The sequence below is a fragment of the Streptomyces sp. NPDC043812 genome, assembly GCF_056436245.1.
In genome coordinates, this window is sequence record NZ_JBWKCY010000004.1 from 115,129 (window position 1) to 229,117 (window position 113,989).

Annotated in this window: 99 protein-coding genes, 5 pseudogenes and 2 riboswitches (2 of these 106 running past the window's edge); of the genes and pseudogenes, 65 read left to right on the forward strand and 39 right to left on the reverse strand. The window is 70.2% G+C overall.

The features are described from left to right. The 3 genes in view from AC067Z_RS07785 to AC067Z_RS07795 are tightly spaced (at most 45 nt apart) and all read left to right on the forward strand, a layout consistent with a single transcriptional unit that may run on beyond the window. Positions 1-998, forward strand: the 3' portion of a protein-coding gene (locus AC067Z_RS07785) for a CobW family GTP-binding protein (RefSeq protein ID WP_478788575.1). 76 nt of this gene lie to the left of the window's left edge; 998 of the gene's 1,074 nt are visible here — the last part of the coding sequence; the start codon falls outside the window, past its left edge; its stop codon occupies positions 996-998. Positions 999-1,043: 45 nt separating this feature from the next. Beyond that, a complete protein-coding gene (locus AC067Z_RS07790; protein ID WP_478788576.1) occupies positions 1,044-2,198 on the forward strand; it encodes a DUF1266 domain-containing protein in 1,155 nt (384 codons plus the stop codon). After that, entirely contained in the window at positions 2,189-3,337 is a 1,149-nt protein-coding gene (locus AC067Z_RS07795) for a DUF1266 domain-containing protein (RefSeq protein WP_478788577.1), read from the forward strand. Before AC067Z_RS07790 ends, AC067Z_RS07795 begins: the two co-directional genes overlap by 10 nt. Before the next feature lie 59 nt (positions 3,338-3,396). Here the strand turns inward: AC067Z_RS07795 and AC067Z_RS07800 are convergent, their stop codons facing one another. Beyond that, on the reverse strand, positions 3,397-5,847 hold the full coding sequence (locus tag AC067Z_RS07800; protein ID WP_478788578.1) for a DNA gyrase/topoisomerase IV subunit A: 2,451 nt from the start codon (positions 5,845-5,847) through the stop codon (positions 3,397-3,399). Between the two features lie 182 nt (positions 5,848-6,029). On the opposite strand from AC067Z_RS07800, the gene AC067Z_RS07805 reads away from it, so the two are divergent. The 4 genes from AC067Z_RS07805 to AC067Z_RS07820 all read left to right on the forward strand — a co-directional run bounded on the left by AC067Z_RS07805 (position 6,030) and on the right by AC067Z_RS07820 (position 10,829). Then, on the forward strand, positions 6,030-7,382 hold the full coding sequence (locus AC067Z_RS07805) for a M16 family metallopeptidase (protein WP_478788579.1): 1,353 nt from the start codon (positions 6,030-6,032) through the stop codon (positions 7,380-7,382). 17 nt (positions 7,383-7,399) lie between these two features. Continuing rightward, entirely contained in the window at positions 7,400-8,767 is a 1,368-nt protein-coding gene (locus AC067Z_RS07810; protein WP_478788818.1) for a M16 family metallopeptidase, read from the forward strand. A gap of 231 nt (positions 8,768-8,998) precedes the next feature. Next, positions 8,999-9,161, forward strand: a riboswitch (cyclic di-AMP (ydaO/yuaA leader). Positions 9,162-9,174: 13 nt separating this feature from the next. Further along, positions 9,175-9,957: a M23 family metallopeptidase gene (locus AC067Z_RS07815; RefSeq protein WP_478788580.1), complete on the forward strand. Its 783-nt coding sequence runs from the start codon at positions 9,175-9,177 to the stop codon at positions 9,955-9,957. A gap of 191 nt (positions 9,958-10,148) precedes the next feature. Further along, a complete protein-coding gene (locus AC067Z_RS07820; protein WP_478788581.1) occupies positions 10,149-10,829 on the forward strand; it encodes a GntR family transcriptional regulator in 681 nt (226 codons plus the stop codon). A 188-nt stretch (positions 10,830-11,017) separates the two neighbouring features. On the opposite strand, the gene AC067Z_RS07825 is transcribed toward AC067Z_RS07820, so the two are convergent. Then, complete coding sequence (locus tag AC067Z_RS07825; RefSeq protein ID WP_478788582.1) at positions 11,018-11,299, reverse strand: HPr family phosphocarrier protein; 282 nt, start codon at positions 11,297-11,299, stop codon at positions 11,018-11,020. A gap of 171 nt (positions 11,300-11,470) precedes the next feature. Here AC067Z_RS07825 and AC067Z_RS07830 point away from each other — a divergent pair, with 171 nt between their 5' ends. From AC067Z_RS07830 to AC067Z_RS07845, 4 genes are read left to right on the forward strand one after another with little or no spacing between them, the layout of a single operon-like run. After that, positions 11,471-14,641 (forward strand): bifunctional acetate--CoA ligase family protein/GNAT family N-acetyltransferase, encoded by a 3,171-nt coding sequence (locus tag AC067Z_RS07830; protein ID WP_478788583.1) that lies wholly within the window; start codon positions 11,471-11,473, stop codon positions 14,639-14,641. A gap of 28 nt (positions 14,642-14,669) precedes the next feature. Beyond that, the gene (locus AC067Z_RS07835; RefSeq protein ID WP_478788584.1) at positions 14,670-15,263 is read left to right on the forward strand and encodes a DUF5998 family protein; all 594 of its coding nucleotides are present in this window, start codon (positions 14,670-14,672) and stop codon (positions 15,261-15,263) included. Further along, on the forward strand, positions 15,263-16,465 hold the full coding sequence (locus AC067Z_RS07840) for an alkaline phosphatase family protein (RefSeq protein WP_478788585.1): 1,203 nt from the start codon (positions 15,263-15,265) through the stop codon (positions 16,463-16,465). The genes AC067Z_RS07835 and AC067Z_RS07840 overlap by 1 nt, the downstream gene beginning before the upstream one ends. A 47-nt stretch (positions 16,466-16,512) precedes the next feature. Beyond that, entirely contained in the window at positions 16,513-17,187 is a 675-nt protein-coding gene (locus tag AC067Z_RS07845) for a thymidine kinase (protein ID WP_478788586.1), read from the forward strand. A gap of 12 nt (positions 17,188-17,199) precedes the next feature. On the opposite strand, the gene AC067Z_RS07850 is transcribed toward AC067Z_RS07845, so the two are convergent. After that, positions 17,200-17,970, reverse strand: a complete 771-nt coding sequence (locus AC067Z_RS07850) for a VOC family protein (RefSeq protein ID WP_478788587.1) — start codon at positions 17,968-17,970, stop codon at positions 17,200-17,202. Between the two features lie 231 nt (positions 17,971-18,201). On the opposite strand from AC067Z_RS07850, the gene AC067Z_RS07855 reads away from it, so the two are divergent. Further along, a complete protein-coding gene (locus tag AC067Z_RS07855; protein WP_478788588.1) occupies positions 18,202-19,032 on the forward strand; it encodes a sulfurtransferase in 831 nt (276 codons plus the stop codon). 69 nt (positions 19,033-19,101) lie between these two features. Here AC067Z_RS07855 and sepH read toward each other — a convergent pair whose 3' ends face one another. Beyond that, the gene (gene sepH / locus AC067Z_RS07860) at positions 19,102-20,148 is read right to left on the reverse strand and encodes a septation protein SepH (protein WP_478788589.1); all 1,047 of its coding nucleotides are present in this window, start codon (positions 20,146-20,148) and stop codon (positions 19,102-19,104) included. 463 nt (positions 20,149-20,611) lie between these two features. On the opposite strand from sepH, the gene AC067Z_RS07865 reads away from it, so the two are divergent. Continuing rightward, positions 20,612-21,514, forward strand: coding sequence for a hypothetical protein (locus tag AC067Z_RS07865; protein WP_478788590.1), 903 nt, complete (start codon positions 20,612-20,614; stop codon positions 21,512-21,514). Between the two features lie 12 nt (positions 21,515-21,526). Here AC067Z_RS07865 and AC067Z_RS07870 read toward each other — a convergent pair whose 3' ends face one another. After that, positions 21,527-22,855, reverse strand: a complete 1,329-nt coding sequence (locus AC067Z_RS07870) for a D-arabinono-1,4-lactone oxidase (protein WP_478788591.1) — start codon at positions 22,853-22,855, stop codon at positions 21,527-21,529. Then, positions 22,806-24,056 carry an MFS transporter gene (locus AC067Z_RS07875; protein WP_478788592.1) on the reverse strand — a complete coding sequence of 417 codons (1,251 nt, stop codon included), beginning with the start codon at positions 24,054-24,056 and terminating at the stop codon, positions 22,806-22,808. Before AC067Z_RS07875 ends, AC067Z_RS07870 begins: the two co-directional genes overlap by 50 nt. Before the next feature lie 136 nt (positions 24,057-24,192). On the opposite strand from AC067Z_RS07875, the gene AC067Z_RS07880 reads away from it, so the two are divergent. Further along, positions 24,193-25,320, forward strand: coding sequence for a ferrochelatase (locus AC067Z_RS07880; RefSeq protein WP_478788593.1), 1,128 nt, complete (start codon positions 24,193-24,195; stop codon positions 25,318-25,320). 11 nt (positions 25,321-25,331) lie between these two features. Further along, positions 25,332-26,132: an inositol monophosphatase family protein gene (locus tag AC067Z_RS07885; RefSeq protein WP_478788594.1), complete on the forward strand. Its 801-nt coding sequence runs from the start codon at positions 25,332-25,334 to the stop codon at positions 26,130-26,132. Positions 26,133-26,274: 142 nt separating this feature from the next. Here the strand turns inward: AC067Z_RS07885 and AC067Z_RS07890 are convergent, their stop codons facing one another. Next, entirely contained in the window at positions 26,275-26,442 is a 168-nt protein-coding gene (locus AC067Z_RS07890) for a hypothetical protein (protein ID WP_478788595.1), read from the reverse strand. Positions 26,443-26,763: 321 nt separating this feature from the next. Here AC067Z_RS07890 and AC067Z_RS07895 point away from each other — a divergent pair, with 321 nt between their 5' ends. From AC067Z_RS07895 to AC067Z_RS07910, 4 genes are all read left to right on the forward strand, one after another. After that, positions 26,764-27,417 (forward strand): response regulator transcription factor, encoded by a 654-nt coding sequence (locus AC067Z_RS07895; RefSeq protein WP_005310963.1) that lies wholly within the window; start codon positions 26,764-26,766, stop codon positions 27,415-27,417. A gap of 5 nt (positions 27,418-27,422) precedes the next feature. Then, on the forward strand, positions 27,423-28,661 hold the full coding sequence (locus tag AC067Z_RS07900) for a sensor histidine kinase (protein ID WP_478788596.1): 1,239 nt from the start codon (positions 27,423-27,425) through the stop codon (positions 28,659-28,661). Between the two features lie 381 nt (positions 28,662-29,042). Then, positions 29,043-29,339: a DUF4193 domain-containing protein gene (locus AC067Z_RS07905; protein ID WP_018848140.1), complete on the forward strand. Its 297-nt coding sequence runs from the start codon at positions 29,043-29,045 to the stop codon at positions 29,337-29,339. 12 nt (positions 29,340-29,351) lie between these two features. Then, positions 29,352-30,353, forward strand: a complete 1,002-nt coding sequence (locus AC067Z_RS07910; RefSeq protein WP_478788597.1) for a hypothetical protein — start codon at positions 29,352-29,354, stop codon at positions 30,351-30,353. A gap of 13 nt (positions 30,354-30,366) precedes the next feature. Here the strand turns inward: AC067Z_RS07910 and AC067Z_RS07915 are convergent, their stop codons facing one another. Beyond that, positions 30,367-30,825, reverse strand: a complete 459-nt coding sequence (locus tag AC067Z_RS07915; RefSeq protein ID WP_478788598.1) for a DUF3093 domain-containing protein — start codon at positions 30,823-30,825, stop codon at positions 30,367-30,369. Positions 30,826-30,883: 58 nt separating this feature from the next. Between AC067Z_RS07915 and AC067Z_RS07920 the strand changes: the two genes are divergently transcribed. The 8 genes from AC067Z_RS07920 to AC067Z_RS07955 all read left to right on the forward strand — a co-directional run bounded on the left by AC067Z_RS07920 (position 30,884) and on the right by AC067Z_RS07955 (position 38,486). Further along, on the forward strand, positions 30,884-31,504 hold the full coding sequence (locus AC067Z_RS07920; protein WP_478788599.1) for a PaaI family thioesterase: 621 nt from the start codon (positions 30,884-30,886) through the stop codon (positions 31,502-31,504). After that, a complete protein-coding gene (dut, locus tag AC067Z_RS07925; RefSeq protein ID WP_478788600.1) occupies positions 31,504-32,016 on the forward strand; it encodes a dUTP diphosphatase in 513 nt (170 codons plus the stop codon). The genes AC067Z_RS07920 and dut overlap by 1 nt, the downstream gene beginning before the upstream one ends. A 1-nt stretch (position 32,017) precedes the next feature. Then, entirely contained in the window at positions 32,018-32,797 is a 780-nt protein-coding gene (locus tag AC067Z_RS07930; protein WP_478788601.1) for a DUF3710 domain-containing protein, read from the forward strand. 134 nt (positions 32,798-32,931) lie between these two features. Beyond that, positions 32,932-33,663 (forward strand): ABC transporter ATP-binding protein, encoded by a 732-nt coding sequence (locus tag AC067Z_RS07935; RefSeq protein ID WP_478788602.1) that lies wholly within the window; start codon positions 32,932-32,934, stop codon positions 33,661-33,663. Positions 33,664-33,928: 265 nt separating this feature from the next. Beyond that, positions 33,929-36,475 (forward strand): ATP-binding protein, encoded by a 2,547-nt coding sequence (locus tag AC067Z_RS07940; protein WP_478788603.1) that lies wholly within the window; start codon positions 33,929-33,931, stop codon positions 36,473-36,475. 98 nt (positions 36,476-36,573) lie between these two features. Continuing rightward, positions 36,574-37,260 carry a response regulator gene (locus AC067Z_RS07945; RefSeq protein WP_478788604.1) on the forward strand — a complete coding sequence of 229 codons (687 nt, stop codon included), beginning with the start codon at positions 36,574-36,576 and terminating at the stop codon, positions 37,258-37,260. A 50-nt stretch (positions 37,261-37,310) separates the two neighbouring features. Next, on the forward strand, positions 37,311-37,736 hold the full coding sequence (locus tag AC067Z_RS07950) for an OB-fold nucleic acid binding domain-containing protein (protein ID WP_478788605.1): 426 nt from the start codon (positions 37,311-37,313) through the stop codon (positions 37,734-37,736). Between the two features lie 3 nt (positions 37,737-37,739). After that, complete coding sequence (locus AC067Z_RS07955) at positions 37,740-38,486, forward strand: DUF3159 domain-containing protein (RefSeq protein ID WP_478788606.1); 747 nt, start codon at positions 37,740-37,742, stop codon at positions 38,484-38,486. A 111-nt stretch (positions 38,487-38,597) separates the two neighbouring features. Here the strand turns inward: AC067Z_RS07955 and AC067Z_RS07960 are convergent, their stop codons facing one another. Continuing rightward, a complete protein-coding gene (locus tag AC067Z_RS07960) occupies positions 38,598-39,266 on the reverse strand; it encodes a potassium channel family protein (protein ID WP_478788607.1) in 669 nt (222 codons plus the stop codon). Next, positions 39,266-39,934: a potassium channel family protein gene (locus AC067Z_RS07965; RefSeq protein ID WP_478788608.1), complete on the reverse strand. Its 669-nt coding sequence runs from the start codon at positions 39,932-39,934 to the stop codon at positions 39,266-39,268. The genes AC067Z_RS07960 and AC067Z_RS07965 overlap by 1 nt, the downstream gene beginning before the upstream one ends. A 182-nt stretch (positions 39,935-40,116) precedes the next feature. Between AC067Z_RS07965 and AC067Z_RS07970 the strand changes: the two genes are divergently transcribed. The 3 genes from AC067Z_RS07970 to AC067Z_RS07980 all read left to right on the forward strand — a co-directional run bounded on the left by AC067Z_RS07970 (position 40,117) and on the right by AC067Z_RS07980 (position 44,007). Next, positions 40,117-42,165 (forward strand): APC family permease, encoded by a 2,049-nt coding sequence (locus tag AC067Z_RS07970; protein ID WP_478788609.1) that lies wholly within the window; start codon positions 40,117-40,119, stop codon positions 42,163-42,165. A 75-nt stretch (positions 42,166-42,240) separates the two neighbouring features. Beyond that, positions 42,241-43,569: a class I SAM-dependent RNA methyltransferase gene (locus tag AC067Z_RS07975; protein ID WP_478788610.1), complete on the forward strand. Its 1,329-nt coding sequence runs from the start codon at positions 42,241-42,243 to the stop codon at positions 43,567-43,569. Between the two features lie 288 nt (positions 43,570-43,857). Then, positions 43,858-44,007, forward strand: a complete 150-nt coding sequence (locus AC067Z_RS07980) for a hypothetical protein (protein WP_478788611.1) — start codon at positions 43,858-43,860, stop codon at positions 44,005-44,007. 45 nt (positions 44,008-44,052) lie between these two features. On the opposite strand, the pseudogene AC067Z_RS07985 reads toward AC067Z_RS07980, so the two are convergent. Continuing rightward, positions 44,053-44,888: pseudogene (locus AC067Z_RS07985) on the reverse strand (IS5 family transposase). Between the two features lie 418 nt (positions 44,889-45,306). Between AC067Z_RS07985 and AC067Z_RS07990 the strand changes: the two are divergent. Genes AC067Z_RS07990 through AC067Z_RS08005 form a run of 4 tightly spaced genes read left to right on the forward strand, consistent with a single transcriptional unit; the run spans position 45,307 to position 53,640 of the window. Next, the gene (locus AC067Z_RS07990) at positions 45,307-46,860 is read left to right on the forward strand and encodes a TIGR02677 family protein (RefSeq protein WP_478788612.1); all 1,554 of its coding nucleotides are present in this window, start codon (positions 45,307-45,309) and stop codon (positions 46,858-46,860) included. Further along, the gene (locus tag AC067Z_RS07995) at positions 46,857-48,200 is read left to right on the forward strand and encodes a TIGR02678 family protein (protein WP_478788613.1); all 1,344 of its coding nucleotides are present in this window, start codon (positions 46,857-46,859) and stop codon (positions 48,198-48,200) included. The genes AC067Z_RS07990 and AC067Z_RS07995 overlap by 4 nt, the downstream gene beginning before the upstream one ends. After that, entirely contained in the window at positions 48,197-52,369 is a 4,173-nt protein-coding gene (locus AC067Z_RS08000) for a TIGR02680 family protein (RefSeq protein ID WP_478788614.1), read from the forward strand. The genes AC067Z_RS07995 and AC067Z_RS08000 overlap by 4 nt, the downstream gene beginning before the upstream one ends. Next, complete coding sequence (locus AC067Z_RS08005) at positions 52,366-53,640, forward strand: TIGR02679 family protein (protein ID WP_478788615.1); 1,275 nt, start codon at positions 52,366-52,368, stop codon at positions 53,638-53,640. The genes AC067Z_RS08000 and AC067Z_RS08005 overlap by 4 nt, the downstream gene beginning before the upstream one ends. Positions 53,641-54,162: 522 nt before the next feature. Here the strand turns inward: AC067Z_RS08005 and AC067Z_RS08010 are convergent. The 7 genes from AC067Z_RS08010 to AC067Z_RS08040 all read right to left on the reverse strand — a co-directional run bounded on the left by AC067Z_RS08010 (position 54,163) and on the right by AC067Z_RS08040 (position 62,632). Next, positions 54,163-56,151, reverse strand: a complete 1,989-nt coding sequence (locus AC067Z_RS08010; RefSeq protein ID WP_478788616.1) for an acetoacetate--CoA ligase — start codon at positions 56,149-56,151, stop codon at positions 54,163-54,165. A gap of 40 nt (positions 56,152-56,191) precedes the next feature. Next, positions 56,192-56,770, reverse strand: a complete 579-nt coding sequence (locus AC067Z_RS08015) for an RBBP9/YdeN family alpha/beta hydrolase (RefSeq protein WP_478788617.1) — start codon at positions 56,768-56,770, stop codon at positions 56,192-56,194. Continuing rightward, on the reverse strand, positions 56,767-58,050 hold the full coding sequence (locus AC067Z_RS08020; RefSeq protein ID WP_478788618.1) for an MFS transporter: 1,284 nt from the start codon (positions 58,048-58,050) through the stop codon (positions 56,767-56,769). The genes AC067Z_RS08015 and AC067Z_RS08020 overlap by 4 nt, the downstream gene beginning before the upstream one ends. 104 nt (positions 58,051-58,154) lie before the next feature. Then, a complete protein-coding gene (locus AC067Z_RS08025; protein WP_478788619.1) occupies positions 58,155-59,069 on the reverse strand; it encodes a TauD/TfdA dioxygenase family protein in 915 nt (304 codons plus the stop codon). A 48-nt stretch (positions 59,070-59,117) separates the two neighbouring features. Further along, positions 59,118-60,092, reverse strand: coding sequence for a quinone oxidoreductase family protein (locus tag AC067Z_RS08030; RefSeq protein ID WP_478788620.1), 975 nt, complete (start codon positions 60,090-60,092; stop codon positions 59,118-59,120). Positions 60,093-60,219: 127 nt separating this feature from the next. Continuing rightward, positions 60,220-61,272, reverse strand: coding sequence for a beta-keto acid cleavage family enzyme (locus AC067Z_RS08035; RefSeq protein ID WP_478788621.1), 1,053 nt, complete (start codon positions 61,270-61,272; stop codon positions 60,220-60,222). Positions 61,273-61,609: 337 nt separating this feature from the next. Then, positions 61,610-62,632: an AraC family transcriptional regulator gene (locus AC067Z_RS08040; protein ID WP_189888491.1), complete on the reverse strand. Its 1,023-nt coding sequence runs from the start codon at positions 62,630-62,632 to the stop codon at positions 61,610-61,612. A gap of 168 nt (positions 62,633-62,800) precedes the next feature. Between AC067Z_RS08040 and AC067Z_RS08045 the strand changes: the two genes are divergently transcribed. After that, entirely contained in the window at positions 62,801-63,862 is a 1,062-nt protein-coding gene (locus AC067Z_RS08045) for a TauD/TfdA family dioxygenase (protein ID WP_478788622.1), read from the forward strand. After that, positions 63,859-65,352, forward strand: coding sequence for a long-chain-fatty-acid--CoA ligase (locus AC067Z_RS08050; protein ID WP_478788623.1), 1,494 nt, complete (start codon positions 63,859-63,861; stop codon positions 65,350-65,352). The genes AC067Z_RS08045 and AC067Z_RS08050 overlap by 4 nt, the downstream gene beginning before the upstream one ends. Positions 65,353-65,936: 584 nt before the next feature. Here the strand turns inward: AC067Z_RS08050 and AC067Z_RS08055 are convergent. From AC067Z_RS08055 to AC067Z_RS08070, 4 genes are all read right to left on the reverse strand, one after another. After that, positions 65,937-66,938 (reverse strand): hypothetical protein, encoded by a 1,002-nt coding sequence (locus AC067Z_RS08055; protein ID WP_478788624.1) that lies wholly within the window; start codon positions 66,936-66,938, stop codon positions 65,937-65,939. Positions 66,939-67,607: 669 nt separating this feature from the next. Then, positions 67,608-68,588, reverse strand: a complete 981-nt coding sequence (trxB, locus tag AC067Z_RS08060) for a thioredoxin-disulfide reductase (protein WP_478788819.1) — start codon at positions 68,586-68,588, stop codon at positions 67,608-67,610. A gap of 5 nt (positions 68,589-68,593) precedes the next feature. Continuing rightward, positions 68,594-69,010: an arsenate reductase ArsC gene (locus tag AC067Z_RS08065; RefSeq protein WP_478788625.1), complete on the reverse strand. Its 417-nt coding sequence runs from the start codon at positions 69,008-69,010 to the stop codon at positions 68,594-68,596. A 48-nt stretch (positions 69,011-69,058) separates the two neighbouring features. Next, positions 69,059-69,697 carry an arsenate reductase/protein-tyrosine-phosphatase family protein gene (locus AC067Z_RS08070; RefSeq protein ID WP_478788626.1) on the reverse strand — a complete coding sequence of 213 codons (639 nt, stop codon included), beginning with the start codon at positions 69,695-69,697 and terminating at the stop codon, positions 69,059-69,061. A gap of 74 nt (positions 69,698-69,771) precedes the next feature. On the opposite strand from AC067Z_RS08070, the gene AC067Z_RS08075 reads away from it, so the two are divergent. Genes AC067Z_RS08075 through AC067Z_RS08085 form a run of 3 tightly spaced genes read left to right on the forward strand, consistent with a single transcriptional unit; the run spans position 69,772 to position 71,937 of the window. Further along, a complete protein-coding gene (locus tag AC067Z_RS08075) occupies positions 69,772-70,080 on the forward strand; it encodes an ArsR/SmtB family transcription factor (RefSeq protein ID WP_478788627.1) in 309 nt (102 codons plus the stop codon). Positions 70,081-70,114: 34 nt separating this feature from the next. Continuing rightward, positions 70,115-70,885 (forward strand): aquaporin, encoded by a 771-nt coding sequence (locus AC067Z_RS08080; protein ID WP_478788628.1) that lies wholly within the window; start codon positions 70,115-70,117, stop codon positions 70,883-70,885. After that, on the forward strand, positions 70,882-71,937 hold the full coding sequence (locus tag AC067Z_RS08085; RefSeq protein WP_478788629.1) for an ArsO family NAD(P)H-dependent flavin-containing monooxygenase: 1,056 nt from the start codon (positions 70,882-70,884) through the stop codon (positions 71,935-71,937). Before AC067Z_RS08080 ends, AC067Z_RS08085 begins: the two co-directional genes overlap by 4 nt. A gap of 55 nt (positions 71,938-71,992) precedes the next feature. Here AC067Z_RS08085 and AC067Z_RS08090 read toward each other — a convergent pair whose 3' ends face one another. Then, complete coding sequence (locus tag AC067Z_RS08090; protein ID WP_478788630.1) at positions 71,993-72,805, reverse strand: sulfite exporter TauE/SafE family protein; 813 nt, start codon at positions 72,803-72,805, stop codon at positions 71,993-71,995. 106 nt (positions 72,806-72,911) lie between these two features. Between AC067Z_RS08090 and AC067Z_RS08095 the strand changes: the two are divergent. After that, positions 72,912-73,166, forward strand: a pseudogene (locus AC067Z_RS08095) (arsenic resistance protein); the annotation flags it as partial. On the opposite strand, the gene AC067Z_RS08100 reads toward AC067Z_RS08095, so the two are convergent. Further along, positions 73,153-73,551, reverse strand: a complete 399-nt coding sequence (locus tag AC067Z_RS08100) for a heavy metal-responsive transcriptional regulator (protein ID WP_478788631.1) — start codon at positions 73,549-73,551, stop codon at positions 73,153-73,155. The pseudogene AC067Z_RS08095 and the gene AC067Z_RS08100 sit on opposite strands and share 14 nt — an antisense overlap. Before the next feature lie 85 nt (positions 73,552-73,636). Here AC067Z_RS08100 and merB point away from each other — a divergent pair, with 85 nt between their 5' ends. Further along, positions 73,637-74,617 carry an organomercurial lyase gene (merB, locus tag AC067Z_RS08105; RefSeq protein ID WP_478788632.1) on the forward strand — a complete coding sequence of 327 codons (981 nt, stop codon included), beginning with the start codon at positions 73,637-73,639 and terminating at the stop codon, positions 74,615-74,617. A gap of 75 nt (positions 74,618-74,692) precedes the next feature. Beyond that, entirely contained in the window at positions 74,693-75,241 is a 549-nt protein-coding gene (locus AC067Z_RS08110; protein WP_478788633.1) for a DinB family protein, read from the forward strand. On the opposite strand, the gene AC067Z_RS08115 is transcribed toward AC067Z_RS08110, so the two are convergent. From AC067Z_RS08115 to AC067Z_RS08125, 3 genes are read right to left on the reverse strand one after another with little or no spacing between them, the layout of a single operon-like run. After that, positions 75,234-75,737 carry an N-acetyltransferase family protein gene (locus AC067Z_RS08115; RefSeq protein ID WP_478788634.1) on the reverse strand — a complete coding sequence of 168 codons (504 nt, stop codon included), beginning with the start codon at positions 75,735-75,737 and terminating at the stop codon, positions 75,234-75,236. The two genes, AC067Z_RS08110 and AC067Z_RS08115, sit on opposite strands and share 8 nt — an antisense overlap. After that, positions 75,734-76,096, reverse strand: a complete 363-nt coding sequence (locus AC067Z_RS08120) for an ArsR/SmtB family transcription factor (protein ID WP_478788635.1) — start codon at positions 76,094-76,096, stop codon at positions 75,734-75,736. Before AC067Z_RS08120 ends, AC067Z_RS08115 begins: the two co-directional genes overlap by 4 nt. A gap of 40 nt (positions 76,097-76,136) precedes the next feature. After that, positions 76,137-77,192, reverse strand: a complete 1,056-nt coding sequence (locus AC067Z_RS08125; RefSeq protein ID WP_478788636.1) for a flavin-containing monooxygenase — start codon at positions 77,190-77,192, stop codon at positions 76,137-76,139. A gap of 107 nt (positions 77,193-77,299) precedes the next feature. On the opposite strand from AC067Z_RS08125, the gene AC067Z_RS08130 reads away from it, so the two are divergent. From AC067Z_RS08130 to AC067Z_RS08150, 5 genes and pseudogenes are all read left to right on the forward strand, one after another. After that, entirely contained in the window at positions 77,300-78,673 is a 1,374-nt protein-coding gene (locus tag AC067Z_RS08130; protein ID WP_478788637.1) for an NAD(P)-binding domain-containing protein, read from the forward strand. Positions 78,674-78,707: 34 nt separating this feature from the next. Next, positions 78,708-79,172, forward strand: a complete 465-nt coding sequence (locus AC067Z_RS08135; protein ID WP_478788638.1) for an ArsI/CadI family heavy metal resistance metalloenzyme — start codon at positions 78,708-78,710, stop codon at positions 79,170-79,172. A gap of 6 nt (positions 79,173-79,178) precedes the next feature. Then, entirely contained in the window at positions 79,179-80,411 is a 1,233-nt protein-coding gene (locus tag AC067Z_RS08140) for an MFS transporter (RefSeq protein ID WP_478788639.1), read from the forward strand. 604 nt (positions 80,412-81,015) lie between these two features. Next, positions 81,016-81,489, forward strand: a pseudogene (locus tag AC067Z_RS08145) (PDDEXK family nuclease); the annotation flags it as partial. A 46-nt stretch (positions 81,490-81,535) separates the two neighbouring features. Further along, positions 81,536-82,343: pseudogene (locus tag AC067Z_RS08150) on the forward strand (IS5 family transposase). On the opposite strand, the gene AC067Z_RS08155 reads toward AC067Z_RS08150, so the two are convergent. After that, the gene (locus AC067Z_RS08155) at positions 82,333-82,710 is read right to left on the reverse strand and encodes a helix-turn-helix domain-containing protein (RefSeq protein ID WP_478788640.1); all 378 of its coding nucleotides are present in this window, start codon (positions 82,708-82,710) and stop codon (positions 82,333-82,335) included. The pseudogene AC067Z_RS08150 and the gene AC067Z_RS08155 overlap by 11 nt on opposite strands. Before the next feature lie 801 nt (positions 82,711-83,511). Between AC067Z_RS08155 and AC067Z_RS08160 the strand changes: the two genes are divergently transcribed. The 7 genes from AC067Z_RS08160 to AC067Z_RS08190 all read left to right on the forward strand — a co-directional run bounded on the left by AC067Z_RS08160 (position 83,512) and on the right by AC067Z_RS08190 (position 94,546). Beyond that, complete coding sequence (locus tag AC067Z_RS08160; protein WP_478788641.1) at positions 83,512-83,988, forward strand: hypothetical protein; 477 nt, start codon at positions 83,512-83,514, stop codon at positions 83,986-83,988. Positions 83,989-84,056: 68 nt separating this feature from the next. Continuing rightward, a complete protein-coding gene (locus AC067Z_RS08165; RefSeq protein WP_478788642.1) occupies positions 84,057-85,013 on the forward strand; it encodes a hypothetical protein in 957 nt (318 codons plus the stop codon). Between the two features lie 599 nt (positions 85,014-85,612). Continuing rightward, a complete protein-coding gene (locus AC067Z_RS08170; protein WP_478788643.1) occupies positions 85,613-87,028 on the forward strand; it encodes an efflux RND transporter periplasmic adaptor subunit in 1,416 nt (471 codons plus the stop codon). Beyond that, positions 87,025-87,726, forward strand: coding sequence for an ABC transporter ATP-binding protein (locus AC067Z_RS08175; RefSeq protein WP_478788644.1), 702 nt, complete (start codon positions 87,025-87,027; stop codon positions 87,724-87,726). Before AC067Z_RS08170 ends, AC067Z_RS08175 begins: the two co-directional genes overlap by 4 nt. A 17-nt stretch (positions 87,727-87,743) precedes the next feature. After that, a complete protein-coding gene (locus tag AC067Z_RS08180) occupies positions 87,744-88,991 on the forward strand; it encodes an ABC transporter permease (protein ID WP_478788645.1) in 1,248 nt (415 codons plus the stop codon). A 69-nt stretch (positions 88,992-89,060) separates the two neighbouring features. Then, positions 89,061-90,041, forward strand: coding sequence for a hypothetical protein (locus AC067Z_RS08185; protein WP_478788646.1), 981 nt, complete (start codon positions 89,061-89,063; stop codon positions 90,039-90,041). A 17-nt stretch (positions 90,042-90,058) separates the two neighbouring features. Next, entirely contained in the window at positions 90,059-94,546 is a 4,488-nt protein-coding gene (locus AC067Z_RS08190) for a golvesin C-terminal-like domain-containing protein (protein WP_478788647.1), read from the forward strand. Positions 94,547-94,618: 72 nt separating this feature from the next. Here the strand turns inward: AC067Z_RS08190 and AC067Z_RS08195 are convergent, their stop codons facing one another. The 5 genes from AC067Z_RS08195 to AC067Z_RS08215 all read right to left on the reverse strand — a co-directional run bounded on the left by AC067Z_RS08195 (position 94,619) and on the right by AC067Z_RS08215 (position 98,641). Beyond that, positions 94,619-95,161, reverse strand: a complete 543-nt coding sequence (locus tag AC067Z_RS08195) for an SMI1/KNR4 family protein (RefSeq protein ID WP_478788648.1) — start codon at positions 95,159-95,161, stop codon at positions 94,619-94,621. A 180-nt stretch (positions 95,162-95,341) separates the two neighbouring features. Next, on the reverse strand, positions 95,342-95,740 hold the full coding sequence (locus AC067Z_RS08200) for a hypothetical protein (protein ID WP_478788649.1): 399 nt from the start codon (positions 95,738-95,740) through the stop codon (positions 95,342-95,344). A gap of 65 nt (positions 95,741-95,805) precedes the next feature. Continuing rightward, positions 95,806-95,927, reverse strand: a riboswitch (cobalamin riboswitch). A 263-nt stretch (positions 95,928-96,190) separates the two neighbouring features. After that, positions 96,191-96,589, reverse strand: coding sequence for a PIN domain-containing protein (locus AC067Z_RS08205; protein WP_478788650.1), 399 nt, complete (start codon positions 96,587-96,589; stop codon positions 96,191-96,193). Beyond that, positions 96,586-96,870, reverse strand: a complete 285-nt coding sequence (locus AC067Z_RS08210) for a hypothetical protein (RefSeq protein ID WP_478788651.1) — start codon at positions 96,868-96,870, stop codon at positions 96,586-96,588. Before AC067Z_RS08210 ends, AC067Z_RS08205 begins: the two co-directional genes overlap by 4 nt. A 505-nt stretch (positions 96,871-97,375) precedes the next feature. Continuing rightward, a complete protein-coding gene (locus tag AC067Z_RS08215) occupies positions 97,376-98,641 on the reverse strand; it encodes an MFS transporter (RefSeq protein ID WP_478788652.1) in 1,266 nt (421 codons plus the stop codon). Between the two features lie 154 nt (positions 98,642-98,795). Between AC067Z_RS08215 and AC067Z_RS08220 the strand changes: the two genes are divergently transcribed. The 8 genes from AC067Z_RS08220 to AC067Z_RS08255 all read left to right on the forward strand — a co-directional run bounded on the left by AC067Z_RS08220 (position 98,796) and on the right by AC067Z_RS08255 (position 105,717). After that, positions 98,796-99,812, forward strand: a complete 1,017-nt coding sequence (locus AC067Z_RS08220) for an ABC transporter substrate-binding protein (protein WP_478788653.1) — start codon at positions 98,796-98,798, stop codon at positions 99,810-99,812. Next, complete coding sequence (locus tag AC067Z_RS08225; RefSeq protein ID WP_478788654.1) at positions 99,802-100,962, forward strand: FecCD family ABC transporter permease; 1,161 nt, start codon at positions 99,802-99,804, stop codon at positions 100,960-100,962. Before AC067Z_RS08220 ends, AC067Z_RS08225 begins: the two co-directional genes overlap by 11 nt. Further along, the gene (locus AC067Z_RS08230) at positions 100,959-101,774 is read left to right on the forward strand and encodes an ABC transporter ATP-binding protein (RefSeq protein WP_478788655.1); all 816 of its coding nucleotides are present in this window, start codon (positions 100,959-100,961) and stop codon (positions 101,772-101,774) included. Before AC067Z_RS08225 ends, AC067Z_RS08230 begins: the two co-directional genes overlap by 4 nt. An 11-nt stretch (positions 101,775-101,785) precedes the next feature. Next, entirely contained in the window at positions 101,786-102,649 is an 864-nt protein-coding gene (locus AC067Z_RS08235) for a Rossmann-like domain-containing protein (RefSeq protein ID WP_478788656.1), read from the forward strand. Continuing rightward, positions 102,646-103,689, forward strand: a complete 1,044-nt coding sequence (locus AC067Z_RS08240) for a GHMP family kinase ATP-binding protein (RefSeq protein WP_478788657.1) — start codon at positions 102,646-102,648, stop codon at positions 103,687-103,689. Before AC067Z_RS08235 ends, AC067Z_RS08240 begins: the two co-directional genes overlap by 4 nt. Further along, on the forward strand, positions 103,610-104,635 hold the full coding sequence (locus AC067Z_RS08245) for a pyridoxal-phosphate dependent enzyme (protein WP_478788658.1): 1,026 nt from the start codon (positions 103,610-103,612) through the stop codon (positions 104,633-104,635). The genes AC067Z_RS08240 and AC067Z_RS08245 overlap by 80 nt, the downstream gene beginning before the upstream one ends. 361 nt (positions 104,636-104,996) lie before the next feature. After that, positions 104,997-105,410, forward strand: coding sequence for a hypothetical protein (locus AC067Z_RS08250; protein ID WP_478788659.1), 414 nt, complete (start codon positions 104,997-104,999; stop codon positions 105,408-105,410). Between the two features lie 37 nt (positions 105,411-105,447). Beyond that, the gene (locus AC067Z_RS08255) at positions 105,448-105,717 is read left to right on the forward strand and encodes a transcriptional regulator (protein WP_478788660.1); all 270 of its coding nucleotides are present in this window, start codon (positions 105,448-105,450) and stop codon (positions 105,715-105,717) included. 158 nt (positions 105,718-105,875) lie between these two features. Here the strand turns inward: AC067Z_RS08255 and AC067Z_RS08260 are convergent, their stop codons facing one another. Continuing rightward, positions 105,876-106,223, reverse strand: a complete 348-nt coding sequence (locus AC067Z_RS08260) for a hypothetical protein (protein ID WP_478788661.1) — start codon at positions 106,221-106,223, stop codon at positions 105,876-105,878. Between the two features lie 413 nt (positions 106,224-106,636). Between AC067Z_RS08260 and AC067Z_RS08265 the strand changes: the two genes are divergently transcribed. Further along, positions 106,637-107,116 carry a hypothetical protein gene (locus AC067Z_RS08265; protein ID WP_478788662.1) on the forward strand — a complete coding sequence of 160 codons (480 nt, stop codon included), beginning with the start codon at positions 106,637-106,639 and terminating at the stop codon, positions 107,114-107,116. Between the two features lie 67 nt (positions 107,117-107,183). Here the strand turns inward: AC067Z_RS08265 and AC067Z_RS08270 are convergent, their stop codons facing one another. The 3 genes from AC067Z_RS08270 to AC067Z_RS08280 all read right to left on the reverse strand — a co-directional run bounded on the left by AC067Z_RS08270 (position 107,184) and on the right by AC067Z_RS08280 (position 110,524). Beyond that, entirely contained in the window at positions 107,184-109,124 is a 1,941-nt protein-coding gene (locus AC067Z_RS08270; RefSeq protein WP_478788663.1) for an ABC transporter permease, read from the reverse strand. 101 nt (positions 109,125-109,225) lie between these two features. Beyond that, positions 109,226-110,029: a molybdate ABC transporter substrate-binding protein gene (gene modA, locus AC067Z_RS08275; RefSeq protein ID WP_478788664.1), complete on the reverse strand. Its 804-nt coding sequence runs from the start codon at positions 110,027-110,029 to the stop codon at positions 109,226-109,228. 99 nt (positions 110,030-110,128) lie between these two features. Then, on the reverse strand, positions 110,129-110,524 hold the full coding sequence (locus AC067Z_RS08280) for a TOBE domain-containing protein (protein WP_478788665.1): 396 nt from the start codon (positions 110,522-110,524) through the stop codon (positions 110,129-110,131). 282 nt (positions 110,525-110,806) lie between these two features. On the opposite strand from AC067Z_RS08280, the gene AC067Z_RS08285 reads away from it, so the two are divergent. Beyond that, complete coding sequence (locus AC067Z_RS08285; protein ID WP_478788666.1) at positions 110,807-111,226, forward strand: TOBE domain-containing protein; 420 nt, start codon at positions 110,807-110,809, stop codon at positions 111,224-111,226. Positions 111,227-111,366: 140 nt separating this feature from the next. Here AC067Z_RS08285 and AC067Z_RS08290 read toward each other — a convergent pair. Both AC067Z_RS08290 and AC067Z_RS08295 read right to left on the reverse strand, forming a co-directional pair. Further along, positions 111,367-111,588 (reverse strand): annotated as a pseudogene (locus AC067Z_RS08290) (TOBE domain-containing protein); the annotation flags it as partial. Positions 111,589-111,639: 51 nt separating this feature from the next. Beyond that, a complete protein-coding gene (locus AC067Z_RS08295) occupies positions 111,640-112,347 on the reverse strand; it encodes an HAD family hydrolase (protein WP_478788667.1) in 708 nt (235 codons plus the stop codon). Positions 112,348-112,825: 478 nt separating this feature from the next. Here AC067Z_RS08295 and AC067Z_RS08300 point away from each other — a divergent pair, with 478 nt between their 5' ends. Then, positions 112,826-113,989, forward strand: the 5' portion of a protein-coding gene (locus AC067Z_RS08300; RefSeq protein WP_478788668.1) for a FrbG. It continues 60 nt past the right edge of the window; the window shows 1,164 of its 1,224 coding nt (coding positions 1-1,164); its start codon is at positions 112,826-112,828; its stop codon lies beyond the right edge, outside the window.

Sequence of the window (113,989 nt, forward strand, 5' to 3'; positions counted from 1 at the left end):
TGCTGCGGGCCGGCCGCGGGACCAGGATCGGCGCGATCGTCAATGATTTCGGGGCGATCGAGATCGACGCCATGACGGTGGCGGGCCAGCTGGGCGACTCCACCGTGTCCCTCGGCAACGGCTGCCTGTGCTGCGCCGTCGACGCCAGCGAGCTCGACGTCTTCCTCGACAGGCTCACCCGGCCGGCCGCCGGTCTCGATGTGATCGTCATCGAGGCCAGCGGACTGGCGGAACCGCAGGAGCTCGTGCGGATGCTGCTCGCCAGCGAGAACGAACGGATCGTGTACGGCGGCCTCGTCGAGGTCGTCGACGCCGTGGAGTTCACCCGTACTCGCGAGCAGCATCCCGAGATCGACCGGCACCTGGCCATCGCCGACCTCGTCGTGCTGAACAAGGCGGACCTGATCGCGGACGCGGAGCGTACAGCGCTGCGCGAGCAGATCGCCGGGATCGCCGACGGACCGGCGGTGATCACCGCTGCGTACGGGCGCGTCGATCCGGAGGTCTTCTTCGAGCCCCGCCCGCGGACCGAGCGGGTGGGACAGCTCTCCTTCGAGGACCTCGCCGACGACGGCCACGACGTCGACGGCCGCCACGATCACGACGGCCATCTGCACACCGCTTACGAGACCGTGTCCTTCACCGCCGCCCTGCCCCTGCATCCGCGTCGGCTGCTCGACTTCCTCGACGCCCGGCCGGAGGGGCTCTACCGCATCAAGGGGTTCGTCGACTTCGGTGCGGCCGACGCCCGCAACCGCTATGTCCTGCACTCCGTCGGCCGGTTCCTCCGCTTCTACCCCGAGCCCTGGCCGGCCGGCGAGGCCGCGCGGCGGACACAGCTCGTACTGATCGGAGCAGGCATCGACACCGGCGCCCTGCTGGGCGGACTCGAGGCCGCCCGTGTCGCCGGAGCGCACGAGGTTCCCGAGGACCACACGATGTGGGGGATCCTGCGGCACGTTCCCGGCCGTGAGGAGTGGGACGACGACGTGGAGTGACCACCCATGTCCCGGCGGCAGCACGGCACTTCATAAAATCGGTCCGTGACAACAGGGACCACGGGGTGGGCACCGCCGACCGAGACCGAACAGCAGCTGTACGAGGCCCGGGCGGGGGGCCACCGGGACGCGGAGATCGCCGTGCTCTCCCGCGCTGCGCTCTACCTCCCGGTCCCGCGGCTCCAGGCCGACACCCCCGGTGTCACCGCTTGGCCCAAGCCGGTCAAGGATCCACTGAACGGCAAGTGGAGCATCCCGGCCTACACCGGCGGCATGCTCGCCCCCTGGCACCCGGAGTGGGTGCACCGCTCCACCACACTCGCGGAACTGGCGCAGGAGTGGCCCCACGACCGCTGGCCGCTCGCCGTCAACCCGGGCACGCCGTGCGCCGTCAGCCTTGCGACCAAGTGGGCCGGCCGCCGCACATGGCAGACCGTCACGGCCGAGACCGGCGGGCCGCAGCGCGGACGGCTGGTCACCCACGCGGGCGCCCCTCTCCAGGGAGCGGTGGCCCACGGTCTGGCCTGCGGTGCGCACCTCTCGGTGCACAACAGCGTCCCCTGGAACGAACTCGGCACCACGTACTTCGACTACTTCAGAGACACCGGGACCCTGCGCGGCACCTGGAAGGTGAGCAACCGCGCGGAGTTCCGCAGGTCGCTGGACGCGCTGTTCGGCGCGAAGCTGTGCGGCTGCGAAGAGGCCGTCGTCCTGCGCATCCGTGCGCAACTGGCCGATCGCCGGGGCACGCGGCTCCCGACCGACGAATGGGTGGAGGCCGTCGTCCGGCACCCCGCCGTGCGCGGAGCCGACGACGAGACCATCGCCCTCCACCGTGACACCGCCCGGCGGATCGCCCGCTACGAGGACCGGTTCCGCGGCGACGGGATGCTCGGTCCCGACGAACGTATCGACTCGCTCAGCGCCTTCGACTACGGACGGGTCGTCATCTTCGTCCGCATGGGGCTCGGGGCGCGGCTGATCGATCCGCAGGAGGCGGAACAGGCGGTGCTCACTGCCGGCAGGCTGAGCCGGGAGGCGTACGGCTCGTGGGAGGCGTTCTCGGCGGCGTACGCGATGGCCCGCGTCCTCGCCTTCGACGACGAGGAGTTCGGTGAGACCTATCAGGAGTCGCTGATCCAGCACCGGATCCTCACCCTCGACCCCAACAGCCCCTACCGGAGGCTGCCATGGGCGTGAACTGGACACCGCCGACCGAGGTCGAGCGACTGCTGTACGAGGCGGGCGGGCGCGGCGACGTCGACGCGCAGCTGAAGGTGCTCGCCGCCGAAGGCCTCTACATCGGGCAGAACCGCTACGAGGTCGACGCCGCTCCGGACACCGTCCGCTGGCCCTCGATCACGGACCCGGTGACCGGCAAGCCGTGCAAGCCCCTGGTCACCCGCGGGATGCTGCCGCCCTGGCACCCGGACTGGGTGTTCCACGAGGTGACACTCGACTGGGTGGCGCAGGCGAACTGGCCCGATCCGGCCGCCTGGCTCGTCGTCAACGGCGGCACCCCGGCGGCCGCGCAACTGCCGGCGTCGCCGCAGCACCGGGCGGTCTGGCGCCGCTATGCCGCGCAGAACGAGCAGCGGACGGACGACCGGCTGACCGCCCTGCACACAGGTCCCCTGTTCGGCCCGCTCGCCTTCGGCCTCGCCTGCGGAGCCCATCTCGCGGTGGGCAACGGTGTGCCGTGGAACGAGGTCGGAACGGTCTACGTGGACTACACCGCGCAGCAGAAGATGCTCCGCTCCAGCTGGGCCGTCTCCGACAACGGCAGCTGGCAGAAGCAGATCGCCGCCCTCCTGGACTACTCCAACAGCCCGCCCCAGCCGGAGTTCGCGCTCCGGGTCCGCGAGCAGCTGCGCAGGGGCCTGGGCGAGATGCCGCCCCCCGACCTGTGGCGCGAGACCGCGGCCGGCTCACTGCACGACCGGGGCGCGCCGCCCTCCCTCGTCGAGGAGATGGACGGGCTGGTCCGCCGCATCGTCCGGTACGAGGCACGGTTCCGCGCCGACGGACTGCTGCCGGAGGACGGCCGGGTCGCCACGGTGGCCGCGTACGACTACGGGCGGGCACCGAACCTCGCCCGCTGGGGACTTGCCGCCCGCTACTGCACCCCGCACGAGGCCGAGCAGGCGATCGTGCACGCCGGGGCACTCGGCAAGTCCGCCTACACGTCGTGGGAGGACTTCTCGGCGGGCTACCTGCTGGGCAGGGTGCTGCGCTTCGACAACGAGGAGTACGGCGACTTCTACGACGGCGCGCTGACCGCACACCGCATCCTCGTCGAGAACGAGGGCAGCCCCTGGCGGAACATCCCCTGGCACTGAACGCCCCCGGACGACCGCCCTGTGCCCGCCGCAACCGGCGGGCACAGGGGGCGGGGAGCTTACGAGGCCGCGCCGGCCAGCACCTCCACCGCCGACGTCAGCGGTGTGCCCGAACCGTCACGGCGCGGGTCGAGCTCGGGGAGCTCGGCCGGGGAGCCGTTCTTCTGCGCCGCCCGTGCCGGGGCCGCGCCGGCCCAGGCCAGGACCAGCAGGTCCTCGCCCTTGAGGAACCGCTGGCAGCGCACACCGCCCGTGGCGCGCCCCTTGCGGGGGTACTGGTCGAACGGGGTGAGCTTCGCCGACGTCGGTGCGTCGTCGAGCGTGCCCTGCGAGCCCGCGACCGTGAACACCACAGCGTCCGCAGCCGGGTCGACCGCCGTGAAGGAGATCACCTCGGCGCCCTCCGTGAGCTTGATGCCGGCCATGCCGCCGGCGGCCCGGCCCTGCGGCCGCACCTGAGAGGCCTGGTACCGCAGGAGCTGCGCGTCGGAGGTGATGAAGACCAGGTCCTCCTCGCCGGTGCGCAGCTCGGAGCCGCCCACGATCCGGTCCCCGTCCCTGAGCGAGATGACCTCCAACTCGTCCTTGTTCGACGGGTAGTCGGGGACCACCCGCTTCACGACACCCTGCAGGGTGCCGAGCGCGAGACCGGGGGAGGACTCGTCGAGGGTCGTGAGGCACACGATCGCCTCGTCCTCCTCCAGCGACAGGAACTCGGTGACCGGCGCGCCCCCCGACAGATTGGGGTCCGACGCCGTGTCCGGCAGCTGCGGCAGATCGATCACCGACACGCGCAGCAGCCGCCCCGCCGACGTCACCGCGCCCACCTCGCCGCGCTGCGTGGCCAGCACCGCCGAGACGATCACGTCGTGCTTGGTGCGCCCGGAGCCGTGGTCCACCAGGGGCTCGCCGGTCGCCGTGCGTGCCAGCAGTCCGGTGGAGGACAGCAGCACTCGGCACGGGTCGTCCGCGACCTGCAGCGATGCGGTCGGTGCGGGTGCGCCCGCGGATTCCAGCAGCACCGTGCGGCGCGGGGTGCCGAACTTCTTGGCCACCGCGGCCAGTTCGGAGGAGACCAGCTTGCGCAGCTCGGCGTCCGACTCCAGGATCCCCGTCAGCTCGTCGATCTCGCCGTTGAGCCGGTCGCGCTCGCTCTCCAGCTCGATCCGGTCGAACTTGGTCAGCCGGCGCAGCGGCGTGTCGAGGATGTACTGGGTCTGGATCTCGCTCAGCGAGAAGCGCTCGATCAGCCGCTCCTTGGCCTGGGCCGAATTCTCGCTGGAGCGGATCAGACGGATGACCTCGTCGATGTCGAGAAGGGCTACCAGCAGGCCCTCGACCAGGTGGAGCCGGTTGCGGCGCTTGGTGCGGCGGAACTCGCTGCGCCGGCGCACCACCTCGAACCGGTGGTCCAGATAGACCTCCAGCAGCTCCTTCAGACCGAGCGTGAGCGGCTGCCCGTCCACCAGGGCGACGTTGTTGATACCGAAGGACTCCTCCATCGGCGTCAGCTTGTAGAGCTGCTCCAGGACCGCTTCGGGGATGAATCCGTTCTTGATCTCGATGACCAGCCGCAGGCCGTGCTGGCGGTCGGTGAGGTCCTTGACGTCGGCGATGCCCTGCAGCTTCTTCGCCGAGACCAGGTCCTTGATCTTCGCGATGACCTTCTCCGGGCCGACCGTGAAGGGCAGTTCCGTCACGACCAGGCCCTTGCGGCGGGCCGTGACCGTCTCGACGGACACCGTGGCGCGGATCTTGAACGTGCCACGGCCGGACTCGTACGCGTCCTTGATCCCGGCAAGGCCGACGATGCGGCCGCCCGTCGGCAGATCGGGGCCGGGCACATGCCGCATCAGCGTCTCGAGGTCCGCGGCCGGGTGCCTGATCAGGTGGCGGGCGGCGGCGATGACCTCGCCCAGGTTGTGCGGGGGCATGTTCGTCGCCATACCGACGGCGATGCCCGACGCGCCGTTCACCAGCAGGTTGGGGTAGGCCGCGGGGAGCGCGACCGGCTCCTTCTCCTGACCGTCGTAGTTCGACTGGAAGTCGACCGTGTCCTCGTCGATCGACTCCGTCATCAGACTGGTCGCGTCGGCCATCCGGCACTCGGTGTACCGCATGGCCGCGGGCGGGTCGTCATTGCCCAGCGAGCCGAAGTTCCCGTGGCCGTCGACAAGGGGGAGACGCATCGAGAACGGCTGCGCCATGCGCACCAGCGCGTCGTAGATCGACGCGTCTCCGTGCGGGTGCAGCTTTCCCATGACCTCACCCACGACACGCGCGCACTTCACATAGCCGCGGTCGGGGCGCAGGCCCATCTCGTTCATCTGGTAGACGATGCGGCGGTGCACCGGTTTCATGCCGTCGCGGGCGTCGGGCAGGGCGCGGGAGTAGATCACCGAGTACGCGTACTCGAGGAAGGAGCCCTGCATTTCGTCCACGACGTCGATGTCGAGGATCTTCTCCTCGAACTCCTCCGGCGGTGGGGTCTTCGTGCTGCGGCGGGCCATCGCGGCTGCTGCTCCTTCACGTACCAGTCTGGATCTGACGCGGACCATTGTGGACTGTCCCACTGACAACACCGACCGCGACCCGGAAGAGGGACGTGGTGGGCGGTCGGGAACTTCGCCAGGTGCCAGTGCGCTTGCATAGGGTGGCAGGACCTTTTCACATCGCGATCGAAGGGACGTACATGCCCATGGGTCACACGGCCACAAGCCAGGCCGGCTCCGGCGGCCTGACAGCGACCGAGCACCGTCTGGCCAACGGCCTGCGCGTGGTGCTCTCCGAGGACCACCTGACCCCGGTCGCCGCGGTGTGCCTCTGGTACGACGTCGGCTCCCGCCACGAGGTCAAGGGGCGTACGGGACTTGCCCACCTCTTCGAGCACCTGATGTTCCAGGGCTCCGGCCAGGTGAAGGGGAACGGCCACTTCGAGCTCGTCCAGGGCGCCGGCGGCTCCCTGAACGGCACCACCAGCTTCGAGCGGACGAACTACTTCGAGACCATGCCGACCCACCAGCTGGAGCTGGCGCTCTGGCTCGAGGCCGACCGCATGGGTTCGCTGCTCGCCGCGCTCGACGACGAGTCGATGGAGAACCAGCGCGACGTCGTCAAGAACGAGCGCCGCCAGCGCTACGACAACGTCCCGTACGGCACCGCGTTCGAGAAGCTGACCGCCCTCGCCTATCCCGAGGGCCACCCGTACCACCACACGCCGATCGGCTCGATGGCCGACCTGGACGCCGCGACCCTCGAGGACGCCCGCGCCTTCTTCCGCACCTACTACGCGCCGAACAACGCGGTGCTCTCGGTCGTCGGCGACATCGACCCGGAGCAGACGCTCGCCTGGATCGAGAAGTACTTCGGGTCCATCCCCTCGCACGACGGAAAGCAGCCTCCGCGCGACGGCTCCCTGCCGGAGAACATCGGCGAGCAGCTGCGCGAGGAGATCGTCGAGGAGGTACCGGCCCGCGCCCTGATGGCCGCCTACCGCCTCCCGCACGACGGCACACGCGAGTGCGACGCCGCCGACCTGGCGCTCACCGTCCTCGGCGGCGGCGAGTCCTCCCGGCTGCACAACCGCCTCGTCCGCCGCGACCAGACGGCCGTCGCCGCCGGGTTCGGCCTCCTGCGGCTGGCCGGCGCGCCTTCGCTCGGCTGGCTGGACGTCAAGACCTCCGGCGGGGTCGAGGTTCCGCAGATCGAGGCCGCGGTCGACGAGGAGCTCGCGCGGTTCGCCGCCGAGGGCCCGACGCCCGGGGAGATGGAGCGCGCACAGGCCCAGTTGGAGCGCGAGTGGCTCGACCGGCTCGGCACCGTGGCCGGCCGGGCCGACGAACTGTGCCGCTTCGCGGTCCTGTTCGGCGACCCGCAGCTGGCGCTGACCGCCGTGCAGCGGGTCCTGGACGTCACCGCCGACGAGGTGCAGGCGGTCGCCAAGGCCAGGCTGCACCCGCAGAACCGGGCCGTGCTGGTCTACGAGCCCGTCTCCGCCGACGACGAGACCGCAGAGAACGACGAGCACGAGGGGGCGGACCAGTGAGCGACGCTGCCGTGACCATGGACTTCCACCCGCAGCCCACCGCCGGCACCGCCCGGCCCTGGGCCTTCCCCGCCCCCGAGCGCGGCACGCTGGACAACGGCCTGACGGTCCTGCGCTGCGACCGCCCCGGTCAGCAGGTCGTGGCCGTGGAGATCATCCTCGGCGCGCCGCTGGACGCCGAGCCCGAGGGGCTCGACGGCGTCGCCACGATCATGGCGCGTGCCCTGTCGGAGGGCACCGACAAGCACAGCGCTGAGGAGTTCGCCGCCGAGCTCGAGCGCTGCGGAGCCACTCTCGACGCCATGGCCGACCACCCCGGCGTCCGGGTGTCCCTGGAGGTCCCGGCCTCCCGGCTGACCAAGGCGCTCGGGCTGCTCGCCGAGGCCCTGGTCGCCCCGGCGTTCGCGGACAACGAGGTCGACCGGCTGGTCCGCAACCGCCTCGACGAGATCCCGCACGAGATGGCCAACCCCGCCCGCAGGGCGGCCAAGCAGCTCTCCCAGGAGCTCTTCCCGTCCTCCCTGCGGGTCTCGCGACCGCGGCAGGGCACCGAGGAGACCGTCGCCCGGATCGACTCCGCTGCCGTGCGTGCCTTCTACGAGACGCATGTCCGCCCCGCCACGTCGACCGCCGTGATCGTCGGCGACCTGACCGGCATCGACGTCGACGACGTTCTCGCCGGCACCCTGGGCGCCTGGACGGGTGACAAGGCCGCGCCCCGCCCGGTGCCGCCGGTCACCGCCGACGACACCGGCCGTGTGGTCATCGTCGACCGGCCCGGTGCCGTGCAGACGCAGCTGCTCCTCGGCCGTATCGGCGGCGACCGCCACGACAGCGTCTGGCCGGCTCAGGTTCTCGGTACGTACTGCCTCGGCGGCACGCTGACCTCCCGGCTGGACCGCGTCCTGCGGGAGGAGAAGGGCTACACCTACGGTGTGCGCGCCTTCGGTCAGGTGCTGCTCTCGGCCCCGGACGGTTCGGGCGCCGCGATGCTCGCCATCAGCGGCTCCGTGGACACGCCGAACACCGGTCCGGCGCTCGACGACCTGTGGAAGGTGCTGCGCACCCTGGCGGCGGAGGGCCTCACCGACGCCGAGCGCGATGTGGCCGTCCAGAATCTGGTGGGCGTGGCGCCGCTGAAGTACGAGACGGCGGCCTCCGTAGCCGCGACGCTGGCCGACCAGGTGGAGCAGTCCCTCCCGGACGACTACCAGGCCCACCTCTACGCCCGCCTGGCGCAGACCGGCACGGTGGAGGCGACCGCCGCGGCCGTGAACGCGTTCCCGGTGGACCGGCTGGTCACGGTGCTGGTCGGTGACGCCTCGCAGATCGAGGAGCCGATCAAGGCGCTCGGCATCGGTGAAGTGACCGTCGTCACCGGCTGATTGAAAGCACCCTTCTTCGGCAAACAGCACAAAACGGATGTTGTGCAAGCAAGCGGAACCCTGGCTTCGAGGTATTTGCCGGGGTTCCGCTGTTTGTCCGTTTCCTTGCGGAAGCGACGTGTACGCCCTGTGGCATGCGCTACAAAAGGGGCTGTCCGTTTGGTGATTGACGGATGAGCTGCCTAGCGTCGGTGCGGCTGTCCGCCAAGATCCCGCCGCGCCCGCGGCATCGGACAGCCATCGCCGAGTCCCCGTCAGGCGCGAGCCTGGGGAGCCGGGGACCCACGCAGTCCCTGGGGTGAATCGGACGCCTTCGCCGTGTGCGGAGGAGTCCGTAGGAGACCTTCCTGCTCCGAACCCGTCAGCTAACCCGGTAGGCGAGAAGGAAGGAAAGGACCAGCCACTTCATGGCGTTCACCCGTGCCACCGGGAAGCATCGTGCCCCGAGCCGCCTGACGCGCAGGAGCGCGAAGATCGCGGGCGTCGCGGCCCTTGCCACCACCGGCGTCATCGGAACCCTCGCCTCCCCGGCGCTCGCCGCCGAAGCCGAAGCCCCGTCCGTCGAGGACACCGGGCTGACGCAGATCGTCTCCATGGGATCCATCGCCGACGAGATCGCCGACCAGGCCGCCGCCCAGAAGCAGGAGGCCGCCGAGGCCGCCGCCAAGGCGAAGGCGAAGGCGAAGGCCGAGGCCGAGGCGAAGCGCAAGGCCGAAGCGCGCGCCAAGGAGATTCGCGAGGCCAAGGCGCGCGCCGCCCGTGAGGCCGAGCGCAAGCGCCTGAACTCCTTCCGGCTCCCGATCGCCGGCTCCTTCGTGACCACCGGCTACCAGACCGGCGGCGCCCTGTGGTCCTCCGGCAGCCACTCGGGCGTCGACTTCCGCGCCGCGTCCGGCAGTTCGGTCGTCGCCGTCGGCTCCGGCACCGTGGTCGAGGCCGGCTGGGGCGGCGCGTACGGCAACAACATCGTCATCCGGATGAACGACGGTACCTACACGCAGTACGGCCACCTGTCGTCCATCGGCGTCTCGGTCGGCCAGCAGGTCACCCCCGGCCAGCAGATCGGCCTGTCCGGCTCGACCGGCAACTCGACCGGACCTCACCTGCACTTCGAGGCCCGCACCACCGCGGAGTACGGCTCCGACATCAACCCGGTCGCCTACCTCCGCGCCCGCGGCGTCAGCGTCTGACCCGAGCATCTCCCCGAGGGCCCCCGGCACGAGCCGGGGGCCCTCGGCGTTTGTGTCGCGCCCTGCCATTTCCGGCCAAAGGATATGCATGGATTCCGGTCGGCCATCGGAAAATCCAGCGGACTGGAATAGAGTCACCGGACACGAGTCAATCGGCTGCGTTTCGCGCGGATCAAAGCGGAGGTTCGGTCATGCGCATTCCCGCGCACTCTGTATGCACAGCGATCCGCGACGACATCGTCTCCGGCGTATTCGAACGCGGCAGCCGGCTGACCGAGGAGCACCTCGCACGCCGCTACGGCGTCTCCCGCGTCCCGGTGCGCGAGGCGCTGCGCACCCTGGAGTCGGAGGGGTTCGTCGTCACCCGCCGCCACGCCGGCGCACATGTCGCCGAGCCCACCGAGCAGGAGGCGGCCGACCTGCTGGAGATCCGCATGCTGCTGGAGCCGCTCGGTGCCGCCCGCGCGGCACAGCGGCGCACCGAGGCGCATCTCAAGGTGCTGCGCGGCCTGGTGAGGCTCGGTCAGGAGCGTGCGCGCCGCGGGCAGGGCGAGGACCTGCGTTCCCTCGGCTCCTGGTTCCACGAGACGCTCGCGCAGGCGTGCGGCAGCCCGGGGCTGACGGCCCTGCTGATCCAGCTGCGCCACAAGATCGCGTGGATGTACTCGGTCGAGCAGCCTGCCGCACCCGTCGAGTCCTGGGCGGAGCACGGCGCCATCGTGGACGCCGTGGCGCGGGGCGACGTGGAACGGGCCCGGACGCTCACCGCGCTGCATGCGGAAAGGGCTGCGGGGGAGCACCGTCTGCGACGCCGGGCGGAGCGGGTGAGGACTTCGCAACATCCCGTAAACATCGCGAGCCTCCGCAATTAACAATCGAGCCGTATACAAAGGTGTGGTATTCGGTGGCGGCCATTTTTCGTCACCGGAATTGGGTCGGCGGAATTGAGTGCCCGAATTCGTGCTGCCCGTGAGGGAAAAGCCGGCGGGGGAGCCGGTGGGGGACGACAAAGCCGCGGCGCTCCGGAAGGAACGCCGCGGCTTTGTCGCGATACTGCGGATCAGACGGTCTCGGGGAGCTCGTCCAGACCCTCGGCCACCAGCTTCGCCAGACGGTCCAGCGCGACATCGGCGCCGTCCGCGTCGGAGGCGAGCACGATCTCCTCGCCGCCCTGCGCGCCCAGGCCGAGCACGGCCAGCATGGAGGCGGCGTTGACGGGGTTGCCGTCGGCCTTGGCGATCGTCACCGGGACACCGGAGGCGGTCGCGGCACGGACGAAGATGGACGCGGGGCGGGCGTGAAGGCCCTCGGCCCAGCCGACATTGACGCGACGCTCAGCCATGGTGTTGCCCTTCAGGTCTTGCAGGTCCTAATGGTTGTCTAGACCAGTCTCTCATGCGTTGGCGGGTGCTCCGCCGACGGCCCTGCCTGCGGCCGCACCGCCGAACGGCCCTCCCAGCGTGCCCGTGCGCAACCACCCACGCGACCCGTGCATCCGCCGTACGCTGCTCGCATGCAGACCTCGTCGGAGCACGCCTACCCTGATCACTGGGAAGCAGACGTCGTGCTGCGCGACGGTGGCACCGCACGCATCCGGCCCATCACCACCGAGGACGCGGACCGTCTGGTCAGCTTCTACGAGCAGGTCTCCGACGAGTCGAAGTACTACCGCTTCTTCGCGCCCTATCCCCGGTTGTCCGCCAAGGACGTGCACCGTTTCACCCACCATGACTACGTGGACCGGGTCGGGCTCGCCGTCACCGTCGGCGGGGAGTTCATCGCCACGGTCCGGTACGACCGGATCAACGCCCAGGGCAGGCCGGCGAGCGCTCCGGCCGACGAGGCCGAGGTCGCCTTCCTGGTCCAGGACGCCCACCAGGGGCGCGGAGTCGCCTCCGCACTGCTGGAACACATCGCGGCCGTCGCACGGGAGCGCGGCATCCGGCGGTTCGCGGCGGAGGTGCTGCCCGCCAACAACAAAATGATCAAGGTGTTCCGGGACGCCGGCTACACCCAGAAGCGCAGCTTCGAGGACGGCTCGGTCCATCTGACGCTCGACCTCGAACCGACCGCGGAGTCCCTCGCCGTGCAGCGCGGCCGCGAACAGCGCGCCGAGGCCCGCTCGGTCCAGCGGCTTCTCGCGCCGGGCTCGGTCGCCGTCGTGGGAACCGGCCGGCAGCCCGGCGGCGTCGGCCGCACCGCCCTGCGTAATCTGCTCGGTGCCGGGTTCACCGGCCGGGTGTACGCGGTCAACCGCGCGTTCCCCGAGGGAGCCGGCGAGCTGGACGGCGTGCCGGCCGTCCGCTCTGTCGGCGAGATCGGGGAGCCGGTCGACCTCGCCATCGTCGCCGTGCCCGCGGAGCACGTGCCCGCGGCCGTCGCCGACTGCGGTGAGCACGGCGTCCAGGGGCTGGTCGTGCTGACCGCCGGCTACGCGGAGAGCGGCGCGGGCGGCCGCGAACGCCAGCGCGAACTGGTGCGGCAGGCCCGCTCGTACGGGATGCGGATCATCGGGCCGAACGCCTTCGGGATCATCAACACGGCCGACACCGTCCGGCTCAACGCCTCTCTCGCCCCCGAGTCCCCGGCCGCCGGCCGCATCGGCCTGTTCACCCAGTCCGGCGCGATCGGCATCGCCCTGCTGTCCGGACTGCACCGACGCGGCGCGGGACTCTCGACGTTCATCTCCTCGGGCAACCGAGCGGACGTGTCGGGCAACGACTTCCTCCAGTACTGGTACGAGGACCCCGGCACGGATGTCGTCCTGCTCTACCTGGAGTCCATCGGCAACCCCCGCAAGTTCACCCGGCTCGCCCGGCGCACAGCGGCGGTCAAACCGGTCGTCGTCGTGAAGGGCGCGCGGCACAGCGGCAGCACGCCGCCCGGGCACGCGGTGCCGGTGACCCGTATCCCGGAGGCCACCGTCGGCGCGCTGCTGCGCCAGGCGGGCGTGATCCGCGTCGACACGGTCACCGAACTCGTCGACGCGGGTCTCCTCCTGGCGGGTCAGCCCCTGCCCGCGGGGCCGCGGGTCGCCATCCTCGGCAACTCCGAGTCCCTCGGCCTCCTCACGTACGACGCCTGCCTGGCGGAGGGGCTGCGCCCGCTCCCGCCGCGCGATCTGACGACGGCGGCCGCCCCTGCGGACTTCCGCGCCGCGCTCACCGAGGCACTGGAGGACGACGCGTGCGACGCCGTCGTCGTCACGGCGATCCCGTGGGTCGGCGAGAACGGCGTCACGGAGTCGGGCGACGGCGAGGTCCTGGCCGCGGCGCTGCGCGACGCGTCGGCCACGAGCCCGGCGAAGCCGGTGGCGGTGGTCCACGTGGAGATGGGTGCGCTGGCGGACGCCCTGGCCGCGGCGTCGAGCACGGCCCCGGCACGCGCCGCTGCGTCCCCGGCCGGAGTTTCTGCGGCCTCGACCTCCGCCGACGCGCCCGTCCCGGCCGTCGGCACCGGTGCGGTCGGCGCATCGCCCGGCACCCGGCCCGGCGAGGCGCCGGGCACGGACGGCCCCCCGCATGCCGTGACCGCAACGCCTGCCGGGCCCGTCAGGACCGGCCGGCCCGGCGCCGGGGCACCCGCTGTACCGGCGGCCGACGCATCGGCGGGCACCGGCTCCGCCCCAGGGACAGCCCCTGGCGGAGCAGGCGGCCCGCTCGGCCGTCCGCGCGCCGCGGCCTCCTTCGAGGCGCCGGGCGCAGTCGGCCGCCCGCGCGCCGTGGCCCCGGCAGTGCCCGGGGCGCCCGGCCACGACAGGGGCGTCGGCGCGCCCGGCCCGGAGGGCGGAAGCGGCGCCGCCCCCGCACGCGAAACGCGCATCCCCGCCTATCCCGCCGCCGAGCGGGCCGTGCGGGCCCTTGCCGAGGCCGTCGGGTACGCCCAGTGGCGTCGTCAGGCCGCCGAGCCCGGCAAGGTCCCCCAGTACGACGACATCGACGAGAGCGGCGCCGCCGGGCAGATCGAGCGGCTGCTCGGCAGGGAGACGGACACCCGCGGCTTCACCCTCGGCAACGCCGACGCCCACGAGCTGCTGGGCCGCTACGGGATCCATGTGCGGCCCGCCCTGCCTGCTTCCGACCCCGACTCCGCGGTCCATGCCGCCGCCCGCCTCGGCTACCCCGTCGCCCTCAAGACCACCGCGCCCCACCTCCGCCACCGAGCCGACCTCGGCGGCGTCCGGCTGGATCTGGCGGACGAGACCCAACTGCGCCAGGCCTACCACGAGTTGACCGAGACGCTCGGCAAGTCCGCCGAGCTGCAGCCCGTCGTGCAGACCATGGTGCCGCGCGGCGTGGACACCGTCGTACGCGCCACCATCGACCCCGCCGCGGGCGCCGTCCTCTCCTTCGGGCTGGCCGGTGCGCCCTCCGAGCTGCTCGGCGACACCGCACACCGCCTCGTCCCGGCCACCGACCGTGACGCGGCCGAGCTCATCCGGGGCATCCGCACCGCGCCCCTGCTGTTCGGCTGGCGCGGCTCCGCGCCCGTGGACACCGCCGCTCTCGAGGAGCTGCTGCTGCGCGTGTCACGGCTCGTCGACGACCACCCGGAGGTGGTCTCGGTCGGTCTCGAACCGGTGGTCGTCGCCCAGCACGGCCTCTGTGTGCTCGACGCCTCCGTACGCCTCGCTCCGCCGCCCGCGCGCAGCGACCTGGGACCCCGTCGGCTCCCCAGCTACTGAGCGCTCGGGACCCCCGCGGCCCCGTAGGATGGACCGCATGGCGAAGACCGGTACGACGACTCAGGGGCTGCGCGCGGCGATCGAGCGCAGCGGCTACTACCCGGCTCTCGTGGCCGAGGCGGTGGAGGCCGCTGTCGGTGGCGAGCCGATCTCGTCGTACCTGGTGCACCAGGAGACCACGTTCGACGCGAACGAAGTGCGCCGCCATGTCACGGTGCTGGTCCTGACGGAGAACCGGTTCATCGTCAGCCACACCGACGAGCAGACCGCCGACTCCAGCTCGCCCACGCCGTACGCCACCACGTCCACGGAATCGGTCAAGCTCGGCCGCATCTCGTCCGTGGTCGTCAGCCGCGTCGTCGCCAACCCCGAGTCGTACACCCCCGGCACCCTGCCCCGCGAGATCGTCCTGACCATCGGCTGGGGCGCCGTCTCCCGGCTCGACCTGGAGCCCGCGGCCTGCGGCGACCCGAACTGCGACGCCGACCACGGCTACACCGGGAGCTCCACCGCCGACGACCTCAGCCTGCGGGTCAGCGAGGCGGGGGACGGCCCGGACACGGTCCGCCAGACCCTCACCTTCGCGCAGGCGCTCTCCGAAGCCACGGCAGCCACGCGCTGATGGTCCAGCCTGTGCAGAGCGCTGTCTGGCCGGACGATCCGCAACCGCTCCCTCTCGACACCGCCCCTGTTCCCGAGTACGGCAGCGGCTCGCTCTCGGATCTGCTGCCCACGCTGGCGGCCGGTCAGGGCGTTCCCGGACTCGTGCAGCGCATTCCCGAGCTGACCCCGGCCGACCGGAACTGCGTGTTCCTGATCGACGGCCTCGGCTGGGAGCAGATCATCGCCCACCCGGACGAGGCCCCGTATCTGACCTCGCTGCTCGCCACGTCGCGCGGCGGCACCGGGCGGCCGATCACCGCGGGCTTCCCCGCCACCACCGCCACCTCGCTCGCGTCCGTGGGCACGGGCCTCGCGCCCGGCGCGCACGGACTGCCCGGCTACACGGCGCGCAACCCCGAGACCGGCGAGCTGATGAACCAGCTGCGCTGGAAGCCCTGGACCTCGCCGCGGGTGTGGCAGCCGTACCCCACGATCTTCCAGCTCGCGGACGAGGCGGGGGTGCACACCGCGCAGGTGTCGGCGCCGGCGTTCGCACAGACGCCGCTCACCAAGATCGCGCTGAGCGGCGGGACCTTCCACGGCCGGCTCTCCGGCGAGGAGCGCATGGACCTGGCGGCCGAACAGCTCGCCGGGGGCGACCGCTCGCTGGTCTACACGTACTACAGCGAGGTCGACGGGAAGGGGCACCGCTTCGGCGTGGACTCCGACGCCTGGCGCGGCCAGCTGATGTACGTGGACCGTCTCGTCCAGCGCCTGGCCGAACAGCTGCCGCCCCGCAGCGCCCTCTACGTCACGGCGGACCACGGCATGATCGACATCCCCTTCGACGAGCAGTCCCGGATCGACTTCGACGAGGACTGGGAGCTGCGCGCCGGAGTGGCCCTGCTCGGCGGCGAGGGCAGGGCCCGCCATGTGTACGCGGTGCCGGGCGCGGAGTCCGACGTGCTCGCGGTCTGGCGCGAGGTGCTGGGCGAGCAGTTCTGGGTGGCGGGCCGGGACGAGGCGATCGCCGCGGGCTGGTTCGGCGACCGGGTCGACGAGCGGGTCCACGGGCGGATCGGCGATGTCGTCGCCGCCGCCCACGACGACGTGGTGATCACCGCGTCGGTCAACGAGCCGCACGAGTCGGCGATGGTCGGCATGCACGGCTCCATGACCCCCGTCGAGCAGCTCGTCCCGCTCCTGGAAGTACGCCCGTAGTACTTCCCCGCCCCCCGCACACAGATCCGAAAGGCCCTCAACTTCCCATGCCCGAGCTGGTGTTCTTCTCCGGAACGATGGATTGTGGGAAGTCGACTCTCGCTCTGCAGATCGAGCACAACCGGTCCACCCGCGGCCTTCAGGGCATGATCTTCACCCGTGACGACCGCGCGGGCGAGGGCAAGCTGTCCTCCCGGCTCGGCCTGGTCACGGACGCGGTGGAGGCGGCCGAGGGCTTCGACTTCTACGCGTTTCTCGTCGGCCACCTGTCCAAGGGCGGCCGTTGCGACTACGTGATCGCCGACGAGGCGCAGTTCCTCGCGCCCGAGCAGATCGACCAGCTGGCAAGGGTCGTCGACGACCTGGACCTGGACGTCTTCGCGTTCGGTATCACCACGGACTTCCGGTCCAAACTCTTCCCCGGCTCGCAGCGGCTCGTCGAACTGGCCGACCGCGTCGAGGTGTTGCAGGTCGAGGCCCTGTGCTGGTGCGGAGCGCGCGCCACGCACAACGCCCGCACCGTCGGCGGCGTGATGGTGGTCGAAGGAGCGCAGGTCGTGGTGGGGGACGTCAGCCACTCGGCGGACGAGATCGGCTACGAGGTGCTGTGCCGACGGCACCACCGGCGCAGGATGACGGCCGCGACGGCACGCGCCGCGGCCCTGTCCCCGGACGTCCTGCCGGTGGAGCCGGACGAGGCGGCCGCGGCCGTGCGCCAGTGACCTGCCGCGCCTCTACGCTCCTGACCGGATGATCGTGAACGCCGCCCCTTCCAGGTCCACGACGGTCGCCTCGCGACCGTGAGGCCCCTGGGCGGGCGGCCGGATCACCTGTCCGCCGAGTTCCACGACCTGCTGTGCGGTGGCGTCGGTGTCCTCGACCTCGAAGTACGTCATCCAGTACGCGCCCCGGCCGCGCGGCATCGCCTGGCCGGCGCCGTGCACCGATGCCACGGGGCGCCCGTCCAGGAGGAGCGTCAGATGGTCCTCGTCGGCGGAGACCAGCGTCTGTGTCTCGTAGCCGAAGACCGCCTGGTAGAACTTGGCGACCGACGAGGTCTCGCGGGTGACCAGCTCGTTCCACACCGGAGTGCCGTGCGTGCCGTGGACGGCGGTGCCCGTGTGCGCGGCGGCCTGCCAGCTGCCGAAGACCGCACCTCCGGGGTCCGAGGCGATGACCAGGCGTCCCGCGTCCCCGGCGTCCAGCGGACCCACCCCGACCGTCCCGCCGCAGCTCCTGATCGCCTCTGCGGTGGTGTCCGCGTCATCGGTCGCCAGGTACGGGGTCCAGGCCACCGGCAGATGGCGATCGGCCGGCAGACGCCCGATCCCCGCCACTTCCTTGCCGTCGAGCATCGCGCGGACGTACGGACCCAGCTGATCGGGGCCGGGGGTGAATTCCCACCCGAACAGTGCCGCGTAGAACTCCTGTGTCGTGTCGATGCCGTGCACCATCAAGCTCACCCAGCAGGGTGTGCCGGGGGCGCGCCGAGTTGCCTCGGTCATCGTCTCTCTCCTCGGACCATCGTCGTGGCCGTGCCGGGGGGTGGGGCGGGTGCGTGGCACGCCGTGTGCGGGAAGGCAGCGCGCCGAGCAGATGCTTTCACCCCCTGGCGCCCGACGCGCCCCGGCCGCGCCGGATATGGCGGGTTCCCGCCGGAGGATGCCCGTTTTACGGCTGGTCATCCGCTTCGGAGGCGTTCCGTCGCGGCGGCCGGGTGCGCAAGGATGGCCTGCATGACACCGATCATCTCCGCAGCCGATCTTGCGAGTGAGCTCGCAGGCCCCACCCCACCGGTGCTGCTGGACGTCCGTTACCAGCTCGGCGGACCGCACGGCCGGCCCGCCTACGAGGCCGGGCACATCCCGGGCGCCGTCTTCGTGGACCTCGACGCGGAGCTGGCCGGCCCGCCCGGAGCGGGCGGTCGCCATCCGCTGCCCGCCACCGACGTCCTGGGCGCGGTCATGCGCCGCGCGGGCGTCTCCGCGGGCACGCCCGTCGTGGCGTACGACGGGGACAAGGGCTGGGGCGCGGCGCGCGCCTGGTGGCTGCTGCGCTGGTCGGGACATGCGGACGTACGGGTCCTGGACGGCGGTCTCGCCGCCTGGACGGGGCCGCTGGAGACCAAGGTGCCGGATCCCGTGGAGGGCGACTTCGTGCCCCGGCCGGGCGGCCTGCCGCTGCTGGACGCCGAAGGGGCGGCCCGCTTCGCCCGCGACGGTCTGCTGCTGGACGCCAGGGCGGGGGAGCGGTACCGCGGCGAGGTGGAGCCCATCGACCCGGTCGCCGGTCACATCCCCGGCGCCGTCTCGGCGCCGACCACGGCGAACGTGGACGAGGCGGGCCGGTTCCTGCCGCCCGGGGTGCTGGCCGAGCGGTTCGCCGGCCTCGGTGCCGGCGCCGACGTGACGACGGTCGGTGTGTACTGCGGCTCCGGCGTCTCGGCGGCGCAGCAGGCCGTGGCGCTCGAACTGGCGGGCTTCGTCCCCGCGTTGTACGCGGGCTCGTGGTCCGAGTGGTCGTCGGACCCCACCCGCCCGGTGGCCACGGGGCCCGACCCGTCCTGACTCCCGCGCACGAGGAGAGGGCCGGCGCACCTCGGTGCTCCGGCCCCCTCGTCGGCGTGCTGCTCCGCGCTACTCCTGCTTCTTACGGCGCGTCCCGAAGACGATCTCGTCCCAACTCGGCACGGCGGCACGGCGGCCGGGACGGACGCCGTCCGCCTCCGCCTGGCGGTCGGTCGTGCCTGTCAGACGGTCGCGATGACCTGCCACCGAACGCGGCATCAGCACATCCGCGTACGCCGAGCCCGCGCCGGCCGACGCCGCGGGAGCCACCGGCTCCTCCTCGGTCCCGGGCTCCTGCGCCGGCTCGATCGCCGCCGGTTCGGGCTGGGCCGGGCGCTCGGGCACGACCATGTCGCCACGGAAGCTCGGCACCGCCTCCAGCAGACTGGTGAGCGAGTCCCGCTCCGCGTTCTCCTCGGGGTCGGTCGAGGGGGCGACGGCTGGCCGCTCCATCTGGCGGTCCAGGGCACGGTCCAACGGCCGGTCCCTGGGCAGCCTCGCAATGCGCGGGACGAACGGGAAGCTCGGCTCCTGCGCGATCGTGTCGTCGGTCTCGCCGATGAGCGAGCGCGCCTCGTCGTCGACGGCCTGGACGAGCCGACGCGGCGGGTCGTACGTCCAGCTCGCCGAGTGGGGCTCGCCGGCGACCCGGTAGACCAGCAGGACCTCCCAAGTGCCGTCGTCGCGGCGCCAGGAGTCCCACTGCACGGTGTCCTTCTCGGCGCCGCGCAGCAACAGCCGCTCCTGCACCGCCTCGCCGAGCTGCGGTCCGGTGTTCTCGCCGGGACGGCGCACGGGAGTCTTGCGGGCCCGCTCCGCCATGAACGCGCGCTCCGCGAGCACCGGGCCCTCGAAGCGGCGCACCCGGTCGACGGGGATGCCGGCGAGCTGCGCGACCTCCTCCGCGGAGGCACCGGCACGTATACGCGCCTGGATGTCGCGGGGGCGGAGATGGCTCTCCACCTCGATCTCGATCTGGCCGAGGCGGGCGCGGTCGTTGCGTACGGCGGCACGCAGCCGCTCATCGATCGGAAGCGTGTATTCCGTGCTGTCCGCAGCCTTGAGCACCAGTCGTGTGCCGTCGTTGGAGACGGCCACGACACGCAGTTCGGGCATGGGGACCTCCCGGGTGGTGCCTGCCGACGTCACCTGCGTCGCTGCTTCCGCTAGTCGAGTGTGGCCTGCCCGGGTGCAGCCTGCCACAACCTTGCCGAGTTGCCCGGCGTGTCGGGCACAGGCCCTTGATCGCCGTTATGGCACGGTTATCTATTTGCCACTCAGAGTGATCGATGCTCACTCTGAGCGATAGATTTCCGTGCGGTGCCGCGGCGCCGCCGGATCGAGCGCCGCATTCGGCCCCCTACCTGGGGTCCGATCGCCATGGAGGCGGTCGGGTCCAGGGCTCGCCACAGTACTCCATTCGGGCCATGCGGGTGGACTGCCGCGCCGCCGAACTTCTCGCCGGGGGTGGGAGTTGGCCCCCGGAACCACCGGTGACCAGGTGTTGTGCTTCACAGAAACGGCAGAAGCGGAACTATTCACTTCGCTCATCTGTCCCTATCTGGTGCAGGACGGACAGATGGGCGGACAGAGGCCGGAGATGCAGCAGAAGCCGGACGACGGGATGAACCAGCACGAACAGGCCGACGGGCCGGGGGTGAAGGGAGCGCGGCGTATCGATCTGAGCGTGCCGCAGGTCGCGGGCAGCGCGCTCGCGGCGGTCGCCGCGGCCGTGCTTGCCTCCCGGCTCGGCGTCTACGGCACCATCATCGGCGCCGGAGTCGTCAGCGTCGTGGCCACCTGCGGTGGTCCGCTCTTCCAGCATCTGTTCAGCAGAACAGGCGAGCAGCTGCGCGAGGTCACGGCCCAGCCGAAGCCGAAGCCGAAGCCGGAGCCGAAGCCGAGGTCGAAGTCGAGGTCGCCCCGAGCTCCGCTGCCCGCGAGCGCCCAGGGCCTGCCGGACGCACAACGGCTGGTCACCGCCGGGGAGTTCGGAGCGGCGAGTACCTACAGCACCCGCAGGCGCCGGTGGAAGCGGCCCCTCGTCGCGGCCACCGTCGTCTTCGGTGTCGCCATGGCCGGTGTCACCGGATACGAGCTGGCATCGGGTGAGGAACTGAGCGGAGGGGCGGGCACCACGGTCGGCTCCGCGTTCGGAACGGGCGGCAACGGCCCGCGCGGTGGCGGGAATTCCCCGTCCCCTTCGAGTACGCCGTCCGCGACCCCGGACGCCGACGGGTCCGGTGAACCGGGCCGCGGCCAGGAGCAGAGCAGCCACCCGACCCCCGGCGACGACGAGGCGGCGGACGACTCCGGCGCCCACGGCACCGGAACGGCGACGCCCGCGCCCACCGGAACCGGATCTCCCGCCGAGTCCCCGGCGCCCACCCCGACCGCCACGACCCCGCCACCCACCGGCGCGGGCAGCTCCCCGCCGGTGGGCGACGGGGCACAGGACGCGGGCGGGACCGAGGCGCCGTGAGGCGGCCGGACCTCAGTCGCCCAACACCCGCCGCAGGTACGGGTTCTGGAACAGCCGCCCCGGATCGAGCCGGTCGCGCAGCGCCGTGAACTCGCCGAAGCGCGGATAGACGCCGGCGAAGTACTCCGCGTCGCGGGTGTGGATCTTGCCCCAGTGCGGCCGCCCGCCGTGGGCGGTCATGATCCGCTCGACGGCGGTGAAGTACGAGCGGTACGGCGTGCCGCGGTACATGTGGACCGCCACGTACGCGCTGTCACGGCCCGACGCCGTCGAGAGCGTGATGTCGTCGGCCGGCGCGGTGCGCACCTCCACCGGGAAGCTGATCCGCAGCGGCGACCGTTCCACCATCGCCTTCACCTCACGCAGCACCGACACGACGGACTCACGCGGCAGGGCGTACTCCATCTCCACGAAGCGCACCCGGCGCGGAGATGTGAAGACCTTGTAGGGGATGTCCGTGTACGTACGGGCGGACAGGGCGCGGCTGGAGAAACGGGCGATCGCCGGGATGGCCGCCGGGACCGCGCGGCCGAGTGAACAGGCCACCTGGAACGCCCCGTTGGACAGCAGCTCGTCCTCGATCCAGCCGCTGACCGCACCGGGCGGCGCCGCCGGGCCGGCGCTGCGGTTGTTGCGCTTGGTGTTGCAGTTGCCGGTGTGCGGGAACCAGTAGAACTCGAAGTGCTCGTTCTCCGCGTGCAGCGCGTCGAACTCCGCGAGCACCCGGTCGAAGGGCATCGGTTCCTCACGGGCCGTCAGCAGGAAGATCGGCTCCACGGCGAACGTGATCGCCGAGATGACGCCCAGGGCACCGAGACCGATCCGGGCCGCCGCGAAGACCTCCGGGTTCTCCTTCTCCGAGCAGGTCAGCAGCGAACCGTCCGCCGTCACCAGCTCCAGGCCCTTGATCTGCGCGGCGATCGACGCCGAGTCACGGCCCGTGCCGTGGGTGCCCGTCGAGGTCGCGCCCGCGACGGTCTGCTCCATGATGTCGCCCATGTTGGTGAGCGACAGGCCCTCGCGGGCGAGGGCCGCGTTCAGCCGCTTCAGCGGCGTGCCCGACTCCACGGTCACCGTCATCCCGGAGCGGTCGATCCGCCGGATCCCGGTGAGCAGATCGGGGCGGATCAGCAGCCCGTCGGTCGCTGCGACGGCGGTGAACGAGTGGCCGGAGCCGACGGTCTTGACCCGCAGACCGTCCTCGGCCGCCCGGCGCACCGCGTCGGCCAGTTCGTCGACCGAGGCCGGACGGGCCTCGCGCCGGGGCGTCGAGGTGACCGTGCCCGCCCAGTTACGCCACGTGCTGTTCACGCTCTTCGGACCGTTGAGAGTCCCGCTCACGCTGCCCCTCCCGCGTCGGCACCGGCCTGCGCAGCCGGCGGTACCCCAGGAACGCCACCACGGCCGCGAACACTCCCGCAATGCCGGGCACCGCGTACCCCGCAGCCGCTCCGTGCGCATCGACCACCCACCCGGCGGCCGAGGAACCCAGTGCCACACCGACGGCGAGTCCCGTACCGGTCCAGGACATGCCCTCGGTCAGCTTGCTCCGCGGTACGTGCGCTTCGACGAGGGCCATGGTGGTCACCATCGTCGGTGCGATGGCAAGGCCCGCGACAAAGAGCGCCACGGCCAGGAACGGCAGGCTCCCGGCCAGTTGGAGGGGGATCATACTCACGGCCATCGCGCACACGCCCAGCACCCACCTGCGGGAAGGCTCGCCCTTCAGGTGCAGCAGTCCGAAGACGGCCCCTGCGAGGCACGAGCCCAGTGCGTAGACCGCCAGAACCACGCTCGCCATGGCCTTGTGGCCCGCCTCCTCGGCGAACGCCACCGTCACCACGTCCACCGCGCCGAAGATCGCCCCGGTGGCGAGGAAGGCTGCGACCAGTACCTGGAGGCCGGGGGAGCGGAGCGCCGAGCCGCCGATGTGGTGCTCCGCCGGATGCGGCCGCGGCTCGGTGCCGCGCTGCGCGGTCAGCCACCAGACGCCGACGAGCAGGCACACACCGGCGATCAGCGGTCCCGCCTCGGGGAACCAGACCGTGGACAGCCCGATCGACACGATCGGGCCGACGATGAAGCACACCTCGTCGACGATCGACTCCAGCGAGTACGCGGTGTGCAGTTCCCGGGGTGAGCCGTGGAAGATCTCCGCCCAGCGCGCCCTGGTCATCGCGCCGACGCTGGGCACACAGCCCGCGGCCGCAGCGAAGACGAACAGCGTCCAGTCCGGCAGTCCCTGCTGGGCGCAGACCAGCAGGCCCGCGACGGCAGCGACCGACACCAAGGTCGCCGGGCGCAGCACCCGGCGCTGGCCGTGCCGGTCGACGAGCCGGGAGACCTGCGGGCCGAGCACCGCGGCGGACAGGGCGAGCGTCGCGGTGAGCGCCCCGGCCAGCCCGTAGCGCCCGGTGAGTTGCGAAATCATCGTGACGATGCCGATGCCCAGCATGGACAGCGGCATCCGGCCGAGGAAGCCCGCCGCGGAGAAGCCGAGGGTGCCGGGGGCGGCGAAGATCGCACGGTAAGGACTGGGCAAGGAGTTCTCCGGTAAGGCGTATGGGCAGCCTTCACAGATTACGGCCGAACGGGTGTCCGTGCACGGCCGTTTTCCCCGGGGCCACGGGCAGGGGCCTCCCGGCCACGGGCGGGGCCGGGGTGGCAGGATCGGCATCATGTCCGATCTGCGTGATCCCGCTCCCTACGACGCCCTCCTGCTGCTCTCCTTCGGCGGCCCCGAAGGACCGGACGACGTGGTCCCGTTCCTCGAGAACGTGACCCGCGGCCGGGGCATCCCCAAGGAACGGCTCAAGGAGGTGGGGCAGCACTACTTCCTGTTCGGCGGCGTCAGCCCGATCAACGACCAGAACCGCGCCCTGCTCGACGCCCTGCGCAAGGACTTCGCCGAGCACGGCCTGGACCTGCCGGTGTACTGGGGCAACCGCAACTGGGCGCCGTATCTGACCGACACCCTGCGCGAGATGACGGCCGCCGGACACCGGCGGATCGCCGTCCTCGCGACCAGCGCGTACGCGTCCTACTCGGGCTGCCGGCAGTACCGCGAGAACCTCGCCGACGCGCTCGCCGCGCTGGAGGCGGAGGGGCTCCAGGCGCCGCGTGTGGACAAGCTGCGTCACTACTTCAACCACCCGGGCTTCGTCCGCCCCATGATCGAGAGCGTTCTCGCGTCCCTCGCCGACCTGCCCGACGAGCTCAGGGCCGGCGCGCACCTCGCCTTCACCACCCACTCCATCCCGACCGCCGCGGCCGACGCCTCCGGTCCCGAGAGCGAGCACGGCGAGGGCGGCGCCTACGTACGCCAGCACCTGGACGTGGCCCGTCTGATCGCCGGTGCCGTGCACGACGAGACGGGCATCGAGCACCCCTGGCAGCTCGTCTACCAGTCCCGCAGCGGCGCACCGCACATCCCGTGGCTGGAGCCGGACATCTGCGACCACCTCGGTGAGCTGGACGCCGCCGGGGCGCCCGCGGTGGTCATGGTCCCCATCGGCTTCGTCTCCGACCACATGGAGGTCCTCTACGACCTCGACACGGAGGCCACCGCCAAGGCCGCCGAGCTGGGCCTGCCCGTCCGGCGCTCCGCCACCGTGGGCGCCGACCCGCGGTTCGCCGCCGCTGTACGCGACCTGCTGCTGGAGCGCGCCGCGTCGGAGCGCGGGATCGACGCCGAACGCTGCGCCCTCGGAGCGCTCGGCGCGAGCCACGACCTCTGCCCGGTCGGCTGCTGCCCCGCCCGGGCTCCCAAGCCCGCGGCCGCGGGTGCCGACAGCCCTTACGCGTGAAGGAGACCGCCGTGTCCGAGCCCCTGACGTCCGAACTGCTCACGCTCGCCCTCGAAGCCGCCCACCGGGCGGGCGCACTGCTGCGCGACGGCAGGCCGGACGATCTCGCCGTCGCAAGGACCAAGTCCAGCCCCATCGACGTCGTCACCGAGATGGACATCGCCGCCGAGAAGCTGATCACCGGCTACCTCACGGAGCACCGGCCCGACGACGGCTTCCTGGGCGAGGAAGGCGCTTCCAGCGAGGGCACGAGCGGGGTGCGCTGGGTCATCGACCCGCTCGACGGCACGGTCAACTATCTGTACGGGCTGCCCACCTGGGCGGTCTCCATCGCCGCCGAACTGGAGGGCGAGCCGGTCGTGGGCGTCGTGGCGGTCCCGATGCGGGGGGAGACCTTCCGGGCGGTGCTGGGCTCCGGGGCGTACCTCGGCGACCGCCGGCTGCGCTGCCGCCCGGCCCCGCCGCTGGACCAGGCCCTGGTCTCGACGGGCTTCAACTACGTCCACAACGTCCGCACCCACCAGGCGGACGTGGCGCAACGGCTGATCCCCCAGCTGCGTGACATCCGCCGCAGCGGCTCGGCGGCCGTCGACCTGTGCGATGTCGCCGCGGGCCGCCTCGACGGCTACTACGAGCGCGGCCTGCATCCCTGGGACCTGGCCGCGGGCGACCTGATCGCCCGCGAGGCGGGCGCTGTCACGGGCGGCCGTGCCGGAGAACCCCCGTCGGGCGACCTGACGGTCGCGGCCACGCCCGGTGTCTTCGAGCCGCTGCAGGCGCTGCTGGAGGACATGGGCGCCTGGCACGACTGACACCCGGCGCCCTGAGGGTGCCCTCCGGGGCGCGCGGCCGTCGGTGCACGCCTGCGCGCCGCGGAGGGCAACCCAGCCGCGAAAAAAGAAGAGCCCCGGCGCCGTCCCGCGGCGTCGGGGCTCCTCTCGTGCCCGTGCAGCGCTATGCGGCGCTGACCTGCACACCGTGCTCGGCGGCGAGGCGGTGCAGGTCGTCCAGCTCGGCCTGCTCGACATCCGCGAGGAAGTCGTCGCCCGTCTCGCGGGCCATCGTCAGATCGGTCTCCGCAGCCTTGATGCGCTGCAGAATTCCCGTGGTGAAAGCGTCCATGATGCGCCCCCTCGGCTAGGTCGGTGGCACGGGGGTGTGCCTGGGGTCCCCCTCGCCATGGGCGAGGGGCGGGTGATCAACCCTGGAACAGGTCGTGCTGCGCCACATACAAGGCGTGATCGGGGTGTGCAGTCGTCCTCCCCAAGGGTTCCCTCAGGGAAACCTCAACTGTCCCGGGAATCCGGGCTATTCCCCGGTGCTCTTGCCGCGTGGATCCGCCTTACAGCCGGTTTACGCGCGTAACGGGCAGGATGGGTGCGCACAGTCAGTGCAGAGGTCCGCCCTGTCGTCCCCGACGGGCTTGTAGGAAGGAACAGCGACGTGCGCGTACTCGTCGTCGAGGACGAGCAGCTGCTCGCCGATGCGGTGGCCACCGGACTGCGCCGGGAGGCCATGGCCGTCGACGTCGTGTACGACGGCGCGGCGGCCCTGGAGCGTATCGGAGTCAACGACTACGACGTGGTGGTGCTCGACCGCGACCTTCCGCTCGTGCACGGCGACGACGTGTGCCGCAGGATCGTCGAGCTGGGCATGCCGACACGGGTGCTGATGCTCACCGCGTCGGGCGACGTCAGCGACCGTGTGGAGGGCCTCGAGCTCGGCGCGGACGACTACCTCCCCAAGCCCTTCGCCTTCACCGAGCTCACAGCCCGCGTCCGCGCGCTCGGCCGGCGCACGACCGTGCCGCTGCCGCCCGTTCTGGAGCGTGCCGGTATCAAGCTGGACCCGAACCGCCGCGAGGTGTTCCGCGACGGCAGGGAGATCCAGCTCGCGCCCAAGGAGTTCGCCGTGCTGGAGGTCCTGATGCGCAGCGAGGGCGCGGTGGTCTCCGCCGAGCAGCTGCTGGAGAAGGCGTGGGACGAGAACACCGACCCGTTCACCAACGTCGTGCGCGTGACCGTGATGACCCTGCGGCGCAAGCTCGGCGAGCCGCCGGTGATCGTCACCGTGCCCGGCTCCGGCTACCGGATCTGATCCCCGTGGCCTCCGCGCCGGCGCCCCCCGAGGCGCCTCCGAAGCCGACGTGGGACCCCCGGGACCCCGTCCAGCCCCTGCTGCGACCGACCATCCGGATACGGCTCACGCTGCTGTACGGCGGAATGTTCCTGATCGCGGGCATCCTGCTGCTGTCGATCATCTATCTGTTCACCGCCCAGGCTCTGCACGACGGCAGCGGGCTGCCGTTCAAGCTGCTCCCGGACAGCAAGATCCAGCTGACGGACAACTCCTGCGAGGCGCTGCGGGCGGGCCTGTCGGCCGACGAGGCGAACGCCGCGCTGAAGGAGTGCTTCGCGCACCAGCGCGAGCTGGCCCTCGACGATCTGCTGCGCCGCTCGCTGTTCGCGCTGCTGGGGCTGAGCATCATCGCGTTCGCCTTCGGATACGCGATGGCCGGCCGGGTGCTGTCCCCGCTCGGGCGCATCACCCGTACCGCCCGCCAGGTGGCGGGCTCGGACCTGACCCGGCGGATCGAGCTGGACGGCCCGGACGACGAGCTCAAGGAGCTCGCCGACACCTTCGACGAGATGCTGGACCGCCTGGAACGCGCGTTCACCGCACAGCAGCGGTTCGTCGCGAACGCGTCGCACGAGCTGCGCACACCGCTCGCGATCAACCGCACGCTGCTGGAGGTGCATCTCTCGGACCCCGGAGCGCCGGTGGAGCTCCAGCAGCTCGGCCGGACGCTGCTGGCCACCAACGAGCGCAGCGAGCAGCTCGTGGAGGGCCTGCTGCTGCTCGCGCGCAGTGACAACGAGATCGTCGAGCGCAAGCCCGTCGATCTGGCCGAGGTCGCCTCGCGCGCGCTCGACCAGGTGCGCTCCGAGGCCGAGGCGCTGGGCGTGGAGATCCGCGGGGAGCGGGCGCCCGCCGTCGTGCAGGGCAACGGCGTCCTGCTGGAGCGGATCGCCCTGAACCTCGTGCAGAACGCCGTGCGCTACAACGTGGGCGACGGGGGCTGGGTGGAGGTCTCCACGGACGTCGATGCGGGCCAGGCCGTCCTGGTCGTCTCGAACACAGGGCCAGTGGTTCCCGCGTACGAGATCGACAACCTCTTCGAGCCGTTCAGAAGGCTGCGGCAGGACCGGACGGGCAGCGACAAGGGGGTCGGACTGGGGCTGTCGATCGCCCGATCCGTCGCCCGGGCCCACGGAGGCCGTATCATCGCGGAGCCTCGTGAGGGTGGCGGTCTTGTGATGCGTGTCACCCTTCCGGTCTGAGATGCTGAGCGACGTTCGCTTTAAGCGGAATTTTCGGGACCTGCTCCCGAGGGGTCCCTGTGCGATCGATCACAGGGGCGAATTTCGGGCCATCTACTCTCCGTGATCACAACTCCCGCCGGAACGCAGGGAAAAGTCCGAGTTTCCGGGGGGTGGGATCACGGGAAGTACACGGGGTGGCGCCTGTGAACTGCGCCCGTAGGACCGTGTACGGTCCCCATCGCCGTCCAACCCGATCAGTCTCGAGAGATCCGGTTGGGTGTCGATTGAGTAACAGACCTTGATGTGAGGCAAAATCTCCGCCTCAGGTCGGGCACAAGTCCGGCCTCTCACGCGTTACGAGCGCTGAGACACCGCAGACACCCAGAGGGGGAGAGCGACATGGCAACGGATTACGACACCCCACGCAAGACCGACGACGACGTCGATTCGGACAGCCTTGAGGAACTGAAGGCCCGCCGGAACGACAAGTCCACCTCCACGGTCGACGTCGACGAGTTCGACGCCGCCGAGGGCATGGAGCTCCCCGGAGCCGACCTGTCCAACGAGGAGCTGGCCGTCCGGGTCCTGCCCAAGCAGGCCGATGAGTTCACCTGCATGAGCTGCTTCCTCGTGCACCACCGCAGCCAGCTGGCGCGAGAGAAGAACGGCCAGCCGATCTGCCGCGACTGCGACTGAGGTCGGTCGCCAGTGGCAGGCGGGACACCGCCCGGGAAGCGGCGCTTTCGACGTCAGAAGCCGTCGGAGGCGTACCAGGGCGGTCCGGGCTCGGCACCGGACGCAGAGGCGTCCACCGGGCGCGACGGCGCCCTGATGCCGCAAGGCACAGGTGACGGGGTGGAGAGGGGCCGGCCGGCCCCGCTCGAAGCAGCCGGCCAGGCGGGGTCCCCGACCAGGGCCCGACGCCTGGCCGCCGTGCGCCACGGCATGGCCAAGGGCGGTGCGAGCGCCAGGGCAGGGCTCGCGAAGAGCGGCCGGGGCGCACGGACCACGATCGTGAGGACGACCGAGAACGCCAAGGCGGCACTGGCCCACCTCGCGGACCACCTCATCGAGAACGCACCCCGCGTTCCCGTGCGCGATCTGGCCACCTTGCGCAGGCAGTTTCCCGACCTCGGCCCCGAGCAGCTTGCCGACAAGCTGGTCGCGGGCGCGGCCAACGCCACCTCGACCGTCGGTGCCGGAATCGGCGCCGTCGCGATGATGCCGGTACCGCCGGCGATGCCGACCGAGCTCGCCGCCGAAGTCATCGGTGTCGGCGCCGTCGAGCTGAAGCTCGTCGCGGAACTGCACGAGGTCTACGGGCTGCGGCCGCCCGGCAATCTGAAGGACCGCAGCACCGCCTATCTGAACTCCTGGTCGTCCGAGCGCGGCATCGACCCCACCAAGCCCTCGACGTACAACGCCGCGATGGGCGGCCAGCTCAAGCGTCAGCTGCGACAGTCGATCATGAAACGCATGGTGCGCAATCTGCCGAACCTGATGCCGTTCATGGTCGGGGCCGCCGTCGGCGCCGTGATGAACCGCCGCGACACCAGGAAGCTCGCGGACCGTATCCGCCGCGACCTGCGCAACAGGCAGGTCCCGTGGGACGCGCTGCCGCAGCTCCCGCCCCTGGAACAGCCCAAGAACGCGCTGCCCGGCGACGTGCTGAGCGGCGAGAAGCGGCTCCCGCCCGCGACCGGGCACTGATCCGGGGCATCCCTCAGACCGCCCGGGCAGCCGCCAGCGTCTCGGCGAGCTCCACGGGTCGCCGCGTCGACAGATAGACGTACGGCGTCGGGTCCGCCGGGTCCGTGACCTCGATCCGGACGGCCGTCGGCACATAACTGCGCAGCAGCATGAACGCCCGAGGATCCGCTTTGTGCGAGCGCCACGCGCGCGCCTCCTCCGCGTCCAGCACCTCCGGGGTGCCGAGCGCCGAAACCGGGATCCGGGCGTCCCCCGCCACCAACGAGCCGGCCACCACCCGCACGCGGGCCGACCCGTACGAACTGACCAGAGCGCCCGCCAGCGCCCCCGCCACGACCACACCGCCGAGCATCGGCAGCGCGCCCAGCGGCAGCATCACCAGACCGCCGGAGATCCCGACGAGAGCGGTGATCACCCACCACGAACGGGGGGCGGTGAGGCGTTCGGAGAACTGCGGGGCGGAAGGCTGCATGAATCCAAGCTTGGCACGGCGCGACCGGCGGGTATCCGCGCGGGTAAGGTCTGCGGCTGTGAGTAACGCGAACCCCCGGGGGGCGACCCCCGGACCCCCGGCAGGCTCCACGGCGCTGACCCCGCCCGCGGACGCCACGGCACCGGTCCGGCATCCCGACGCCCCGGCCCCCGGTGAGCTGCTCGGCGCCCACTACGACCACTGCTTCGGCTGCGGAGAGGGACAGTCGCAGGGACTGCATCTGGCGGCGCGGGCCGAGGAGGGCGTACGCGTCACGGCCGAGTTCACCGTCAAGTCCGCGCACCAGGGAGCCCCCGGGCTCGCCCACGGCGGCGTGCTGACCACCGCGCTCGACGAGACGCTCGGCTCGCTGAACTGGCTGCTGCGGGTGATCGCCGTGACCGGGAAGCTCGAGACCGACTTCGTACGCCCCGTGCCGGTCGGCACTGTGCTGCACCTCGACGCCGAGGTCACCGCCGTCGCCGGTCGCAAGATCTACTCGACGGCCACCGGCCGGATCGGCGGCCCCGACGGCCCGGTCGCCGTGCGCGCGGGCGCCCTGTTCATCGAGGTCAAGGTCGACCACTTCATCGACAACGGCCGGCCCGAGGAGATCCGGGCGGCCATGGCCGACCCGGACCAGATCCGGCGCGCCCGCGCCTTCGAGGTGAACCCCTGATGCGTGAACCCGTCGACGTACTGATCCGCCGCGTGGACCCCGAGGTCCCGCTCCCGGCGTACGGGCACCCCGGTGACGCGGGTGCCGATCTCGTGACCTGCGAAGCCGCCGAGCTGGCGCCCGGCGAGCGCGTGGTCCTGCCCACGGGGGTGTCGATCGCGCTCCCCGACGGGTACGCGGCGTTCGTGCACCCGCGCTCGGGTCTCGCTGCCCGTTGCGGAGTGGCCCTCGTGAATGCCCCAGGGACGGTGGATGCCGGGTACCGTGGGGAGATCAAGGTGATCGTGGTCAATCTCGACCCGCGCGAGAGCGTGCGGTTCGAACGGTTCGACCGGATTGCCCAACTGGTCGTCCAGCAGGTCGAGAAGGTGCGCTTCCACGAGGTGGCGGAGCTTCCCGGCTCGGCGCGGGCCGAGGGGGGCTTCGGGTCCACCGGCGGTCATGCCGCCGTGGACGGCTCTACGGGTGGGAATCGATACGCTTCGGTCGTATCCGACCGGGAAGGACAGTGACGTGTTCGGACGTCGCAAGAAGAGTGGTTCCGCCGAGGATGCGGCGGACGCAGCGGGCGAGGCCGAGCGAGTCGCCGACGAGTCTGCCGAGCTCGACACGGATGCCGGGGAGAGCGGAGCCCGCCGGGCGAACCTCCCGCCGGCGCCCCGGCCCGACGGCCCCTGGGACGTCTCCGAGGTATCAAGGCCCGGCGAGGGCCGGGTCGATCTGGGCGGCCTGTTCGTGCCCGGAGTCGAGGGCATGGAACTGCGCGTCGAGGTCGCGGGCGACGCGATCGTCGCCGCGACGGTCGTGCTGCGCGACAGCGCCGTGCAGCTGCAGGCCTTCGCGGCGCCCAAGAAGGAAGGCATCTGGGGCGAGGTCCGCGAGGAGATCGCCTCGGGCATCACCCAGCAGGGCGGCATCATCGACGAGGTCGAGGGTCCGCTGGGCTGGGAGCTGCGGGCCCAGGTGCCGGTGCAGCTGCCCGACGGCACGGGCGGCGTACAGCTGGTCCGCTTCATCGGTGTCGACGGACCGCGCTGGTTCCTGCGCGGTGTGATCTCCGGGCAGGGCGCGGTGCAGCCGCAGGCCGCCGGACTGCTGGAGCAGATCTTCCGGGACACCGTCGTCGTACGCGGCGAGGGACCGATGGCGCCCCGCGACCCGATCGTCCTCAAGCTGCCGGACGACGCGCAGATGGTGCCCGAGGGTGTCCAGCAGGAGGACCAGGAGGGCTCGCGTTTCTCCGGCGGCATGGGCCAGCTCCAGCGCGGACCCGAGATCACCGAGGTCCGCTGACCCCAGCTGACGGTGGGCCGCACTCCTGGTCGGGAGTGCGGCCCACCGGCCTTTGTCCGCACGGCCGTTGCCCCTTTGTCCGGCCCCTGCACATACTGTGCCCGCAACGATCCGATGCGTACGGGGGGCCGAGCATGACCGTGAGCAGCAGTGCGTCCGGGGGAGCAGCAGTAGTCGGCGGACCGGGCGGTGCGCCGATGGTGCGCGTGGAGAACGTGCACCGTTCCTACGGCACCGGTGCCGCGGCCGTGCACGCCCTGCGGGGTGTCTCCTTCGAGGTCCCCCGCGGTGAACTGGTCGCGCTCAAGGGCCGCTCCGGCTCGGGCAAGACCACCCTCCTGAACGTGGTCGGCGGGCTGGACAGCCCTGACGAGGGCCGGGTCACCGTGGACGGCACGGCACTGTCCGGCCTCGGCGAGGACGGCCTGCTCGAACTGCGCCGTGACCGCATCGGTTTCGTTTTCCAGTCCTTCGGTCTCATCCCGATCCTGACCGCAGCGGAGAACGTGGGCGTCCCGCTCCGGCTGCGCAGGGCCCCCGCGCGTGAACGCGACGAACGCGTGGAGCTGCTGCTGGCCCTCGTCGGTCTCGCCGAGCACGCGGCCCAGCGCCCGGGGGAGCTGTCCGGCGGCCAGCAGCAGCGCGTCGCCATCGCCCGCGCACTCGCCAACCGTCCCGCACTGCTCATCGCCGACGAGCCGACGGGCCAGCTGGACGCGGAGACCGGACTGTCGGTGATGGAGCTGCTGCGCGCCGTCGTACGCAGCGAAGGCGTCACGGCGCTGGTCGCCACGCACGACGCCCAGTTGCTGGACCTGGCGGACCGGGTGCTGGAACTGAGCGACGGCGAGATCGTGGAGCACTGACGACGGCGAGATCGTCGAGCGCTGCCGGGACCTGCCACCCGGCCGCTCCATGGCCCCGCCCGGCCCCGCGCACCGGCCGCTCCATGGCGACGCGGATGCGTCGCACCGGCGTCCCGCCCCGGCCCGGCGCATCAGAATCGCGTCAATACGCACCGTGGAGTCCCTCCGCGTCCCTTTCGGCCGCCCTGGTGGACGTAGGGTCGACGCTGCGCGGAGCGGCAGTCGCAGCCGATGCGCGACGCGGCACACAGAAGACAATGAGGCCATGGGACGCGGCAAGCTACGGATCTACCTCGGTGCGGCGCCAGGAGTCGGCAAGACGTACGCCATGCTCTCCGAGGCACACCGGCGCCTGGAGCGCGGCACGGACTGCGTCGTGGCCCATGTCGAGCACCATGACCGGCCGCGCACCGAGGTGCTGCTGCACGGTCTCGAGCAGATCCGGCACCGCGAGCTCACCCACCGCGGCGCGTCGTTCACGGAGATGGACGTCGACGCCGTGCTGGAGCGCCGCCCCGCGGTCGCCCTCGTCGACGAGCTCGCCCACACCAATGTGCCCGGCTCGCGCAACGCCAAGCGGTGGCAGGACATCGAGGAACTGCTCGCCGCGGGCATCGACGTCATATCCACCGTCAACATCCAGCACCTCGAGTCACTCGGGGACGTCGTCGAATCGATCACCGGCGTGCGCCAGCGCGAGACGGTCCCCGACGAAGTCGTGCGCAGGGCCGACCAGATAGAACTCGTCGACATGGCGCCGCAGGCGCTGCGCCGCCGGATGGCGCACGGCAACATCTACACGCCGGACAAGGTGGACGCCGCACTGTCCAACTACTTCCGGCCCGGCAACCTCACCGCCCTGCGCGAACTCGCCCTTCTGTGGCTCGCCGACCGCGTCGACGAGTACCTCCAGCAGTACCGCGGCGAGCACAACATCCGCTCCACCTGGCAGGCCCGCGAGCGCATCGTTGTCGGTCTCACCGGCGGCCCCGAGGGCCGTACGCTCATCCGCCGTGCCGCACGGCTGGCCGAGAAGGGAGCGGGCGGCGAGGTCCTCGCCGTCTACATCGCCCGCAGCGACGGGCTGACCTCGGCCTCGCCCAAGGAGCTCGCCGTACAGCGCACCCTCGTCGAGGATCTCGGCGGCACGTTCCACCACGTCATCGGCGACGACGTGCCCTCCGCCCTGCTGGAGTTCGCGCGCGGCGTCAACGCCAGCCAGGTCGTCCTCGGCTCCAGCCGCCGCACGTCGTGGCAGTACCTCTTCGGTCCCGGCGTCGGCGCCACCGTGGCCCGCGATTCGGGCCCCGACCTCGACGTCCACATCGTCACGCACGACGAGGCGGGCAAGGGCCGCGGGCTGCCCGGCGCCCGCGGAGCCCGGCTCGGCCGGTCCCGCATCATCGCAGGCTGGCTCGTCGGCGTCGTCGCCCCCGTCCTGCTCAGCCTGGTGCTGACCAGCATCGAGAACGGTCCCGGGCTCGCCAACGACGTCCTGCTGTTCCTGTTCCTCACCGTCACCGCGGCGCTCCTCGGCGGGCTGCGGCCCGCACTGGCCTCCGCGGCCGTCGGCTCGCTGCTGCTGAACTACTACTTCACCCCGCCCACCCACACCCTCGACATCGCCGAACCGAAGAACCTCGTCGCCATCGTGATCTTCTTCGCGGTGGCGGCAGCGGTCGCCTCCGTCGTGGACCTGGCGGCCCGCCGCACCCACCAGGCCGCCCGGCTGCGGGCCGAGTCCGAGATCCTCTCCTTCCTCGCGGGCAGTGTGCTCCGCGGGGAGACGGCGCTCGACGCCCTCCTGGAGCGGGTCCGGGAGACCTTCGCGATGGAGTCCGTGGCCCTGCTGGAGCGGGCCGGCGACGTCGAACCGTGGACCTGCACCGCGAGCGTCGGCCCGAGGCCGGCCACACGTCCCGACGACGCGGACGTGGACATGCCGGTCGGCGACCACATGGCGCTCGCGCTCTCCGGGCGCGTCCTGCCCGCCGAGGACCGCCGCGTGCTGGCAGCCTTCGCCACCCAGGCCGCGGTCGTCGTCGACCGCCGTCGGCTGGTGGACGAGGCGGAGGCTGCCCGCGCGCTCGCCGAGGGCAACCGGATACGCACCGCCCTGCTCGCCGCCGTCAGCCACGACCTGCGCACCCCGCTCGCCGGGATCAAGGCCGCCGTCACCTCTCTCCGGTCCGACGACGTCGCCTGGTCGGAGGAGGACGAGGCCGAGCTGCTCGCCGGCATCGAGGAGGGCACCGACCGGCTCTCCCACCTGGTCGGCAATCTGCTCGACATGTCACGGCTGCAGACCGGCACCGTCACCCCGCTCATCCGTGAGACGAGCCTCGACGAGGTGATCCCGCTCGCCCTTGCCGGTGTCCCGCCCGAGAGCGTCGTCCTGGACATCCCCGAGACGCTGCCCCTTGTGGCCGTCGACCGCGGGCTGCTGGAACGCGCGGTCGCCAACATCGTCGAGAACGCGGTGAAGTACAGCCCTGACGGCACGACCGTCACCGTCGCCGCCAGCACGCTCGGCGAACGCCTCGAACTGCGCGTGGTGGATCGCGGGAACGGGGTCCCCGACGAGGCGAAGGACCGCATATTCGAACCGTTCCAGCGCTACGGCGACGCCCCGCGCGGCGCGGGCGTCGGCCTCGGCCTCGCGGTCGCGCGCGGCTTCGTGGAGGCCATGGGCGGCACGCTGAGCGCCGAGGACACCCCCGGAGGCGGCATGACCATGGTCCTCACCCTCGCCGCCGCGCCGGGAGGGGGCGGGACCGGCTCCACCGAGATGCCCGCGCAGGCGACGACATGACGGCGCCCGGCACGTCGCTCGGCAGCGGAGGCCGCCCTGCGCGGCCTCTCCCGCACACACAGCAGTCCCAGCCCACACGGCAGAAAGGCGGACCGGCAATGACCCGGGTGCTCGTGGTCGACGACGAGCCGCAGATCGTACGTGCCCTCGTGATCAACCTGAAGGCGCGGAAGTACGAGGTGGACGCGGCCCACGACGGCGCGTCGGCGCTCGAACTCGCGGCAGCACGTCACCCCGACGTCGTCGTCCTCGACCTCGGGCTGCCCGACATGGACGGCGTCGAGGTGATCAAGGGCCTGCGCGGCTGGACCAGGGTGCCCATCCTCGTGCTCTCCGCCCGGCACTCCTCCGACGAGAAGGTCGAGGCGCTCGATGCCGGGGCCGACGACTACGTCACCAAGCCCTTCGGCATGGACGAACTGCTGGCCCGGCTGCGCGCCGCCGTCCGCAGGGCCGAGCCGGTCGGCGGCGGGGACGGCGATGTCGTCACTGTCGAGACCGAGACCTTCACCGTCGACCTCGCGGCGAAGAAGGTGCACCGCGAGGGACGCGACGTGCGCCTCACGCCCACGGAGTGGCACCTGCTGGAGGTCCTCGTCCGCAACAGCGGCCGTCTCGTCGGTCAGAAGCAGCTGCTGCAGGAGGTGTGGGGCCCGTCGTACGGCACGGAGACCAACTACCTGCGGGTCTACATGGCCCAGCTGCGCCGCAAGCTGGAGGTGGACCCCTCGCACCCCCGGCACTTCGTCACCGAGCCGGGCATGGGATACCGCTTCGAACGTTGATCCGCTTCGAACGTTGATCCGGTCCTGGGGAGGGCCGGTACGCTTTCTGTATGAGTGCTGTACCCCGCTCCGAGAACGCGGCGAAGGAAGACAGGGCGGCCGGACCGGTCGGCCGCTTCCGTCGCATGCTCGACCGGCTCTCCACCTCGCAGCAGCAGCTCGAGTCGGAGGAGCTCCAGGAGGACGCGCAGGCGTCGGGGTGCACCCGCATCTGCGACTGCGGTGACCGCCAGATCGTCCGGGTCACTGGTACCTTGCGCACGGTCACCCTGCGTCCGCGGGCCGGCGTGCCCGCGCTGGAGGCGGAGCTGTTCGACGGCACGGCCCCGCTGGACGTCGTCTGGCTCGGCCGCCGCTCCATCGTGGGTATAGAGCCGGGCCGCAGACTGATCGCGTCGGGCCGGATCTCCATGAACCACGGCCGCCGGGTGCTGTTCAACCCCAAATACGAACTCCGACCGCTCGGACAGGAGTAGCCGGTGACGTCTGTCGACAAGCCGACCCCCACCACGAACGACCCACAGCACGACCCGGCCGAATCCAGGGCAGTCACGGAGGCGGCGCTGTTCGAGGCGTTCGGCGGCGTGCGCGGCATGGTGGAGACGGTCCTGCCGGGCCTTCTCTTCGTCACGATCTACACGGTCAACAAGGATCTGCACATCTCGGCGATCGCGGCTCTCGCCGTCTCGCTGGTGCTGGTCGCCGTGCGCCTGATCCGCAAGGACACCGTCAAGCACGCCTTCAGCGGCGTCTTCGGCGTGGCCTTCGGTGTCGTGTTCGCGATGATGACCGGCAACGCGAAGGACTTCTACCTGCCGGGCATGCTGTACACCCTGGGCCTGGCCATGGCGTACATCATCACCACGCTGGCGGGCGTCCCGCTCATCGGTCTGATCCTCGGCCCGGTCTTCAAGGAGAACCTCTCCTGGCGGACCCGCAACCCCGGCCGCAAGAAGGCGTACGCCAAGGCCAGTTGGGCGTGGGGCCTGATCCTGCTCGCCAAGTGCGCGATCCTCTTCCCGCTCTACTGGTGGGCCGACACGACCCAGCTGGGCTGGGTACTGGTGGCGCTGAAGATCCCGCCGTTCCTGCTGGCCGTCTATCTGACCTGGCTGTTCCTCGCGAAGGCGCCGCCGCCGATCGACGTGTTCGCGGAGATGGAGGCGGAGGAACGCGCGGAGGAGGCCCGCAAGGCCGCGGCACCGCACGGCGGCGGCGAGGCATAGCCCGACGCGTCGCACTCACACATACGCCGAAGGCCCGGAACCGGCACGGTTCCGGGCCTTCGGCGTTTCCCTGCGGGGCGGGGCCCGGAGGGAGAAGGCAGTCGCGCGGTGTCAGGACTCCCGGCGGACCGAGAGCAGGTCCTCCAGCTGTTCCTCACGCGCCTGGGCCGCCACGAACAGCAGCTCGTCGCCCGCCTCCAGGGTCTCCTCCGTGTTTGGGGTCAGGACCCGGGAACCGCGGATGATCGTGACCAGCGAGGTGTCCTCCGGCCATGCCACCTCGCCCACCTGCGTGCCCGCCAACGCCGACTCCGGCGGCAGCGTCAGCTCGACCAGGTTCGCGTCGCCGTGGCTGAAGCGGAGCAGGCGCACCAGGTCGCCGACGCTCACGGCCTCCTCGACCAGCGCCGACATCAGACGCGGGGTGGAGACGGCCACGTCCACGCCCCACGACTCGTTGAAGAGCCACTCGTTCTTGGGGTTGTTGACGCGGGCGACCACCCGCGGCACCCCGTATTCCGTCTTCGCGAGCAGTGAGACGACCAGGTTCACCTTGTCGTCGCCCGTCGCCGCGATCACCACGTTGCAGCGCTGCAGTGCCGCCTCGTCCAGCGACGTGATCTCGCACGCGTCGGCGAGCAGCCACTCGGCCTGCGGCACGCGCTCCACCGAGATGGCGGTCGGGGCCTTGTCGATCAGGAGAACCTCGTGCCCGTTCTCCAGCAGCTCACCGGCGATGGAACGGCCCACCGCGCCGGCGCCCGCAATAGCGACCCGCATCAGTGACCGCCCTCCTCGGGACCCTCGGCGAAGACCGCCTCGACCTTCCCGATCTCGTCCGTACGCATCATCACGTGCACGAGGTCGCCCTCCTGCAGCACGGTCTGCGACGTGGGCAGCACCGCCTCGCCCAGCCGGGTGAGGAAGGCCACGCGTACACCCGTCTCCTCCTGCAGCCTGCTGACCTTGTGGCCGATCCACGCCGACGAGGTGTGCACCTCCGCCAGCTGGACGCCACCGCTGGGATCGCGCCACAGCGGCTCCGCGCCCGACGGCAGCAGCCGGCGCAGCATCTGGTCCGCGGTCCAGCGGACCGTGGCGACCGTAGGGATGCCCAGCCGCTGGTAGACCTCGGCGCGACGGGGGTCGTAGATCCGGGCGGCGACGTTCTCGATGCCGAACATCTCGCGTGCCACCCGTGCCGCGATGATGTTGGAATTGTCACCGCTGCTGACCGCGGCGAACGCGCCGGCGTCCTCGATCCCCGCCTCGCGCAGGGTGTCCTGGTCGAAGCCGACTCCGGTGACGCGGCGGCCGCCGAATCCGGATCCCAGGCGACGGAAGGCCGTGGGGTCCTGGTCGACGACGGCGACCGTGTGCCCCTGATGCTCCAGGGTCTGCGCGAGAGCGGCTCCCACTCGCCCGCACCCCATGATGACGATGTGCACGACCGTCCTTCCGGCTGTCTTTGGTCCTGTATCGCTGTCAAGGCCCTACAGGGTCTCAGACCGCGCGCCTAGCTAAACATGTGCGGTCACCCCTTGGACCCCACCCGTCTCGGAGACAGGATTCCGTTAAGGCCCGGGTGGTGAGTGGGCATGACTCATTTCGAACGCTTACGATCCTCCCCGTGTCCAAACTGACCGACCTGCCCAAACGGATCCTGATCGGCCGGGCGCTGCGCAGCGACAAGCTGGGAGAGACCCTTCTCCCCAAGCGCATTGCACTCCCCGTCTTCGCCTCCGACCCGCTCTCCTCTGTGGCGTACGCCCCGGGCGAAGTTCTGCTGGTCCTGTCCATCGCGGGTCTGTCGGCGTACCACTTCAGCCCATGGATCGCCCTGGCCGTCGTGGTGCTGATGTTCACCGTCGTCGCCTCCTACCGGCAGAACGTGCACGCCTATCCGAGCGGCGGTGGCGACTACGAGGTCGCCAACACCAACCTCGGCCCCAAGGCGGGCCTCACCGTCGCGAGCGCGCTCCTGGTCGACTACGTCCTGACCGTCGCCGTCTCCATCTCCTCCGGTGTGGAGAACCTCGGCTCCGCCATCCCGTTCGTCGTCGAGCACAAGGTGCTCAGCGCCATCGTCATAATCGTGCTCCTCACGCTGATGAACCTGCGCGGCGTGAAGGAGTCGGGCAAGCTCTTCGCGATCCCGACGTATGTCTTCTGCGCCGGTGTGTTCATCATGATCGCGTGGGGTGCCTTCCAGGGGATCGTCCTCGACGAGACCATGCGCGCGCCGACAGCCGACTACGAGATCAAGCCGGAGCACGGCGGCCTCGCCGGCTTCGCGCTCGTCTTCCTGCTGCTGCGCGCCTTCTCCTCCGGCTGTGCGGCGCTCACCGGTGTCGAGGCCATCAGCAACGGCGTCCCCGCGTTCCGCAAGCCCAAGAGCAAGAACGCCGCGACCACGCTGCTGCTGATGGGCGGCCTTGCCGTCACCATGTTCTGCGGCATCATCGGCCTCGCCATGGCCACCGACGTCAAGATGGCGGAGTACCCGGCGAAGGACCTCATCCACAACGGTGTCCCGGTGGGCCCGGACTACGTCCAGAACCCGGTGATCTCCCAGGTCGCCGCCGCCGTCTTCGGTGACGGAACGTTCTTCTTCATCCTGCTCGCCGCGGCCACCGCCCTCGTACTGTTCCTCGCGGCCAACACCGCCTACAACGGATTCCCGCTCCTGGGCTCGATCCTCGCCCAGGACCGGTATCTGCCCCGCCAGCTCCACACCCGCGGCGACCGGCTCACCTTCTCCAACGGCATCGTGCTGCTGGCCGGCGCCGCCATCCTGCTGGTCTGGGTCTACGGAGCCGACTCCACCAAGCTGATCCAGCTCTACATCGTCGGCGTCTTCGTCTCCTTCACACTCAGCCAGACCGGCATGGTCCGGCACTGGAACCGGCACCTGAGGACGGAGAGGAACAAGGCCAAGCGCCGCCACATGATCCGCTCCCGTGCGATCAACACCTTCGGTGCCTTCTTCACCGGTCTGGTGCTCGTGGTCGTCCTCGCCACCAAGTTCACGCACGGCGCCTGGGTCGCGCTGCTCGGCATGGTGATCTTCTACGGCACGATGTCCGCCATCCGCAGGCACTACGACCGGGTCGCCGAGGAGATCGCCGCGTCCGACGAGCCGAGCGACGACAGCGTCCGCCCGTCCCGCGTCCACGCCATCGTGCTCGTCTCCAAGGTCCACAAGCCGACCCTCCGCGCGCTCGCCTACGCCAAGCTGATGCGCGTCGACAAACTCGAAGCGCTCAGCATCGGCGTCGACCCGGGGGAGACCAAGGCGCTGCGGGACGAGTGGGAGCGGCGCGGCATCAATGTGCCGCTGAAGATCCTGGACTCGCCCTACCGCGAGATCACCCGGCCCGTCATCGAGTACGTGAAGAGCCTGCGCAAGGAGAGCCCGCGCGACGTGGTCAGCGTGGTCATCCCCGAGTACGTCGTCGGCCACTGGTACGAGCACCTGCTGCACAACCAGAGCGCGCTGCGGCTCAAGGGCCGGCTGCTGTTCACCCCGGGGGTCATGGTGACCTCGGTGCCCTACCAGCTGGAATCGTCCGAAGTCGCGAAGAAGCGGGCCAGGAAGCGCCAGGAGTGGAGCGCCCCGGGCTCCGTGCGCCGCGGACCCGTGGACCGTCGTCCGAAGGAGCCGAGCGGGAAGGTCTGAGGCGGCCCGCCCCCGACGTAGACTGGTGGGTCGTTGTCCTGCCGCCCCCCTTTGATCCTCTGGAGTCACCCCACCATGCAGAACGCACCTGAGTCTTCGCTGGTCGGGGAGGAGTACGAGGTCGAGATCGGCCCCGTCGCACACGGCGGCCACTGCGTCGCCCGTAACGAGGAGGGGCGGGTGCTGTTCGTACGGCACGCGCTTCCCGGCGAGAAGGCCGTTGTCCGCGTCACCGAAGGCGAGGAGGACTCCCGTTTCCTGCGCGCCGACGCGGTGCGGATCGTCGACGCGTCCAAGGACCGGGTGGAGGCACCCTGCCCGTACGCCGGCCCCGGCAAGTGCGGCGGCTGCGACTGGCAGCACGCCAAGCCGGGCGCGCAGCGCCGCTTCAAGGGCGAGGTGATCGCGGAGCAGCTGCAGCGCCTCGCGGGGCTGACGCCCGAGGAGGCCGGCTGGGACGGCACCGTCATGCCCGCCCCGGGCGACAAGCTCCCCGCGGGTGAGGTCCCGGCGTGGCGCACCCGCGTCCAGTACGCCATCGACGCGGACGGCCGCGCGGGACTGCGCAAGCACCGCTCGCACGACGTCCAGCCGATCGACCACTGCATGATCGCCGCCCCGGGCGTCACCGAACTCGGCATCGAGAAGCAGGACTGGCCGCAGATGGCCACGGTCGAGGCGATCGCGGCGACCGGGTCGAACGACCGCCAGGTCGTCCTGACCCCGCGCCCCGGCGGCCGGCTTCCGCTCGTCGAGCTCGACAAGCCGGTCTCCGTGCTGCGCGTCGAGGAGCGTGACGGGGGAGTGCACCGCGTGCACGGCCGTGCGTTCGTCCGCGAGCGCGCCGACGAACGCACCTACCGCGTCGGCATGGGCGGCTTCTGGCAGGTGCATCCGCAGGCGGCCGACATGCTGGTCAAGGCCGTGATGCAGGGCCTGCTGCCGCGCAAGGGCGACATGGCGCTCGATCTGTACTGCGGCGTGGGCCTCTTCGCCGGTGCGATCGCCGACCGGGTGGGCGACAAGGGCGCGGTGCTGGGCATCGAATCCGGCAAGCGCTCGGTGGAGGACGCCCGGCACAACCTGCAGGACTTCGAACGGGTCCGCATCGAGCAGGGCAAGGTCGACTCGGTCCTGCCGCGCACGGGCATCACGGATGTCGACATCGTCGTCCTCGACCCGCCCCGCGCGGGCGCGGGCAAGCAGACGGTCAAGCACCTCGCCTCGCTGGGCCCGCGCCGCATCGCGTACGTGGCCTGCGACCCGGCGGCGCTGGCACGGGACCTGGCGTACTTCCGCGAGGCCGGCTACAAGCCGCGCACGCTGCGGGCGTTCGACCTGTTCCCGATGACGTCGCATGTGGAGTGTGTGGCGATTCTTGAGCCCTCAGCAAAGAGCGTCTGACCTGCAGTTCTTCTGATTCCCCGGGTTGCGGGCGGGCCGTGCCCACATGTTTCCGTAGGTGCATGACGTGAAGCGCCTCGTATGCTGACGAATACAGTCTGACCTGGCGCTTTAAGGAGCCGTGCTGGGATGGTGGTGCGGTCTTCCCTTCCCTGCGCACGAAGAGAGGTCGACCGCCTCGACGCTCAATTGACGCTCGTTCTGATGGTTCGTCACCGCGCGGGACGCCGATACTGCCGCCCGCTTTGGACGTCGTCGTCGTCCGCTCTCCGGGGAAGGGCCGCATAGGTGTCATGTGCCGCCGGCCGCGCCGGCCGGGAGCGATCAGGCATTCTCCTGTCGAGTGAGCGGATGCGGTCGGAGCGCACGGCATACGGCAACAGCTACCGGCTCAAGAACCGCCTCCAGGCCATCGAGCGGGACACCGACGTGGCCTGAGCAGTGGTGCACATAACTTCGTTCTCGGTGGTGCACTTAGAGGTCCTAACAAAGGCGTTGGACGTGTCGGTGGGTGATGAGGCACGTGGCGAGGCCGAGGAAGGCTTCGTGGATGTCGTCGCGTCGTTCCCAGCGGACGCGTAGGCGGCGGAAGCCGTGGAGCCAAGCGATCGTTCGTTCGACGACCCAGCGGTGGACGCCGAGACCAGAGCCGTGCGGGACACCGCGCCGAGCGATGACCGGTTTGATGCCCTGAGCCCAGACAAGACGGCGGTATTTGTCGTGGTCGTAGCCCCGGTCGCCGAGCAGCATGTCCGGTCGTCTCCTGGGCCGGCCGACCAGGCCGGCGACGGGCGGGATCTTCGCGAGCAGGGGCATCAGCTGGGTGACGTCGTTGCGGTTTCCGCCGGTCAGTGACACGGCGAGCGGGATGCCCTGCCCGTCGACGAGGACGTGGTGCTTGCTGCCCGGACGTGCTCGGTCGACCGGGCTGGGTCCGCTTTGGGGCCGCGTCGGGCGGCCCGGACGTGGCTGGAGTCGATCACCGCCCTTGACCAGTCCAGCTGCTTCGCCGACCGCAGCCTCGCCAGCAGGACGGCATGAAGCCGGTCCCACACACCGGCCTCGTTCCACGCGGCAAGCCGACGCCAGCAGGTCATGCCTGAACCGAAGCCGAGCTCCTGGGGCAGGTACTCCCACTGGATGCCGGTGTGCAGCACGAACAGGATCCCGCACAGAGCCTGCCGGTCGGGAACCCGCGGCCGCCCCGTGACTAGCTTCGGTGCCGGGACCGGCAGCAACGGCTCAATCAGCAGCCACAGTTCATCCGAGACGATCCACGGCCGAGAGTTCCTCTTCGCCACGAACGGACCAACGAGCATCCAAGCCGACAGTCACACCATCAGCAGCTTCTGTTAGGACCTCTAAGACCACTCACCGCAGAAAGAAGCTCTCCGGACGACGCTCCCACGCGGCCACGGAGGAGCAGGAAATCCGGTGCCACGCAGTCGTCCCGCAGAAAGCGACAAGATCCGTAGAGCTCTTGTTGACGGTGACGCGTCTGCCGCATCCAGGGCGGGTGCCCAGCGGTACCGACCGACTCATGGTCTGGTCCCTGCTCCTGCGCGGAGACGAGGAGCGGACCGTGTTCGCCGTCGAATCTGAGCGCACGGGGCCACGAGACCGCCCGATTCTCGCTGGTTGAATCCGCTGTTCCGTGACTCGCCCCTGAATGTCGGTACCGCCCTCTACGGTGGAGATCCGGATGCCGCCGACGCGGTGGGGGAGGAGGCGACAGGCATGCGCAGGGTTCCACCGGAGATGTTCCGGTTCACGACGGCGGAGAGGTCCGATTTGTACGGGGCGGTGCTGGACGCCTTCGGTGTGGCCGGCGAGCACCTGGAGACGGCCCTGGGGCTCGATGCGGTGCGCGAGCAGCTGCGCGGGGTGGGCTGGGCGGCGGCGGTCGAGGATGAGGAACTGCATGAGGCGCTCAGGAAGCTCGTGCAGTGGGAGCTCCTGGACGTGGTGCACAACCACGCGGAGAACTACCGCACGGCCGAGGAATACGAGCGGCGCAACCTGCAGTACTCGCTGACCCGACGGGGTGAGGCCGCTCTCGCCGGAGTTCGGCACGCGCTTGAGGTTCTTGCCTCCACGGGGGCGCTGCAGACGGCCGTGCTGGAGGCGATCGCCGACAGGCTGGACGAGCTGTGCCTGCTGTCCGATGAACCCGCCTCGGCCGACCGCCGGATCTTCAGCACGCTGCGGGAGCTGGAGGGGCATCTGGAGGCCCTGGTGGAGAACACCAAGGCGTTCAACGGCGAACTGCAGCGGCTCCTGCGCGCAGAGGGCGCGGATCTGGATGTTTTCCATGAGGTCAAGGCCGCCACCGTCGCCTATCTACAGGAGTTCTTGGTCAACCTCGACCGGCGTGGGGGGATGGTCGCCGCCGCCGTGGCCCGGGTGGAGGAGCGGGGGACCGCCGTGCTGCGAGAGCGAGCCCTGCGCGGCGCCGAGCTGCCGCCGGTGGCTGGTGAGGATCCCGCGGCCGGCTGGCTGGAGAGCAGGCGGGCGCGCTGGGCGGGTCTGCTGGCATGGTTCCTTCCGGACGAAGGGGCGCGGCCCCGGATCGAGCAGCTGCACGACATCGCCCGGCGGGCCATCGTCTCCCTCCTGCAGGTTCTGGAACGGATCAACGAGTCGCGGCGCCGCTCCTCCAGTGCTGTGCAGGACTTCCGGGAACTGGCGCGCTGGTTCGCGGCGGCCCACGCTGAAGAGGACCTGCACCGGCTGTGGTCGACCGCCTTCGGCCTCGGCCCGGCCCGCCACGCTCACCTCGCCCACCCCGACCCGGAGTTGATTCCGTCGTCCCTTTCCTGGTCCGAAGCCCAGCCGGTGGAGGTGTCGGCGCTGCTGCGGACCAGCGGACGGACGGAGCGCTTCACCCGTACGGCCAAGGTGCGAGATGTCGCGGCCGTCAGGGCGGAGCGCGCCGAGCGGGCCCGAGCGGAGCGAGCGGAACTCGCGCGCGCCTGGCAGAAACTGGAGACGGACGGACCCGTGCGCCTGTCCTCCTTCGGCGCGCTGGATCCCGCTGTCTTCGATCGCCTGCTCGACCTGCTGGGCCGGGCTTTGTCCGCCCGGCCGGACGCGGCCGGTCTGCGGCGTGCCACGACGGGAGACGGCCGGGTGGAGATCGTGCTCATGCCGCCTCCCGATGAGCGCACCGCCGTATTGCACACCGCGAAGGGTTCACTGACCGGTCCGGACTACGTCCTCCACATCACCGCGGCGGGCGGAGCGAACGCCCTCCCGGCCGGCCGCGCCGCGTGGCAGGAGGCGGCGGGATGAGCACGCTGGCCAACCAACTGGCCGTTGCGGAACGGGAGGAGGTCGCGCGCGCCATCCGCCTCCTCCTGGCCCGCCCCCTACTGACCGTGGCTGCCGAGCCGGCCGGCTTCGAACTGGTACGACGCCGTCGCGAGCCGCTGGCCCAGTGGTTCGATTACACGTGTGGCTGGAGCCTGGTCGTGGAGCCCCGCCGCGGGTACGCCCGCCTCACCAAAGTCCGCGCGAACCCGGACGGCTCCCGACCGGCCCGCAGGGCCCGCTCCGGCCGGGCCCCGTTCGACCGCCGACGCTACGTTCTGCTGTGCGTCACCGCGGCCGAGTTGCTGTCGATGCCGATGACAACCATCGGCATGCTCGCCGATCGCGTCGTACAGGCCACGGCGGCCGATCGGGCACTGGCCGCGTTCGACCCGGTCCACAAGCCGGAGCGGATGGCATTCGTCGACGTCCTGAAGCTGCTGGAGTCGTACGACGTACTGCGCGCGGTGGACGGCACGACCGAGGCGTACGTCGAGTCCGCGGAGGCAAAGGTCCTCTACCGCGTGGACACCACTTTGCTGATGCGGCTGCCCGCCGCGCCCGTCGGCGCCTCCCGACTCGCCGTACCACCGGACGAGGTGCCGGCGCGGTTCGAGGGACTCCTCACGGGCCTTGTGCGGGAGCGCCGCTACGGCGTAGTCGTCGAGGGGGCGGCCGACGAGGCACACAGCGAGACCGCCACCACGGATGCACAACGTAACCTGAGGCTGCGTCACTCGGTACTGCGCAGGCTCTTCGACGACCCCGTGCTGTACCGGGCGGACCTCGCCGACGACGAGCTGGCATACGTCACCTCCCTGACCGGACGCCAGATCCTGCGCCGTTCGGTCGAGCAGGCCGGCTTTCTCCTGGAGGAACGAGCCGAAGGCTTCCTGCTCGTGGACCCGGACGGGCTCGCCACCGATGTCCGCTTTCCCGACGACACGTCCACTGCCCGGGTTGCCGCGCTACTCCTTCTGGAGCCGCTCTGCGCCGCGCCTGCCGGAATGCTGCCCGAACAGCTCGCCGAGGCCGGAGCGGACCTGCTGCGCCGCTTCCCGCGCTGGGCCAAGGCGTACCAGTCCGAGGACGGCGCGGCCCGGCTGTCCGAGGACGCCGTACGCGTACTGCGCGACGTCGGCCTCGCCCGCCGAGCAGGGGACCGTGTCGTCGCGTGCCCGGCTGCGTACCGCTACCGCCTGACAGAGACCACGAGTTCGGATCCGGAGGATCGGTCCGGACCGGAATCGGGCGTGAGTTCGCGCGAGACGGCAAGCGCCACGACTTCCGGCGGCGGTCTCGCAGAAGGAGACAAGCAGTGAGCGTGACAGAGCTTCCCCTCCCGCGACGGCCGGAGGAGGCGGCCGAACCGGCCGGGCCGCCGAGGCAAGAGGCGGACGCCGCCCGCAACCGGTGGCAGCCGCACCGCGCGGGCATCCTCAACGTCTGGCGCTACTACGACGAGACCTTCACCTTCCACCAGGGGCGCCTGCTGCTGCGCGGCCAGAACGGCTCGGGCAAGTCCAAGGCCCTGGAGCTTCTGCTCCCCTTCCTCTTCGACGCCAGCCTCCGGCCCAACCGCCTCTCCACGTTCGGCGGTTCGGAACGAACCATGCACTGGAACCTGCTCGGCGAAGGCGCCTCCGGCAAGACCCGCGTCGGATACGTGTGGATGGAGTTCCACCGCGTCGGCGACGACGGCACCGAGCGATGGTTCGGTTGCGGTGCGCGCCTGCAGGCGAGCGTTCACACCAGCGGGGTGCACGCCGACTACTTCACCACCGGCTCCAGGATCGCCCACACCGACGGTGTGCTCCTCGTCAACGAGTCGAAACAGCCCCTGACCCGTGCTGCCCTCGTCGAAGCCCTGCGCGACCGCGGCGATGTACACGCCTCGGCCACTGACTATCGCACCGCTGTCCGGCGTGAACTCTTCGCAGGCATGGGTGAGCAGCGTTATGAGTCGCTGTTGTCCGCCCTGCTCCAGCTGCGCCAGCCCAAACTGTCCGAACGGCTCGACCCGTCCCTGCTGTCCACTTTGCTGTCACGAGCTCTGCCCCCGCTGGGCGAGGGAGAGATCGCCGAACTCGCCGAGGGGTTCGAGCGACTGGACCGTCAGCGCGAACACCTCAAGCGGCTCAACGACGAGGTGACGGCGGCCGAGACCGTCGCATCCCGGCAGCGCGCCTACGCCCGACGGGTTCTGCGGGCCGGCTCGGCCGCGCTGATCTCGGCGACCACCGAGATGGACGACCTCACCCGTGCCGCCCGGCAGAGCGCCGAGGAGCTCGAACAGGCGCTGACGGAGCGTGAGTCGGCCCGGGCCCGGCGCGAAGAACAGGAGCTGCGAGCACACGCCCTGGAAGAGACCGTCGAAGGTCTGCGTGAGAGCGACACGTACAAGCAGGGCGAGGAACTCGACCGACTCCGCCGCCGCACGGAAGACGCGCTAGCCGCCGCCGGGCGACAGCGCGCCACTGCCCAGACCGCTCAGGTCGGGGCGGAGAAGGACAGGAGGCACGCGGACGAGGCGGCGGGTCAGGCCCGCGCACTCGACGAGCACGCGCGTGAAGCGGGAGAGGAAACACGTCGGTCGGCCCGGGCGGCGGGTATGGAATCCATCCACCACGAGGTGAAGGTGATCCTCGACGCGGATCCCACGGTGACGCTCTGCGACGGCACGGTGCGTGAGGAGGGAGGCCGTCCCTCCGACGGCAGCCGTCCATCCGAAGGCATGCGACGAACGGTGGGCGAGCACGGGGCCCGACAGGCCCGTCGGCTCCTGCGGGGCGCGGTCACCGCCCGACGGCAGCAGGTCGCGCTTATCACCGAGGCGATTGACGCGCACGATCGTGCGGTACGCGACCGGGGCGCCGGCGAGGCCCTGTTGGACGAGGCCCGTACCCGACTCGCGGAGGCGATCGCTCGGCGGGACGAGGCGTCCGGCGCCTGGGACGAGGCCCTTGCCACGCAGGCGGAACGGCTCCTCGCCTGGGCCGAGGACTGCACGGAACTGCGCATCGCCGACCCTGGAGAACTAGCGGCCGGAGCTGCGGCGGAAGCCGACGTGAGGGCCCTTGTCGAAGCCGCCGCACGCCCGCTGGAACAGGAGATCGCAACGGCGGAGGCCACCGCCCGAGCCGCGCGTCAGGGACTGCGCGACGAGCGGAGCCGACTTGAGGAGGAGGTACGACGGCTCAGCGGCGAGACAGACCTCCCGCCACCGCCTCCGCCCACCCGCACCACCGTCCGCACGGCGACGGCGGGAGCACCGCTGTGGCGGCTGGTCGCCTTCCGTGAAGATGTCCCGCTCCCTGTTCAGGCCGCGGTGGAAGCGGCGCTGGAGGCATCGGGCCTCCTGGACGCCTGGGTCAGCCCCTACGACGGGATCACCCTGCCAGGGCACGACACCCGCGCCGATGCTGCCCTGGCCGTGACAGTCCCGGGGCCCAGTCTGCTGGACGTGCTGAGGACCGAGGAAGACATCCCCGTTCCGGCCGACACCGTGACCCGCATCCTCGCCGGTGTCGCCTACGGCGCGGCGCTGCCCGGCGGTCACTCCGCGGCCGTCTCCGCCGACGGTGCCTGGCGTCTCGCGCTGGCCACCGGGACTTGGAGCAAGCCGGAACCCGCGTACATCGGTGCCCTGGCCCGGCAGCGGGCCCGGCAGCGCAGGATCAGTGAACTGACTGAGCACATCGGCGAGGTGAACGCCTCCCTCGCCGTGGTCGACGACCGACTGAGGGGCCTCGATGCCCGTTGTGTCCTGCTGGACGCCGACCGTGTTGCTCGACCCGACCACAGGGACCTCGACGCCCGTCGGCGCGACTGGGACCGAGCCGAGGCGAAGGCGGCTGCCCGGGACGACGCCGTGCGTGACGCAGCCGCGCACCTGGCCCGGTGTGAGACCGAGGTGGCGGGGGCCCTGCGCACGCTCAGCCGCCGGGCTGCGGAACACGGACTGCCCACCGACCGGGACCGGTTGCGTGAACTCTCTGTCGACGTCGACAAGTTCCGGGATACCGCCGACAACTGGGTGGACGCACGCCTCACCGCGACCGTTGCTGCCGACAGGGCCCGCCAACTGACCGCGTTGGCAGACCGATCGCGCCGGACCGCCGAGGAACAGGCCGAGGCGGCGGCTGCCACCGAAGCGGAGGCAGCGGGTCTGAAGGCCCGTATGGAGGCGGTGGAGGCGACCGTCGGTGAGGACTACCGGCAGATCGTCGCACGTGTCGCCGAGGCACGCGCCGAACTGCGGCGCTGCCGTGAGGAGGCCCGCAGGGCGGCCGATCTCCTGCTGCGCCTGGAAGGCCGTATCGGAGGACTGCGGGCCACCAGCGGTCAGGACGCCGAACGGCGGGAACAGGCCGTCGGAACCCGGGACGCCGCAGCCCATCGGTTCCGGCATCTGTGCCTGGTCGGGCTGGCCGAGGACGCCGGCTTCGCACCGGAACTCGACGCCGGTGACGGCACCAAAGCAACCTTGGAGGCCGCCCGGGCCGCAGCGGCGAAGTGGCCCGGCATCCCGCACGCCCCTCGCAATCTGGGCGACGCCGCGACTCGTCTCTCCGAAGCGGTCCACGAGGCCCGTCAGAGACTCGGCGCCCGTGCCGACCTGGACCTGGAGCCCGACGACGACATCCAGCTGTTCACCGCCACCCTGGACGGCGTACGCGTGGGGGCGACGGGCATGCTCACCACGCTCACTCAGGAGCGCGACTGCAGCCGTGACGACATCACCACCGCCGAGCGGCGTCTTTTCGACCAGATCCTGACCGGTGACATCCGCCGTCACCTCGCGGCCCGCATCCGCCAGGCAGGCGAACTCGTCGACCGCATGAACAGACACCTGGAGCGGGTCCGTACCGCCTCCAACGTCGCCGTTCAGCTTGTCTGGGACGTCCGTCCGGATCTCCCGGACGGCACCCGCACCGCCCGTCAGCTCCTGCTCAAGGACCCCGGCCGGGTCGACGAGACCGACCGGGAAGCCCTGCACGCCTTCTTCCGCGCCCGTATCGAGGAGGCCAAGGGCAGTGACACGGCCGCGAGCTGGGAGGAGCAACTCGGCGAGGTGCTCGACTACACCGCCTGGCACCGCTTCACCGTCCGCCTGGACCGGGCGAACGGAACCGGCTGGCAGCCGCTGACCAAGAAGCTGCACGGCGCGCTCTCCGGCGGAGAGAAGGCCATCGCACTGCACCTGCCGCTGTTCGCCGCCGTCGCCGCCCACTACGAGGCCGTGCCCCTGGCACCCCGGCCCATCCTGCTCGACGAGGTCTTCGTCGGTGTCGACGCCGTCAATCGTGGACAGGTCTTCGCCCTGCTCACCGCACTCGACCTTGATCTCATGATCACCTCCGACCATGAATGGTGCACCTACGGCGAGCTGCCCGGCATCGCCGTCCACCAACTCCTTACCGACGGGGACGACGACGCTGTCACCAGCGCTCGGTTCGTCTGGAACGGCACCGACCTGGAGGCGGGATGACCCACACGGAACCCGCCCCGGGCGAACGCACCCTGCGCCGCCCCGAACTCCGCCCGCTCTGGCACACGGTCCACAGCCGTCTCTCTTCCGGCCGCCCCGTCAATCGGGTGCGCCTCGGACCGCTCGACGAAGTCCAGCGCGAGGCTCTCGCCGACCTCCTGGGTCTGGACCGCCTGCCGGACCCTCGCCCCTCCGTCTCGCTGGCCCGCTTGGAAGAGGCTGTCACGGAACTGTCCGGCCGTACGGTGCGTGAAACCGTCACCGAACTCGTCGGCCCCCTCGATGACCGTGCAGGCGAACGGCGCCGCAAGGAGGACGAACGTGCGGAGCTGTGGACATGGTTGGATGGTCACGCCACTGTGCGGGCCCAGCCCGCGCTCGCCGACTGGACTGCGTCATGCCGAGCCACCGGTCTGGTCGGTGGCTCACCGGAACTGACCCGAACCCTGCTCGCGGACGCGCTGACCGTGCTCGGGGACCTCCCGGCTCAGGCTGAGCCCCTGCCCGTCTTCGCTGCCCGGGTCCTGAAAGGCGACGCCCACGCACTCGACGACGGTACCCGCCTGTCCACCCTCGTCCTCCGTGCTCTGGCGACTCTCCACGACACCGCTGCACCGGAGTCCGCGGCGGACCGGCGCGCTCTGTGGGCCCGCGCCGGTGTCGCCGACGACGACCTGTCGGCCACCGTTCTCGTCGGCGGCCTGCGTCCGGCCGGCGACGGCCCACTGGCCCGTGTGGCCCGCGTTTGTGCCGAGGCCGGTCAGGCCGCCAGCCTGACCCTCGCCCAACTGCGGGCCCCGGGAGAGTTCACCCTTGCCTCCGATCCCGCACCCGTCGTCCACGCCGTTGAGAACCCCAGCATCCTGGCTCTCGCCGTACGCCGCTTCGGCCCGGACTGTCCGCCGCTCGTGTGCACATCTGGCTGGCCCAACACCGCGGCCGTCCACCTCCTCCGCCTCCTGGCGGATCAGGGCGCCAGCCTCCGCTACCACGGCGACTTCGATGGCGAAGGCATCCGCATCGCCGCGTATCTCCTGGACAAGACGCCGGCCCGCCCCTGGCGCATGACGGCGGCGGACTACCGCGCCGCGGTCGCCCGCACACCGCACGGCCCCCGGCCAGGCCGCCTCACCGAGGCCCCCTGGGACCCCGAACTGACCTTCGCCATGACCGACCACGGCACCGCCGTGGTCGAGGAACTAGTGACTGACGTGCTCTTGGCAGACCTGGCCGAAGCGATTCACGAAGGAAGCCACTTCGGCAGATCGTGACGCTCGTTTGACGTTCTGGGCGTCCGAAGGGGCCTCCAGTAGAGCCCAAAACCGCCGTTGACCAGCGGATATAGCAGGTCCCTCACTTAGTGACATCTTTCCGATGACGCATCACGTGGAGTGTGTCGCCATCCTTGAACCGGCCGACAAGGGCGTCTGACCTGCGGTTTTCCGCATACTGCCGGTTGCCCGACCTGTTTCCGGTTGTGCAACGGGTCGGACGGACAGCGAGGTCGCGGAGCCGGCTCGGCCTGCGGGTTCATGGGAAGTCAACGACCGTACCGGCGACAGTGGCAGGACATCGCTGAGCATTCCTGACGCTCAAGTGACGCTCGATCGGCTGCGGGCTCGAATGAAGGTCCGCTCAGAGCAACGTGGTCCGCCACGGCGTGGTGGGGCTGTCGAAAACTCTGCACGAAGACGAGAAGATCTGGTCGTCCGACGGCATCGGGCGAGTTGGTGCTCGGTGCGGCTGCCGGTGGCGGCGTTGCGAGGAAGCCGGTGTCGCCGAGGCCGGTGCGTTCACCTGTCCGGTGCCGAACGGGCCGCGAAGTCCGCGAACCAGGCGAGCATCTCGGAGTGGGTCACTGATCCTTCGCTGCTGACGTCGGTGACAGGGGAACCCCGCAGAATGCGCTTGACGGGTACTTCGAGCTTCTTGCCGGTGAGCGTGCGCGGGACAGCGGGGATCGGCACGATCACGTCGGGCACGTGTCGCGGGGACAACCGGAGCTTGATGGCTGTGGCTATCCGCTCGCGCAGTCCGTCGTTCAGTGCGATTCCGTCGGCGGTCACGACGAACAGGGGCATGAAGTAGCCACCGTCGGGCTGTTCCACGCCGATGACGAGACTGTCGGCGACTTCGGGGAGCTGTTCGACGACGGCGTAGATGTCGGCGGAGCCCATCCGTATGCCCATGCGGTTGAGGGTGGAGTCGGAGCGGCCGGCGACGACGACCGACAGGTCCGCGTCGACGGCGACCCAGTCGCCGTGCCGCCAGATCCCGGGGTAGGTGTCGAAGTAGCTGGCCCGGTAGCGGGTGCCGTCGGGGTCGCCGACGAAGTGGAGGGGCATGGACGGCAGCGGCGCGGTCACCACCAGCTCGCCCTGTTCACCTGTCAGGGGGTGCCCGCGGGGGTCCCAGGAGGCCAGCGCGACGCCGAGCGCGGGGCACTGGATCCGGCCCACGCGTACGGGCAGCAAGGCGGAACCGCCCGCGAGAACCGAGCAGATGTCGGTACCGCCACAGATCGACTGCAGCCAGACGCTCGGCGCGAGCCGGTCGTAGACCCACCGCCAGGTGCTGGGGGGCAGGGACGATCCGGTCTGGAGTATGGAACGCAGTCGCTCGAGACCGAGCTCGGCCGCGGGATGTGTGTCCGATTTCTCCACGGCGGCGAGGTATGCCGCGCCCACGCCGACCATGGTGGCGCCGGTCTGTTCGGCGATCCGCCAGGCCCCGTTGATGTCCGGAAACGTGGGGCTGCCGTCGTACAGGATGATCGTGGTGCCGTGCAACAGGCCGCCGACCAGGAAGTTCCAGACCATCCAGCTCGTGGATGTGAGGAAGAGGTAGCGGTCGTCGGCACGCAGATCCGCGCCCAGGCCGAGTGCCTTGAGCAGTTCGACGACGATGCCGCCGTGACCTTGGACGATCCCCTTGGGTATCCCGGTGGTTCCCGACGACCACAGGATCCACAGCGGATGGTCGAAGGGCACGTCGGCGAATTCCAGTGGTGCCTCGGCGGCCGGCAGCGCGGACCAGGCGTGCTGTTCGATCCCGGGCCGCGCCGACCAGGGCTCGGTCGGGGCCGTGAAGAGGTTGTCGACCGCGAGGACGTGACGGAGGGTGGGCAGTTTGTCCGCGAGCTCGGCGACCTCGGGGCGTCTGTCGTACGCCTTGCCGCCGTAGCGGTATCCGTCCGCGGCCACGAGGACGGCCGGCTGCGCCTGCCGCAGTCGGGCGAGCACGCTGGGCGTGCCGAAGTCCGGGGAGCACGCCGTCCATACGGCGCCGACGGCGGCCGTGGCCAGCAGGGCGACGACGGTCTGCGGGAGGTTGGGAAGGTATGCGGCCACGCAGTCGCCGTGCCCCACGCCCATGCGGCGCAGGGACGCCGCGACGTCCGCGACCTGGCGGCGCAGCTCGTGCCACGAGGTCTCCACGGGCGTGCCGCCCTCGGCCACGCTGATCAGCGCCGGGCGGGCGTCCGTGGCCTGGGCGAAGCACCGCTCGGCGAAGTTCAGCCGGGCGCCGGGAAACCATACGGCGCCCGGCATCGACGCATCACCCAGCACCTCGTCGTACTGGGTGACCGCGTCCAGCCCGTAGAACTCCCATACCGCCGACCAGAAGCCGAGCAGGTCGGTGGAGCTCCACCGCCACAGCTCTGAGTAGTCGGAGAAGCACAGCCCCCGCACCTCGCTCACCCATTCCATGAAGCACACGACGTTGGAGTCCTCCAACTCGCGGCGCCCGGGAGACCACAGCAGGTCGGTGTCGGTGTTCATCGTTGCCTTTCGCGGTGCTGAGCGGGGGCTGTGCGGGGGATCAGCTCTGTTCGAGTTCGCGGAGCAGTTCTTCGGCGCGCGGCCACGGGCCATGGCCGGAGGCGGGATTGAGGTGGCCGACCTCGCCGAGTTGCACGAGGCGGCCGCCCCAGTTCCGGGCCAGCTCGGCGACGCGCTCGACGGTGCCCAGGGGGTCGTTCGAGCTGGCCGCGACGATGCTGGGGAAGGGCAGCGGCGAGCGGGGCACGGGTGTCCAGCCGTTCTCGGCGAGCACCTCGGGAGTGGGATAGCCCTCCGGCAGCGGCTTCTCGAAGTCCGGCGGCGTCACCAGCAGCGCCCCCCGCACCTGGGCCGGGTGCCACTGGGACCAGTGGACGGCGGTGATCACACCGGCGCTGTGGGCGACCAGCACCACCGGTCCCGCGATCTCCGCCGTCACCTTGTCCAGTGCGGCCACGCGGGCCTCGCAGCTGAGCTGGTCCTGCGTCAGCGGGGGAACGGTACGGACCGTGCGGCCTGCCTTGGTGAGCCGGTTCGCCAGCAGGGACTGCCAGTGTTCCTCGACGTGGTCGCGCAGGCCGGGGACGATCACGACCGCCGGCTCGGTGGTACGGCTCATGAGGACACCTCCGATTCCTTCGGCTCCGCCATGGGGGCGAGCCCGCTCAGACGGCGCAGATCACGGTTGTAGTAGCGGCGGCCGATCAGGAAGGCGCCGGTGGCCGCGGTCGATACGAGCGGGACGAGCTGGAGCGCGCCGAGCAGACCGAGCCGGTCCGCGAGCGCGCCGGTCACCGCGGGGCCGGGGGCCAGTCCGAGCAGGCTCTGGGCCAGCGTGAGCGTGGCGAAAGCCGTCGCGGCGATGGCCGTGGGGGTCAGGTTCGCCACCATGGCGGCCCCCGGTCCCGCTGTTCCGGCGCACAGCAGGGCTCCGAGCGCCAGCACCAGCAGCTGCACCGGGCCGGCCGGCAGGCGGAACGCGGTCATCAGCAGGACGAGGGAGCCCACGCTGCAGCTGATGGCGACGGCCCACTTGTGGATCGGGGCGCGCCGGCTGATCCGGTCCGAGGCGATTCCGCCGGCGATCATGCCGATTCCGATCACCAGGGCGAAGAGCCCCGCGGTCGCACCGGCCTTCGCGGTCGGCATGTCGTAGTAGCGGTTGAAGTAGCTGGGCAGCCAGGCGATCAGGGCGCCCGCCATGAACAGCTGCAGACCGCTGCCGATGTAGGCGCTGACCACCGAGACGGAGGAGAACAGCCGCGGGAGGAGCACGCGGAGAGGGGCCGGCGGGTCGGTGCCGGTCTCGCCCTCGGGCGGATCCTGCCTCGGGGCCAGCCGCTTCTCCGTGACCACGACGGCGTAGATGCCCGCGAGCACAAGGCCGAAGACGCCCATCACGGCGAACGCCCAGCGCCAGCCGTATGCCTGGGCCACGGCGCCGCCGATGGATATGCCCAGGACCGAGCCGAAGGCCCCGCCGGCGATGAACGCCCCCGAGAGCGTGGCCCGCAGGGCGCGCGGGAAGACGCTGAGGACCACGGCGATGCCGACGCTGCCGTACGCGGCCTCACCGATGCCGACGAAGAGCCGGCCGATGAACATCTGGCCGTAGCTCGCTGCCACCGCGCAGCCCAGGGTCGCCAGGCTCCACAGCGTCGCCGCGATGACCAGGGATCTCACCCTGCCCCATCGGTCGGCCAGCAGCGAGAGGGGGACGGTGAGCAGACCGACCATCAGCGCCACGATGCCGCTCAGGGAGCCCAGTTGGGCGTCCGAGAGCAGCCAGTCGGCCTTCAGCATCGGGAAGACGGCGTTGAGGACCTGCCGGGACATGTAGTCCGAGAGCAGGAGTCCGAAACTCAGTGCAAAGACGACCCAGGCGTAGCGCCGGGACACAGGCCACTCCGAGGAACCGGAACCGGTTCTGCCCGGGGCGGGTTCCGCAGTGGTGAGAAACCCCATTGTCATCACCTCAACTGCTCATGACGGAAAAGGAAGGGTCAGAACGGTCTGTCGCCGACGATCCCGGCGCGCTCCATCCGGCGGACGGCGGGCCAGTAGTCCTGGACGGCGTAGTGCTGGGTGGAGCGGTTGTCCCAGAGGGCGACGCTGTTCGGCGTCCAGCGCCAGCGCACCTGGTACTCGGGGACAGCGGCCTGGCTGATCAGGTAGTTCAGGAGAAGGCCCGCGCCGGGGGCGTAGTCCTGCCCGAAGCGCACGTTCCCGGGCGTGTGGTAGTTGACGAAGTGCGTCGTGAAGGCGTTGACGAAGAGGATCTGTTCGCCGGTCTCGGGGTGGGTGCGTACCACCGGGTGCTCCGCGTCGGGGAACTGCGCCTTGAGCGCGTGACGCTTCTCCTGCGGCATGACGGCGCCGAAGGTGGCCTCGATGCTGTGCCGGGCCCGCAGCCCCTGGATCTGGGCCTTGACGTGCTCAGGCAGCCGGCGGTGGGCCTCGGCCATGTCGACCCAGATCGTGTCTCCGCCCACCGGGGGCGACTCGATGCAGCGCAGCACGGCGCCCATGGACGGGTTCTCGCGCCAGGTGCCGTCGGTGTGCAGCGCGTTCTCGTAGTGCTCCGGCGCGCTGTCCAGGTCCTTGTAGATCCGCACGAGGCCGGGGTGGTCGGGGTCGCTGCCGGCGACGGGGTGGTCCTCCAGCGCACCGAAGCGCTCGGCGAAGGCGACGTGTTCGGCGCGCGTGATGTCCTGGTCCCGCAGGAACAGCACCTTGTACTGCAGGAGCAGGGCCCTGATCTCGGCGAACAGGCCGTCGTCGCGCGAGGCGTCGCCGAGGTTCACACCGGAGAGTTCGGCGCCGAGGGTGCAGGTCAGCGGCTCGACCTTGATCGAGCCGCGGGAGTGGGGGCGCACCGACGCGGGCGCGCCCTCCTGCGGGGCGAGAGTCTTTTCCATGGTGCTTCCTCCTCGAGAGGGTGGTGGTGCGTGTGAGCCGGCAGGGGCTCAGAGGACGAAGACGGACGATCCCGTGGTCCGTCCCGCCTCCAGCTCGCGGTGCGCGTGTACGGCGTCGTCGAGCGCGTAGCGCTGGTTGATCTCGATGGCGATGCGTCCGGAGGCGACGTGGTCGAAGAGCTCCCCCGCCAGCTCGGCCCGCTCCGCGGGGTCGGCGATGTAGTCGGCGAGCGCCGGCCGGGTGACGAACAGGGAGCCGCTGACGGCCAGTTGCATGGCGTCGATGGGCGGGACCGGCCCGGAGGCCGTACCGAAGCAGACCAGCAGACCGCGGCGCCGGAGCGAGGCGAGCGAGGCGGCGTAGGTGGTCCTGCCGACGCTGTCGAAGGCGACCGGGACCCCGGCGCCGTCGGTCAGTTCGCGCACCCGCTCGGCCACGTTCTCGCGCTGGTAGTGGATGACGTGGTCGCAGCCGTGGGCGCGGGCGAGCTCGGCCTTCTCCTCCGTGGAGACGGTGCCGATGACGGTCAGCCCGAGGAGCTTGGCCCACTGGCAGACGATGAGGCCGACGCCGCCCGCAGCCGCGGTCAGCAGGATCGTGTCGCCGGCCTTCAGCGGGTGGATCCTGCGCAGCAGGTACGCGGAGGTGAGGCCGCGCATGGTCATCGCGGCGGCGGTCTCGAAGGCGATGCCGTCCGGCAGCCGGATCAGGGAGTCGGCGGGCATGACCCGTTCCGTGCTGTAGGCGCCGAGCGGGCTTCCGGTGTACGTGACCCGGTCTCCCTCGGTGACGTGGGTGACGCCCTCGCCCACCGCCTCGACCACCCCTGCGGCCTCGACGCCCAGTCCGGCGGGCAGCGCTGCGGGATACAGGCCGCTGCGGAAGTAGGTGTCGGCGAAGTTGAGTCCGACGGCTTCGTGCCGGATCCGTACCTCGCCCGGGCCGGGGTCGCCGACGACGACCTCTTCCCGGCGCATGACCTCGGGACCGCCGGTCTCCTTGAAGCGAATGGCGTGCGCCATGAACGTGCTCCGTTGTTCGTGGGAGGTGAGGAGGGAGAGAAAAGGGCCGTCGGTGACCGGGGACGTGGCCCCGACGGCCCTGTGGGTTCGCGCGGGTGCGCGGCGGCGCGGTGGTCCCGTGCCGGGATCAGACCTCGCGCAGCATGAAGCCGCGCTGATCGGGACGGCGGTTGGGCACCATGCCGAGGCGGGCCAGCGTCTCGTCCGCTCCGGAGTAGTACTCGCCGAGCTTGTAGATCTTCTTCGCCTCGGCGCCGGTCGCGATGTCGCGGCCGAGCGTTTCGGAGATCCGCACCATCTGCTCGACCTGCTCGACGGTGGTCATGCGCTCGCCCTTGCGCCGCCACAGGTTGTCCTCGTTGCCCACGCGCACGTGCACACCGAGGGCGATGCCGATCGCGTTCATCGGCGCCACGGCGCGCATGGAGCTCTCGATGGTGAGGACGGCGCCGTCCGGGGTGCGGCGGACGAACTCGATCAGATCGGCCGGGTGCCGTCCCGCGAAACCGCCGCCGATGGCCACGTAGTTGAGGATCAGCGGACCCGTGTACACCCCGGCCCGGATGAGCCGCTCCACGGTCTCGAGCTGGGCCAGGGTGGCGAGCTGGAAGTGCGGCTGGATGCCGTTCGCGTGCAGGCGCTTGAGGTGCTCCAGGTAGAAGTCGGGGCCCGCCTCGACGACCATGTCGCGGTACGCCTTGTAGTACTCGGGCTTCGCGATCGAGGTGCCCTCCAGGTCGTCGTCGGTCATGATCTCGACGATGTTCATCTGGCTGGTGTTGATCGCGATCGTCACCTGGTCCGGCGCGGGGGTGAGGTCGGCCAGCAGGTGGCGGGTGTCGTAGCTCAGCCACTTCGCCTCGCTGCCCTCGTCCTCCGGGGCGAACGAGATCGAGCCGCCGATCTGCAGGACCATGTCCGGTACGGCCTGCCGCAGCCGGCCCAGCAGCTCGTTGAACATGGACATCCGCTTGGAGCCCTTGCCGTCGAGCTCACGTACGTGGATGTGGAGCACGGTGGCGCCGGCGTTGTAGCAGTCGACGGCTGCCTGGACGTGCTCGTCCATGGTCAGGGGGAGGTCGTCGGCGTCCCCGGGCAGCCACTCCGGCCCGTAGGGAGCGGCCTGGATCACCAGCTTCTCCTGGTTCTCCGGGAAGAGTGAATCGTCGTGGAAGTGCACGGTCCGTCTCCTTCGTGCGATCGGTGATCACTCGCCGGGATCATCGCCGCGTGCGATGCGAGGACTGGATGTCCGGCGGGGATCGATGCGGGTCACCGGGGGACAGCGGGCACAGGACGGCCCGGTACGCTCGACCGGTCCGGAGGGGACGTGCACAGGGGGAGTACCACGACTCTCCTCCGGCGGCCGACCGCGTCTCTGCGGTGCTGCCAAGGTAGGGGCGAGAACTCGCGCTCGCTTGACCCGCGGGGACAGATAATTTGTCATTTGGGGACATCGCCCAGAGGCCTGCCGCATGAGCCGCCCCGACCGGGCCGGGTTCAGGCCGCCCGCGGAGTCAGTCCTGGCCGGGGAGCTGCTGCCGGTCCCTGCCGCTGCGCCACGCCCTCGGGCTGGACCCGAACTGCTCGCGGAACCAGCGCGAGAAGGCACTCAGTGACGAGAAGCCGAGCAGGTCGGAGATCTCCGTCAGCGAGCGCCGCGGATTCGCGACGAACTGCTCGGCGAGGTGCATGCGGGTGGCGTTCAGGAGCGAGGAGAACGTCTCGCCCGAGGCGCCCAGATGCCGGTGGACGGTGCGCCGGTCGACACCCAGGCTGCGCGCGACCTGCTCGATCGAGCAGCGCCCGCTCGGCAGCAGGACCTCGATCAGCTCCCGCACCCGGTCCGCGACGGTGGTGTCCTTGGGGACCGCGATCGCCTCGAAGTACTGGCGGGCGTACTCCCGCAGCAGCGGGTCCGCCATCGCGTTGGGCGCATCGAGGTCGTCGGCGTAGAAGACGATGCCGTCGAACTCGCGGCCGAACTCCACCATGGGGCCGAACACACGCCGGTGCGTCGCCGGGTCCGCCGGCGCGGGATGCCGGAACCAGACGGACAGTGGCTGCCACCGCGTGTGCAGGAAGCCGCGCAGGATCCGGTGGAAGGCGGCGACGGCCAGGTCCGTGGCCTGCCGGCTCTCCATCGCCTCGCCGAGCCGCAGGTCGACCTGGAGCGTGGCCAGCCCGTCGCCCTCGGACAGCCGGGCATGCAGGATCTCGTTGTACATGTGCTGATGACGGATCAGCAGCCTCAGGGCGCTCCGCACGTCGGGTTCCTCGCGGACGACCAGACTGACGGGGCCGAGGTTGGAGAAGCGCCGGAACTCGGCCATCCGTACGCCGAAGTCCTCGTGCCCCGAGGCGGCTGCCGACACCTCCAGCACCTGGACCGCGGCCGCCCCGGAGATCCACCGGTCCTGGACCGCCAGGGCGGCGGTGTCCAGACCCACGCGCTTCATCAGCGGCTGTGGGTCGACGCCGAGGGAGCGGCACAGCTCGACATAGCCGCTGAGCGCCGCGGTGCGGACCAGGGGCTTCATGTGCACCCTCCAGGACTGTCCCGGCTGTGTCCCGAGAAGATAAGTCAGATGTCACGCGAGGACAAGCAAAAGCCCCACGGGCGACCTAGCATGGCGCCCGTTCACCCGCCCGATTCGCTGCGGCGACTGCCCCGGGGCCGGTGCACGGGCGATGGTACGGAGGCGCGCATGACCGGTACGACGGACACAGGTGAGGCGCTGCACGTGCCCTGTTCGGGCCCCTCGGTGTGGCGGGGCGGAGATCTCGCGAACCGCGAGGAGTGGGTCCTGCGGCTCTCGCCGCGCCACCTCGCCGAGATCGACGCCGCTTTGTGGGAGGCACGCAGGCGCGACCTCACCCTGCTGAAGCTGACAGCCGCCGACTTCCCGCTCCCCACGCTCGCCGGTGAACTGGAGCGCATCGCCGGGTCACTGGAGCACGGACGCGGGTTCGCGATCGTGAAGGGCCTCCCGGTCGGACGGCTGGGCGAGCCGGCCGCGAGCGCGGTCTTCTGGGGCCTCGGTCACCTGGGGCGTCCGGTCCCGCAGAACGCGGACGGGCACATGCTCGGCCACGTCCGGGACACCGGCCGTAGCCTGACCGATCCGGCAACACGCGGCTACCAGACCCGGGCGGCGCTGCCGTTCCACACCGACAGGGCCGATCTGCTCGCGCTGCTCTCCCTGCGGGCGCCCCGCACCGGGGGGCTCACCTCCCTGGTCAGCTCGGCGGCGGTGCACAACGAGGTGCTGGACCTCCGCCCCGATCTGGCCGAGCGCCTGTACCGCACCTACTTCTTCGACCGCCGGGAGGAGCACGCTCCCGAGGAGTCGCCGTACGCGACCGCCCCGCTCGTCGCCCGGCCGGAAGGGGCACTGAGCATGCGCTACAACCGCTGCTATCTGGAATCCGCCCAGCGCTTCCCCGAGGTGCCCCGCCTGGCACCGGAGGACCTGGAGCTGTTCGACCTCATCGACGACGTGGCGGGCTCCCCGGAGTTCCGGCTCGACATCGACCTTCAGGTCGGCGATCTGCTGCTGCTCAACACCCACACGATCATGCACGCGCGAGCGGAGTTCGAGGACCACGATCAGCCCGAACTCAAGCGCCACCTGCTGCGGCTCTGGCTGGCCCTGCCGCACCGCCCCCGTACCGAGAGCGTTCGCGACGGGGTCACTCCTCGCGATGTGATCCGCCCCCGGAATGCCGCGTCGCAGGACGAGACGAACCCAAGGAGATACCCGACATGACCAACCTCGCCACATTCCTGGTGGACTCCGCCGCGACCCAGGGTGATCGCATCGCCGTGCGCCACGACGACAGCACGCTCACCTACGCCGAACTGGACGACGCGAGCGCCAGAGTCGCCGCCCTCCTGCGCGACCGCGGCCTCCAGCCCGGCGACCGCGTCGCGCTGACCATGCCCAACGTGCCGCTGTTCCCGGTCGTCTACTACGGCATCCTGCGGGCCGGCGGCGTGGTCGTGCCGATGAATCCGCTCCTCAAGGCCCGCGAGGTGGCCTTCGCCCTGCGCGACTGCGGGGCACAGGTCGCGCTGGTGTTCCCCCTGTTCGCGGACGAGGTCGCGAAGGCCGCCGCCGAGACCGGAACGGCCTGCCTGGTGACCGAGCCCTTGGCCTTCGACGACATGCTGCGGGCTCACGAACCGATGCCCGGCATCGTCAGCCGTACCGATGACGACCCGGCCCTCATCCTCTACACCTCGGGCACGACCGGTACACCGAAGGGGGCCGAACTGTCCCACCGGAACCTGGCCACCAACACCGCCACCGCGGCCGAGACACTGCTTCAGGTCGGACCTGACGACGTGCTCTTCGGCGGCCTGCCTCTCTTCCACGCCTTCGGCCAGACCTGCGCGCTGAACACGGCCGTCGCCGCCGGCGCCACATTGACCCTGCTGCCGCGGTTCGAGCCGCAGCGCGCCCTGGAGATCATGGCCCGCGACGGGGTCACCGTGTTCCTCGGCGTGCCGACGATGTACGCGGCGCTGCTCCACGCCCAGCTCCCCGAAGGCTTCGACGCCCACTCGCTGCGCCTGGCCGTCTCGGGCGGCGCCTCGCTTCCTGTCGAGGTGCTGCACGGCTTCGAGCGGCGCTTCGGCGCCACCGTACTGGAGGGATACGGACTCTCCGAGACCTCACCGGTCGCCGCCTTCAACCACCCCGACCGCCCGCGCAAGGCGGGTTCGATCGGGCAGCCCATCCGCGGAGTCGAGATGCAGCTCGTCGCCGAGGACGGGGGCGTGGTGCCCCAGGGCGAGGTCGGTGAGATCGCGATCCGCGGCGAGAACCTCATGACCGGCTACTGGAACCGCCCCGAGGCCACGGCGGAAGCGGTCCGCGACGGATGGTTCCACAGCGGTGATCTGGCGCGTGTCGACGAGGACGGCTTCTACTTCATCGTCGACCGCAAGAAGGACCTGATCATCCGCGGTGGCTACAACGTCTACCCGCGTGAGGTCGAGGAGGTGCTGTACGGGCACCCGGCCGTCGCCGAAGCCGCGGTCGTCGGTGTGGCGCACCCGGTCCACGGCGAGGAGATCGCAGCGGTGATCACGCTCCGGTCCGGCGCCCATGCCACCGCCGAGGAGATCCGTGACCACGTCAAGGACCGGGTTGCGGCATACAAGTACCCCCGGATCGTCACCTTCGCGGCCGAGCTCCCCAAGGGCCCCACCGGCAAGATCCTCAAGCGCGAGATCGTGGTCACCGGTCAGTGAACCGCGCGACGGCGGGCCGCCGCGGCTCTCCGCGTGCCGCTGCCTGAGCCATCGCTGCGCGTCAAGGCTCGGGTCGGGTTTGACGTGCCGGCGCCGCCTGCGGGACTGGAACGACGCTGGAGCCTGAGGCGAACGGCCTCGTCGTCGTGCTGTGCAGCGGCACCGGGTATCCGCCGTGACGCTCATGTGACGCTCCGAGCACCTCGTCGTCCGTGGCTGGGGCCCGAAAAAACCCGCCTTACCTGGAGGTTCTCCGGTCTTTATCCACCCTGACACCTTTTCGATGACGCATCACGTGGAGTGCGTCGCCATCCTTGAACCGGCCGCTAAGGGCTCCTGACCTGCGGTTTCTTGCATGCGCATTATGTGCGGTGTGGGCGTTACGCGCGATATCTTGACGCTGAAATGACGCTCGTGACGCTCATTTGACGCTCGTTCTGATGGGGTGTCAGCTAGCTGATCGTGCAGGTCGTGCCGGGTGGAGGGCGCGTTCTCGCAGGCTGTCTTTGCGGGAACTTGCAGGAAATCGGCCCGGGTTCCGGCCTGCCGCACTTCGGCGGGCCCGATGTTGGCGGAGCGGTCGCTCAATAGGTCGGTCCGTAAGGGCTCCAGTGCCCGAGGAAGGGCCTGAGGTCGTCGGCTCGCGGCTCTGGAACGTCGGGCAGCCGGGGTGGTGTGCTCCGCGGGTCGAGGCGCTCGACTGTGGCCGCTGCCCAGCAGATCCATGCTTTGGCGTCGGTTCTGGCCTGCCCCGGCGGCATGGCCTCGACGCGCGTGCGTACGGCGCTCACGTACTCCCTCAGCCGAGTGGCGTGGCGCCAAGCCGCTTCCTGCGCTTCGAAGTGCCTGACGCGGTACGCCTCCGCGTACTGGATGCGGGCTTCTTCCATGGCGGCTTCCCAGCGGATGCGCTTCTGCCGTGCCGCTTCGGCCTCGTCCTGGCGTCTGCGTTCGGCGGCTTCGCCGCGGAGCGTGACCTCTTGGGCGATCTCGGCGAGCTGCTCTTCGAGGGAGCGGCCCGGGGCGTCGGCCCATTCGCTCGCCCGGTGCGGCTGGCCGCCGCTGAGGACGAAGCGGAGCCGCTCGGACGGGGTGTAGTCGTAGCGGGGGATCCTGACCCAGGAGTCCTTCTTGGCCGCGGCGAGTTCCTTCTCGGTGGCGACGTGCTCGGCCCGGTCCTGTTCCTGGAGGAGAAGGAACCCCACGGTCTGGCCCTGTGCGGTCAGGGTGAAATGGGGAGATGCCCTGCGGCGGCGATGAGACGGGGGCGCGAAGCCGGTCTGTCCCGCCGAACTGGAATGTCCCGCGGCCTTGGCAGCAGTGATCAGCGCCTGGACGAGCCGGAGGGCACGTCCTTGGACGGGCTTCGTGAGGCCCAGTGGCTGTTGTTCGTTCTGCATGGCCCGGACCACGGTGTGCGGCCGCGTGAGCCGCGCTGGCACAGGGACGGGTTCGAGGACGGCGAGGCGCCAGGCGGGGATGTCGACGAGCTTGATCTCGTCCCGCCATGGCACCAGCTCCCGTACAGCTCCTTCGTCTCCGGGACCCTTCCGGACCTGCGTGCCGCGGCGACGCGGGACGGCCACTTCTCCAAGTCTGGACCGCTGCCGCTCTTGACGATCCTGCCGCCGGCCTCCGCGAGCTCTTGCAACAGCTGCTCCGTGAACGTCACGCGAGGCTGTGCGGGAGGGCTTGGCTTTCGCTCGGCGGCCGGAGTTTCCTGCGCTCGGGTGGACTGGGGTCGTGGAGCGGCGGTCTGGGTCTTCCGCGGGCGTGACCCGCGGGGAGGGTACGTGCCGTGCGCCAGGTAGTGCTGGCCTGCACTCGTCAGGGCGACGCTCCACTGCCCGGCCTTCCGGGAGACCGTGACCAGGCCCCGGTTCTGCAGTGCCTGAGAGGTGGTCTTATAGGAGCTGGTCTCCCAAACGCCGACAGGGCACCCTGCCCCCACCCACTGCAGCACCGCAAGCTGACGTTCATTGACCTGCCGCTCCAATGGGCTGCCTTCGGCTCGAGGCTGACGTTCGACGGCCGGATGTTGCCAGCTTTGGTTGTCGACGACGGGTGCTTCGCGACGGATTCGCTCGATTGGGCAGCGTGACGTCGGCTCCCTTTCGGGCTCGGGGCTGACGCCAGAAGGCGGGGCCGAGCTGGAGGCCGCTCGCGCTGCCAACCGGGAGTTGTCCCGCGCGCCGAACCATCGTGTCCGACCTGTGCAGCTGGGCAGGACCTTGAGAGGCCCTGCCCACACGTGATCAGGCGGAGACGCCGACCGGCTGCACAGGAGAGGCCAGGCTGGCGAGGTACCGCTCGGTGTCGAGTGCGGCCTGGCAGCCGCTGGCGGCTGCGGTGATGGCCTGGCGGTAGGTGTGGTCGACGACGTCGCCGGCGGCAAAGACACCGGGGATGTTCGTGCGGGTGGAGGGGGATTCGACCTTGATGTAGCCCTCGTCGTCGAGGTCGATCTGGCCGGTGAAGAGCTCGGTGCGCGGGTCGTGGCCGATGGCGATGAACAGGCCGGTGACGTCGAGGTCGCGGGTCTTGCCGGTGAAGGTGTCGCGCAGGACGACGCCGGCGAGCATGCCGTTCGCTTCCTTGATCTCGGCGATCTCTCTGTCGAAGGCGAAGGAGATCTTGTCGTCGGCGAACGCGCGATTCTGCATGGCCTTGGAGGCGCGCAGGGTGGAGCGGCGGTGGACGACGGTGACGGAGCGGGCGAAGCGGGTGAGGAAGGTGGCTTCCTCCATGGCGGTGTCGCCGCCGCCGACCACCACGATGTCGCGGTCGCGGAAGAAGAAACCGTCGCACGTGGCGCACCACGAGACGCCCCTGCCGGAGAGCTCGTCCTCGTTCGGGAGGCCGAGCTTGCGGTAGCCGGAGCCGGTCGCGATGATCACGGCCTTCGCGCGGTGGACCGTTCCCTCGGAGTCGGTGACGGTCTTGATGTCGCCGGTGAGGTCGACGGAGACGATGTCGTCGTCGACCATCTCCGCCCCGAAGCGCTCGGCCTGGGCCCGCATGTTGTCCATGAGGTCCGGGCCCTCGATGCCGGTGGGGAAGCCGGGGAAGTTCTCGACCTCGGTGGTCGTGGTCAGGGACCCGCCGACGAAGATCGAGCTGCCGAAGAGCAGCGGCTTGAGCTGGGCCCGGGCGGTGTAGAGGGCCGCGGTGTATCCGGCGGGGCCGGAGCCTATGACGATGACCTCACGGACGTCGTCAGTGGTGGGCTCGGTCACTGAGGTCACGCCTCCTGCTTCGCGTCGATCTCGGCGATGAGGCCCTCGATGAGGCCCTTGATTTCGTCGCGGATGGGGCGGACGGCCTCGACGCCCTGGCCGGCGGGGTCCTCCAGGGCCCAGTCGAGGTACTTCTTGCCGGGGAAGATCGGGCAGGCGTCGCCGCAGCCCATGGTGATGACGTAGTCGGACGCCTGGACGGCCTCGGTGGTGAGGACCTTGGGCTTCTGGTCGGAGATGTCGACGCCGACCTCCCGCATCGCCTCGACCGCGGCCGGGTTGACCTGGTCGCCCGGGATCGAGCCGGCGGAGCGGACCTCGATGCGGTCGCCGGCGAGGTGGTTCAGGAATCCGGCGGCCATCTGGGAACGGCCGGCGTTGTGGACGCAGACGAAGAGCACGGAGGCGAGCGGAGCGGTCATCGGTTCTTCCTTAGGCAGGGATGGAGCGTGGTGCGGGGACGGGAAGCTTCAGGTGCCGGGCAGGCTGTCCAGCAGAGTGGTGATACGGGTGTCGATGGCGTCGCGGATGGAGCGCACGACCGCGATCGGTGCGCCGTCGGGGTCCGGGACGGGCCAGTCCAGGTAGCGGTGGCCGGGCACCACGGGGCAGGCGTCGCCGCAGCCCATGGTGATCACGATGTCGGCGGCCTGGACGACCTCGTCGGTCAGCGGCTTGGGGCAGACCTCGTCGAGTCCGATGCCGGCCTCGGTGAGGGCCTGGACCACGTGGGGGTCGACGGCGCCCGAAGGGTGGGTGCCGGCGGAGGAGACGATGACGTCGTCCCTGGCCCGGTGGGCCAGCAGGGCGGCCGCCATCTGCGAACGCCCGGCGTTGTGGCTGCACACGAACAGCACCCGCGGCCGACCGCCGGTGTCGGCCGGGTTCTCGACGTGCGCCAGTGCGTCCAGGCGCTCGGCGGCGAATCGCTCCGCCAGCACCACGAGGTGGGTGCGGACGTGCGCGTTCGCGGCGAGCTGCTCGTAGGAGTCGGCGATCAGCCGCTGTACCGTCTCCACGGAGTACTGGCCATGGTGACGCACGGCGAGGCGGGCCACACCGGCCGCGAGACGTTCGTCGGGAAGGACCGGGTGCGGGGACGCGGTCATGGCGAGTACCCCCTGGGTTCAAAGAGGTCAGCCCAGGCTGGTATCAGCTCGGGGTGATGTGAGAGTATCAGCCCATGATGACGTCAGTCGATACTGATCTGATCCGGGTGCTGGGTGACCCCCTGCGCCTTCAGATCGTGACCCTGCTCGCCCGCGAGACGCTCTGCACCACCCACCTCGTGGAGGAGACCGGTGCCAGGCAGACCAACCTCTCCAACCACCTGAGAGTGCTGCGCGAGGCTGGGGTCGTCGAGACCGAGCCCTGCGGCCGGTTCACCTACTACCGGCTCAAGCCGGACGTCATCGAAGCGCTGGCCGGCCAGTTCGCGGCCCTGGCCGAGACCGCGCGCGCCAACACCGACACCAAGAGAGCCTGCCCGTAGCCTCTCGTCTCACCTGCCCGAGGAGACCCTGCCCGTGACCGCCACCGAGCCCGCCGTGAGCGACGCCATAGCCGCCGACCCGTCGCCGCAGCCCGCGCCCGGCGCCACCCCGCCCCGTACCCCGCTCGCCGCCCGAGCCGCCGCCGAGCTCGTCGGCACCGCCGCCCTGGTGGCGATCGTCGTCGGCTCGGGCATCCAGGCGACCGACCTCACCGATGACGTCGCCCTGCAGCTGCTGGCCAACTCCACCGCCACCGTCTTCGGGCTCGGCGTCCTGATCGCCCTCCTCGGCCCGGTCTCCGGCGCCCATTTCAACCCGGCCGTCACCCTGGCCGAGTGGTGGACCGCCCGGCGTGGAGGCGCGGGCGTGAACGGGCGCGAGCTCGCCGTGTACGTCCCGTCGCAGGTCGTCGGCGCGATCGCGGGCGCGGTCCTGGCGGACGCGATGTTCGGCGAGCCGCTGGTGAAGTGGTCCACACACGACCGTTCCGCAGGGAACCTGCTCCTCGGGGAGGTCGTCGCGACCGCCGGTCTGATCCTGCTGATCTTCGGCCTGGCCCGTACCGATCGTCTCCGTTTCGCGCCCGTCGCGGTCGCCTCGTACATCGGCGCGGCCTACTGGTTCACTTCCTCGACCTCGTTCGCGAATCCGGCAGTGACGATCGGCCGGGCGTTCACCGACACCTTCGCCGGTATCGCTCCCGCCTCCGTCCCGGCGTTCGTCGGGATGCAGCTGATCGGCGCGGTCGTGGGCCTGGCACTGGTCGCGGTCATCTTCATGCGCGGCAAGACGACCAGCGAATGACGCAGGTCGTGGACGTGGTGGTGATCGGCGGCGGCCAAGCAGGACTCGCCGCCGGCCACCACCTGCGCCGCCTCGGCCTCGACTCCGTCATCCTCGACGCCCAAGCCACGCCGGGCGGAGCCTGGCAGCACACCTGGGACTCCCTCCACCTCTTCTCCCCGGCCGCGTACTCCTCTCTGCCCGGTCGGCTCATGCCACCGCAGCCTGGCGAGACGTACCCGGACGCGGCGCACGTCGTCGACTACCTCACCGAGTACGAGCGGCGGTACGAGCTCCCCGTCGTTCGCCCCGTCCGCGTCGAAGCGGTCCACCGTGACGGCGAGTTCCTGCGGGTGGTGGCGGACGTCGGCACCTGGCGGGCCCGTACGGTGATCAGCGCGACCGGCTCCTGGTGGCGCCCGTTCATCCCCGCGATCCCGGGCCGTACGGAGTTCAAGGGCACCCACTCCCACACCGTGGAGTACCGGCGCCCCTCCGACTTCGCCGGGCAGAAGGTGGTGGTCGTCGGGGGCGGAAACTCCGGCGCCCAGATCGCCGCCGACCTCGCGTACGACACCGACCTCACCTGGGTCACCCTCCGCGAACCCCGCTACCTCGCCGACGACATCGACGGCCGCGCCCTCTTCGACCACGCCACCGCACGCCGCCGCGCCCTCGACGAAGGCCGCACCGACACCGGCGGCGTCGCCTCGCTGGGCGACATCGTCGCCGTACCGCCAGTCCGCGAAGCCCGCGACGCCGGGCTCCTCAAGGCCCAGCCGATGTTCGCCAGGCTCACCGCGACCGGCGTGGAGTGGGCCGACGGCACCCGCGCCGACGCCGACGCGATCATCTGGTGCACCGGCTTCCGTCCCGCCCTCTCCCACCTGGCCCCGCTCGGCCTCCGCGGGCCCCGCGGACACATTCCCACCCACAGCACCCAGGCTCTCGCCGAACCCCGCCTGCACCTCCTGGGCTACGGCGACTGGACCGGCCCCGCCTCCGCCACCCTCATCGGCGTCGGCCGCCCTGCCCGCGAAGCCGCCCGGCAGATCGCTCAACTCCTGCGCTGACAGCGAGAAGGAGCAAGGCCGCGGACAAGCCGAAGCCCGAGGGGTCTCCTTGGAATCAGTCGTGCCGGACGATCTTGACGGCGGAGACGAGCAGAATCACGGCGAGGGCGGGAACCAGCGCCGGGTCCGGGATCACTCCGAGCAGCAGCCCGCCCACCACCGCACCCGCGACAGAGCCGCCGATCATGGTCATCGTGAAGCTGAGGTTGGAACCGAGCACCGTGAAGCTGCCGTCGCGGCTGTAGCGGGCGAAAGCCACCAGCATGGTCGGCAGCGACACCAGCAGCGACAGACTGCCTGCCACTTCGATGTCCACCGCGAACAGGAGCACGATCGTCGGAATCAGCAGCTCGCCCCCGGCCACACCCATGATCGCCGCGACCACCCCGATACCGAAGCCGGCCACCACTCCGCAGGGCACCTGAGCCCACAAGGGCAGCGCCAGCGACCCGAGGGTCGCGCTGTGGGTGATCACCAGTGCTGCGGCCATGAGCACCATCAGCGCGGCCAGCACCTTGTACAGGGTGGCGCTCCGCATCCGTACCGCCCACGACGCTCCAGCCCAAGCACCCAGCAGGCTCCCGGCCAGCAGGTTGACGGCGATGGGCCAATGCCCGGCAACCTCGGAGGGCGGAACCGCTACGAAGCGGGAAGGCAGCGCGACCAGGACCACCACCAGGCTCATCGCCTTGTTCAGGATGACGGCCGAGAGCGCGACGAAACCGAACAGACCGATCAGCAACGGCAGACGGAACTCCGCGCCGCCCAGGCCGATCAGCCCGCCAAGGATGCCGACGGCCCCACCCGCCGCGAACACCAAGGGGGCGGAGCGCGTCGACGCCGGAACGAGATCCTTGTCCATGACCATGGCCGGATCCTGCCTCGCCTCACACGCTGCCCGCTATGACGCAGCTCCACCTTCGGGGAAAGGCACCGGCTACCCGCGGGCAGTTCGTCGGGAGCTCCGAACCCCCGCTGGGCGCCTGGTGGCCCGCCTGCTCCGGCTCGACGCCCCTGCTTCCCGGGCCGTCGTCGTCACCGGCGCGACTCGCAATTCGCTGGTCGTCCTGCCCCTCGCCCTGGCCCTGCCCGACGATCTGGCCGTGGCCGTGGCCGCGGTCGTCGTGGTCACCCAGACCCTCGTCGAGGTCATCGGCATGGTCGCCTACGTACGCCTCGTTCCCCGCCTCGTACCGAACCCGGACCGGGAGCCGGTCAGGGCCTGCTGAGGATGGTGCAGATCTCGCCCTCGGAACAGGTCTCGGGATCTGTCACCGCGGCCCGCCGGGCCAGCTCCTGAAGTTCCGTACGGGCCTTGCGCAGCTCGGCCATCCGCCGGTTGATCTCCGCCAGGTGCTGGTCGATGAGTGCACCGACCCGGGCGCACGGCGCCTGCCCGCTGTCCCGCAGGGTGAGTACGGAGCGGATCTCCGCGAGGGTCAGCCCCGCCGCCTGGGCATCGCGGATGAAACCGAGCCGGGCGAGCGTCCGCAGCGGATAGTCGCGGTAGCCGCCGGAGGTGCGTGGGGGCGCGGGAAGCAGTCCGGCCTGCTCGTAGAACCTGATCGTCTTGGTGGTCAGCCCTCCCGCCACCGCCAGTTCGCCGATACGCATACCTCCACGCTAACGCCTTGACCTTCCAGCGCGCTGGAAGGTCTACGGTCGGAGCGACAGGCCAGGGACCGGGAGGACTGCGGACATGCGGATCATGATTCTGACGGTACCCAACTGCCCGAACGCACCGGTCCTACGCGAGCGGATCACTTCTGCGCTCGGTGACCAGAGCGCCGAGGTGGAGCTCATCGAAGTACGCGAGGACGCCGAAGCAGCCCGCTGGGGCATGACCGGCTCGCCGACGGTGCTCCTCGACGGCGTCGACCCGTTCGCGGTGCCCGACGCCCCGACGAGTGTGTCCTGCCGCCTCTACCGCGATGCGGACGGCCGCGCGGACGGGGCCCCCAGTGTCCAGGCTCTGCGCCAGGCGCTGTCCGGCACGACTTCCGTCCCAGCCGCCGAGGGACTGGAGTGCTGCGAGGCGGATCTGCTGGATCCGATCGGCCGGGCCGGCCGCGGTCGACGCGCTCCGGCCGAACGCGGACTGCGCGCCGTCCACCAGGCGGTGCTGCGGCACTTCGCCACCCACGGCATGGCACCACAGCCGGCTGCACTCGAACCCGTAGTCGCCCCAGCCGGCCGCACAGCCGCAGACGTACTGGCCGAGCTGGACCGCGAGGACTTCCTGGCCCTCGAGGAAGAGGGGCGGATCCGGGCGGCTTACCCGTTCTCGGCGGTCGAGACCCCGCACCGTGTCCGGCTGGCGAGTGGTGTGGAGGCGTGGTCGATGTGCGCCGTCGACGCCCTGGGCATCAGCGCCATGCTCGGCGGCCAGGACGTACGGATCTCCTCCTCCGACCCTGTCAGCGGACAGCCGGTGACCGTTACCTTCGCCAGCGGCACCCCGTTGTGGGAACCTGCGGACGCGGTCGTGTTCATCGGCCGCCGTGAAGGCGGCGGGCCCGCTGCCGAGGTGTGCTGCGACGCGCTGAACTTCTTCACCGGCCGTACCACGGCCGAGCGATGGCGTCGAGCGCACCCGGAGGTCATCGGCCAGGTCGTGAGCCAGGACCGCGCTGTGCAGATCGGGCAGCAGACCTTCGGCCCGCTGCTCCAGGACGATTGAACACAGCAGCGGCTCGGTGAGAGGTCGCCCCGCACTGGGCATCATCGAAGCCTGGGCGACGAGAGCGGGCAGGCCATGACGAACGAGGGCCCCATGGACCGGCAGGCCGTGCACGACGACTACGAGCGCGCCCGGCAGACCTTTCACCGGCTCCTCGACACGGCCTCGAAGGACGACTTGGCCCGGCCCACGGACGGCACCAAGTGGACCAACGAGCAGCTGTTGTGGCACATGCTCTTCGGTTACATGGTCGTCCGGGCGCTGCTGGTCCTGGTGCACGTCTTCGGCCGGCTCCCGCGCCGGGCGAGCAAAGCGTTCGCGCGGGTCCTTGACGCTGCCACCGTGCCGTTCGACTGGGTCAACTATGCCGGTCCGTGCGGGGCGCTGAAGGTGTACGGGCCGCGCCGCATGGCCGCCGCGTTCGACCGGGTCACCGGCTCGCTGGAGCGCCGACTGGCCAAGGAGCTCGAAGCCGACCTGGCGCGCGGCATGCACTACCCCGTCCGCTGGGACCCGTTCTTCCAGGACTACATGACCCTCGCGGACATCTATCGCTATCCGACCCGGCACTTCGACTTCCACCACCGCCAACTCACTCTCGGCGGAGGGAATGCGTTCAGCTGACTGCCGGGCTGCGACGCTCCAGCAGGAACACGTCGCGCCAGGTTCCGTGGTGACGACCAATCCGCTCGCGGGTCCCGATGACTCGGAATCCGGCCCGTTGGTGGACGGCGAGGCTGGCGGTGTTCTCGGGGAAGATTCCGGACTGGATGGTCCAGATGCCGGCGGCTTCGGTGGACTCGACGAGGGCGGCGAGGAGCGCGGAGGCGACGCCCCGGCCACGGGCGTCGGGGTGCACGTACACGGAGTGCTCGACCACGCCCGCATACGCGCACCGGTCGGAGACCTTAGTGGCGGCGACCCAGCCGAGCACGCGCCCGGTCTCGTCGAGGGCGGCGAATCGGTGCTCGGGCAGCTTGGCCGCGTCGAACTGCTCCCAGGTGGGGGCGGTCGTCTCGAAGGTGGCGTTGCCTTCGTCGATGCCGGCCTGGTAGATCGCGACGACCCCGTCGGCGTGCGCGGCGGTCAGCGGCACCACGACGGTGGTCGCGATGGTCACGCTGCGGCCGCCTTGGTGAGGAGCGTGCCCATGGCGGCGAGGACGGCGGGCTCCACGCGGTAGTAGACCCAGGTCCCGCGCCGCTCGGAGGAGAGCAGCCCGGCCTCCTTGAGCTTCTTCAGGTGGTGGGAGACGGTCGGCTGGGACACGCCGACGTCGGAGATGTCGCAGACGCACGCCTCGCCGCCCTCGTGCGAGGCGACGGCGGAGAAGAGCCGCAGCCGGACCGGATCGCCCAGCGCCTTGAACATGACGGCGGTCCGCTCGGCCTCCTCCGCCGTGAGGGGCCGCTCGTTCAGCGGCGGGCAGCAGGGCTCGACGGTGGGCTCCAGCAGCGGCAGCACCTTCACATTCGACATACGTCTATGTTGACACATGTCGAACCAAGAGCCCAGGGGGCTACGCCCGGCGCAGCTGCTGGGCCAGGCGCCGTGCGGCGCGCCGGGCGTCACGGCCCACGCCCCGCAGGGATGCCGACGACAGGCTCCGCTGCCACTCCAGCCCGACGTGGGCGAGGCGCGGGTGGTTGAGTGAGGCGCCGTCGCGGTGCCGCGGCCGGCCTTCCGCATCCAGGGCGCCGAGCGGGGCGAGGTAGCCGAGGTCGGGTCGGTAGCCGGTGGCCTGGATGATCGTCTCCACGTTCTCCCGCGCGCCGTCGGCCCAGGTGACGGTGGGGCCGTCGACCGACGCGAACATCGGGCGGCGGTCCGGCTGCCCTGCGGCGAGGGCGGCGCGGTCTCGGCCGTCGTCGATGACCGCCATCGTGGCCGGTCGGCGCTGGAAGCGCGCCAGAGGGGCGGCGTCGAGGCCGGTGACCGTGAGCCAGAAGTGCAGGTCACGCCCGAGCGGCTTCTGCGGAAACCAGCGCACCGGGCTGCGGCTGGCCAGGCTCACGCGCGCGACTTGGGCAAGCTCGGCGGCCACCTGTACTGCGGAGTTGCCCGCGCCGACGACCACGACCCGTTGCCCCGCGAACGGCTCCGGCGCGCGGTACTCCGAGACGTGCAGCACCGTCCCGGTGAAGGTGCCGATCCCGGGCAGGGCGGGCCGGTTCGGCCGGCCGAAGCCACCGGTTGCCGTGACGACCGCCCGCGCACCCAGTCGACGTCCGTCCGCGAGGTCGAGCGCGAAGCCCTCTCCGTCCGCACGCACGGAGGAGACGCGCTGCCCGGTGCGGAGATCGGCGGCCAGGAGCTCGGCGTACCGCAGCAGGTAGGCCACCACCTCGTCTCGGTGCGGATAGCGGTCCGGGTCGCCGCCGAACGGCAGCCCCGGCAGTGAGCTGTAACGGGCCGGCGAGAACAGGGTGAGGCTGTCGTAGTACCGAGGCCACGACCCGGCGGCCTGCCCCGACGCCTCCAGGACCACGGGCTTGAGCCCTTCCTGTACGAGGCAGTGCGCCGCGGCCAGGCCCGACTGGCCGCCACCGATGACGGCGACATCGACATGCTCCACTGGATCAGCCTCCAAATTGATGAATGTCTATGTTGACGTCTATCGATACAGGTGCCATGCTGAGAGCGCAAGAGATCGACGGACGTCGAAACAAAAGGGGAATCGTCATGAACGCCACCGCCACCGAGCAGCTGCCCGTCGTGGTCATCGGGGCCGGACCCGCAGGTCTGGCCGCGGCCGCCCACCTCGTCGACCGCGGCCTTGAGCCGCTGGTCCTGGAGGTGGGCGCGCAGGCGGGCGCGGCGGTGCGCGACTGGGCGCATGTCCGGCTGTTCTCGACCTGGGGCGAGGTGACCGACCCGGCCGCCGAGAAGCTCCTCGCCCCCACCGGCTGGGTCAAGCCGGAAGCGGGCACCTACCCGACGGGCGGCGACTGGGCCGAGAAGTACCTCCAGCCGCTCGCCGACGTCCTCGGGGACAAGGTGCTCCTCGCTGCGCGGGTCACCGGCGTCTCCCGCGTCGGACGTGACCGGATCGTCGACGCCGACCGCGAGACCCAGCCCTTCACCGTCCGCATCCAGCACACCGACGGCCGAGAGGAGCGGATCCTCGCCCGCGCCGTCATCGACGCCTCCGGCACCTGGGCCGTCCCCAGCCCGGCCGGCGGCGACGGGCTCCCGGCCCTCGGCGAGCGCGCGGCGGCCGACCGCATCTCCTACCGCGTCCCCAACCTCAAGGACCCTGAGGTCCGGGCCCGTTACGCGGGCAAGCGCACCGCCGTCATCGGCTCCGGTGCCTCCGCCTTCACCGCCCTGGCCTCCCTCGCCGAGCTCGCGAAGGCCGAGGACGGCCGCGGCACGCACGCCACCTGGATCCTGCGCCGGGGCATCTCCGGCTCGACCTTCGGTGGCGGGACCGCAGACCAGCTCCCCGCCCGCGGCGCCCTCGGCCTCGCTGCCAAGGCCGCGGTCGACGAAGGCCACGCGGATGCCGTCACCGGCTTCCGCACGGACGTGATCGAGCGCGACGGCGACGAGCGACTGGTCCTGGTCGCCGAGGACGGCCGCCGCCTGGACCCGGTCGACGAGGTCATCGTCCTGACCGGGTTCCGCCCCGACCTGTCCTTCCTCGACGAGCTGCGCCTCGGCCTCGACGAGCGCCTCCAGGCCCCCGTCGAGCTGGCCCCGCTCATCGACCCGAACCAGCACTCCTGCGGCACCGTCTACCCGCACGGCGTCAACGAGCTGTCGCACCCGGAGCAGGGCGTCTACCTGGTCGGCATGAAGTCCTACGGTCGCGCGCCGACCTTCCTCGCCCTCACCGGCTACGAGCAGGTCCGCTCCGTCGTCGCCGCGATCGCCGGCGACCGCGAGTCCGCCGAGCGCGTCGAACTGGTCCTGCCGGAGACCGGCGTCTGCGGCGGCGCCGGCCTCTTCGACCAGCCGCAGACCGAAGCAGCGGCCGACGGCGGCGGCTGCTGCGCGGCCCCGGCCACCCTCCAGATCGGCGTCGGCGCCCCGGCTGCCTCCGGCGGCTGCTGACCCTGCCCCACCCACCGACAGCAGGAGGACCGTGATGTCCCGCATACAACTCGCCCTGCGTGTCCCCGACCTGGCGGCATCCGTCGCCTTCTACACGAAGCTCTTCGGCGCCGAGCCGGCCAAGCTCCGCGACGGGTATGCCAACTTCGCCCTCGCGGAACCGCCGCTCAAGCTCGTCCTCATCGAAGGCGCCGCTGACGAGGACACCCGCATGGATCACCTCGGCGTAGAAGTCGACAGCTCCGAGGCTGTCCAGGCCGCGACCACGCGGCTGAGCGACGAAGGTCTGACGACGACCGAGGAGAACGACACCAGCTGTTGTTACGCCCTTCAGGACAAGGTCTGGGTCCACGGCCCTGGCCGTGAGCCGTGGGAGGTGTACGTCGTCAAAGCCGACGCCGACACCCTGGCCAAGCAACAGGGCAGCACGTGCTGCTCCAGCCCGGCCACCGCTGAGACCGACGCGCGCGAACCAGTCACCGCCGGCAGCTGCTGCTGACCTGTAATGACCGACCTCAACACCCGCACGGGCGGGGCCGTGACCGGAACGGGGGACCGGTCACGGCCCCGCGCCGTGCTGCCCGCGCTCTGCGCCACGCAGATCACCAGCTGGGGAATCGTCTACTACGCCTTCCCCGTCCTGAACCCCCAGATCACCGCCGACACCGGCTGGTCCACGGGCATCACGATGGCAGCGTTCTCGCTCGCCCTGGTCGTCTCCGGCGTCGCCGGAATCCGTGTCGGCAGGATCATCGACCACCGCGGACCCCGCACGGTCATGACCGCAGGCTCGGCCGTCGGCACCCTGAGTCTCGTGATCGTGGCCCTGGCCCCGAACCTGCCCGTGTTCTTGGCCGGCTGGATCCTGGCCGGGCTCGCCATGGCCGCCACCTTCTACCACCCCGCGTTCGCTGCCGTAACCCGCTGGTGGGCCCCCGACCACGTCCGCGCCCTCACCATCGTCACCCTCGCCGGCGGACTCGCCTCCACCGTCTTCGCCCCACTCACCGCCGCGCTCGCCGACCACCTGTCCTGGCGCACCACCTACCTCGTGCTCGCCGCGATCCTCGCCGCCATCACCATCCCCGCGCACGCCTTCGCCCTCAAAGCCCCCTGGCCCCCGGCCCCACCCGCACCGGCCCACACAGACGGATCGCCCCGGACAGTCGTACGCAGCCGACCGTTCCTGCTGCTCGCGGCCGCATTCACACTCTCCGCGTTCGCGATGTACGCCGTCGTCGTCACTCTTGTCCCGCTCCTGATCGAACGCGGCTACACCACCAGCCAGGCTGCCTGGGCCCTCGGCCTCGGCGGCGCCGGCCAGACCCTCGGCCGCACCCTCTACGCCCCGCTCACCCGCCACACCGGTACGACCGCCCGCACGGCGGTCCTCATCGCGCTCGGCGGCTCGACCACCGCGGTCTTCGCCTTCACCTCAGGCCCGTACGGCCTCGTGATCGCCCTAGCGGTGGTGGCAGGCATGGTCCGCGGCAACCTCACGCTCCTGCAGGCCACCGCCATCACCGACCGCTGGGGCACACAGCACTACGGCAGACTCTCCGGCCTCCTCAGCGCCCCCGCCATGACTGCATCCGCCCTCGCCCCCTTCGCCGCAGCCCTCCTCGCAACCACGATGGGCGGCTACCCACGGCTGTTCGCCCTGCTCGCCGCCCTCGCCCTGCTCGCCGCACTCATCGCCACCGGAACGTCCGTCCGCGTAGGACGGCGGAGAGCTTGAGGCTTTCTGAGCAGCTGGCCGGGCTGGCAAGCCAGCCCGTGCCTGGTCCGGTAGGCCCGGCAGGACGGCCCTCAGGGCGGTTGGGGGCGGGGAACGCGGCACAGTCGCATCGTGTTTCCGTACACAGCGCCCATAACGCACACCGTTCGCGTCACGGAATTAGCCCCGCAAGGCTCTGACCTGCTGTTTCCTTCCACCTGTTTTGGATAGACCTGATTCTTGCGACGCATCATGTGGAGTGCGTGGCGATCCTTGAGCCTGCCGAAAAGGGCCGCTGACCTGCGACTTTGCCGAGTGTGCATTATGTGCGCTACGTGCGTTACGGGCGATATCTTGACGCATATCTGACGCATATCTGACGCACGTGACGCACGTCTGACGCACGCTGGACGCATGAACTGACGTGCTGTCAGCAGTAGACAGCCGCCCTTCCAGCCGGGATGCCGTGCCGGCTGGAAGGGCGGCTTTCTGCTGCGCGTGACGTGCAGCGGATGCCTCTCGACCCGGACGCACCGCCATAGGAGATCGAACACACTCCGTAGTTGTCTTCCGGTCGGGAAATACCTCTGAGGCGCTGAACGTTGGATGCGTCCACGAAGAGGGGGTGTCGAGACGGCGGTTGTTCCAGACGGTGTACCGGCGTGTGAACGAGCTTGCGCCCCGGCTCGCTGAGGCCGAAGCGGATGTGCAGCGCCTTGTCGAGGCGAACATGGAGACGCTGCTGGGGGTCCGCTTCCTGGTGTCCCAGTACGGCACGGGGCGGGTGCACGCCGGCCGAATCGACTCGCTGGGGCTCGATGCGAACGGGGCTCCCGTCGTGGTCGAGTACAAGCGCGGCACGGATTCAGGAGTGATCAACCAGGGGTTGTTCTACCTGAGCTGGCTCGTCGACCATCGGGCCGAGTTCGAACACCTGGTCCGTGACCGGCTCGGGGTGACCGTCGCGGCCCAGGCGCTCTGGAGCGGGCCGCGGCTGATCTGCGTAGCTGGCGACTACACCCGTTACGACCTTCACGCAGTGCGCGAGCACCGGCGCAGCATCGACCTGGTTCGCTACCGCTTCTTCGGCGGGGACCTTACAGTAGACGTCGTTTCCTTTGGCCGCTTGGCTCGTTGTGCTGGGCATGACGAGTCTTGCCGAGCGGTTGGTGCCGGATGAGTTGTGGGAGTTGTTCCGCAGGGTGGTGCCGGAGACAGTGGTGACGCGGCCGCAGGGTGGTGGTCGCCAGCGGGCCGGGGACCGCGAGTGTCTGGCCGCGATCGTGTTCGTGGCCACGTCGGGCTGCACGTGGCGGCAGGTCCCGCCGCTGTTCGGGCCGGCCTGGCCGACGGTCTACCGGCGTTTCGCCCGCTGGAGCAAGGACAGGGTCTGGGCCCGTCTCCACCGGGTCATCCTGGACGAACTCGGCGCGCAGGGAGACCTGGACTGGTCGCGTTTCGCCATCGACTCGGTGAGTGTCCGGGCCCTCAAAGGGGGCTGCTGACCGGACCGAATCCGATCGACCGCGGCAAGAACGGATCGAAGATCCACCTCGTCACCGACGGTCCGGCCTGCCCGTCGCGGTCGCCATCTCCGCGGCCAACACCCACGACAGTCTCGCCCTCCAGCCGCTCGTCGCGTCGATACCGCCGATCCGCAGCCGTCGCGGTCCCCGCCGCAGGCGGCCTGACAAGCTCCACGGCGACAACGGCTACGACTACCTCCACCTGCGGCGATGGCTCCGCTCTCGCGGTATCACGCCACGGATCGCCCGCCGGGGCTTCGAGAACTCACAGCGACTCGGACGTCATCGATGGGTCATCGAACGGACCATGTCCTGGCTCGCCGGCTGCCGCCGGCTCCACCGTCGCTACGAACGCAAGCCAGGACACTTCCTCGCCTTCACAGCCATCGGCACCGGCCTCATCAACTACCGACGACTCACCAAGTGAAACGACCTCTGACCCGCGACCACTGCTCCGCCCGCCACCTGGCCACAGCCTGCTCGTCGCGCTCGACGGCCCGGTGCGCGCGGACCTGCGGTGACCAGCCCAGCCGGTGCAGCAGATACGACACCCCGCGCGGGGTGTACCGGTGCCCGAACAGCCGGTGGATCAGCTCGGCCACACGCGTGAGGGTCCACCTGTGGTCCTCCACCCAGCCGTGCGCCGCAGGGCCGGCCTCCAGCTCGGCCTGCAGGCGTTCTGCCTGGGCATCGCTGAGCTGACACGGAAAGCCGCCGGGCTCCTTGGAGGCCAGGGCCGGCCTGCCGCCGCCCCGCCAGACGGCGTGCCAGGCGTACGCCGACTTCCGCGACACCCGTAACTGCGGGCCACCTCCGGCGGCCGCACCCCCTGCTCGAACATCTCCGCGGCCTCGGAACGCAGCGCTTCACGCTTCGCCCGCCCCGCAGCGGTCAGACCGCCGCTATCCGCATACCTCATGACGATGACGTAGCACCGCCAACGTCCGCTGTCACCCCACCCTTTCAACCTCAGCGACAACGGGTGTGAACCGGGCAGGCACGGTCCTCGGTCGTGGTGATCAGCGAACTCGACACTCCGTGATCGCTGGAGGCTGTGCCTGCGCGTGCATCTACCGAACCATCACGAATGCCGCACCGGGCCCATGCCAACTACGTCGGGCCAAGCACGAGAACGACGGAGCCCCGCACCGCTGACTGCGTGCGGCGTCGTCCTGAGCACGTACGCGGCCTCGTGCCGCCGCATCCCTTGTTCGAACAGGTCCGCGGCTGCTGCGGCTCAACTCGTCTCAGACTTCCGCGAGTTCGGGATTCCGTAGTCGGGGGCCCATCAAAGCGACGCCAAAGATCAGCAGTCATCCCGTATGCCCCTGATCGCACGACAGGTCAGCTTTATGGATCTTGAATTGGTCGCCCCGGAGTGTAGGGTGGATCCAGGTGGATTTCAGCAGGCCCGGGGGGGCTCATGCGGCCTGTATCGCAACTCATGCGAGCGTCGACGCTCGCCGTGCAGCTATCGATCAGATGCGCACACTCCCCCTCGGCTTGGGTGAAATCAAGGTAATCCGTCTGCTTGCCTTTGAGGTTGACCCAATGCGGGCGGCACCTATTCAGATGACTAGGAGGGGGACTGAGTAGTGCGCATTAAATCGATCGCTCTTGTCTTCGCTGGAGTATTTGCGGCACTCATGATGAGCGCCACGCCCAGTGCCGCGTACGGCGACAATCCGAACGACGGAAAGATATATCAATGCGGGAGATACGGTAACTTCCCGCTTTGCCTCTACTGGGGCCAGAACCTTTCGGGCGCCAAGGTTGGAATCTTCGGCAAGGTTCACAACTACGACGCCAATCCTTGGAATTGCTCCTCCCAGGGATGCGGCAAGTATTGGTATTCCCAGGGAGAGACTCTGAAGGGGTATGGCACGTATGTAAAGAACAACACCGCATCGGTTTACAACTACAACGACACCAGCACCCGCGTGTTCTTCAACAGCGGCTGGGGTGGCCCCTCGGATGAGTGGGACCCGTACGGGTGGGGCACCTACTTCGGCAACCTCAGTGCGACCTGGAACGAAAACGCCTCGCAGGCGCGAGTTTGCGGCGAGTGTTAATCCCCCCCACCCGCCAGGCCGGCCGAGCAGTCATCGGCCGGCCTGGTGCCACTTGATCGGATGCCTTCATGCACAAGCGCAGAGCCTCGACACTCAGGCTCTCAGGAACCCTCGTGCTCGCCGTGTCTCTGCTCGGATGCTCCGGTGGCGCGCAGAGCGATAAGACGTCGGGCAACGGAAGTGACCTAGCATCGCTTGAATACTCGAAACCTTCACACGCGCCGGAAGTCAGGTCTGCCGCGATACCGGCCCTTCCGATCGAAGGGTACCTGGTCTCACAGAAGGAGAAGGAACAGATACTCAAGGCTTCCCGCATGGAAGCCAAGAGTTGCATGGCTCGCTTCGGATTCAGCTATTCATGGAGCGCTCCTTCCGGGCAGAAAGTCGCGCCTGACGATAATGCTTCCAACCGATCTCGGCGGTACGGGATAGTGGATTCCGTCGCCGCATCGAAGTACGGGTACGGGCTTGGCGCAGCCGAGATTCAGGACTCTTCGGGGCAGGCGCCGAGTGCAGCAATGAGCGAAGCCGCCACCCGCGTCTTTCTGGGGAATTCCGACCCGACCGTCAAAGTGCAGGACGGTGCCGAGGTGAACGGGCAGAAGATACCTGAGGGGGGGTGCACCGGAGAAGCTAAGCGTAAAATCGGAAACGGCCTTTCAAATCGCGCCGCGAATGAAATCAACATGGCCAGCTTCAGCGTGTCGCTGAGTGATGAAAAGGTCAAGGCGGTATTGGCCCGATGGTCCCAGTGCATGCAAAAGCATGGATATGATTTCAAGTCTCCGCTCGATCCACTCAAAACGATGGGAGTTGGATCTGCGACACCGCGAGAGAAGGCCACTGCCCAGGCCGACGTTCAGTGTAAGTACGAAAGCAACCTCATTGGCGTGTGGAACTCTGTCGAGTCGGCGATACAGAAAGCGATGATCGGGAAGAAGGAAGAGATCCTCGAAGAGGGGCGGCGTGAGACTGACCGCTCGCTGAGGAACGCCTCAGCTGTTCTGTCAGGTGATCGCCGATGAGGCGCGCGGCTACCGCCATCACAGCGGTCGTCCTCTGCGCAGTCGCCGCATGTTCGGCCACCATCCGGCGAGACCAACCCGGGGGAGGGCGCAACAGCCCGTGCCTCACAGAGCACAGGGGTGGAGCCTGAGTCGCCGCCTCGGCAGATCCTCACGTGGACGCGGGGGACGTCCACGGAACCCTGGTCGCCGTGGTGAACGACCTGCGCGGCAGATTCGGGGAGGGCACGAACTCGCCGTGTTCGTCCTCGTCCTCGAGTCTTTTCACGAGCAGTTGTGCAGAAGCGGTCGCGGAAACGGACGCGTCGCGCGGACTGCCGCTGACCTGACCAAGTCCGGCACGGGATATCGCACGTTGCGATCGGTGGCGAACAAGGTGCTTGCTGCCGAGCGTGGCTACACGGAAGCCCACTGCGCCAGTAGTCCCGCGAAGTCCTCGACTCGAGCCACGTGTCTGACCCACGGAGCGGTCATCGCCCAGGCGCCAGTTGATCTACACCAGGGCGCTGTAGCCGGGCTCTCGGGGAACTGAGCGTAATTAGTACAAGTAAGTGAAACAGCGTTTGCGACTGGTAGCGGACGTATGGACGGGAGGGCTCGTGGCTGAAAGCGAGCAGGGGGTTCGGACTGTGGGAGTCATGCGCCGACGCCGGTGGATTGTGATAGTCGCTGCCGGAGCAGTCCTCGCGTCCGGCGCAGGGCTGGCGGCTGCACGGATGGTCAAGTCACCGGCCCAGGCCGCACTGGATTCAGCGGCTCCGCCGCCCAGCGTCATCACGGCTGGTGTGGAGTACAGAGTGCTCGCCGACTCAGTGATCCTCCGCGGCACCGTGACCGCTGAACAATCAATAGACGTCGCTCCGACAGGAGGCACTTCGGAAGGGTCCGCTCCCGTCGTCACCAAGCTGTTGGCCGCTGCCGGCACTCAGCTCACAGCAGGCCAGGTACTGGCGGAAGTGTCGGGGCGCCCTGTCTTTGTCCTGCAGGGACGACTGCCGATTTACAGAGATCTCAAACCCGATATGGACGGGGACGACGTCGCGCAGCTGCAGACGGCCCTCCGCCAGGTTGGGCATAGCGTCGGCACAGACCGTAAGGGCCACTTCGGGGTTGGCACCAAGGCCGCGCTAACGGGGTTCTACTCCCACATCGGCTATGACCCCTTGCCGGCAAGGGCGGAAGGTGCCGACGAGGTCGAGACCGCGGAGACGGCCGTCACAGAGGCGGAACGCGCCCTGGAGGACGCCCAGGCCACACCTCAGGATGCACACGTTCAGAAGGAGTCACCCAAGGAAGCCATCCCGACGAGTACGAACGTCGAGCGCGCCCGCGAAGACCTACGCAAGGCACGTGAACGACTCGCCGAGAGCAAGGCCAAGGCCGGCCCGATGCTCCCCGCTTCCGAGGTCGTCCTCCTCTCCGGGTTCCCGGCCCGGGTCGACAGCCTGACCGCCAAGGTGGGCAGTGTCGTTTCCGGCAAGATTCTCACCGTTTCGGCCGGAGCTCTGGTGGTGAACGGCTACCTTCAACAGCATCAGAAGGGCCTGGTGCGACCGGGGCAACAGGTGCAGATTCTGTCTGAAGTCACTGGCACAACCGCGCCCGCAACAGTCACATCGGTATCGGAGACCATCCAACAGGAGCAGTCCGTCACGGCCGATGGACGTCCGGACGGTCCGTCCACCCCCAACGGGTACCTGTTGGTCGTCAAGCCGACAAAGGAGCTCCCCCCGGAACTAGCCGGACAGGATGTCAGGCTCACGGTGCAGGCAGCCTCCACCAAGGGGAAGGCGCTTGTAGTGCCGGTTTCAGCTATTACCGCAGGCGTTGACGGCCAAACCTCTGTGACCGTGTTGTCAGAAGCCGGGGCGGAGCGGAAGGTCCCAGTCACTACCGGCACCACTGGAGATGGCTACGTGGAGGTCCGTCCGCAGTCGGGGCATCGACTGGCCGAAGGCGAGCGAGTCATCGTCGGTATTCGGAATTCTGCCATGCGTCAAGGGCAGCCCCTGTGACGATCCATGAGCCGACCGAGACGCCCGTGATCGAACTCCGGGGTGCTGGTCTGACATACGTTGGGCCCCCACCGGTCGTGGCGTTGCGACCGTGCGACCTGGTGGTCCAGCGGGGAGAGTTCGTCACGGTGGTTGGCCCCTCAGGCGCGGGTAAATCCACGCTGCTCAATATCATTGGCCTGCTCGACATCCCCACGCACGGCACCTATCTCCTCGACGGCCACGACACGGCTGGACTGGGGGACACGGACCGAACCGCCCTGAGGGGCCACCGCATCGGATTCGTCTTCCAGTCCTTCCATCTCCTGCCGCACCGCACAGCGTTGGAGAACGTGGCTTTGGCTCTCGTCTACCGAAGCATCAGCCACAAGGAACGGATGAGGAAGGCCAGGGAAACACTCGTTCGCGTTGGCCTGGAGCACCGTGTCGATGCTGTGCCATCCACTCTGTCGGGCGGTGAGCGTCAGCGGGTGGCCATCGCCCGCGCGATGGTTGGGCGCCCATCTCTACTTCTGTGCGATGAACCAACCGGCAATCTCGATACCTCAACTGCCGCCTCCATTCTGGAGTTGCTGCACGTTTTGCACGGGGCTGGCATGACCATTCTTGTCATTACGCACGATCTGGCAGTGGCCCAGCAAGGCGAACGAACGATCACTATCCGCGACGGACGACTCACGGAAGAGGTAAGGAGGTGAGGCGCAGACTCATGCCAATGGTGCGACTGCGCCGAGGTCGCCACAACGCTCGGTCCATACCCGTTACGCGATTCTCTGTACGAGACGTGCTGGCGGAGTCGAGTGCCGGCATGCTGCAGCGTCCCGCACGCTCATTGCTCACGTCCGTGGGGACGGTTCTGGGAGTGGGCACCTTCGTGGCCGTCCTGGGATTGACATCAACAGCCTCGTCGCAGATCGACGAGCGTTTCAGCGCCCTGAGCGCGACGGAAGTGACCATCGAGGACGTTGCAAAAGACCACAACGAGTTTGTGGATCTCGCATTCCCAGCTGATGGGGAGCAGCAGGTAGAGCGCCTCAACGGCGTGGAACATGCCGGTGTGTACTGGCCCGTTCAGTTGCAGGACGGCAACTCCGTGCGTTCGGCACCCGTCGGAGTCTCACGCGGTGGGGAGGACATCCAAGTCGTTGCCGCCTCCTCAGGTGTCCTCGATGCCGCCGGTCCCTCGATTGTCCAGGGCAGGAATTTTGATGTCTGGCACGACAGAACCCGCCAGCGTGTGGCAGTTGTTGGGTCAGGGGTGGCTGCCCAGCTCGGTATCTCAACCGTCGAGACTCAGCCGGCGGTCTTCATCGGCGACGAGGCGTTCACCGTGATCGGTGTGATCGGTGATGTGGAACGCAAGGCAGATCTTCTCCTGTCTGTTGTCGTCCCGCGCTCAACGGCACAGCACATATGGGGTACTCCCAAAGATGGCGCCAAAATGCTGGTGTCGACCCGTCTGGGAGCAGCGACCCAGGTGGCCCAGGAATCCCCGATGGCGCTCGACCCCGCTCATCCCCAGTACTTCAAGGCCATCCCCCCGCCGGATCCGAAAAGCCTGCGGGGCAAGGTCACGGGGGACCTCGACCAGCTCTTTCTCCTCCTTGCGGCGATCTGCCTCTTCATTGGAGCCGTCGGTATCGCCAATACCACACTCGTGGCAGTGCTGGAACGCACGAGTGAGATCGGGCTGCGGCGTGCGCTGGGAGCGCGCGGTCGGCACATCACCACTCAGTTCCTCACGGAATCCGCGACCTTGGGGGCCCTGGGTGGCCTCGTTGGTACCTCCCTTGGCACGCTGACTGTTGTTGGAGTCGCGATCGCCCGGGACTGGACGCCCGTCATCCATTCCATGACGGTGACAACCGCGCCCGCCATCGGCCTGGCCACTGGTCTGCTGGCCGGCCTGTATCCGGCTTGGAGAGCTTCCCGCATCACGCCGGTAGAGGCGCTGCGCCGCTGAGCGTAAGGAGCGCGGCCGGCATGCGCCACGCACGTGGACCACCTCACGTCACGTAGAGAAGGAAAACCCATGCACGTCCTCAGGCGAACGACCGTCGCCACCACTGTCATGCTCGCGGCAATCTCGCTCGGTGCCTGCTCCTCGTCCGGATCGGCCTCCGACTCGGCGAAGGACAAGGCCCCGATCGACCAAGCCAACTGGCCTGCGGAGGTGCCCACTTCCGGACTGGTCAAGGGCCTGGAGCTGCCGCTTGAGTCCTACCTGCCCTCCTACGCGGATCAGGTCGCCGTCGACACCGCGCTGCGCACCCTGCAGACGCGGTGCATGTCTGAGTACGGGCTGACCGTCGATCTGCCGCGTCCCGGCGCGAACCCGCCGCCCCACAGCAACGCCGTCTCGATCGAGCGGCGTTACGGCCTCAGTGACCGCGCACAGGCACAGAAGTACGGGTACGGGCTGCCGAAGGAGCTGACCCTGAGCCTCGAATCCGTCGAGGAGGGGCTTTCAGGCATCGAGGTGGAGGTCCTGACCGGGCGGAAGAAGACCGAGTTCGCCCCGCCCAAGGGCGCCAAGGACAGCGACGGCCATTTCGGCGGGGTCCCGGAGCCCGCGCGCGCCGAGCACAACGGAAAGAAGCTGCACGAGGGCGGCTGCGCCGGCTGGTCGAAGCGGCAGCTCAAGGTGAACGAGGAGGATGCGGGCTTTGTCTCCGGGCTCGCCTCGACAAGCCTCTCCGAGTCCCGGCCGCTGAAGCCGGTCGAGAAGGCTCTCAAGAGCTGGTCGGCCTGCATGAAGGACAAGGGCCGCAAGGCCGCCGATCCGTACCGGGCGATGGAGCAGGGCTACGCCGACGGCGACGGCACCACCAAGAACGCGATCGAGCTCGCGCTGGACGACATCGACTGCAAGGAGCAGACCCGTCTGATCGAGGTCTGGTTCAAGGAGGAGTCGGCCGTCCAGAAGCGGCTGATCGAGGAGAACAAGGACCAGCTTGCCGCCATCAAGAAGCGCATGGGCGAGGTCCTTGCGGCCGCGAAGGCAGTCAAGTAACCAGAGAAGGAACACAGTTGAGACAGATACGTATCCGTCTGCGCGTGCCGATCACCCTTGCGGTGACCACGGCGCTGGCGATACCGCTGAGCCTGCCCGCGCAGGCCGAGGAACTAAAGCCGCCCAAGGGCGCGGCGCAGGGGTGGAGCGACACCACCCAGCAGAAGAAGAAGCTCTCCCTGGAGCCCTCCGCGATCCCCGCGAAGGACCGCGCCGGCCTGCTCGGCAAGGGCTACGAGAAATCCGCGGACACCGCGGTCACCGCGACCGGTGACGGCACCGGCTTCCACCTCCTTGCGGGCAAGGAGAAGGACGGCTACCAACTCCACACGGTGGCCAGTCTGTTCGAGGACGGTTTCGCCTCGGACACCTGGATCGGCAACCACTGCGTCACCGAGTCCGGCAAGTACGCGGCCGTCTCGTACGCGCCGCGGATGTTCACCAACAAGCCCGAGCTGATGGTGCGCGGTGCCTTCACCGCAGTGGTCGACCTGACCTCGGGTGAGGTCACCAAGCTGCCCTTCCAGTCGTCGCTCGCCTACTTCTCGCCCGGCTGCGGCCAGGGCGATCAGGCGGTGTTCACCCAGCTCACCCATGACGGTGACGACAAGCAGCAGACCCGTCTGATCACCGTCGACGCGGCCACCGGCAAGGAGTCGAAGCCGGTCACGCTCGCCGGCCAGATCACCTCGGCGATCCCCACCGACGCGGGCATCGTCGCCGCCCACGGCAACAAGCTGGTACGGATCAACGGCACGGCCGAGAAGACCCTGGCGTCCACCACCACGGTGCCGTTCCAGATCACCGCCGACGCCGACGGCGGTATCACCTTCATTGACCGCGAGTTGGACAAGAAGGCGTCCGACAAGCCGGCTGCCTGGGCCAAGCACCTGGGCCGTACGAAGGTGAGGCAGGGCAAGAAGACCGAGCCCGTCACCGTCGCCTCCGGCGGGCTGCACGCCTGGGACCTGACCCGCTCGGCACGCGGCGAGGTGTTCGTCACCGGTGACGCCACGTCCAAGGCCCTGACCAAGCGGGTGCACAACCCTGGCAAGCTCCCCAAGGGCGCGGCGATCTCCAGCCACGCCCAGGCGGTCCTGACCACCACCTGGTCCGATGGGAAGAGCACCCTGGTCAACCCGGAGGACGCCGCCAAGCCGCGCCCCGCCCGTACGGCCCTGCGCATGCTGGACTCGGGCAAGTCCGTAACCCTCGACCTGCGCCCCGGCGCGCACCGCGTGGGCGACGAGGCACAGGGGCACGCCCTGTCCCCCGCTCTACCCACCGGCGGCCCGGTCGACTCCGGCCCGGACATGGGCAAGAAGAGCACAGACGGCCTGTCCACGCAGACCGTGCGCACCCAGGCCCTGACCGCACAGGCCGACAACCCCAGCGAAGACAGCGGGGAACGGTACTGCTCGGTGGCCCGCAACGACGTGAAGAAGCAGGCGTTCCAGCCCACACCGCGCCAGGTCGAATGGGCCGTGGACCAGGCCGTCGTCGGTGAGCTGAACTTCTACCGCGACAGCAACTGGAAGAACACCGGCATCGCCGGCGGCTACCAGCCCCAGGGCCTGTTCCCGCCGACCGTCCTCGCGGGTGACCCCAACGGCAAGCTCGACAACGAGGACCCCGACGTCACCGACAAGTGGCACATTCCCGCACAGGTGATGCTGGGCATCACCGCGCAGGAATCCAACATGTGGCAGGCCACCCGCTTCGCCGTGCCCGGTGTCACCTCCAACTCGCTGATCGGCAACTACTACGGCGTCGACTACGCCGCCTCCGGCGAGCAGCTCGACCCGTGGCGTATCAACTGGGCCGATGCCGACTGCGGTTACGGCATCACCCAGGCCACCGACGGCATGCGCCTGGCGGGCAAGACCAAGCCGGGCGAGACCGCCCTGTCCACGGTCGCCCAGGAAGCGGTCGCGTTGGACTACACCGCGAACGTCGCGGCCGGCGTGCGGATCCTGTCGGAGAAGTGGAACCTGACGTACAACGCCGGCATGAAGATCAACGGCGGCCACCCCAAGTGGATCGAGAACTGGTTCTTCGCCCTGTGGGCGTACAACTCCGGCTTCTACGACACCGCCGACTCCGCCGGGCACTCGGGCGTGGGCTGGACGAACAACCCGGCCAACCCGCTGTGGAAGGCCAACCGGGTGCCGTTCCTGCAGCACGCCACCGACTCCTCCAAGGACGACTACAGCCACGCCGCGCACCCGCAGGACTGGCCGTACCAGGAGAAGGTGATCGGCTGGGCGGCGCGCCCGATCTCAGCGATGTTCGCTCCGGGTGACTTCCAGGCGGGCTATCGCCCCGCATGGTGGACCACCAACGCGGACCGCGCGAGCGCCAAGCCTCCGGTCGACCTGTTCTGCAACGCGTCGAACAACTGCAACCCGGCCAAGATCGGCGACAACGACTCCAACGACCCGGGCCTGGGTGCCTGCACCCTGGACGCGGGCAACAGCGACACCAACCAGCACTGGCTGCACTGCTGGTGGAACCAGTCAGTCACCGAAGCGCAGTGGAAGAACTGCAACACGGGGGCCAAGTGCGGCAACGGTGTGCACCGCTTCACGACGTCCTACGGCGAGCAGCCGGATGCCGGCTCCTACCCGCCGAACTGCGCCACCACGCCTCTGCCAGCCAACGCCCTGGTGGTCGACGATCTGGCGAACGGGACCATACCCGCCGGCGTGGACGCCAAGCGCGGATGCGGGGCGGTGAAATCCAGCGGCACGTTCAACTTCACGTACGTGCCGTGGGACACCCAGATGGATCTCACCCATGACGGGACGGACAACCCGACCACCGTCACCACGTACCCGGGCAAGATCGATACGCACCAGATCGGCGCGGGTTACGGCAATCACTTCTGGTTCACGCACACCCGCTCGCCGGAGTCCTACCCGGCCAACGCGAACCGGATGAAGGTCACCGGCACCTGGAAGCTGAACGCTCCGCTGACCAACACGACCCGCCAGGCGAAGATCTTCGCGCACATACCCGACCACGGGGCGCAGACCTCCAACGCCGTGTACCGGATCCAGACGCCCGAAGGGGAAGAGGAGGCGGCGATCTCGCAGACGGCGAACCAGGCCAACAAGTGGGTGGACCTGGGCGCCTATGAATTCGGTGACCAGATTCCCGAGGTGCGGCTCGACAACTTCAACGGCGGCAACGGGTCGGCTGACATCGCCTTCGACGCGGTGGCGTTCGTCCCGGGCACGTACAACGGCTTGAAGCTGACCGGCAACATGACGGCCAACCTGACCGCTCCGGATCCGGCGCCGGTCGAGCCGGACGAGGACATCACCGACGGCCTCTTCTCCGCGGCCGGCAGCTCCTCGGCAACCACTGCCACGGCGGCGCCGATGGCGATGGCCGCCACGAGCACCGCGTCATGCTCGACGGTCAACCACTCCCTCAGCCGCAAGCGCACCACCGCCTGTATCCACAGCGACTACGCGATGACGGAGTACTCGAACACCGTCCCGGTCGGAAGCGCGGCTTTCGACCTCTACATCACGTACTACCTCGACCCGAAGAGTGCCGAGTTCTCGCAGGTCACCACGATCCGGCTGAAGTCGATGGACGGTACGGTGAACACCGCCACCTTCGACTACGCGGCCAAGTGCCGCGGTTACTGCGACGTCACCAGCGTCGACTGGAACGGGTCGAAGACCTTTGCCAAGGGCGACACGCTCCTGCGGACCGTCACTACGCGGTTCAAGTGGACGCCCAGCGGCACCACCAAGAGCACGATCACCCCGTACTTGTCTCTCGGCGGTAAGGTCAACAGCACTTCGGTCGTGAATCCGTCCGAATTCGAGAGCGCCAAGCTGGACATCCGCTGCGACTCCGAGGTCTCCAGCGCGGGTACCGGCTGTGTGTTCTCCGGCTACAAGCCGACCTACGTCATGAACTCGCAGAAGTTCCCCGGGGCCGCGGCCCACATCGACATGATGTGGCGCAAGACCAACATCAAGTGGGGCCAGCGCAGCAGCGGCAAGCCGCTGACCTACCTGGGCAACAAGATGTCCGTCGACGGTTCCGGCAAGATCCAGTCGGACCGCAACCGTCAGCTCATCTGCGCCAGGCAGTGGAAGACCTACAGTGGCACCGGTGACTTCAGCGACATGTGGAGCCTGGAGGCAGGCGAGCCACGGACCGACTCGAAGAGCTGTGACGAGTTCGTCTTCGCCAACGCGGCCCAGAGCGCCGGAAACTCCGCGGGCCCCAACCCCGTCGCCTACAGCGGCAAGGAGTGTGTGCAGACGTACCTCCGGCGCAACGCCGACGACACCATGACGCTCCATCTCCGCCCGGATGCCCCTGCACCGACGTGGAAGGAGCCGTGCGGTCGGTCCTCGATGTCGAACTGGCAGAACACCCAGTCGATGCGGCCGTTCGGCGACTTCATCAAGGAACAGCGCTTGATGGAGGACGACGACTACTGGCTCGACCTCGACGGATTCACCGCACCCACTCCGTAACCGGACCATGAGAAGTGCCCCCCGGCCGTTCTTCGGTTCCGGGGGGCACTTCTGTTTCACGGCATCGCGGCCTCACGACCAGACAAGTCGCCCATCGACAACGGAACAGACCGGATAGTCCCCCGCGCCGATCCTCGTCAGCATCTCCGCCACGGAGTCGAAGTAGTGGGCCAATGACGCGTACTCGCCGGTGATCGTGGGCTCACCCACGAACCATCTGCCGATACGTCCGTCCGTCGCATCGATGAACTGCCCCATCCAGCCGTCCTGATCCGAGAGGAACGGGATCCACTCCTCGCGCCATTCGCCCCCACCGGACAAGGGGTGGTTCGCGTAGAGCTTCTCCATCGCCCGGATGCCCAGAAAGAAGCTCCCCTCGTCCGGGAACCCGGCGTAACCGCAGCAGGCCACGTCGTCGTCCACATCGTCCTCGGGAAGATCCAGGTTGTTCTGCAGCAGCCACGCCCGCAGTTCCTGAGGCAATGAGACACACATGCGCTCCTCGGCGGCCGCGAGTATCCGCTCCGGGGCCGGGCCGGGCAGGTCCGCGTGATCGGCCGGAGCATGCTCCCGGAGGAGATTCATTACGCGGGACCAGCTCTCCACCACACTCATTCCCCGCTGCCCCTCTCTGCACGGATTTGCTATGCCACTCAACGGGCTCACCTACTGTAGCCTCGGGCTGCTGGAGCCTACGCTCTCCGCGGTTTGCGCCGCTTGCCCCAGCTGCCGTGCGGCCTGTTCCGGTTCTGGGCCGACATCACCGCGTCGAACTGGGCTTTGCTGGTCACTGCTTCACCGCGTGAGAGGGGAATCGAGGTCGGGGCCCAGGAACACGCCGGTGACGACAAGCTCGGCCGTGCCCGCCCACACCGGCGGATGCAGACTCGCGGCGAGATCGAGCACCTCCGGCAGTGCGCGGCGCCCGGTCAGACACAGCAGGCCGTGGTAGTCGATGACGAGTACGGCCCCGAAGCCGACGACGAGGGCAGCGAGATGCCCGAAGAGGGCGACGGTGTGGAGGACCGGGTCGACGGTGACGTGCCCGGCCGCCCAGACGGCCCCGGCCCACAGCACCACGCACGCGCCGGCGGCGAGGACGGTGGGGAGCCAGGCGGCAGGAGGCTTGGCGACGGGGGCGTCGGCGAGGGCCCCATGGACGGGGGTGCGGCTGTGGTCGAGGACTGCGGACATGGCAGGGATGTCACCACTCTCCTCCGGGGAAATCCGCCCCGGTGTCGGCGAGTTCGCGATGGCGTGAGTCTCCTGGCTTCTGGATCGCCGCTCCTCCCGGCCTTCCCGCCCGAGGGCAGTGGCCAAGCATGGAAGTCGCTCCCCAGTCACAGTGGCGGGACCGCGCCGGATTCGCACCGGTTTCCTCGTCCGCCATCGCTCGGGCGGCGCCATCCTGCCAGGGCGAGAACGCGCCAAACAGGGGGATTGGGTGTGAGGCTGTCTCGTAGACGTCACCGTCCGTAGTGCCGCACACGGTGGCTGGGGCGGAGCCGTGTTCAGGGGCTGCTGTGCAAGAGATCGACGGACGTCGGAACCAGCGACTCGTCACGGTCGGCAGCCCCCCTGCGACCATACGGCTTGGCGCCACGATCGCGGCGCCCTGATGTGGGCCTGGCGCGGCGTCACGCGTCAGATTTTCTCGGCAGTCACGCGTGGGTGGTCGGTGGTGAGCATGGTGATGTCCTCGACGTCGGACGTCAGGATGGTGACGCGGCCGGGCTGGGCGAGGGCGGTGGCGCAGAGCATGGCGTCGATAGCGTACTTATGGCCGTGCAGGCCGGCCGCGCGCAGCAGGGTGGCGGCGGACTGGGCGAGGGCCTGGGTGACAGGCTCAACGCGCAGACGGGACAGCGTCCACTTCAGCGCAGCGTCATTGATTCGGGGGTGGATCACTTCGACAAGGACCGCGGCCGAGGTGATCACCGGAAGGTCGGCGTCGCGGGCGGCGGTGAGCCACTCGTGGACCTCGCGGTCACGCTGTACGGCCTTGGCCAGGCCCTCGCTGTCCAGGATCAGGGCGCCGCTCACGCGGCCGCCCCGGCATCGGAAGCGGGGCTGCCGGTGAGCTTGGCCCGCTTGGCAGCGACAGCCTCCGGGTCGGCGGGGCCGTTGGCCTGGTCGAAGTCGGCGATCAGCTCGTCCAGGTTGTCGCGCTCGATCTGCCGCTGCGCGGCCTTCTCCAGATATGCAGAGACGCCCCGCTTACCGACCCGCTCACGGATCGCTTGCAGGGTGCCGGCGGTCAGGGAGACGGAGATGCCGCTGCTGGGGCCGTCGCCGGGAGGGAAGTCGGTGTCGTCGTCAGCCATGACACGAGTATGGCATTTCGAATGCTATACGGCGAGGCCCTCTCGGCGGCGGCCGCGGGGCCTTGAGTAGGAGCGCAGCGTGCGTCGAGAAGTCGCACGTAGCGCGCACGATGCACATCGATCTTGAGTCCGATATGCGTCGTGCACGCCCCTGGCCTGTGGTTTCCTTCGACATGTTTTCTGTGGACCTGTTTCGCGTGACGCATCACGTGGAGTGCGTCGCGATTCTGGAGCCTGCGGAGAAGGGCGCCTGACCTGCGGTTTTGTCGCCTGTGCGTTTCATGCGACTTCTGACCCATATCTGACGCACGCTCTGCGCACCTTCTGATGGGTCATCAACAGGGAGCCATCTTCCCGACCAGGCCGTTCGCCCGGTCGGGAAGCCGCCTCCGAGTGCTGGGCGGCCCAGCTACCGACGCCGTCGGAGAGCCGGGCGGGCCGCTCTCCATGATCCCGTGCCGGGAGGCGGCGGTCCTTCACCACCGGCCGGGGCCTCGCCGCCCCGTCATTCCGTCCTCGCCCGCGCGCTCCGCCCGAAGTGGCGCGCGGTCGGTACCAGCGCCGCCGCGGCCGGGACGAGGAAGCAGGCGGCGGCGCACACGGCGAGAACGGCCGTGACCCCGAACGCGGCGATCGCCGGGGCGATCAGGGCGAGGCCGACCGGCGCCAGGCCGTAGGACACCAGGAAGTCCAGCGAGGAGACGCGGGCCAGCTTGTCCGGGGCGACCTCGCGCTGAGTGGCCGTGAACCACGGCACGTTGAACAGCTCGATCCCGATACCGGCGACGGCGTACGCGGCGACGACCACGACCGGGTGTACGGGCAGCATCAGGCTCAGCGGCGCGACGCCGTACGCGGCCAGACCCGCGAAGGCGGCCCAGCCCTGGGAGCGCGGCCGCCAACGGCCGATGACCAGGGCCCCTCCGAGCGCGCCCACGGTGTACGCGGTCATGGCCGCGGCCAGCACCCACTCGGTGTCGTAGCGGTCCCGGCTGATCAGGGGCAGCGCGACGCTGGTGGCCGAGTATCCGAGGGCGATGACCGCGACCAGAGCGGCGAGTCCGGCCAGGAACCAGGGGTGGCGGCGCGCCTCGCGTATGCCCTCCAGGAACTCGGCGCGGAAGCCGGCGCGCGGCGCGGGCCCGGTCTCGGCGGCCGGTTCCGCGGCGGCCCCCTTGCCCGGGACGAGCGCGGCGACCAGCCAGAGCAGCCCGATGCCGAGCAGCAGCGTCCCGGTGTCGAGGAAGGCGGCGAGCAGGGCGGTCAGGGTGGGTCCGGCGAGTGTGGAGCCGCGTACGGCCATGGTCATGGCGGCGTTGGCCTGCTGACGGCGCCCGGGGTCGACGGTCTCGGCCGTGAGCGCCTGGAACGCCGGGCGGCAGGCGCCCTGTCCGGCGCCCGCGAGGGCGGCGGCCGCCGTCATCAGCACGAGTGAGCGGCCGAGACCGGCGGCGAGGAGAGGCGCGGCGACGGCCGCCGCGAGGCCCGACCAGAGCACGACCGCGCGGCGCGAGTGCCGGTCGGCCAGCACGCCGCCGACGGCGACGGCCGCGAGGAAGCCGCCGGTGCGTGCGGCGAGGACCAGCCCGAGACCGGCCGCGCCGAGGTCGCGGTGCAGTACGGCGAGCCCGAGGACGAAGGGCAGGGCCCACGTCGCAAGTCCGGAGGCGGTGGTGCCCGCCCACAGGCGGAGGAACACGGCGTCGCGGAGGACCGAACGCGGGGGCGGGGTAGCGGACTTGGCCGCTGTGGGCGCGGGTGTGGTGGCCACGGTGCGGGTGCTCCTTGGAGGCGGGGGTGGCGGCTCGGTGAACCGCCCCGAGGGTGTTAATGAAAATGAATACCATTACAGTACCCTTCGAGCGCGGCACTCCCGCCCGGTGCACGACAACACCCACGCCCTTCCCTCCCAGACCGGAGAACCCATGCGTCACCCCACCCACCTCGGCATCGCCCTGACCCTCGCCCTCGCCACGGCGGGCTGCTCCACGGCAGTCGGCGACGGCTCCAGGACGGAGGCCGAGCCGGCCGCGGCCTCCGTCACCAGCTGCGGCCGCCAGGTGTCCTTCGCCGAGCCGCCGGAGCGGACCATCGCCCTGGACCAGACCTCGACCGAGATCCTGCTCGAACTCGGACTCCAGGACCGGATGGCGGGAACCGCCAACCTCAAGACGAAGATCCCCGCCAGGTACGAGGCCGCCTACGCCGAGGTCCCGGTCGTCGCACCGAAGATCGCGACCGGTGAACAACTGCGTGCCGCCACCCCCGACTTCGTCGTCGCCGGTTCCACGGACCTGTTCACCAAGGACCGGGCCGGCACCCGCGAAGAGCTGGACGCCCTCGAAGTCCCCACCTTCGTCAGCGCCGTCGACTGCCCACAGCACAACCCGGCCGGCAAGACCTCCTTCGAGCTGCTCTTCTCCGACTACGAGAACCTGGGCAAGGTCTTCGGCGCCGAGAAGCGGGCCGGCAAGCTCGCGGCCGACCAGCGCGCGGCGGTCGCCAAGGCCGGGGAGAACGCCTCCGAGGTTCCCCGGGGCGCGGACCGGCCGACCGTGGTCTACCTCTACTCCGTCTTCAACGGCATGCCGTACGTGGCGGGCAGGACCGGTCTGCCCAGTGAGATGAGCCGGATCGTCGGCGCGAAGAACGCCTTCGACGACGTGAACGAGGACTGGCCGGAGGTCTCCTGGGAGGAAGTCGCCGAGCGCGACCCGGACTTCATCGTGATCGGCGATCTGTCGGAGCGCGGCCGGCCCGGCGACAGCGCCGCCGAGAAGCGCGCCACGATGACCCGGCACCCGGTGATCTCCAAGCTCGCCGCGGTCCGCGACAACAAGATCCTCGAAGTGCCGGGCATCGAGCTGGACCCCTCCGTGCGCTCCGTCCACGCCCTGGGGCTGCTGGCGAACGGCATGAAGGACCTCGGCCATGTCCGCTGACCCGGACACCCGGAGGGGGCCGGCGGATCTCCTGCTGCCGGCGGCCCGCGGGCGGGTGGTGACTCGGCCCATGACGGCCGGTCCGGCCGGGCAGCCCGGCCGAACCAGCCGAACCAGCCGAACCAGCCGAACCGGCCGGACCGCGGCGGCCCAGGCGGTCTTCTTCCTCCTCGCCGCCGGCACCCTGGCGGGGTCGGTGACGGCGGCCGTGCGCATCGGCACCGCCGACGTGGGCTGGAGCGGCCTCGCCCGCGTTCTCGGCGCCCATCTCGGGCTCGACGTGGAGCCGTTGCCCCCGCTGGTGGACTCCCTCGTCTGGGACCTGCGGCTGCCGCGCGTGCTGCTGGCCGCCCTCGTCGGCGCCGCGCTCGCCGTGTGCGGCGCGGTGCTCCAGGCGGTCACCCGCAACGCCCTCGCCGACCCCTACCTGCTCGGCGTCTCCTCGGGCGCGTCGACGGGAGCCGTCACCGTGGTCGTACTCGGGGTGGGCGCGAGCGCGCTCGGGGTCACCGGCGGCGCGCTCGTCGGCGCGCTGCTCTCCTTCGGATTGCTCCTGGTCCTGCTGCGGCGCACCGGTCTGGACTCTGCCCGCATCGTCCTCACCGGCGTCGTCGTCGGCCAGCTCTTCACCGCCGTGACCTCCCTCGTCCTCATGGCCTCGGCGGACGCGGACACCACGCGGGCCGTCACCCACTGGCTGCTGGGCTCGATGGCCCCGGCCCGCTGGGACACGGTCGTGGTCTGTGCGGTCGTCACCCCGCTGGGACTGCTGACCGCGTGGCTCTGCTCGAACGCCCTCGACGGGCTTGCCTTCGGCACCGACACCGCCGCGTCCCTCGGGATCGGCGTACGGCGCACCCGGATGCTGCTGCTCGTGGTCACGGCGGCCCTGACCGCCGTGGCGGTGGCCACCGTCGGCGCCATCGGTTTCGTCGGGCTCATCGTCCCCCACGGCGTGCGCTTCCTCGTCGGGCCGCCCCACCGGGTGCTCCTGCCGTACGCGGCGCTCGCGGGCGCGGTGTTCCTGGTGTGGACGGACGCCCTGGCGCGGATCGCCTTCGCGCCCCACGAGGTTCCCGTGGGCGTGATCACCGCCCTGCTCGGCGTCCCGTTGTTCCTCCTGGTCCTGCGCAAGAGGGGGGAACTGTGAGGATCACCGCCGAAGAACTGAGCTGGTCGGTGGCGGGCACGCCGGTCGTACGCGGCGTCAGCGCGGACATCGCCCCCGGGGAGACCGTCGGCCTGCTCGGCCCCAACGGCTCGGGAAAGTCCTCCCTGTTGCGCTGCCTGGGCGGCCTGCGGGCCCCCGACGCGGGCACGGTCCGGTACGACGGCGAGTCCGTGCGGGACTGGAGCGCGCGCCGGATCGCCCGTCATGTCGCCTTCGTCGAGCAGGACGCGGGCGCGGACAGCGATCTGCGGGTCGCCGACGTCGTGGGCCTGGGGCGGACCCCGTTCCGGGACCGCTGGCGGGGGCCGGACGCCACCGACCGGGCGGTGGTCGCCGCCGCGCTGGAGCGCGTCGGACTCACCGCGCTCGCCGGCCGCTCCTGGAGGGCCCTTTCGGGCGGCGAGCGGCAGCGCGCCCAGATCGCCCGCACGCTGGCCCAGCAGCCGTACGGGCTCCTGCTCGACGAACCCACCAACCACCTGGACGTCAAACACCAGTTGGAACTGATGGAGCTGCTGACCGGCACCGGCCAGACGGTCCTGGTCGCCCTGCACGACCTCACGCTCGCCGCCCGGTACTGCGACCGGCTGCTGCTCCTGCACCACGGCCACCTGATCGCCTCCGGCACCCCCGCCGACGTCCTGACCGCCGAGCGGCTCGCCGAGGTCTTCGAGGTCGACGCCGAACTCACCACTGACCCCCTGGGACACCCCGCGGTCACCTACCGCGGGACCCTCGGCGCCCCGACCCGGACCCCGGCCGTGGCGCCGGCACCCCAACCCGCCCTTTGAGAAGGAATCCCATGACCCGTACAATCTCCGTCCCCGCCGCCGGTACCGCCACCGAGGCCCCGACCGTCGACGCGCTCATCGAGGCCGTCCTCGCGGGTGAGCACGGACCGCTCCCCGCCGAACTCGTCGTGACCAGCGTGTTCTGGATCCACCACGGCACCCGGCTGGCCGGCGGCGACACCACCTACCTCAACCAGTACGTCCTGGTCCGCCTCGGCGGCTCCTTCGGCAGCTGTGCCTTCGAAGCCGGCGAAATCGCGCCGGCGGTCTGCCGCGACTCCTCCGGCACCCCGCTCGACGTCCTGCTGCGCGAGGCCCCGCGCCCGTTGCGGATCGCCGCCCTCGACGCCTACCTCTCCGAGACCCGCCCGCACCGCGTGGCCGCCGAGGCGGGCGACGCCGAGCCCGTCACCCTCCCCACCGGTACCCCGGAGGTCCGCGCGAGGGCCCGGGACGCGGCCATCGCCGGCCTGTTGGACATCGAGGAGGGTGCCGGGGTCGGCCTCATCGGCGTCGTCAACCCGCTGGTCGCGGCGATCCGCGAGCGCGGCGGGGAACCGCTGCCCTGCGACTTCAACCTCAAGGCCACCCAGTGGGGCGACCCCGTCACCGACGACATGCACGAGGTGCTGGAGAGCGCCGAGGCCGTCGTCGCCACCGGAATGACCCTGAGCAACGGCTCGTTCGACACCATCCTCGAGCGCTGCCGGTCCCGTGGCATCCCGCTGATCGTCTACGCGCAGACCGGCAGCGCCGTCGCCCGCGCCTTCCTCGGCTCGGGTGTGACCGCCCTGTCCGCGGAACCGTTCCCCTTCTCCCAGTTCAGCGCCGAGGAGACGGCTCTGTACCGCTACCGGACGGCGGGCGGCGCATGATCCCCGCCGCCCGCCCGGCCGCACCCGGTGCCCATGGCCTGCGCACCGGCACCGGGCACGCCCCCTGCCACCACGGCGAGATCCTCCAGGGCGTCTTCCTCGACGCCGACGGACGCCGTTGCGCGGGCCTGGTCACCCTGCCCATGGCCGGCCCCGGCAGCCGGGCCGATTTCGTCCGCAGGCCCGGTACCCCGCCGCAGGCGCTCACCGTCGTACCTGCCGACCGCAGGAAAGCCGCGCAGGCCGCGGCCCTCGCGGTCGCCGAGTGCGCGGCGCGGACCGGAGAGCGGCCCTGCGGCGGGGAGTTGCACCTCACCGGTGACATCCCGGTGGGCCTGGGCATGGGCAGCTCGACCAGCGACGTGATCGCCGCCGTGCGCGCGGTCGCCGACTCCTACGGTCTGCTGCCGGCCCCCGCCACGGTCGCCAGGCTGGCCGTGCGCGCGGAGCTGGCATGCGATCCGCTGATGCTCGACGGCCGCCCGGTGCTGTTCGCCCAACGGGAGGGCCGGGTCCTCGAAGTCCTCGGCCCGGCCCTGCCGCCGCTGGTCGTGGTGGGCTGCACCCTCGGCGGGGGCGCGCCCGTGGACACGCTGTCGCTGCCCGTGCAGGAGCCTGCCGACGGAGACGTACGGGCCTACGAGCGACTGCGCAGGCAGCTGCGCCGGGCCGTGGCCACTGGTGACGTGCAACTGCTCGGCGACGTGGCCACCGCGAGCTCGTGGCGGGGTCAGCAGGTGCTCGGCCACCCGGAGTTCGAAGCGTTGACGGTCGTTGCCCGGCGGGTCGGGGCGGCGGGTGTGCAGATCGCGCACAGCGGCGCGGTGGCGGGCGTGCTGTTCGACCCGGCCGCGCCTGGCCTGCGGCACCGCGTGCGCACCTGCCTGCGCGCGCTGGACGCCCACGGCATCGCCGCCACCCGGACCTTCACGACGTTCACCACCACCAAGGAGCTGCTGAATGGACCAGCACATCGCGGAGTCGATCGGCCGACCGGACCTGATACGGCTCGACGACCGGCTCGTCTGCCTGCGCTTTGAGACGATGAAGGTGGTCTCCGCCCTCGCCGCGGTACGCCACCTGCTCGACACCGGTGCGGTGCGCCGCGGGGACACCCTGCTGGACAGCTCCAGCGGCATCTACGCGTACGCCCTCGCCCTGGCCTGTCATCGCCACGGCATGCGCTGTCACATCGTCGGCTCGACAACCGTGGACCACGCGCTGCGCACCCAGCTCGCCGTACTCGGCGCGACGCTGGAGCAGATGGAACCGTGCAGCGACCTGAAACTCGACCAGAAGCGGCGCGTCGAGCGGATCCACGAGATCCTCGCCGAACACCCCGAATACCACTGGATGCGGCAGTACCACGACGACATCCACTACCTCGGCTACCGCGCGATCGCCGACCGGATCCGGGAGGCGACGGGCGCGGACGCACTCACCGTCGTCGGCGGGGTCGGGTCGGGGGCCTCCACCGGAGCCCTCGCCCGCTACCTGCGCGACGGCTCCCAGAGCCCTTCGGGATCGGCCGACGTCGAGCTCGTCGGCGTCCAGCCGTACGGCAGCGTCACGTTCGGCGCCGAACACGTCTCCGACCCGGAGATCATCATCGCCGGGATCGGCAGCTCCATCCCGTTCGGGAACGTCTCGCACGAGCTGTACGAGACCCTGCACTGGATCTCCTTCGACACGGCGCTGGCCGGCAGCGTCGACCTGCTGCGCCGCCACGCGGTCTTCGCGGGCCTGTCGACCGGAGCCGGCTACCTCGCCGCCCGCCACGAACGCCGGCGCGCCCCCGAGCGGACGGTCCTCTTCATCGCCGCCGACACCGGCCACCGCTACGTGGACACGGTCTACGCCCGGCACCGCGAGGCCGCGCGGATCGCGGACCTCGCGCCGCAGGAGGTGTCCGACCCGGGCCAACTGGCCCTGCCGTGGTCGCGGATGCGCTGGAACCGCGCGCCGGCGGCGGCCCCGGCCTCGTGACGGGCCGGCACCGGACGTGGGGCCGCCCTCCACACGGGTGGGCCGGCTCCTCATCCGCGGTGCCGCAACCCCCTTCGGGTCGGCGGTCCGGGCCGACAGTCGAGGACGGGAACGCAGCGTGTCCCAGGCGGCGGCGGTGCGGGCGAAGTCGCGGGTGCGCCTCGCGCAGTCGATTCCGGTGCGGCGATGGTGATTGTCGGGGAATCGGTGTGGCGCCCGGTCGTCCTGGTCGCCACGACGGAAGTCTTCGGAGCCCTCGACCCCCGGTTCATCCACGCGCTTCCTCCATTCGCATCTAGTTGCACTTTTGGAAACTAGATGCCAATCCTGTTGGGGCAACGGAATGGATGGAGGGTCACCCATGGGGCAGGAACCGGACTCCGCAGAACAACTGCGGGTCATCGAAGAGGCGCCGACGCTGACGAGGGCGGCTGCACCGGGTGAGCGTGCACTCGGGGTGCTGTCGGTGGTCGTGCTCTTCTCGGTGCTCGCGGCGGCGAGCGCGAAGGGGATTCCCGTACTGCTCGGCGTCGGCGTTCTCGTGGCGTCGCTCGCGCTCGTCCTCGGCTGGCGGTGGTTCCACCTCCGGGCGCCCGGCCGGAGGCCGCACACCAAGGTCGAGGAAGGTGTCTTCCTCTTTGCTCCGGCGACCCTGGCGATCCCCGGACTCAAGCTGCTGTGGGACAACCCCGCCGACTCGGTGGCCTCGCTCATGTCCGCAGCCGTGCCGACGGCCGTGCTGGCGGCATACCTCGTCCTGCGCTGGAGGCGCTGACGTGTCGCCGCAGCCGCGTACCCGTCTGTCGACGGTCATGCATTCGCCCAACCGGCTGGCCATCCTGGGCGCACTCCGCCACGTCCAGCAGGTCAACTTCTCCGAGCTGCAGGAGGCTTTGGAGCTGTCTACCTCTGAACTGTCCCGGCAGCTGGGGATTCTGGAGAAGGACGGCCTGGTGGACATCGCGAAGTTCCGCGAGCGCAGGCACGCCGTCACGCGGGTCCGCCTCTCCCCCTCCGGCCGCGAGCGCTTCCAGGAGTACCTCGAAGAGCTGCGCAAGGTCGTGCAGTCGGACGTCGAGTAGCGACGCCGCCGGCGAACGGCCGGGTGGGGAGCAGGACATGCGAATGGGCGGGCCGGCACCAGCTCGGCCCACCCACTCACCGTCTCACCGTCGACGCTGCGCCGGTTTGCGGTCCGGAGCGGCTGATCCGACGGGTGTCACACCCGTCCGACGGGGTCTCACGCCCAGGGAGTGGCGCACCAGATGGCACTCGCGGCGAGCGTGGCGGCCAGTCCGACGACCCCGCCCTTCACCGCGATCTTGACACCACGCTTGGCCGCCTCCTTGGTGATCAGGCGCGCCGCGTCCGACCAGCGCTTCTCGGAGAGCTTGTTCATGATGGCGGACGTCGCCCCGCCCAGGCCGCCGAGTCCGACGGCCTCGAGCAGGCACTTGCCGTAGCTGTCCTTGCCCTTGGCGGCCGCGGCCATGGTCATGGAGGACGCCTTCGTGGTGGGCGAGGCCGTGCGCTGGCTGTTGAGCTCGGCCTCGACGGCGTCCGCGAACTCGACACCGAACGTTGCCACGGCGGCGCCGCGGTCGAACTTCCCGTCAGCGGTGCGCAGTTCTCCCTCGTGTATCGCCTCGAGGTACTTCGCCAGCTCGTCGATCTGCTGCTGGGAGACCTCCTCTGCGGCGACCGACGCGGTAGTGGGGGCGTACCGTCCCCTCGCCCGACGCCGCCCTCGGGCGAGGCAGGTGCTCGGCCACGCGCTCGACGTGCCAAGTGCGCCGTATCCGTGCTCCCGTGCCCGTCCCGAGTGCGCTCATGGACACCTTGAGTCCTCTGTCACCGGCTTCCGGACGTACCGATAGTGGTCGGGGCGGCAGGTGAGAGCGGCCTCGGACGTCGGACCGCGCCACCTTGCCCGCGGCTGGGCTCGGTAAGTCTCGCGTCGTGGCAGCCGTCGGCGCAGAACGTCGACTTGGGGGAGGCGCCGTGGGATGGACCGACGAGGTCGAAGCGCTCGGGACGGCCATCGGCGGCGCCGCTGCCCTACTCGGGCTCGCCGCACTGATCGTGCAACTGCGGCACCTTGCCGAGGGACTGCGCTCGGCAGCTCGGGGAGCGACGTACGACATCGGAGTCCAGATCAAGCTGGTCCTCATCGAGCACCCGCACCTGCGGCCGTTCTTCTTCGAGAACGTACCGAATCCGCCTGATCACCCCGAGGCGGCCCGGATCGCGTCACTGGCCGAGCTGTACTGCATCTACTTCCAGGAGCTGGTCGAACAGTCCCGCAACGTGAGCCGTCAGAACCGGGCGGCCTGGGAGTCGCTCGTGAAGTCCCTGTACGAGACGAGCCCGCCCATCCGGCACCAGCTCGAGCGGCGGCTGGCCTGGTACTCGACGGAGCTGCGCGAGATCGTCGAACTGCTGCAACGAGACGAACACGGCAGCGGCCCACCCGCTCCGTGAGGCTGATGCGTCCAGCCCGCACGGAGTTCGTCGTCCGTGCCACCAACCCATGACGCGTACCTGCACGTCACAGGGTCACGGTCGTCACTTCGGTCGCCTTGACGCTCGTCCACACGCTCGCGCCGTCGGCAAGGCCGAGCTCGGCCGCCGCCTGCGGGGTGATCTCCGCGACGAGGTCGGGGGCCCGGCCGGACGTGATCAGCACACGGAGCCTGCTGCCCGAAGCGGTGATCTCGCGTACGGTTCCGGGCCAGACGTTGCGGGGGCTCCCGCCGGGCTTGTCGCGGTGCACGGACACGGCTTCGGGGGCGATGATCGCCAGCACGGCGGAGCCCAGTGGCAGCGGATCAGCGATCACCAGCCGCCCGCCGCCCGGCAGTTCGATCCCCTCGGCGGTGGCCGTGCCGGGCCAGGCGTTGCGCCCGAGCATGCGGGCCACCCACGGGGAGCGGGGGTGGTGGGTGACCTCGGTGGGCGGCGCGTCCTGGAGGGCACGTCCCTCGTCGAGGACGAGGACCCGGTCGGCGAGTGCGACGGCCTCGACCGGGTCGTGGGTGACGATCAGGCAGACGCCGCCGAAGTCGTCGAGGTGGCGCCGCAGAGTGTGCCGGACGTGGGCACGGGTGGTCTGGTCGAGAGCGGCGAGAGGTTCGTCGAGCAGCAGCAGGCGGGGCCGAGCCGCCAGCGCGCGGGCGAGCGCGACCCGTTGGGCCTGGCCTCCGGACAGCTGGGCCGGTCTGCGGTGGGCGAGGTGGCCGACGCCGAGGCGGTCGAGCCACTGCTGTGCCTCGCGACGGGCCTCGGCGCGGGGCACGCCGTGGGCGCGTAGCCCGTAGGCGGTGTTGGTGACGGCGGTCAGATGGGGGAACAGCGCGCCGTCCTGAGGGACCCAGGCGACGCCTCGGCGATGCGGCGGCAGAGCGGTGACGTCGGTGTCGCCGAGGCGGAGAGCGGCGTGGGCGCGGGGGGTGAGGCCGAGCAGGGCGCGCAGCAGGGTGGTCTTGCCGGCGCCGTTGGGGCCGACGACGGCGATGGTCGTGCCGGGCTCGGCGTCCAGGGCGAGCTGGTTGAAGCCGGTGACCTCGGCGTGCAGCGCCCAGCGTTCGCCGTCCCCGCCTTCCGGTGCGGCGGGCTCGGTGACCGTGGTGGCCGGCGGATCGACTTCGGCCGGCGTCGGCGGCTCCGACGCGTCCGGGCGGTCGGCGGGCGTGCCGGTCCAGCGGCCGCGCAGGGCGATCAGCACGAGCATGGCGATGGCGAGGAGCAGCAGGGAGACGGATGTCGCGGCTTCCGGATCGTCCTGCAGCAGCAGGTACACCTGGAGGGGCAGAGTTTGTGTGGTTCCGGGGAGGTTGCCGGCGAACGTGATCGTGGCGCCGAACTCGCCGAGCGCGCGCGCCCAGGTGAGGGCGGCTCCCGCGAGCAGCCCGGGCGCGACCATCGGCAGGGTGACGGTGAAGAAGACCCGCAGCGGTGAGGCGCCGAGGGAGGCCGCGGTCTCCTCGTAGCGCGGCCGCAGCCCGCCGAGGGCGCCTTCGAGGCTGATGACGAGGAACGGCATGGCGACGAACGTGGCTGCCACCACCGCGCCCGAGGTGTGGAACGGCAGCGTGATGCCGAACGTGTTCTCCAGCCACGGGCCGAGCAGCCCGCGCCTGCCGAACGCAAGCAGAAGAGCGACACCGCCGACGGTCGGCGGCAGCACCATCGGCAGCAGGACGAGGGACCGTACGAATGCCTTGCCGGGGAAGGGCACCCGGGCCAGCAGCCATGCCAGTGGCACCCCGAGGAGCAGCGACAGACCCAGCGCCCAGAACGAGACCACGAGGGAGAGCCGCAACGCCTCGACCGTGCCCTCAGTGGTGAGGTGGTCCGCGAGTTCGTCCCACCGCGTGCGGGCCAGGATGCCGATGAGCGGCAGCAGCAGGAACGCGACGGCCAGCAGCGCCGGAACTGTCAGGGCGAGAGGCGCGCGGGTGCCCGGCGCGTGACCGCGGAGACGATTCATCGGCGTGATCCTGGGGCGAGTGGGCGAGTGGGCGGGCGGGGGACAAGGGGAGGGCTGCCCGTACCCCCGGAAACGGGCAGCCCCACGGCCTGCCGACAGGCTCAGGGCTTCTGGAAACCGGCGTCCTGCAGGATCTTCTGGGCCTCGGGCGTGGACAGCCACGCCACGAACGCGGCCGCGGCCTCGGCGTTCTTCGAGGTCTTCAGGGTGGCGGCGGGATAGTCGGCGACGGCGTTCTGCGCGTCGGGGATGTCGACGGCGTCGACCTTGTCGGGAGCGGTGGCGGCGTCGGTCCTGTAGACGAAGCCGGCGTCGGCCTCGCCCAGCTCGACCTTGCTGAGCACCGCGCGCACGTTCGGCTCCTGGGAGACCGGCTTCACGGTGATCTTCTGGGCGTCGAGGATCTTCTTGCTGTACCGGCCGACGGGGACCTCGGGCGCGGCGAGCACGACCTTGAGGTCGGTGTCGGAGAGGTCCTTCAACTCGTCGATCTTCTCGGGGTTGCCCTCGCCCGTGGCGATGACCAGCCGGTTCTTGGCGATGATCACCGGTGCGCCGGTGTCGGACCCCAGCCCGTCCATGGTCTTGGTGTCCGCGGTGACCAGCGCGTCGGCGGGCGCACCCTGCTTCACCTGTGCAGCGAGCTCCTGGGAGCCGGCGAAGGAGAAGGTGATCTTCGTTCCGGGGTGGGACTTCTCGTAGGCGGCGCCGGCGGTCTTGAACACGTCGGTCAGGGAGGAGGCGGCCAGCACGGTGAGGTCGGCCTCGGGTGCGCCGGTGGCGGATCCGGTGGCCTTTGCGCCGGCGTCCTTGGTGTCGTCGTTGCCGCATGCGGAGAGCGGCAGAAGGAGGGCGGCCGTCAGGGCTGCTGCGGCGGCGCGGCGTCTGGTGAAGGTGAAGGACATGAGGGTCGGGCTCCTGGAGGACGTGATCGGCTCGTTGCCGTGTCTACGGGTGGTGATGAGCCGCGCCGGTGACGGGCGACGCCGTTGGGTTGCCTGGGGTCAGGTGCGGTCGATGTGCACGCTGGTCGACTTCACGCGGGCGGTGGCCCGTATGCCGACCTCGAGCCCCAGCTCTTCGACGGCCTCCCTGGTCAGCAGCGAGACGAGCCGGTGCGGACCGGCCTGGATCTCCACCTGTGCGGCGACGTCGCCGAGCTTGACGGCGGTGACGATGCCGGGGAAGGCGTTGCGGGCCGAGGTGTAGGAGGCGTCGTCCTCGCCGGTGCCGCCCTGGGCGACCTCGATGGAGAACGCGGCCAGATCCCGGCCGTCGATCAGACGGCGCCCGCCCTCGTCGCGATGGGTCGCGACCCGGCCGGCGTCCGCCCAGCGGCGCGCGGTGTCGGGGCTGACGCCGAGCAGACGTGCCGCCTGCCCAATGGTGTAGGACTGCATGTGCGTCACCGTAGGGCGCCATTCCTCTCATTTGCAATTTATTCGTGGGATCGTCACGGCAGATGCGAGAGCGCTTGGAGGAACGGCCGATCGGCAGTCCGTGCCGCATCGGTCTCCCTGATGCGGCCCGTGCCGCGGCGGCCGCTGATGCCGTCTGCCACCCGGCGGGTACTCCTGCCCTGGTGCTTGCGGCGCGTGGCGGGAAGAGGGCACCCCGTGTGGCTAGAGTCCGGAGCAGGGCGCGAACAAACCGTCTTTCCTAGGCAATCGAGGCGTTTCGGTATGAGTCTGAGCATCCGCAACCAGATCCCCGGCACCGTCACATCGGTCACCACCGGCGAAGCGATGGCGACCGTCGGGGTCCGCCTCGACGGCGGTCAGGACATCACCGCCGCCATCACCGCCGAAGCCGTCGAGGAACTCGGTCTGGGCAAGGGCACGGCGGTGCGCGCGCTGGTGAAGTCGACCGAAGTCGCCCTGGCCACCGGACCCGTGGACGGGCTCAGCATCCGCAACCAGCTCCCCGGCACGGTCACCGACGTGGCGACCGGCGGTGCCATGGCGAGTGTCAAGGTGGATGTCGAGGGCGGCAGTCTCACCGCGGCCATCACCAAGGACGCCGTCTCGGACCTCGGCATCGCAGCCGGCGCTTCGGTCGTGGCGCTGGTCAAGTCCACCGAGATCTCCCTGTCCACGGTCTGACGGCTCAGGGCCTTTCCGAGTGCCCCGCAGCTCTCCCGTGCGGGGCACTGCGCCGTTCTATCGCGGGGGAGGGTCCTGCGACCGGACCACGAGCTCGATCTGCGCGAGGCTCCGTTCGCCGGTGACGCGGCACGCCGGGCTCACGGGAGGTCGACGTGGACGTTCGTCGACTTGACCCGTGCCGTCACCGTCACACCCACGTCGATCCCGAGCTCCTCCACGGACTCCCTCGTCACGACGGACACGACACGATGCGGCCCGGACCGGATCTGCACCTGCGCCACCACGTCGTCCATGGACACCGCGGGCACGATGCCGACGAGCGAGTTCCGCACCGAGGTCGACACGGTGTCGGGGACAGGTGAGCGTCGGCCGACGCGCAGGGGGCTCCGCCCCCGCCTGCCGAGCCGGCGTCACAGACCGCGCAGATGGCCGACGAGGATCTGGATCTGCTCCAGGCTCTCCAGAACGTGATGAGCTCCGGCCGCCTTGAGGTCGGCGGTGCTGTACGTACCCGTGGCGACTCCCACGGCTGTCGCACCTCGCGCGAGCGCGGCTTCGACGTCCAGGGGCGTGTCGCCGATGACGACGGTGGCATCGAGGGAGGGGGCCGGCCCGTACTTGGCTTCCGCCAACTTCCTTGACACATCCACCAGTTCGGCGCGTTCGAGGTGGTAGTCCCCGAATGACGCGAGATCCAGGTCCAGGTGCGTCGTCAAGCCGGTCGCGGCGAGCTTGGCGAGTCCGATGCGCCGCAGATTCCCGGTCAGCACCGACTGGATCACCCCAGGGATCTCTGCCAGTGCCGCCAGTGCGGCCTCGGCCCCCGCCAGGACATGAGGTCCGGAGGCGGCGAATGCGGTCTGACGTGATTCCGCATATTCGGCGGCCCGTCGTTGGAGCTCACCAAGTTGTTCGTCGTCCTTTCCGGACAGGCGGAGGAAATCCCGCAGGATCGCCCGGTCGGTCCTGCCGTGGCTCGAGAATTGTGCAGTCATGGGGGCTGCGAAGAGCTCCTCGAAGGCCGAGAGCATTGCCTGCCGCCCGAATCCGGCCGGGTTGATCAGAGTGAAGTCGACATCCCAGAGAATCAGCCGGTTGTAATTCATTTGATGAGCCATGGCCGGGGATGCTACAGGATCGCCGAAGCCGCTCCGGCCCCGGTTCGATGTTGAATCGTCAAAGATTGTCGATGGTTGTCGAAGGCGAAAGTGGGTCGGGCCTGTGGATCCCTGAGGCGAATAACCGCCGATCGGTGATCATTTCGGACTTGTCGCAGTTCTGTACGCCATCTCGCATGGTGGATACGGGGTTTGAGGTGGATGCAAGATGATCATAAGGTGGCGCTCAGGTAGACACCCCGGGTGTATTCCGCGGTGTGCACAGTAGGGGGAACTCACCATCTCTGTCAGTACAACTCAACACGCATCTGCGCGCCCATTTTCCGGAAGTGTCGCAGGTCGATATGGCGTGGCATTCTGCGGCGGCGGCCCCGCGGCCATCGGTCCGATCATTGCGGCTGCCCAGCGGGGGCAATTGCCGGAACTCCTCGACCGGGGTGTCCTTCTGGTCGAGGCGTCCGAAGTGGGATCCGGCGGAATGGCGCATTACCGCATTCCTGCCAACTCGCTCGGCGGCGCCTTCCTCGAATGCCTCGACGGCCTGAAGGACGAAGCCTTCGCCTCCTTGCGTGATGCCGAGGAGACGCTGGAGCTGCGACGTCATGCCGACGAATATCCGCCACTCTCTCTCGTGGCCGGATTCTTGCGCAGGCTCGGCGAATGCGTCGCCGCCCTGCTCGCCCGGCACCCCGCCTGCCGGGTGGTGACGGGCGCCGACGTGACGCAGGTCCAGCTCGGTGACGGCGATCGCGGAGTCACCGTCACCGTCACCGTCACCGGTGACGGTGACGTCCCGCTGGTCCTCCACGCCGACCGGGCCGTGATGGCCATGGGTGGAGTCCCGCTGCCCGACGGCGAGACCACGCGGCTGGCACCGGGGCTCTCGCTCCAGCCCTACCGGGACAAGCTCTGCCACAGCGAGGCGCTGATCGACCGCCGCAATGCCCTGCCGGAGCAACTGGCCACCGCTGTCCGAGAGACCGGCCGCATCGTCCTCGTCGGCGGGGCACACAGCGCCTGGTCGGTGGCCGGTCTCCTGCTGACCGACCCGGCCGTCGTCGGCCGTACCGAGCCGGTGGATATCACCGTCCTGCACCGCGCTCCCATCCGGCTCTTCTATCTGTCGGCCGCCGAAGCGGCCGCCGACGGCTACCGGTTCGACCCGGTGGCCGACGTCTGCGCCGCCAGCGGCCGCGTCAACCGGTTCGGCGGACTGCGCGGTCCTGCCCGCACCCTCGCCAAAGCGGCCCTCGGATTCGGCGAGGAACGCGTTCCGGTCCGGTTGATCCGTGTCGGGGACGGCGCGCAGGCCCAGCCGGCCGATGCCGAAGCCGCCCTGCGGGAAGCAGGGGCGATCGTCCTCGCAACGGGCTACCGCACCCGCCTGCCCCGGCTGCTGGCGGCCGACGGCACCGAACTGCATGCCCGCCTCTCCCCGACAGGCACCGTCGTCACCGAGCGGACGGTGCTCGTCACGGACGACGGCTCGGCAGACGCCCGGCTGCTGGCCTACGGCCTCGGTGCAGGTCTGCCCGCCTCGGCCGACATCGGCGGCGAGCCGGGTTACGAACGCCGCGTGGACGGGGTGTGGCTGTACCAGAACGACATCGGCCACATCGTTCTCGACGAACTCCTCGCGGGC

Excerpts from the sequence above, each read along its gene's own strand:
- AC067Z_RS08220 (WP_478788653.1), top strand. The coding sequence starts at position 98,796 with ATGCGTCACCCCACCCACCTCGGCATCGCCCTGACCCTCGCCCTCGCC.
- AC067Z_RS07950 (WP_478788605.1), top strand. The coding sequence starts at position 37,311 with ATGAGTGCTGTACCCCGCTCCGAGAACGCGGCGAAGGAAGACAGGGCG.
- AC067Z_RS08030 (WP_478788620.1), bottom strand. The coding sequence starts at position 60,092 with ATGGCGCACGCCATTCGCTTCAAGGAGACCGGCGGTCCCGAGGTCATG.
- AC067Z_RS07810 (WP_478788818.1), top strand. The coding sequence starts at position 7,400 with ATGGACTTCCACCCGCAGCCCACCGCCGGCACCGCCCGGCCCTGGGCC.
- merB (WP_478788632.1), top strand. The coding sequence starts at position 73,637 with ATGCGGATCATGATTCTGACGGTACCCAACTGCCCGAACGCACCGGTC.
- AC067Z_RS08255 (WP_478788660.1), top strand. The coding sequence starts at position 105,448 with ATGCATTCGCCCAACCGGCTGGCCATCCTGGGCGCACTCCGCCACGTC.
- AC067Z_RS08100 (WP_478788631.1), bottom strand. The coding sequence starts at position 73,551 with ATGCGTATCGGCGAACTGGCGGTGGCGGGAGGGCTGACCACCAAGACG.
- AC067Z_RS08065 (WP_478788625.1), bottom strand. The coding sequence starts at position 69,010 with ATGACCGCTCCGCTCGCCTCCGTGCTCTTCGTCTGCGTCCACAACGCC.
- AC067Z_RS08285 (WP_478788666.1), top strand. The coding sequence starts at position 110,807 with ATGAGTCTGAGCATCCGCAACCAGATCCCCGGCACCGTCACATCGGTC.
- AC067Z_RS08090 (WP_478788630.1), bottom strand. The coding sequence starts at position 72,805 with ATGGTCATGGACAAGGATCTCGTTCCGGCGTCGACGCGCTCCGCCCCC.
- AC067Z_RS07825 (WP_478788582.1), bottom strand. The coding sequence starts at position 11,299 with ATGGCTGAGCGTCGCGTCAATGTCGGCTGGGCCGAGGGCCTTCACGCC.
- AC067Z_RS08165 (WP_478788642.1), top strand. The coding sequence starts at position 84,057 with ATGCACAAGCGCAGAGCCTCGACACTCAGGCTCTCAGGAACCCTCGTG.
- AC067Z_RS07850 (WP_478788587.1), bottom strand. The coding sequence starts at position 17,970 with ATGACCGAGGCAACTCGGCGCGCCCCCGGCACACCCTGCTGGGTGAGC.
- AC067Z_RS07935 (WP_478788602.1), top strand. The coding sequence starts at position 32,932 with ATGACCGTGAGCAGCAGTGCGTCCGGGGGAGCAGCAGTAGTCGGCGGA.
- AC067Z_RS07855 (WP_478788588.1), top strand. The coding sequence starts at position 18,202 with ATGACACCGATCATCTCCGCAGCCGATCTTGCGAGTGAGCTCGCAGGC.
- AC067Z_RS07890 (WP_478788595.1), bottom strand. The coding sequence starts at position 26,442 with ATGGACGCTTTCACCACGGGAATTCTGCAGCGCATCAAGGCTGCGGAG.
- AC067Z_RS07960 (WP_478788607.1), bottom strand. The coding sequence starts at position 39,266 with ATGCGGGTCGCTATTGCGGGCGCCGGCGCGGTGGGCCGTTCCATCGCC.
- AC067Z_RS08075 (WP_478788627.1), top strand. The coding sequence starts at position 69,772 with ATGATGACGTCAGTCGATACTGATCTGATCCGGGTGCTGGGTGACCCC.
- AC067Z_RS08200 (WP_478788649.1), bottom strand. The coding sequence starts at position 95,740 with ATGTCCGCAGTCCTCGACCACAGCCGCACCCCCGTCCATGGGGCCCTC.
- AC067Z_RS07805 (WP_478788579.1), top strand. The coding sequence starts at position 6,030 with ATGCCCATGGGTCACACGGCCACAAGCCAGGCCGGCTCCGGCGGCCTG.
- AC067Z_RS08130 (WP_478788637.1), top strand. The coding sequence starts at position 77,300 with ATGAACGCCACCGCCACCGAGCAGCTGCCCGTCGTGGTCATCGGGGCC.
- AC067Z_RS08135 (WP_478788638.1), top strand. The coding sequence starts at position 78,708 with ATGTCCCGCATACAACTCGCCCTGCGTGTCCCCGACCTGGCGGCATCC.
- AC067Z_RS07975 (WP_478788610.1), top strand. The coding sequence starts at position 42,241 with ATGCAGAACGCACCTGAGTCTTCGCTGGTCGGGGAGGAGTACGAGGTC.
- AC067Z_RS08110 (WP_478788633.1), top strand. The coding sequence starts at position 74,693 with ATGACGAACGAGGGCCCCATGGACCGGCAGGCCGTGCACGACGACTAC.
- AC067Z_RS08250 (WP_478788659.1), top strand. The coding sequence starts at position 104,997 with ATGGGGCAGGAACCGGACTCCGCAGAACAACTGCGGGTCATCGAAGAG.
- AC067Z_RS07945 (WP_478788604.1), top strand. The coding sequence starts at position 36,574 with ATGACCCGGGTGCTCGTGGTCGACGACGAGCCGCAGATCGTACGTGCC.
- AC067Z_RS08180 (WP_478788645.1), top strand. The coding sequence starts at position 87,744 with ATGGTGCGACTGCGCCGAGGTCGCCACAACGCTCGGTCCATACCCGTT.
- AC067Z_RS07800 (WP_478788578.1), bottom strand. The coding sequence starts at position 5,847 with ATGGCCCGCCGCAGCACGAAGACCCCACCGCCGGAGGAGTTCGAGGAG.
- AC067Z_RS08280 (WP_478788665.1), bottom strand. The coding sequence starts at position 110,524 with ATGCAGTCCTACACCATTGGGCAGGCGGCACGTCTGCTCGGCGTCAGC.
- AC067Z_RS08270 (WP_478788663.1), bottom strand. The coding sequence starts at position 109,124 with ATGAATCGTCTCCGCGGTCACGCGCCGGGCACCCGCGCGCCTCTCGCC.
- AC067Z_RS07845 (WP_478788586.1), top strand. The coding sequence starts at position 16,513 with ATGCCCGAGCTGGTGTTCTTCTCCGGAACGATGGATTGTGGGAAGTCG.
- AC067Z_RS07995 (WP_478788613.1), top strand. The coding sequence starts at position 46,857 with ATGAGCACGCTGGCCAACCAACTGGCCGTTGCGGAACGGGAGGAGGTC.
- AC067Z_RS08050 (WP_478788623.1), top strand. The coding sequence starts at position 63,859 with ATGACCAACCTCGCCACATTCCTGGTGGACTCCGCCGCGACCCAGGGT.
- AC067Z_RS07915 (WP_478788598.1), bottom strand. The coding sequence starts at position 30,825 with ATGCAGCCTTCCGCCCCGCAGTTCTCCGAACGCCTCACCGCCCCCCGT.
- AC067Z_RS08210 (WP_478788651.1), bottom strand. The coding sequence starts at position 96,870 with ATGGCTGACGACGACACCGACTTCCCTCCCGGCGACGGCCCCAGCAGC.
- AC067Z_RS08235 (WP_478788656.1), top strand. The coding sequence starts at position 101,786 with ATGACCCGTACAATCTCCGTCCCCGCCGCCGGTACCGCCACCGAGGCC.
- AC067Z_RS08040 (WP_189888491.1), bottom strand. The coding sequence starts at position 62,632 with ATGAAGCCCCTGGTCCGCACCGCGGCGCTCAGCGGCTATGTCGAGCTG.
- AC067Z_RS07905 (WP_018848140.1), top strand. The coding sequence starts at position 29,043 with ATGGCAACGGATTACGACACCCCACGCAAGACCGACGACGACGTCGAT.
- AC067Z_RS07865 (WP_478788590.1), top strand. The coding sequence starts at position 20,612 with ATGGGCGGACAGAGGCCGGAGATGCAGCAGAAGCCGGACGACGGGATG.
- AC067Z_RS07940 (WP_478788603.1), top strand. The coding sequence starts at position 33,929 with ATGGGACGCGGCAAGCTACGGATCTACCTCGGTGCGGCGCCAGGAGTC.
- AC067Z_RS07840 (WP_478788585.1), top strand. The coding sequence starts at position 15,263 with ATGGTCCAGCCTGTGCAGAGCGCTGTCTGGCCGGACGATCCGCAACCG.
- AC067Z_RS08010 (WP_478788616.1), bottom strand. The coding sequence starts at position 56,151 with ATGAACACCGACACCGACCTGCTGTGGTCTCCCGGGCGCCGCGAGTTG.
- AC067Z_RS08015 (WP_478788617.1), bottom strand. The coding sequence starts at position 56,770 with ATGAGCCGTACCACCGAGCCGGCGGTCGTGATCGTCCCCGGCCTGCGC.
- AC067Z_RS08005 (WP_478788615.1), top strand. The coding sequence starts at position 52,366 with ATGACCCACACGGAACCCGCCCCGGGCGAACGCACCCTGCGCCGCCCC.
- AC067Z_RS07835 (WP_478788584.1), top strand. The coding sequence starts at position 14,670 with ATGGACCGCATGGCGAAGACCGGTACGACGACTCAGGGGCTGCGCGCG.
- AC067Z_RS08025 (WP_478788619.1), bottom strand. The coding sequence starts at position 59,069 with ATGGAAAAGACTCTCGCCCCGCAGGAGGGCGCGCCCGCGTCGGTGCGC.
- AC067Z_RS07815 (WP_478788580.1), top strand. The coding sequence starts at position 9,175 with ATGGCGTTCACCCGTGCCACCGGGAAGCATCGTGCCCCGAGCCGCCTG.
- AC067Z_RS07795 (WP_478788577.1), top strand. The coding sequence starts at position 2,189 with ATGGGCGTGAACTGGACACCGCCGACCGAGGTCGAGCGACTGCTGTAC.
- AC067Z_RS08120 (WP_478788635.1), bottom strand. The coding sequence starts at position 76,096 with ATGTCGAATGTGAAGGTGCTGCCGCTGCTGGAGCCCACCGTCGAGCCC.
- AC067Z_RS07880 (WP_478788593.1), top strand. The coding sequence starts at position 24,193 with ATGTCCGATCTGCGTGATCCCGCTCCCTACGACGCCCTCCTGCTGCTC.
- AC067Z_RS08240 (WP_478788657.1), top strand. The coding sequence starts at position 102,646 with ATGATCCCCGCCGCCCGCCCGGCCGCACCCGGTGCCCATGGCCTGCGC.
- modA (WP_478788664.1), bottom strand. The coding sequence starts at position 110,029 with ATGTCCTTCACCTTCACCAGACGCCGCGCCGCCGCAGCAGCCCTGACG.
- sepH (WP_478788589.1), bottom strand. The coding sequence starts at position 20,148 with ATGCCCGAACTGCGTGTCGTGGCCGTCTCCAACGACGGCACACGACTG.
- dut (WP_478788600.1), top strand. The coding sequence starts at position 31,504 with ATGCGTGAACCCGTCGACGTACTGATCCGCCGCGTGGACCCCGAGGTC.
- AC067Z_RS08185 (WP_478788646.1), top strand. The coding sequence starts at position 89,061 with ATGCACGTCCTCAGGCGAACGACCGTCGCCACCACTGTCATGCTCGCG.
- AC067Z_RS07830 (WP_478788583.1), top strand. The coding sequence starts at position 11,471 with ATGCAGACCTCGTCGGAGCACGCCTACCCTGATCACTGGGAAGCAGAC.
- AC067Z_RS08070 (WP_478788626.1), bottom strand. The coding sequence starts at position 69,697 with ATGACCGCGTCCCCGCACCCGGTCCTTCCCGACGAACGTCTCGCGGCC.
- AC067Z_RS08045 (WP_478788622.1), top strand. The coding sequence starts at position 62,801 with ATGACCGGTACGACGGACACAGGTGAGGCGCTGCACGTGCCCTGTTCG.
- AC067Z_RS07990 (WP_478788612.1), top strand. The coding sequence starts at position 45,307 with ATGCGCAGGGTTCCACCGGAGATGTTCCGGTTCACGACGGCGGAGAGG.
- AC067Z_RS08085 (WP_478788629.1), top strand. The coding sequence starts at position 70,882 with ATGACGCAGGTCGTGGACGTGGTGGTGATCGGCGGCGGCCAAGCAGGA.
- AC067Z_RS08295 (WP_478788667.1), bottom strand. The coding sequence starts at position 112,347 with ATGGCTCATCAAATGAATTACAACCGGCTGATTCTCTGGGATGTCGAC.
- AC067Z_RS07820 (WP_478788581.1), top strand. The coding sequence starts at position 10,149 with ATGCGCATTCCCGCGCACTCTGTATGCACAGCGATCCGCGACGACATC.
- AC067Z_RS08195 (WP_478788648.1), bottom strand. The coding sequence starts at position 95,161 with ATGAGTGTGGTGGAGAGCTGGTCCCGCGTAATGAATCTCCTCCGGGAG.
- AC067Z_RS08245 (WP_478788658.1), top strand. The coding sequence starts at position 103,610 with ATGGACCAGCACATCGCGGAGTCGATCGGCCGACCGGACCTGATACGG.
- AC067Z_RS08140 (WP_478788639.1), top strand. The coding sequence starts at position 79,179 with ATGACCGACCTCAACACCCGCACGGGCGGGGCCGTGACCGGAACGGGG.
- AC067Z_RS08225 (WP_478788654.1), top strand. The coding sequence starts at position 99,802 with ATGTCCGCTGACCCGGACACCCGGAGGGGGCCGGCGGATCTCCTGCTG.